This is a genomic window from Candidatus Hodarchaeum mangrovi (genome assembly GCF_975850365.1).
In genome coordinates this window covers 1-83,304 of record NZ_CDLCQJ010000004.1, presented here as the reverse complement: position 1 = coordinate 83,304, position 83,304 = coordinate 1, and the positions used below count along the sequence as shown (strand labels likewise).

Here is an 83,304-nt window from a genome sequence, read left to right as displayed (position 1 = left end):
TTTTCTTATAATCCCAGAACGGGGTCGACAAGAACCATTTTTCGTTAAAATTGAAAATTATCATTATCCATTTAGAATAACAATAAGTGGAATAATAAGAACATTACATTCACGAACAATACTTGGACTTCTAGTTCAGGGATTCTTTGCCTTAATTCCTGGAACTATTTTTACGTACTCTTTAATTTCCTTTTTCAGTTCAGGAGAAGGATTAATGCTTAATATTGGTCAGGCAAGTATATTTGCATTGGTTATAGCAAGTGGAAGAGCTTTAGGTTATCCAATCTTTGGGAAGATTGGGGATTATTTTACCTTAAAATATAGAGAACCTAAAGTTCGAGCCATAATAGCTGCTATATGTATGGCAGGCCAAGCTATATTCTTTTTTATAGCTTTTATTACGCTTAATAATAATTTTTTAAATGTTATTATGTTTGCAGGATTTTTTTGGATTGGAAGTTTTATTGGAGCTGCATCAGGGCCAAATCGAACCTCATTGATGTTTGAAGTGTCATTTCCTGAGCATCGTGGCAGTTTAGGATCATTATTTTCGTTAACTGATCAATTAGGAGAAGTTTTTGGATTAGTTTTCTCAACCTACGTTCTAAATCTTTATTCTTACATTGAAGTGTTCATTTTCAGTTTAGTTTTCTATTTGATAGCTGCTTTTATCTGGTCCTTGACTATTAGCAAAATTGATGTCGATAGATCACAAATAAAGATTGGAATGGAATCTCGAAAATCAATTATCCAAACCTCTGATATTAATTCTGCTAGCTAAAAGCTTTTTAAAAAGACTAACTCCTTGGATTTTAGGTAAAATAAAATTTTTTCCTCCAATAAATAAATTTAGAAAGTGATTTATATGCCAAGAAACTTATATTTAAGATCGGTTGCAGTCATGACATTTCTTTGGGGAATTGTTTTTGTCCTAGGAATGGTTTTGATCGCAGTCATTTCTCTAACAGGTGTTATTCCTCCCGGTTCTGAATTTTTGGTATTTCTTCTGCCAATAATATTTGCTTTTTTCTTTGTAGGGTTACAATATCTAATATCCCCTTGGATAATGGATATTACAATTTCTTGGGTTTATGACGCTACAAAATATAAAGTAGAAGAGTTACCAGGTCACATAAGGCAGTTTTTATATGAACAAATGGAACTCCATAATTTTTCTTTGAAATGGGTAGCTATAATCCATGATAATAACCCCAATGCTTTTACATATGGGCATACTAAGAAACGTGCGCGTTTAGTTATCACTGAAGGGATTATTAATTATCTGACAGAAGAAGAGCAGATAGCGGTTGTAGCTCATGAATGTGGGCATATCCGGAACAGAGATTTCATTTGGATGACCGTCGCTGCTGCAATTCCTCTAATTTGCTATTCTTTTTACCAAGGATTATGGACTTTTGCCCGTGTTTCAACTCGAACTTCTCGTGACGATGATGCTGCAAAAGTCGGAGCTATTGCCATGGCTGCAGCAGTAGGTGCTTATATTGCTTATTTTATCTCTCATTATGTTGTTCTACTCTTATCTCGTGTACGTGAGTATTATGCAGATTCCTTCAGTGCAGAAGCTACAGGGCAACCAGGCGCCTTATCTAGAGCATTAGTTAAAATTGCTTATGGAATGGTGAAATTCGATGCTGAAACAGACCAACGAATGAGAGATGAGAAACTTACTCCCGCAGTTCGAAGACAAGCTGCAAAACAAAAGGGTTTCATGACAGGGATGCGGTCGTTAGGCATTTTTGATGTTTCAGGAGCTAAACAACTTGCTATGGCTACTTATGGTCGTGGAATGGAGTTAAATGAAGAAACAGTTGCTCAAGCAGCTCAATGGGATCTTTCTAATCCATGGGGACGATTTCTTGAACTTTCATCTACTCATCCACTTCCCGCGAAACGAATTTTAGCACTCAATCGGATGCAAGAAGACCGAGGTATGAAACCTGATTTTCCTGGTGTTGGAAAAATAAAACTACCTGAAAGTTTATGGGATGAATTTTTAGCTGACCTATTCCTCTATTATATAGCTCCAATATTCTTCATTATTCTACCTATTTTAGGAGCTATCGCTGCAGAATTGATGGGATATCCACTTGAAATAGGTACAGGGATTGGCTTCTTATTATTTGCTCTGATTTGGAAATTACGAAGAAACGCTAAATATCCTAAAATCCGTGATTCAGACGATACAGTCACAGTAGTTCATTGTTTAACAGACCAGACAAAGGATGGGTATTATGAAGCGTCTCCACTACGTGGTAAAAAAGCTGTTTTTGAGGGAAGAGTTGTAGGCCGAGGAGTCCCCGGATTCTTCCTTTCTGAAGATCTAGTTATCCAAGATAATACTGGTATAATTACTTTGGATTATAGTCCAATTCTAGGTTTTATGTCATGGATCTTCGCTTTATTCCGAGTACCAAAGCTGCAAGGACAGATAGTCAAGGCTTATGGTTGGTATCACCGTGGACCTGGTCCTATACTACAGGTATGGAAAATCATTACACAAGATGGTAAGACATTCCAGAATCGCTGGTCTGGAGCGAATTGGGTGTTTATGTGGATTGTAGTTATCATTGGACTATTACTAATTGCAGCTGGATTGATTGCAATATAATATGCCAAAAAACCCCCCTCCTTTCTTTTTTTTACTCTAGCATTAAACCCATAGATTTCCGATACTTTTTTTGTGATTGAATTTCATCATAGGATATAGAACTTGTTATAATCCCAGATTCTCCAGAGGGAATTTTCTTAAGAATATTAAAGCCAACTTCTTCATTATTAGAGAATTTTTTAGACGGATCAACTATACAAGATGCTCCAGCACTCCAAAAAGGGTCACTAATTACTTGAGTAGCCCTATCACTAACTATTACACCTACTGCTGCTTCTTTTGCTCTTACAAGACTTAAATTATACCACATAAACCTTCCGTATGTTGTAAATTCTTTTTTTGGTAAAGTTGTAAGACTAGGACAAAAAAGAAGGTCAATATTTTTCTGAATCAACTCATCATGAATACTTGGGATCCAGAGATCACTACAAATACGAATACTTATTTTCCATCTTCCTATTTTACCTAAAAAATTCTTAGTTCCTTTAGATAATCCTCTTTTTCTTTCAAAACCAAATGGATTTTGTTTATCATATTGGCCAATGATTTCTCCCGAAGGATTAAATAAATGGCATCTATTATAATATAGGTTGTTTTCTTTAGTAAGTTGGCTTCCCCCTATTAACCAAACAGAATATTCATGTGCTAAGGATTCCAAAAAATTTAAAGATTTTTCAGTCGTTTCTGAGGATAATGTTTCAGTTCTAATTCCATTCCAATATTCAGGAAGACAAATGACCTGTGTTGTTTGAATTTCTTTATAATTCTTAAAAAGAGTTGAATAGGAATCAAATGTATTTTGTAACTGGTTATAATAAATTTTAGGTTGCAAAGAGCTTATTTCTAGACAATCATCATGGATCACCTTTCAATCATCCTATCTCTCACCAAATCAGTAATATCTATTGATTTAATCGGTGATTTCATTTTTCTAAGCGTATTATCGATGTTTATTTGACAAGAAGGACATGCATTAAGACATAAACTTATATTTATGTCTTCCATTTGTTTGATTAAGCGTTTTGCGATATCTTCTGCCATTTTGGGGTAATTTGCTAGTAATAATCCCCCTGCGCCACAACATAAAGCTCTACTTCTGTTATTTTCCATTTCTTGGTACTCTACACCAGGAAGGAGAGCAATTAGTTCTCTGGCAATTTCATAAACTCCGCAATGACGTCCGAGCTCACAAGGATCTTTGAAGGTTACTTTTATTGGTTTATTATTTCTTGGATTCAATTTTTTTGTTCTTATCAGATTTGTAATATATTCCATATGAGTAATTACTTTAAATGGCAAGTTATGGTTCAATAATTTAGGATATTCTTTGGTAAAAACTCGATAACATCCTGCGCATGATACCATTAGTGTTTGAATACCTAATTGGCTTATTTGAAAAATATTATGTCTGGCGATGTGTCTAGCTTCTTTAGGATTTCCACCTAATAGGAAGGGGTTTCCACAACAATATTCTTCTGGTGAAAATATACTTATTGGATTTGATGCAATTTGTGAAAGTTTTAAAATCGAAACAGGGGCACTTGCTGCTCTGCTTGAATATGATGCAACACATCCAATAAAATATCCAATTTCTGCTCTTTTATTTACCCATTTTTCATAAATTTCCTCGACATCAACACTCCAAAAGTTACGGTCTTCTTGATCTAGATTATAGATATTATTGGATCTTATTAAATGTTCAAAAGATCTTTTTGTACCTTCCGGAAGATACTTCTGAACTAGTTCTTTCAATTCAGAATAGACATCAGTTAATGGAATATCCACTAGACAAACTTCAGAGCATGCTCCACAAAATGTACATTGAAATAAACCTTCACTTAATGCTGCTAGCCCCTGTGATTCAGATAGTAATCCTTTAGAAAGATATCTGGCGGTAAGCATCTTCCCTCTACCTGTTGCTATTTCATGCTTTATAGAACGAAAAGTCGGACATGCAGCTTCATTATCAATGCAATAAGCGCAGTAGGCACATATGAAAAATTCATCATAAAGCGATAAAGCCTTTAAATTCACTGCAAATAACTCCGACTTAAATATTATTCTCATTATTGATTAATTATTTTTTTAATTATTCGGAATGAGCTTTTATAAAAAATTGAAAAATCAAAAAATTTTTTAAAAAGGAACATAACCATATCCCATTAAAAATTCTTGTTCTTCAGGTGTCAAAGAGTCTCCTGCATCCCTTTTTTTAATCAAATTTTGTATTTTTTCTTCAATCTTTCCATATGTTTGCTTGTATTCTGTTTCTGCAAGCATTTTCTTTAATTGACCGATTTTTCCTTTTAGTGCTTCCACTTCTTCTTGTTTTGATTCTATTTCAATTTTCAAGTCTTCAACACGTTGAAGATGTTTGACAAAATCTTGGTGAGCTTCGTCCTCTGATTCTTTTAGAGGTTTTATCCGTACATAAAGATTCTGAATTCGTTCTGAAGCCTCCCTTTTTTCTGATTCCTCTTTTGATATCTGTTTTTCGAGGTCTTGAATTTCATGTTCTAATTTTTCCTTAGTTTCTGGGATATTACCTAAATAATCGGCAACTATTGCTTCATTTTGTTTTTCTAAAAGGGTTATTCTTTCTTCTACTTTTTGTATTTCTTCTATTAAAATATCTTCATCTTCCTTTGAAAGAGAAGTAGTTTGTTGTTTAAATTCAAGTTCATAAAGATGATATCTTAATTCCATCAATGACAATTGGCTCAATTGCTCGCTAGTTAAAATTTTGAACAATGGACCTTCTTGATTTTTCGCTTGTCGTTTCAAAAAATCTCTTCGTTTTTTCAATCCATCCAGAGTATTCTTCTGTGAATCACGTATTTCAACATCAGGAGAAACCTTTTCAAATAAAGACTGCCTCTCATTTTTGTATCGATCTCTTAGTTTACGAAATCGTGTTGTGAGTTTTTGTTCCTTCCGTAGTTCTTCTCTCATTGCTTTGATTTGGGTGATTAGTGCATTTTGCTGCTCATAATGGAGCTGTAATTGATCCTTTAAACGTTTTTCATTAGGATATGAAATATCATCACTTCCAAATTTTATTATTCATTTGAACAAGAACGTATGATAATTCTATTATCATTAAACACCTCTGAAGATGATTAAAACAGATCAAGAAAGATATCTATCATAAATGTAATGCTTTCATCACCTTAGGGAAAAACAGACTCTTTTTAAGAGGTTATCCTACCATCTCAAAAATGATTGATTTTAGATATTCTAATTAATTTTCATTTTCTTGGGAAATATTTCACTCTCTATACCTAGAAATCAAGGAGAATACAAAATGGATTTCTTTGAAGTAGTAATTCGGAATAAAAGATATAAAAATTTTAATAAAGATCAAATAAGGCTAAATACTGATGAAATTAAGCAGTTAATCGCTTGTGCTCAACTTGCTCCTACAATTTCAGAAAATCAAAATTATACTTTTATTATAATTGATGATTCAAAAATCAAACAGGACCTTATAGAACTAGTCAGTAATGCTGAATGGTTGATTAATGCCTCTATTATTTTAGCTGTTGTCGTTGTAACAGTTTCGGAAACCTCTGAAGATTTAGATGATACAAATATAATTGATGCAATTGTTGCAAGTGCCCAATTAATGATGGGTGCTACTGCGAATCATTTAGGCTGTGATTTAATCGTTGAGTTTAATCAAGAAGGCATTAAATCTTTATTAAATATAATTGATGAAAGATTAGAAGTTATTGCTTTGATTCCAATCGGTAAAACTGAAGGTGAAGGATCAAAAGGTTATAAAAGATCTCTAAGTGAACTTAGTCATTATAATTCTCTTGGAAATCCATATCCCTATGATTAGTTCTTTGGTGACAACCAATATGGATAAATCATCACTTCCAGTAGATGTAGAGGGATATTTAATCGTTGAGGTTCAAAATTATCGTTTTGCGATTCCAATAAGTTCATTAAATGGAATTGAACCATATAAAATGATGGAATTAAGGTCTTTTTACGAATATAATTATACTAAATCGTTTAAACGAGTTATTAATCTCGAATCACTTTTAAAATTAGAAAAACGGGAAGTAGTTATTACTGATCAGACGAGAATTTTGAATTATGTAAGAGAAAAAGGAAATGAAATAATTCGAGTAAGAATAGACCAAATAAGCGGATATATTAAGATAAATAAGAGGGATATTCAAAAGATTAATGAACCTCAAATGCCATTTATAACTCATTCAATAGATTTTTATCAACAAACTATTCCGATATTAAATTTATTTAATATTATAAACAATGAAATATTACTCACTGAACATTCATTTAAATGAATAATAACTTTAGAGGATAATTGTGAAGGAGAAAAATATTAATAGGAAAAATATCGTTATTAATTTGAATAGGGGTAAAATTTGAGTCAAAAAAGTAATATTCAGATAGTATTTACTCTATTCACAGAGAGAGCTAGACTTCATGCTTTCCTAAATTCCTCTCTCTCTCACTCTGCTACTTCCTTTAATCTTTTAATTTTCCAAAAGGAAGGAAATGATGTAGTATTTGATTCTAATATTTCTAATTCCTATAATATTATTACCTATACTGTGCCAAAATCTAAATTGATCTATTGGAAAACTAAATTTCATTCTTCTCTTGAATCCATATCAGTTGGGTCATCAATTAATGAAAAAATCTTCTATCTTTTAGATTTTACTTTAATTAAACCAACTAAAGGTTTTGTTAAATTTATTGAGCAAGAAATATCCAGTAGGTTAAGTTCAATCAATAAATCAATTACTATTTTTTCTCTTTTTCTTGAATCTAGTATGAGTAATAAAACAACAATTCAAATGGCAATGGAATATCCATTTATCTGTTTAAATAACACTAATATTACCCCAAATTTTTTTTATGATGCTCAAAATCAAGGAAAATTTCCTAAAAGCTTTAGAGAGTTCTATCAACCCATTCAAATTCTCATTGAAGAACTGTCTAAAAGATCTTTAGAGTTAGAAAGCTTAAATAAAGAGATATTTTTATTATCAACACAGAACAGTATTCTTGAATCCACAGTCTCTGCGTATATTTCACAGGAAAAAATAGACAAGATTAAAAGCCCAGTTCAAGCTGATATTGTTTCTTTACTAAAGTACAAGGACTTGAAAGAGAAATTTGATCAAAAGTCACAAATGCTCTACACAATAACTCATGATTTAAAATCGCCTTTAGCTGCAATTCAAGGTTTTGCTGAAATTCTAAAACAGGGTCTAGCTGGACCGATAACTGATGAGATGGACAAACATCTGGGTATTATCATTTCAAATTCCAAACGGTTAGCACGAATGATCGGAAGTATACTTGAATATGAGCGCTATGATAGTAGTGATTATGAGATTACTAAAGAACGACTGAATATTAGCGAAGTCTTTAGTGAAGTAAAAATGAGTTTACTACCACAAATGATCAGTCGGGGTCAAAAAATAGAGATTTTTGCTTCTGATCAACTCGAAATAATGGCAAGTAAAGAACTAATTATAAGAGCAGTGCAAAATCTTGTGGATAATGCAGTAAAGTACTCTCCTCCTGAAAAAGGAGAGATTAAAATGTTCGCAGAAGAGGTGGAAATAAAAGGTAAAATAACTGTTAAAATCACAATTAAAGATAATGGTTTTGGGTTTACAAAAGAATCTTTAAAGAAAGTTTTTGAACCCTTTACAAAATTTGAACCTGGTTCTCAATCAACTGGCCTAGGGTTGTCAATTACAAAGAAAATAATTGAGGATATTCATGGGGGTTCAATTACGATTAATTCTCCTGGAAGAAATTTAGGAACTACTGTAGTGATCATATTACCAAAATTTTAGAAATCCTCCCATGAGTAGAATTCAATAATTTATAACATATAATTTAAATGGAATAATTTATTGAATGGAATGAAAGAGAATGCAAATCAATCCACTTAAACTCCTAGAAAAAGAGTTTATATTATTAGTTCTTCAATATCTCCATCTTAATCCAAATGGTCGAACATTAGAGCAAATTTCTTCATCAGTAGATCATAATGTTGACCCATCGATTATTAATTCTTGTTTAAAGACATTATATGATCTTGGATTGGTAATTATTTTACAGGGTGAAGAGGAATTTTCAATTCTTTATGCACTTACAGGTAAAGGAAGGTATGCAAGTGAAATTGTCTGGGATCTATTCCGAATAATTATCAATCCACAAGATTCAGATGATTTAGGTGGAGATGTTCTCGATTTTTATCGATAATTTTTGAGAAATTATCCAAAATGTACAGTAATTGATATATTTTCTCACTAAGAGCGTTTATTTATGTCTTTTGCAGACCCCAAGCTACAGGCCTTACTTAAAAAACAAAAATATCAGTTATATGGTAAAAACACAGCAGTTAAGAAGTGTAATTGGGCTCATAACGCGTTAAAACAAGATCTGTATTGTTATAAACGATTTTATGGCATACACTCACATCGATGTATTCAATTTAGTCCTACTCTTATTTGCAATTTTACCTGTCAATTTTGTTGGAGGATTCATGAGTCAGATATTGGAATAAAAAGCATGTTTCAAAAATATAAGTCCATGAATTCTGATGATTTAAGAGAAATCTTTGATCCTCCAGAAGAGGTAGTAAAAGGAATAATATGGGGTCAACAGAGAATTATGTGTGGTTATAAGCCTTTTATTACTCCTGAGAAATACCTAGAGGCAATGACTCCTAGACATGCAACTTTAAGTCTTACTGGAGAACCTTTTCTCTACCCTTGGATTCCTGAACTTATTGATAAATTGAAAAAAGCTGGATTAACTGTATTTATTGTAACAAATGGTACTTATCCTGATATATTGAGAGAAATACTTATTAAAAAGAGTTATCCTACTCAATTCTATGTAACCCTCCCTACTCCAGATATAAAAGATTTTTTGAATATACATCGACCATTAGAAAAAGAAAAGGCTTATTATCAAATTCTAGAAACTCTCAAAATAGTTGGAAACGGAGTTCCTTTTCGTACAGTTGGTCGTTTGACCGTTGCGGATGGTTTAAATCTTGATAACGCATTAGGATATGCTTCCTTAATTAAACTTATGAAACCTTCTTTCATTGAGGTAAAAGGAGTTGTTCATGTTGGTGCAGCAGAGAAGCGATTACCAAGATCTGCAATGCCTCAACATGAAAAAATTTATGAATTTTCAAAAGAATTAGAATCTTTAACTGGATATAGCATTATAAAAGAATCTAGTGTTAGTAGATTAATAATTTTAACAAATTATTCTGAAAATCTAATTGTTCCTCAACTTGAAAGTAATTTCTATAATTTACCAGTATTAAATGATTAAGATTCGTTTGAATTTAATGCACTTGGGCTTTAATGAGGTTGAAAAAAGAGATTCAGGTAAAATTATCTAGTATCAATTACTTTATTAAATACTATCACTTCATTATTTTCAAAAGGTGAATAGGTTTTGGAGCTCACAGAAAAAACAATTGACTCCTGCACAAGAATACGCTTGAAGTCTGGTGAAAGTATTGAAATCCACTTAATAACTAATGATACGGGAAAAAAAAGTTTAATTTTTGAAAAAAAAGATAGTTCGCTTATTCTTGGGCATAAAGAGATGAATGATTTCATAAATCTTTTTGCAGAGTTCTTGAACGAGATGTAATAGGTGATTTCGAATGGAGATTGAATATCAAGATAAAGAAAGTATAACATGGTGTTTAGATCGAGAAGGGCCTAGAATTTGTTTATTAGCAATCCGAAAAGCGCAAAAGATTGAAAAAATAAAGATTGAGTCTGAATCTTTCGCCTTGGAATTAGATGGTGAGGAAGTTGGAGTCTTTTTAGACATTTTACGAAAAGTAACAGGTATCAAAGAACTCCCATTAATTAAAACTGAGAAGTTAAGGAAAGAAAAAGAAGATTTAATTATAGATCATTCAATATTATCCCAAATAGAATCTCATGAAGAGATTCAAGAAACTCCAGATGACTATTCTGATCAAGTAATAATTCCCCCACTGATTGATCAAACAGATAAAATTACTATTCAGGATGCTGATGACTCTACTCATTTTGAAGAAGGATATAAAGTAGAAACTACATTAGAAGACGATGTGGAAGCGACTGTAGATGATATAAGCCAAAAATATTTTGCGGAAGTCTTAGAACCACGTCCTCCTGAAATTCCTGCCACATCAGAAATTCTAGAGATACTCAAAAAAACTGAATCCGCGGTTGATAAAATATTAATGGCTGAAGACGTGAAAGAAGAAATTATTGATCCAACTGAAGATGTTGCATCTTTTTTTCGTGAATCCCGTCAAAAATCTCCACTTGAAGAACTTCTAGATAAGGATGGAAACATTCGTGAGGATTTAGGAGATCCAATAAAAGTTCCTGACTATACTAAAAAGATTGAAGCATTTAAAGACTTAGATGAGACTGAAAAATCCTTAGATCACCAAACAGAGTCATTTATAAAGAAATTTGATACAAAAGATGCCTTAAATATTCTTGATTCTTCTCAAAAAGAAAAAGTGGAATCAAAGGATTCAATTGAAGAAGAGTTTCAACCATCAAGTCAAATATCAATCCAAAAAGATTCTACTCCTAGAGTAGAATATCAAACTGAAGCTGAAAGACGAGCAGCTATTGAAAAGGAAAGAGCTGAACGACGTCGTCGTTTATGGGAATTGACCAGAGGATTCTAAAAAAATTTAATTATGTTTTATAATTGAATTTCAACCTCATTCATTAAATTTTTAGGATATTTTCACTTATTTGGACGAATGGAGGAATATTCTATTCATAATTCAGAGAAAGAAATAACCAAAGTAATCGTTATTTTACATGCCTATCAGCCACCGACTCAAGAGGAAAAAATACTCGATAGGATTGTTAAAAATTGCTATCTCCCTGTAATAAGTTCACTATTAGAAAATTCAAATTTTAAGATAACATTAAATATTAACGCAAGTTTAGTTGAGCTTTTAGAACCAAAATATCCCAATATTATTGAAGAACTCATAACACTAGCAGAAAATAAACAACTTGAATTCCTAGAAACAGGGGCTTATCATCCAATTCTCCCCTTATTATCAGAGAAAGAAGCAAAGTTACAGATTGAGATGAATAATAGAATAAATTCTGGAGTATTTGGGAAGGTTTGGATGCCAAAGGGATTTTGGCCACCTGAATTAGCAGTTTCTAAAGCTCTTGCTACATTAGTTGAGTCATTGGGGTATCATTATATGGTTGTACCAGAGATTTCCGTTAGTTCAAACACACCATTTCCCATCCCTTTATTAACTAGGGTTTCTGTTTACCCTAATGCTCCTCATCTTAGTTTAATCAACCGAAATCACGAAATTTCTAACAATATATCCTTTAAAAAATATCCTTCAATAGATAATTTAAAAGAACACATTAAAATGCTAAAAATTTCCCAACCTGAAGGCGTTGTCGTTATTGCCACTGATCTAGAAACCTTTGGGGAGCATCATTTGAATTATGACAAATTCTTAGTTAAAATTTTGCAATCCTTTGATTCATGTACCGCCTCAACACTTTTAACAATGCCTAAGCAACCTATAGTACAATTTCGAGAAAGTAGCTGGAGTACTTCTGAAGAGGATCTTTATCGGAATATTCCATATCCTCTTTGGAGTTATCCAGGAAATTCGATTCATGACCTACTCAATATTCATCAAGACTTGCTTTCAAATGCCATTGCTCTTTTATTAGCTAAAAAAGATGAAAATGATTATGATGTGAAAATTGCATTAAAAGAACATGCAAAAGCTCAATATTCCTGCGTGAGCTGGTGGGCTTCTACAAAAGATCATTTTAGTAAAAAAATGATAGTAGAGGGGTTTCATTCTCAAAAAAAAGCTCTAAAAAAAATATTAGAAGCTCTTAATGGTCATTTAATTGAAGAATCAGTTTTACTGAAATTTTCTAATGATATCGGGAGGCGTATTGAACAGTATTTATCCCGAATAAGGTGATTTTTGGGTGAAAGGTTGATGGATGGCATTAAAATTCTTAAAAAATTAATTTCATATGATACTATCAATGATCCTACAAATAATCGGTTCCCTAATGGTAAAATACTTGATTATTTAGATAAACTTCTGAAAGAATGGAATCCTGGATATAGGGCTAAAATTTTTGATATAAATAATTATAAATCAATCTATTTTGCCCCTACTCTTAAGAATCCTGTAGATATCCTTTTCATGGGTCATTTGGATGTAGTACCAGTTTCTAAAGAATGGATCTCTGATCCTTTTGATTTAAAAATTGAGAATAAAATAGCCTATGGTCGTGGAACCAAAGATTGTAAAGGTTCAATAGTTTCCTGCCTATTAGCTTTAAAATCACTAATAGAGGAACACAATCATATAATACAGAAAATAGGCTTTTATTTTTCTTCTGATGAAGAAACTGGAGGACAATATGGAGCTAAAATGTTTTTCGATTGGTTAAAAAAAGAGAATTTATCCCCCTTATATGTTATAAATGTTGATGGGGGACCACGTGTAGTGAATAAACGTAGAGCTGGTTTTGGAGTTAAAATACATCTTCCATCTAATCGTCAAAAAATTAAAGGGAGATTATATTCCAAGAATTTTAATACCCGAATTCTAGAAGATGATAACCGCCATAGTGCATATTTTGTAAAAGGATGTGACACTCATGCAGCTATATCTCTATCAAAGTTTCTTCATTTAAACAGAAATTTAAAAGTTCATTCGATTTATGGGTCTTGGATAAAAGGAAATGTTATTCCAGATCAAATAACTGTTGAATTAATAGATCCTGTAAACGAAGGAACTGAATTCATTGAATATGATGATAATCTTGCACAGATTTTAACTGCTTTACGAAGTATAGTTCTCTTACATGTCCCAACCAAAATAATCAGTGAATTCGGAATAACTGTTAATCCAAATATAATTTCTTATTCAGAAATTGATGGAACTACCATATATTTTGATGTTCGTTTATTTTTGCCTTCTGAAGAAAAAGAATTATTAATTGAATCATTTAAAGCTCAACTGGGGTCCTTAAAAGCAATAACAACGATTTCTTGTCCTGGAACTTCTGGATATTTTTATACAGATAAAACTTCCCACCTTGTATCTGTTGCTGAAAATGTATTACATGATTATAATTTGATTAGTGATTCCTGTGAGCAAGAAGGAGCTTCAGATTCACGTTATACAAATGGAATCCCTGTGATTGATTTAGGACCATTTGGGGGTAATGTTCACGGTTCAAATGAGTTTATTAACTTGGAATCTTTAGTGATGTTTTCTAATATCTATAAAGAGATAATTAAAAGGTTGATTAAAGAGGAAAAATAAAATTCCTTTCTATTACAACATCTGTATTGAAATTATGATTTCTTACGATATTTAATTCTCTTATTATACGAAGATTTAATTAGGGATGATATTTTTTGGACTTCTTGTAAGAAAAAATTATGGTCAATTATCAATGTTACCACCAAATGCCATTTATAATATAGATTGCAGGGAAGGATTGACCCAAATACCACAAGAGTCAATTGATTTACTATTAACCGATCCTCCTTTTGGTATTGATTTCCAAAATGTAGGATCACAATATAATAGAAAACAGAAGGAGCTAGGGCATAATTATATTGAAATACCTGAAAATGAATACTATGAGTTCACATTAAGTTGGATTAAAGCTGCCTATAACATCATGAAACCAACTGCAAGTGGTTTTATTTTCTCTGGTTGGAATAATCTAAGCGATATCTTGAATGTTTTGACAGAAGTAGGATTTCGGTTGGTTAATCATATTATTTGGAAATATCAATTTGGTGTTTTCACAAAAAACCGTTTCACATCAAGTCATTATCATATATTATATATAACAAAGCTTTCTGAAAAAGATGACAAAACCAGAATATTTAATCGTCTTCCAGAATATTCAAATTCTAAATTACCTGGGAAATTATATTTTGAAGATGTATGGTACATTAATCGTGATTATCAGAAAGGAGGGAAGAAAACTCCAACAAGGTTACCTCTTGAAGTAACTGATAAATGTTTATTAATTGGGAGTAAAGAAGGAGATATGATTTTAGAACCGTTTTGTGGTAGTGGATCAGTAATTTTATCTTGTATAAAACATAAACGTCAATACTATGGATTTGAACTTTCGAAACCAATTTTTGATGTAGCTGAAACTCGAATCAACGAATTCAAGCAACAATTAGACAGTAAGAAATATAAATTAGACATTTTCTTGAAGGAAATTTAGAAATAAGATTATAAAAATTTTAAATGCGAGTTTCTTTTACCATAAGGCTGGATTTAAATATAAATACGGTGGAACTGAATGACTTATTTAATTTCAGGTGGTACTGGACTGGTCGGAAGCTTTCTGATAGATAATATTCAACAAAGAGAATCATTTGACATGCGAGATTACCTTTTTATCTGTAGATCATTAGAAAGTCAAAAGAAAATAGAACAGAAAGGATTAAAAACTATAAAAGCTGATTTAACAGATTCTGAAAGTTTGAAAAATGCAATTCTAGATGTTGATGTAGTAATAAATCTAGCCTCCTTAGCAGATGACTGGGCTCAATGGAGTGAACTCTATAAAGTTAATGTTTTAGGAGTAAAAAACCTTATTAAGGCTTGTATTTCTTCTAATACCGACACTTTCCTAGTTCACACAAGTTCTACGGGAGTTCATGGTCATTATATTCCAGAAATCCCAATTGATGAATCTTTTCCTTTCAATCCAACTAGTATTTATCAAAGAAGTAAATATTTACAAGAAAAAGAAATTTGGGACTTTTCCAAGGAAAATGGTTGGAAAAATTTTAGTATTCTAAGACCACCAAGTGTTATTGGCCCCCGTGATACAAAAACACTTCTGCCTATATTTAATGCAGTTTGGCAGAATAAATTTCCAGTTCTTAAAGGTGGGAATGGATATTCTACATTTATACATCCTTATGATTTAAGTAAAGCATTGTTATTAGTTGCTGAAAATCCAGAAAAAACAAGAGGTCAAGCTTATAATCTTAAATCTTTTGAATGCCTTTTAAAAGACTTTTTACAATTGATTGTAGATACAGTTACTCCTCCAGCTCCTCCTAAAGAAATAAACTACTATTTAGTGTATTCACTTGCAGTTCTTTCCGAAATTTATGCTAAAGTCACAGGAAGACCGACAACTCTAAATCGGTATCGGGTTACTAAATTTTCCAGGTCTAGGCGTTATATTGATAAAAAAATCAAGAATCATCTAGGTTTCAATCCTGAAAAGGATCTAAAGACAACAATTACTGAATCATATGAATGGTTTGTTACGAATAACAAATTTCCCCCCTCTTAATCTAAAATCTGAATTTTTAGATTGAAGAATAATTTAAATTTAATATGAAATAGTTTTTCCGATCATTCTTTGATTGTAGATTAACTTGAGGTAATAAACCAGATGATACTTGGACTTAAGAATCCATTTTTTCTTTCCCCTTTGGCAAATATCACTATTCCGCCATTTAGAAGATTATGTGCTGAGATTGGAGCTGATGTCACAGTATCAGAAATGACATTTGCTCGTGGGCTTATACTTAACCAATTAAAGTCTCTAAATCGGATTCAGAAGTCAAAGCATGAGAAAAAATTTGGAATTCAGTTACTCACGAATAATGTTAAAGAATTAATCGATTCAATCAATATAATAGAAGAACAAAAATTAGCAGATTTTATAGAATTGAATCTTGGATGTCCTAAACGGAAAATAACAAATGCAAATCTTGGAGCAGCTCTGTTAATCCCTAAAAACAGTAGATTATTACTGAATTTACTTGAAACAGGTGGATCAACAACTACAATACCTTTTTCAATAAAAATGCGATTAGGGTTTTCCGAAAAAACCTATCTTAATATTTTAAAACATGCAGAGAAAAATAATATTGCATTCGCTACATTACATGCCCGTTTGGCAATTGATTCGTATAAAATTCCAATAAATGTGGCTAATTGGAATGAAGCAGTTCAAAAAATTACTATTCCTATCATAGCAAATGGAGATATACCTAATAAGGAGATTGGACTAAAAATACTAGAAAATTCTAAGATTTCTGGAATTGCTATTGGCCGTGCAGCACGAGGGAATCCAAAAGTGTTTAATAAGAATTTCCCTCTTTCTTTAGCAGCTCAATATAAAATCTTAATACAATATATGAAAGATAGTAATTTTTTTTCTCCTTTATATGTGAAAATACAATCTAATGATTTTTTGAAGAAATTTCGTTATTCCTCATACCTAAGAAATAAGATTACATCTATGCAAAACCTTGAGGACATTGTTAGCACCACAAGAGAAGCTCTTGAAGCCTATGGCTAATCAAATTGACTTTACAAAAGATATAAATTAGAAATCGTTCTTCAAAGGAATGAATAATGAATAACTTTCTTAGAATTCATGCATTGTAATGATTGATTATAATCATACTCAGTATTGAAAATCCAATCAGATTGAAATTTATCCTTAGTTTGGGTTTAAGATGCCAATTAATCTTAATCAAGAAGCGCAGGTCGAATGGGATAAGTACTTAGAAGCTAATACTATAGAGGAGCAAATTTTTCACTTAGAAAGGTTTCTTGGGGTTTGTGTCAAGCATAAAGGAGTTGAAAAACACCTTGCTATGGCTAAAACTAAATTAAAGAAATTAAAAGCACTACAAGAAAAGAGGAAACAACAGAAAAAAAGCGGAGGGGAGCGATGGCTCATTCCAAAGGGAGAAGATGCTCAAATAGCTATAATTGGAATGGTTAATTCTGGAAAATCATCTTTATTAAATGAAATTGCTCAATCTGAAGCCTCAAAAGTTGGTTCTTATCCTTTTACAACAGTAAAACCCGAAGTTGGGTCTACTACAGCAAAAGGGGCACGTTTACAGCTAGTAGAACTTCCAGCACTAGTTAATGGTAGTGCAAAAGGTGAAATGTCTGGGAAATTGGTACTTGCTGGAGTAAGGAACGCTGATTGTATAATAATAGCTATAGATATTTCTACTGACCCTATAGATCAACTCAAAATAATTATGAAAGAGCTTAACATTGGAAGGATTCGATTAAACTCTTCTAAACCTCCTGTAAGTATTGAAAAAGTTGGAGCAGGTAATATACAAGTATTTAATGACCATTTTTTCGAGGGTGAAGGAAAAGATGCAATAATTGATCTTATGCGATCTAATGGATTTTTGAACGCTATTGTTCGTTTTCATGGTCCTACAAGTGTTTCTCAGTTTATAGATGCCCTAGATCTTTCAATCAGTTATTTACCAGCATTAATTATTGCTACGAAAGGAGATGAAGAAAGATCAAAGGCAGGTTTTTTTGCTCTAAGACAATATATTGATGAAAATGGTCTAAAATTTGATATAATACCAACTTCACAAGTCCAGAAGATAGGATTTGAAAATGTTGAAGAAGTCATTTTTCAAAAGCTGGGGAAAATTAGAGTCTATACTAGAAATATAAAGGGTGAAATTGCTGAAAGACCCATTATTTTAGAAAAAGGTAGCACTGTTGAAAATGCTATAGAAGTTCTATCAAAAAAAATGCTTAAATTCTTCCGTTTTGCACGGATTTGGGGTTTTTCTGCAAATTATGATGGAGAAAAAGTTGGATTAGATCGAATCCTACAAGATGGTGATATAATTCAAGTTTTTGCATAATAACACCTAAGAACATTGTGTTTTCAGATTATCGTAATTATTTATTATTCTTGATATATCATATTAGCTTTCAGAGAAATTTAAAAGGGATTGCATTAATCATGCAATTGTAGAAATCAACATATCTTATTGAAAAATATTCTTTTAAAACTAAAAATAGAGGAATTCAAGGATTAATAGCTTCAAGAATTTTTAAATATTATTTTATTCTTCTTTGTATTAAATGTGGTGAAAAGTAATATGGATCAGTGGTACGTTAAACCTCTTAAAGATCTTTATAATGATCTAAATAGTTCCGACTTAGGACTTTCTACTGAAGAGGCATCCTTTCGCTTAACCAAATATGGGTTTAATGAAATTCAGAAGAAAAAGAAGAAACATCCCTTTTTTACTTTTTTGGCACAGTTTCAAGATCCTTTAGTTATAATATTACTTGTGGCACTAGGAATTTCTGTTTTAATTGGATTATTTTCCCATAATCCAAATGAACAGATAGAATATTTCATTGATTCAATTGCTATTTCAACAATTGTCTTATTTAATGCTTTATTTGGATTTATACAGGAATATCGGGCTGAAAAATCAATTGAGGCGTTAAAATCCTTGGCTGCTCCTTTTAGCACTGTTATTAGAGACGGGAATAAACAAAGAATTGAAGCTCGATTTTTAGTTCCAGGTGATATTATTCTGATCGAGGAAGGTGATAAAATCCCCGCTGATGCTCGATTAATTCAAGCAATGTCATTGTTTGTTGATGAATCGCCTCTTACAGGTGAGTCATTCCCTGTAGTAAAAGAGGTGTCTGATCGGATATTAAGTAATGTTTCTATTGGTGATCGTAAAAATTCACTATTTAGTGGGACAAGTATTACTCGTGGTAGAGGACACGCTTTAATTGTAAATACTGGAATGTCTACAGAATTCGGATTGATAGCAAAAGGATTAATGGAAGATGAAGTTGAAGAAACTCCTCTTCAAAAGCGTTTAACTACTTTAGGAAAGTGGTTAGGTATTGCAAGCCTAACTATTTGTGGAGTAATATTCACTATGGGGATTTTGCTAAAACAAGAAGTAGTTAAAATGTTTATTGTAGCGGTAGGTTTAGCTGTAGCTGCAGTACCTGAAGGATTGCCCGCTGTAGTTACTCTTGCCCTAGCTTTAGGAGTTCAGAGAATGAGTCGAAGTAATGCCATTATCCGTCGATTACCCTCAGTAGAAACTTTAGGAAGTACTACTGTTATTTGTAGTGATAAAACAGGAACATTAACAGAAAATAAAATGACAGTTAGAAGAATTTTAACCACTGTAGGTCAATACACCATATCAGACGATTTAGAGATTAATGAAAACATTTCTAAGATTCTTACCGTTGGAATGGTTTGTAATAATGCTCAACTTTCACCGAAAGGGAATAAAAAAACAGCTGAAATAGGAGATCCTACTGAATTAGCGTTATTGAAAGTCGCTAATCGCTTAAAAATTCACTCTCAATATGAAAGACATTTAGAGGTTCCTTTTGATTCAAATTCTAAACGAATGAGTGTTCTAGTTAGGGATCCAAGTGGAAATTATTTTGTCTTCACTAAGGGTGCTCCAGATGTTCTCATAAACTTGTGTACTTATTATTTTTCTGAAGGAGAAGTTTTAAAATTAGATGAATTGACAAAAAAGAGGTTAGAGGACGATGAACAAGCTGTTGCCCAATCAGGATTTCGAATGCTTGGTATGGCATATAAAAAGCTTCCAGAAGCTAAAGCGGAAATCAACATAATATCTGAAGATACAGAAAAGATTGAAGAACAGTTAATTTATTTAGGAGCTGTAGCAATAATGGATCCTCCTAGAAAAGGTACTAAAAAAGCGATAGAAACGTGTAAAAAGGCAGGAATTCGTCCTATAATGATTACAGGAGATCATTTAAAGACCGCAGTTGCTGTTGCTCAGGAGATTGGATTAATTGATGATGTTTCCGATAGTAGCCAATTTCTTGAAGGGAAACAGCTCGCAAACATGGGTTCTTCTGAATTAGAAGAAGTAATTCATAATACTAGTATATATGCGCGTGTATCTCCTGAGCACAAGTTGAGATTAGTTACTGCCCTTAAAGCAAAAAATGAAATTGTTGCTATGACAGGGGATGGAGTTAATGATGCTCCTGCTTTGAAAAGAGCTGATATAGGAGTTGCTATGGGAATTTCAGGAACTGATGTTTCAAAAGAAGCCTCGGATATGGTTTTGGCTGATGATGATTTTTCTACAATAATTGGAGCAATTAAAGAAGGTAGAACAATTTATGACAATATGAGGAAGTTTATCCTTTATTTATTATCCTGTAATGCAGGTGAAATAATGGTTATGTTCGTAGGTATTGTCATTACGTCTCTATTATATGATGGGCCTATTCTTCCATTAATTGCGATACAAATATTATGGGTTAATTTAGTTACAGATGGCTTACCTGCATTAGCCATGGGTGTTGATCCTCCTGATCCAGATGTAATGATAAGAAAACCTAGAAATCCGCAAGAACCAGTTCTGACCAGAAAATCACTTTATTTTATATTTTATTCTGGAATAATTATTGGGGTCTTAACTTTAATGATTTTCTTAGCATATAATCCTGCAATTGATCATGAACATGAAATTTATGCCAGAACTATGGCCTTTTCACAATTAATTATATTTCAAATGATTATAGCCCTGAACATTAGAAAAGAAGAACACTCACTTCTAGGTAAAGAATTCTTTCGAAATCCCTATTTATTGCTAGCAATTTCCTCTTCCATATTCTTACATTTTTTAGTAATTTACGTACCATTCTTTAATCCATTTTTTGAAACAGTACCTCTTTCCATTACGGATTGGATGGTAATCTTTGGAGTAGGTAGTCTATTAATTATAATAGATGAGCTTCGTACCTTTATTGCTCATAAATTCCCACGTTTTCGGCATTTAGCAGGATATTGGTGATAATTAACATTCGATAAATCCTTTAATAATTCTAATCTTTAAGCTTCAAAGTGAATTTTTTTAAGAAAACCAAAAATTATGAGAATATAAATAAACTATTAAGTTTTGAGTAATTGAGGATCTTTCTTTGACATCTATCCTAAGAATAAGACTTTCACGAATGTTTAATGCTGCAATTTTCTTTTTACTCACATATTTACAGATGATTTTCGTTTCTTGGGTATCAATACGCCAAATTCCTCCTCAAATACCGACTAACACCCCTTTTTCTATGAAAGCACTTCATATTTTTGGTTTTTACATAACCCTAAATCCTTTTGATGAAACTGGAGATATAAACCTTAGATTTACAGCTCTTCTTGTTTTACTCACAGCTGGATTACAGATCCTACTTTTAGCGTTTCTGATTAATATTGTTTTTTCAAATAAGAATATGGTTCAAATATATCCTGAACCACTCTATGGTCCTGCACACTCACCAGAAGAAGCACCACTTGTAGAAAAAACAATTTCATTAGTCACTAAAGTGTCCAATCATGCAAAGATTCGAGTAACGAAAATCTTTGTATATCGAAAAGCTGTGCCTAATGCTTTTAGTTTGGATCTACTTCCAATTCCTTTTTTAAGACGCCCCTACCTTGTACTTAATACTAATGTTTTAGAAATTCTTAATGATAAGGAAATTGAATCTGTAATCGCACATGAATTAGCTCACGTAAAAAATGGAGATAGTTTGGTCAGATTAGTCTTATCAATACCACGAACCTTTTTAACTCTAGCTTATCTTTTTATTTATCTCCAAGTTGGGACTGGGATACTCACTGCAATTTTCGATAGTCAGGATTATCTTGCAGCTCTGAATCGAGCAATTTTTCTTTTATTTGTATATTTGTTAATAGCATTTGTTATGAGATTTACTGTGCATTTTCTTTATTCAGCAAATAGGAATGCAGAATTTTTAGCAGATTATTATGCTGCAGAATTATTTGGGCCTAATGTCCTTATAAATTCTTTAATCCATTTGGGTCAAAGAAGTGAGGCAATGCAGACCTTATATCGTGAAATTGAGTGGTTAGAAGGTTTATCAGGTTCGAGGAAGCCCACAACAGCTTTTCTTCGTATGGTGAATCAAAGATTCCCTAAAAATCAGCTTGATGAAGATATTGCAAGAGAAAATGCTCCTAAAGTATTCCTTGAAGCGAAATTTGATGAGCTCATAAGTAATTATGGAATTGAATTGGATGAGAAAATAAAAAATGAATTGATAGAAAAAGCTGTTCCCGCTTTATTAGAAAAAAGGAGTAAATATTTTGCTGATTTAGATGAAGAATCAAAAGATTTGAAACCAAGTGATTTGAAGCAAAAAACTATTGATTGGAGGTTTTTTGATTCAGATTCGAACTTTATATTAGAGGAAGAGGAAATTGAGAGTTTTATTGAGACATTAATTGCTCAACCCGATAAAATGGTTTTTGAACATGAATTATTAGGAACTAATGAGCAGGATCAGGATCATCCTAACTTCAGAACAAGAGTTTTAGCTGTTTTTAGATTTTTCAATCCCCAACAATATGAAGAAATCTTGAATCGTGTTACCTCCGTAGCTATTAAGGAAAATATTTCAGGTGTGAGAAGTTAATAGTCATATAGGACTTGTTCCAACATTTTTGGGATATCTTTTTCATCTGTTGGCATCAAATGAATTTTTACATTAGCCATCCGTCTTAATTCTCCTAAAATTGGTTTTGTTAACTGGAGTGTCTGTCTTCTTGGGGTCAAGATAATCTTTACATGCTCAATTCGTTTTAAAAGAGGCAAAAAATCTGCTCCACTAGTTGCTAAGAGATCTGAAATCATCACAAGAGATTTATGAGGACTTATACGTTTTAAAAATTCAGAATTTGCCAGCTCAAGAGCTGAGTAAATATTTGTTTTTCCTCCAGACCCAAGATTAACTAATCTATTCGTTAAACTATCAACATTGATGGAAATGTCATTAAATGACTTAAGAAGTTCTGTTGAAGTGTCAAAAACAATAAGCGAGATGTCTTTAAGTTTCATTGATCGACAAAATAGTATTGAGGTTAATATAATCCATTTGAGGTAGAGTAAAACTGAATGACTTTTATCTATAATTAGGATCACATTCTTCTGTTTTTCATATCTTGTGCTGCAAATAACATGCTTATAAGAAAAATACGAGTCTCCTGAACATAAAAAATTTTCTATAGTACGTTCTGTATCCCATTCATTACCAGGAGAATAGGATTGAACATTGGGGTATTTAGATCTGTTTATAGTGTTATATATTTTTTCTGCATGTTTTATTAAGCGAGGAATAATTTTCTGTAAGAGAAATTTGCGATCTTCAGCACTTAAGTATTCCTTAAGTTGAAATATTAATGTAGATGACTCTAAGATTAAATTCAAATCAATTTTATCTAGTTCAATAACCTCTGTAACAATTTTAGGGAATGATTCAGAAATAAGTTCTACTACGTGGATTTCCTTATGCTGAAACGCCTTTCGTGTGAAATCAAAAGCTTTACTTTGGTCAAATTTTTGTTGGGATTGAACTTCATAAATTTGTTCAAGTAGCGAACTTTTAAAGGTGGAATTCACCAGCTTTTGATAGTAGAGAATTGCGGGATCAACGTCCCGCTCTATGAGTTTTTTGTTGGGATTAAAAAAATCGGTTCAGCGAGTTCTTTCAAGCATTCATTCACGGATTTTGCAATATCTGGGTGTAATTTTACTTTTCCTGAATATACTGCAAAAATTGCAGAAAGAACATTTTCAGGAGATAATATTTGACTTTTCAAAAGCTGAGTCAATTGAATTGCAGCTCTTACACTAGCTCCTCTCTCAAAGTACTTTGAAATTCTCGTTTCGTCTGTAAATTTAACAATTTTAGAAATTAGATCATTATTATTATAATTTGTACGTAGCTGAACAATTTGTTCTGCCTCTTGCCCAGACTTATGTGATAATTTTATTAATATACAGCGGTCAAAAAAAGCTTCTGGAAGTGGATTTGTCCCAACGTATTCTTGTGGATTTAAAGTGAAGATCGAATAAAAAGTATTAGTTGCTTCTATTCGATCCATTTGGGGGATGTCAATTTTCCTTTCATCCATTGCTGCTAATACACCATTCAATGATTCACTGGGTGCTCTATTCACTTCATTAAAGAAAAAAAGTCCTCCTTCTTGCATTGCCCTAACTAATGGACCTGCAACAAAACTTTGTTTACTAAAGCCTAATTTCATTACTAATGGAGGATCAAACCATCCCCTTATTTTATTTATAGTAAGATTTTCATCCCCATCAACTCTATAGAATGGCCTTAATAAAACAGATGCTAAGGTTTTTGCTAATTCAGTCTTCCCAGTTCCTGAGTCTCCCTCTATCATTACTGGAATTTGGTTGTCTATTGCTGAAATTATTAAACTAATTTCTGAATCTAAACCGATTAAATTCTTTTTACATAGCTTTAGGAGTGAAACAACATCCATTCTGATACACCTAATTATTTATTCGGTTTGAATTCTTTATTCTGCTTCAAGAAGTGATTTTTTTAGTGAAGCAATTCCAGTTTCTTCATTGAATTCAATCCAACCTTCAGAATGAAGATCTTGTAATAATCGTGCTGCAAAGGCTAATTGAATTGCTGCTGATTTTGCCAGTTCTCCAACTGATGCTTGTCGAATGTCCTGTAAAATAAATAATAAAGCAAATTTAGGATTTTTCGCAAGGTTCACTCGTAAAGTCTCAACCACATCTTTAAGTTTTAAGTTAGATTTTTCCAATTTCTTGTTAAGGTTTGTTGTAGCCATTAAATCTTGAGAAACCTTTTCCAAATCTTTCGATAACTCATTCGTTCTTTTTTCTAGTCTTTCATTAGCTGATTCAAAATCCTTTATTCTCGTTTCTAGTGCTCTAATTTTCGTTTCGAAAATATCGCGTTCTCTTTGAGCTTCAGCCTGTTTTGATCGTGAACTATCTGCTAAATGTGAAATTTCCTCCTTTGCTTCTCTTTGTGTTTCCAATTCTTTTTGAATTTCATCTAATTCGCTTTCTTTAGTTGTAAGTTGAGTTTTAAGATCATTAATTGTTGATTTTTGTTTTTCTTGTTCAATTTTCAAATTTGAGAATGATTCTAGGAGTTTCTCTTTATCTTTTTCTATAATAGTGATTCTTTCGTTTTTGCTCTTGATTTCGATGTCAAGTTCCTCAATCTTTGATTCTAAACTTAAATTAATCTTACGAGTTTCATTAAGTTCTTCTTGTAAAGAATTTAGCCGATTCTGTAAATGTTCTGACACTTCCTGTGTGTCTCGGTCGCTTCTCTCAGCTTTAATTGATAATTCTCGAAATTCTGCTTCTCGTTGATCAAGGTTCTTTTGTAAATCAGTTAATTTTCTCCTTAATTCAACAGCTTCTTGGGCTGTTTCTCCTGAATCTAGAAGGAGATCCTCATTTTCTTGTTCTAGTTCCTCAATTTTCTCTTCTTGGTTTTTGAGTTCCTTTTCTAGGTTAGAGATCCTCGTTCTATAATCTCTCAGTTCGTTTTTTATAGTTTCGCGTTCTTTCTCTCGATTGTTTAATGTTTCTTTAATTTTAATATTTTCTTCAGCCTGTATGGATAAAACTTGAACCTCTGAGGTAAGATTTCCAATTTCAATATCTTTTTTGGCGAGGACTTCCTGCAATTCTTCTATTTCTAATCGAGTAGCCATAAGAGTGTTGCCAATATTCTCAAATTCTGTTTCAAATTTTTCTTTTTCCATAATTGCTTTTTTAAATTCACGTTGTGATTCATCATAAAGTTTTTGAAGACGATTTAACTCCTGAATAGTTTCTTGTACCTTTTTAGAGTCAATTTCTGGTTTACTTTTTAATTGGGAGATCAAAGCTTCTTTTTCTTCTAATAGAATATTTAAATCATTTATTTTCATCTCGAAAGTGGTAATATCAGAGTTTTGTTCTTTCAATTCTGTATTTTCGCGTTTGAGCTGATCTAATTCCTCTATAGTGATTAATGTGACACTAGTATCCATCAAGTCGAGATTATCTACCTCTTTTAAACCTCGCTTTGAAAATTCAGTATGTGTTGATTTATTTATTTCCTGCATCTTTACTTTCAATCCTTCGAGCATTTTTTCAATATCTTGAAGTGTATAATAAGACTTTGGGGATCTTTGAAGAATATTAAGAGCAGATTTGATTTCAGCAGAGATTTGTTGATCTTGAAGTCGCTCTTGTTCTGCTATACTTTGAATGAATGCTAGTTTTGGGTTTATTTTTGCCAAAAAACACACCTTACTACTTTTTTTTTATTTTGATGAATTTTTGTACTTTTTAAATTTAAAATTGTGGATAATACACCAAAGGAATCAAATCCTCTTTGGATCTTTTTTAAGTTCTAGCAAATTTAACTCGATCCATTTGATTCCTTAACCTGCAAGTTTTGTTTTAAATAACTTAATTCCTTATTAAAATCCGGGATTCGACCTTGATATAGATTGAAAAGGGCAAGATCTAAGTGAGAGGTACCATCTTGAGGTTCATAACCAATCATGGTTAATAGCTTAAAATTTTGTTGCTGAACCATCTTTAAAAATGTTTGTACAGATTCTAGATTTTTCTTAATTACATCTAACACTTTTAGTGCACTTTTTTCTCCAGTAGCAAGGTTTTGGGTAAATGATTCAACTTGTGGGAGTAGAATTGTTCTTAATCGACTTCTTAATTCATCTATATGCATTGAACCATCTTGTGCTAATTGATTTGTCCATTCTAGAATAGTTTCAAAATTGCGAAGACCATTCTTTTCAAGCTTAATCCAGTTCAATAATGTCTCCAAAGCGTCTTCAATAGTCACTAGGTGTTTATAAAGTTCATCTGCTGATTTATCATCTGGAGTTTTAAGAATCTTTTTTAATTCTATTAGTGATTGGTATAAATCTCGAAGACCATTCTGATATAAAGGTATTTTAGCGTTATTTTTTTCAGGTAATGCCATTCTATATCGACTCTCTTTTTTCTTCATAAAGAAAGATATGAAGTTTCTTTAAGGAATATACTACGGGTAATTATGTGATGTATATTTTAAATGTATTCAATATGATGACACTTGGGTTACTTTTTTATTCCTTTAAAAAGAAGAGAAGGGCTTTAAAGGAGTTTTGCTTGGATTAGGGGGACTTGACCTATAGCTATTCCTCCATCTCCACAGGGAATTTGATGATGGTAAATTATCTTTTTTCCTAGGTTATTCGCTTCCAAGATTCGATAAAATTCAGAAAATATTACCCTATTGAATGCAACTCCCCCAGATAATCCCACCTTAGATGCTCCATGCTGATTTAAGCAATCTATTGCTACCATTGCAAAGGATTTCGCTATTGCTAATTCAGCTGCATATGCTATTTCAGGTAAAGAGCTATTGGATTGGATCTCATTCCAGATTTCAAATATAAAAGGAGAAGTTTCTATAATAATCTTACCTCCTGACTTAGTAGAAATTGGTAAATCAAAATCTAAATTTTTAGAACGCTTTTTTGCCTTCTCAGCTAAAGATTCTAACTTGATTGCGGGTTCTCCTTCATAAGTTCTTTCACGAGAAGCTCCAAGCATAATACTAATTGTATCTAGAATACGACCTGTACTAGATGTCTGTATAATCTTTTTAGATGTATTTTTAGATAAAGAATGGGTGATTTGAGTACTAAGAATCTGATAATCATCACGTTGAGGAATCCAAGTTAGCCATGGTAATGATTGAAGACAAACAGTTAAGTCATCAATATTGAATCCTTTCAGAAGTATGGAAAGAAGAACTCTAAGAGGATCAACTATAGCTTTATCGCCTCCAAAAAGTATTTGATTTTCTAAATGTGCTACCCGAGTAAATTCTTCATAATTACCCAATAAAATTTCACCTCCCCAAATATTTCCATCAGATCCAAAACCTGTGCCATCCAATGCAACACAAATTATTAAATCATCTGGATTGGCTTTTCCATCCAACGATAATCCGCTTAAGTGAGCATGATGGTGTTGAAATTGATAAAAGGGCACATGAAGTTCCTCGGAGAGTCGATACCCCAATTTTGTGGTAAAAAAATCAGGATGTAAATCACCACCAATGGCTTCGATATTCTTTATACCTAATAACTTTCTGAAATGTTGAATTGAATCGTTAAAAAAATCAATGTTTTCGAGTGTAGACATATGACCGATGTGTTGAGTAGCAAAACATTGATTTTTAAGTCCTAAAGCTCCCACATTATACATTTCAGCTCCCAATGCTAATACATTAGGAGAGGGAGTAGTCCAAGGAAGAGAAATCGGTTCAGGTACATAACCACGACTTTTACGAATAAACAAAGGCCGAGAAGAGCTTGTTAGATCATGAATTCTTAATACACTATCATCAGCACGTTGAAAGATTTCTCGATCATGCAATAAAAAATAATCTGCTATTGGGGATAAATCAGAAATAATCTGTGAATTATTAATCAATGTAGGTAAATTACTTGGATTTGCAGATGTCATAATCAAGGCTGGTTCAGTAGTATTATTCGCAAGTAACACATGAATACCTGCATATGGAAGCATAACTCCGATGTTATGAAGTTTTGGAGAGACAAATTGCGAAAGAAAATAATCTTTATTCTTATTTAATAAAACAATTGGTCTTGCTAAGCTATGGAGAATTTTCTCTTCATCTTCACTGCAATAAGCAAATGATTTAACCTTTGGAATATTCCCAGACATAACAGCAAACGGTTTTTCCCCTCTAGCTCCCTTCCATTGACGTAATCGAATTATTGGATCATCTTGTAGTGTACTACAAGCAAGATGAGTTCCTCCTATTCCTTTAATAGCAATAATATACCCTTCTTTAATTAAAGTATTAATCTCCTGCCATTTTGATTGAAAGCTAAGAGGATCAATAATTATATTTCCTTTTTTATCAATTAATGAATATTTAGGACCACAGTTCCAACAACATGTAGTTTGTGCATGGAATCTACGGTCATTAGGATTAGAATATTCAGTTAAACAATCATTACATAATGGAAATTGATCCATAACTGTACGTGGGCGATCATATGGGAGAGACGTAATTACAGTAAAACGAGGGCCACATTCAACACACGAAGTAAAGGGATAAAACTTCCGACGAGGATCTGAAGTCATTTCTTCAATACAAATATTACAAATAGGTAGATCTGGTGGAATATAACCAGAAGATCCTTGCATCAGTGAACTTTTTTCAATTTTAAATGAATGATAATTGTCTAAAATATCATTTTGGACATTAAAAGCTGTTTGAAAGGATTCATAACGAGCTAGTGGAGGTTTTTTATTTTTAAGATCCGCTATAAAACTATTGATGCTAGTTCTAGTTCCTTTAATCTGTATTTCAACTCCTGCATCCCCACGATTTAATACAAATCCTTGAAGATTATGATTTACTGCAATATTATATACAAAAGGACGAAATCCAATCCCTTGCACAACACCTGTTATTGTTATAGTACAATACAAAGGAAAACCACAATTAGGCTGAAATCTAAATTTTATCAAATTATTACCGTATATAATCTCCTCATGTAAAGGAAAAAAGACGAGATTAAACTAATGGATGAACATGAAAAAAATAATTAAACTTATCAAAGATAAAAAATTTACAATATTTAGTGATTCTAGACCAATAGAAGGGGTATAATTAAGAATGTGTCTTGCAATTCCCGCTCAAGTTGTTAATTTTATTGATAAGACGATGATTCTAGCTGATTTTGGACAAGGTGTTAAAAGAGAAATAAGTATTGCTCTACTTCCTGATGAGGTGAAGCAAGGAGACTGGATATTAATCCATACTGGCTATGCAGTATCTAAGATTGAACCCCAAGAAGCTAAAGAGATTCTTACACTTTGGGAAGAAATATGGGCATCTGAAAAGGAATCTTCTACACCCTCAACTTAAAGGGGAAGACTCAACAAACCCGAGGAATTGGTTCACCAACAGGTTTATCTAATATTCTATGACCCCCAATTCGGGTTTTAAGTAATACTTGGCCTTTTCTATTAGATTTTGCCTCACCAATAATTGCAGCTTTCTTTCCTAATTTTGAACGTTTAATTTCATTAAGAATTTTATCTGCGTCCTCAGGATGAACCGCGAGAATTGCTTTTCCCTCATTTGAGACCAATAAAGGATCTATTCCAAAAATTTCAGAAATTATCCTTACTTCTTCTTTAACTGGTATTGTAGCTTCCTCTAACCAGATAGAAACAGCTGATTTTTTAGCCCATTCATTTAGAACACTGGCTAACCCCCCTCGTGTAGGATCTTTCATCGCATGTATCCTATACTTTAACAAAGGAAGAATGAGGTCAATTAAGGGGGCAACATCCGATTCAAGTGTAGTTTCTAACTCAATACCTTCTCTAATTGCTAACATAGCAAATCCATGGTCACCTAAAGTTCCTGTGGAAATTATTTTGTCGCCAGGTTTTATAGAACTGTCAGTTATTCTCATATTGGGAGGAATCACACCAAATCCAGTTGTATTAATAATTAATGTAACTTCATTCATTGCTGTTCTTGGCATAACCTTAGTATCACCTGCAACAATAGCAATCCCATATTTTGAAGAAATATCGGATATTGTTTTAATTATTTCCCCTAATTCCTGAAATGAAAATCCTTCTCTTATTATTAGTGCTAATGTTATAGCAATTGGTTTTGCTCCCATCATTAGGAGGTCATTTATTGTACCTGAAATAGCTAGAGTCCCAATATTTCCTCCGCGAAAGAAAATGGGTGTCACAGTATATGAATCTGTTGTAACAACAATATTATAATTCTGATTAGCAAAAGGAATAATTGCTCCATCATCAAATGCTTCTACCCCTAATGCATTTTCTGAAGTTTTTTTTATTGCTATTCTATTGGCTATAAATTCAATTAAGAAGTCCATCTTCTTACCCCCATGACCCATGTCCAACTCTATAATTCGTGTATTATCTGTCGTTTCTAGTCACCTGTATACATTGATAATTACATATTATCGAAATATAGTGAAAAGAGCTTAATTTATAGAAATTAATAGTTTTCTTAATTTTTCTTCGTTAAAATTAATCCTTGATTTAACCATTTGATACTTAAATGAAAAGACGAAAAACCACTTAAAAATATCCTCGATTTGATTTGGATTAATTAATAGGTTGTTCTAAAAATATGACAAAAGAATATTATGATTGGGTTCTTTTTGGTGATCATATTCAAACAATGGATTCTATAAATCCTTCTGTAGAAATGATAGCAGTAAAGAATGATAAATTTGTTTATGTTGGTTCTCATAAAGAAAAATTCCTGAAAAATACAACAAATTTCACCAATCTTGCTGAAAAAGCGATCATTCCTGGGTTTATTGATCTTCATACACATCTTTGGAAGGATTCTGGAATTTTATCAGTTGATTTATCAAATATATTAACCTATAGAAAAACATTAGATAAAATTGAAGAAGAGATTTCAAAGAAGAAACCAGGTGAATGGTTATTTGCTTCAAATTGGGATGAATCAAAATGGCTTGATTCTAAAAAATATATTCAAAAAGTAGATTTAGATATAATTGCCCCAAAAAACCCTGTGTATGCGAAAAGAGAGGATGGACATTTAGTAGTAGTTAATAGTCTTGCATTTAAAGCTTTAAATCTTGATTTAAACCATCCTGGAGTAGACAAAGATTCAACTAGAATTCCTTCAGGTATATTAAAGGATGTCTGGATTGATATGACACCATTTTACCAAAATTTAATTCCCAATAGTATTGAAAAAGCCGCTTCTTTCGCTGCATCAAAAGGTATTACATCTGTTGTTGATAATTTAACTATAACACCTGAAGGACAGAAAAATATACTGAAAGCTTATTTTACATTGGATACTGGGAAGAAATTAGGAATTCGAATTTTTCTTAATCCGACTCGAAATTCTCTTAAGCAATTTCATGCAATAGGAATGACTCAAAACTGGGGTTCGTCTTATCTCCGTTTCTCTGGATTCAAAGGTTTTTATGATGGAGCTTTGGGGGCCTATACCGCTTTATTGAGCTCTAGATATGAGGATATTGATACGAATGGCGAAATTTTCTTAAATGACGATGAATTAGTAGCACAAATCAAATTTGCTGAAGAAAATGAATATACCATTTGTATTCATGCAATTGGAGACCAGGCAATTGAGCGTTTGTTAAATTGTTATGAGAAGGCGTTAAAAGGATTAGGAAAAACATTTACTGAAAGACGTCATAGAATTGAGCATGCTGAATGTATTTCAAATCCTCAAATTCAAAAAGCAAAAGAACTTGGAATAATATTATCTATGCAACCAAACTTTTTAAAATGGCAATATCCAGGGCAGTTGTATGAACAAAGACTTGGAAAGGATCGTTTTCTGAAACTCAATCGATTTAACACTATTTTGACTCATAAGGCTCATCTTTGCTTTGGTTCAGATAATATGCCCCTTGATCCACTTTTTGGGATAAGAGAGGCATTAATTTTTCCATCTCATGAGGTACAAATACCCCTGATGGAGGCTGTAAAAGCTTATACTATTAATAATGCTCATGCCTTGTTTATGGAGTCATTACTAGGTAGCATAACTAAAAATAAGTACGCAGATTTTGTTATTTTGAAAAAACCTCTTAATTCAATTGATCCTGAAGAAATAAACTCAAATTTAATTGACTCTACTGTTGTCGGTGGCTCTATCATTTATCAATCAGAATAAAATTAAAGGAATTATTAATGAAATGAAACCTAAAGTACTTTGTACACATCGTATCCCAAAAGAAGGTATTATTTTATTAGAAAAAAACTTTGAAATAGAAGTTTTAGACAAAAATCTATCTATTGATGATCAACTTAAAGAAAAATTGCCTGAAACTAAGTATTTAATACCATTGTTATCTATTCAAATCACAAAACATCATATGGAGCTCGCTACTAACCTTAAAGGAATAGTTAACTATGCTGTAGGTTATAATAATATTGATATTGAAGCAGCAAAAGAATTTGGTATAAAAGTAACAAATACACCTGATGTTTTGACCAATGCAACAGCTGATTTAGTTTGGGCTTTAATATTAGCTGTTACACGAAGGATAATAGAAGGCGATAGCATTTGTCGACGAAATGCGTTTTCTGGTTGGTTTCCAGAATATATGTTAGGTTATGAAGTCACAGGAAAAACACTGGGAATTATAGGTGCAGGTCGAATTGGGAGTGCCGTGGGAAAACGAGGAATAGGCTTTGACATGAAAATTATTTATCATTCAAGGACAAGAAAACCTGAATTAGAAGAAAAATTTGGATTCATTCATTATCCTAGTTTAAAGGATCTACTAAAGGATGTTGATATTCTTAGTTTAAATGTTCCTTATACTGAAGAGACTCACCATTTAATATCTAAAAATGAGTTAGAAGTAATGAAATCTTCTTCTTATTTAATTAATACGACTCGTGGAAAAGTAATAAATGAAACTGACCTGATTGAAGCACTTGAGACTGGATTGATAGCAGGAGCAGGATTAGATGTTTTTTATGATGAACCTTTTATTTCTGAGCGAATGAGAAAGCTGAAAAACATAGTTATGACACCACATTTAGGATCTGCAACAACCAACGCAAGAAATGCAATGGCAGTAATGGTTGCAAATAATATTATAGCAATTGAGGCTGGAAATAGGCCTCCTAATTTAATTCCAGAATTGAATAAAAAAAAATAAAAGGTCTATCATTGAATTTGATGAAGAGACCCTTTACAATACGGACAAACAGAAACTTCCGTTCTACTCAGATCATCATAACAATTTTTACAGATCATTCTAGAACACTGCGTACATTGATATGCTGAATCAGTTGAAGGGTGTTTTGATCCATCTAATTGGCAATAGAATGATTTTCTCTCATCAGGGAAGTACGAATATCCTTTTTCAGTGATGACCTTTGCCCCACAATGTTTGCAATATTTACTACCAGGAATTATTGTTTGTCCACAGCTCGTACAATTATTCGACGATGCAGGAGTAGTTACGTTGGAGGATCCATAGTCCCTTCCGATCAATTTTGCCCCACAATTCTTACAATAAATATCTCCTGCCCTATAGTCATATCTACATCTTTGACACTGACCACTGGAAGATGTTGTAACAACATCAGCAGAAGGAGCCGTTGAGGGGGTAACTGGAGTAACTGTTGTAGTATCTGGAGGTTGACTTTTTCTAGATCTGCGTTGAATTAACGCGATGATTAAAATAATTACAATTATTGCTCCAATAACTAAAAGAATCGGTCTAAAATCAGTCCATCGATCTGTATGGGTTACTCCAGTCTCATAAGAAACATCGAACGTGATTTCGACAGAATAATCAGGATTAACAAACGGATCCAAGTAGACAAAGAAATACCAAGTACCACTACTGGGTACTACAAAGGTACTCTCAGGAACTGTCTCAGTAGGGCCAATATTAACAGGAGCTGAACTGAAGTCATAAACATCTTCAGCAATATAATCAACGATGAAATCGATGACTGCAGGAGTTGCATATGGGTTATACCATACAAGGTACCAATCTTGAGCATATGGAATGATAAATTGATTACTATAATTCCCACTACCAATATATTCATCCTCAGGTACAATTGTTTCCCAATTATTCCATTTATTTAGATCATTCGCGTCTGCAATGAAAAATTCTATTTCACCTGACACCACTTCAAAAGAATAATCCAAAGATGACCCAGGTTTCAAGAAATACCCTAGGTATTGATAGTCATGATCTGCTTGAACAACCATATCATTTTCACTATAGGTTCCTGAACGTTGAGAAGTTGCTGGAAAAGCTTCAAATGGATGATTTGCTATGATAAATGTTACTCCTTGACCCGAAGGACTGATAGCTTCCATCGAATATGTTATAGAACCACCGGTTGACATAGTTTCTCGTTCATACCAATATTCATTATAATATAATGTCTGAGTATCTCTATAATTAACCAATCCATCTGATGAGGCATTAGTAAATGGATATGGAATAATTGCCAGACCAATAATTGGTATTATTAGGAGGACAATTATAATTGCTAAAGCTGCACCTCCGCCCCAATATACAGGAGCATAATACCATGGTCTTCCAGGATATCCCCACCACCAGTTCCAATACCACCAACGTCGGTACCATGGTCTATAATAAGGTCCCCAATAATGTCTATGAGGACGTCTCCAAAAAGTGGAACGACCTGTACTTTGACGACTAGGTGATCGTGAGACTGTCCTTCGTGCTCCAGTACGACCAAATGGACGTCCTGAAGATCTCACACTGCCTACTCGAAAGCTACCACTTCCGCCTCTAAACCCTCCTCCTCGAAATCCGCCTCCTCCACCTCCTCCTCCACGGAATCCACCACCGCCACCGCGAGGCATTGTTTAGTCCTCCTTTATGGTTACTGATGTTTCACGAAAGAAATACTCTCTGGAAACAGCTAGGATAAGTGCAAGAATTGCAATAAAACCAAGAATTAATCCTAGAATATCAATCGAAGCCCCGGAAATAATGTCAGTAACCATTAAAACTAAAAATATGCTCCATTGAATAATTAGATTGATTAGGCCAACTAAAAATCCGATTCCTTTCCAATTCCGACGAATTTTAACTAACTGATAATCAGCATATGACCATTGATAAAGTGCAAAAACACTAAAAAGTCCTAGAATAAGGAAAATAAACCCATAAATCGTGAGACCCCAACCTAAAAGTTGAAATTTTGTAGGAAATTCAATGTATCTAAAGAAATAACCTTGACCATGAGCATCAAAGAGATAATAGGTAGCCTCATAACTTCCTGAGGTAATTAGTGGTGCCTTTAGAAATCCTGTTATTCCAAGCAGTGGAGCAAATATCCCAAACAAGAGATAAATAATAGTCATAAACATTGAAAAGAGAAAATTAATTAATCTGGGATTAGATACTGCAATTAATCCTTTTTGATCCTCATATTTTTCTGGAAGAAAACCCCAGCAATCCATGATCGTAGCAACTCCTAGAAGTTTATCATTCTCAATAACTGGAATGACTGATACATCTAGATCACGCATACGATTAAATGCTACAGAAACTGGAGTCACTTTTTGGACTGGTTCGATTTTGTACATGAAATCAGTTACTTTGGCAACCTGAGTATTAATACCCTCTGCGACTGCTCCACTAACTATATCGAAATCAGCTATAACTCCAAGTACTTTTTCATTATCATCAACTACAATTAAATCTGGAATACCAAGCTCCTTCATTTTAAGAGCTGCATCCTTAACAGATGCTTTCGACGATATTGTATCATATTCATCGTCTATTGCATCCAAATCTTCAATTAAAAACTCTTTTTTACTTGACAAAGGATTCTTATCTCCATTAATCATTCATGTTAAATTTAAATAGCAATATGAGATTAAATAGCTCAGATGACATTATCCAAAGTGAGTTATTATAAATCTTTTAATCCAAGAACATAGAAGAAAAAAATTACCTTAATCAATAAATACGCTAAAGAAGGTTAAAAGTTTATTAGTTTCTATAGAACTTATCTATTCACCTTCTATTTATGCGAATAACGTTATTCCTTGACTTGCTAAGTTAGAAAATTTTTTTAAGGTTCAATAATAATTTCCTTCTGAATGCTTACAGAAAATGATCTAATAAAGATCGAAAACCACTTTTATGGACAAAAGGTAAATTACTAATAATTATGTATAAGAAATACTCACTAAATTTAATAAAGAGAATTAATTCATGTACTAAACATTCTTTTTAGACGAGATAAAGGATTGCCAAATCGTGGAGAGGAATTATTGATAGGATTGGGAAAAGAACTTCAAATTGCATCTACTAAGTCAGCTTAGGGGATACAGATATGGACAGAGTATCAAAATGATCCTGATGCCAGAGACAAGGAGTTAAAGATAAAATCTAAAAATTTAGTTCTGTGAATGAAAATTGTTTTGGTTTTTTCACATAATTTTTAATATTAGACATATTTAACTAAATTACACTTTCTTCTATTCGAAAGTTTAAAGGTGTCAAACGGTTTATGATTTCTGTCACTGGAATATCAGAAATCCGGATTGATGTCACACGACCCATGGAACGACCTTGGTTGTGCCGATTCATGACTTCTAGTTGAATCAGTCCTAATTTATTTAAATCCCTCAAATAACTCCATACCTGAGTCTGTCGTCGTGGTCTAACCCCAGCTTCCTCACATATTTCAATGTAGGATTGTTTCACTTCTGGAGTGGTTGCAAACAATTTTTTTTCATTCTGTAATAATTTTGCGGTACTTAAAAGGAGTATTTTTTGGTGTGTATTCAAATCATCTAGTAACGACTTTTCTATTGGTAGAATAGTTACTATTGCATTTCTCACATGCTCATTTTTTATATGATTTTCATTTTCCTGATCTGCTATTTTAGCAGCTCGCCAAAGTAAATCGATTGCAAACCGTGCGTCACCGTTCTCTTCTGCTAAACTTGCAATAAGATCAATAAGATCGTTATCATAACTTTCCTCCTTCAATCCTTCCTCTGCACGGCTGTAAATTATATCATAGAGCTGAGCTCTCGTGTAAGGCTTGAAAAATATGTAATTTTGACCCAAAGAGGATGCAGTAGAAAGATCTAAATAATGACGAAAATTTTCATCTCGTGTAATAAGTAAGAGATTGAAACGGGCCTCTATTTTTTCATTTGATTGCCCAAGATCTTCTCTTCCTGATGGAGCCTCTTCAAGACGGGAGAGTGAGTAAAGAAAATCAGTTCTTTCCTCTGGAAGCAAGTAATCAATCTCATCAAGAACTACTAAAACGACAAGATTCTGCTCATATAACAGGAGATTGAACATACGGACAAGTTCATCTACCCCAAAGCCACGAAGTGGAAATCCAGGCACAAGTTGTCTAAGAAGTGTTGTTAATATTAAGTGTGGTGTTTTAGTTTTTCGACAATTAATGTGAAAATATTTAAAAAGTGGTTTACCATACTTCCACTCTCTCCTCATGTACTTGATAAGATCTCTTCCAAATCTTCGCGAAATAGCTGTTTTTCCTGTCCCAACTGGACCATAAATTACCACTTTTCGACTTGATGAAGTAGATTCAGTAATAATTGATCTAAAAAAAGATGCTAAGGTTTTCATTTCGGTTTCTCGATGCCATATCCGTTCAGGAATATAATGACCTGTAAAAATATTTTCTCCATCCTCTTTGAATACACTTAATTGTGAGCTAAATAAAGTAGTGAAGTTTGTTGGTTCTTGAGAAGGCATCTTTATTCACTAATTTTTTTTGTCGGAGGGAGGAGCACCATTTTCAGTTTTCTCTCTGACTTACTAAATGAACTCTATACCTTATTAATAATAGTACAACACCGTTCAATCAAACATTGAATGAAATAATTCACTTCTACAATTTAAAATTAGGTTTTACTACTTCTTAAATTGTGGATAAGGAAAGGAGATAAAGATTTTTTACCTAAATTTACACCTATATGCTTTTAATTTTGCTTTAGTATTGATCTAGATCTTTTAAGAAAGAATAAGTTTTAATGAGTCCCATACTTGGAAAAGCAAATTTGGGAAGATAATAATTTTAGATCAATTATTAGTTAAAATCGAAGCCCTCAGAGAGACCAGATTGAAAATAACAAAAATGAACTGTTTTCATCCATTCTGTTAATTAAATCAAAAGAATTAGAGAAGTAGTGCTAATACGAGCATTATGTCTTTTCTCATTAATAATAAAGACTATAGATTCAATTCCTTAATCATTTTTATTCTGCATGGACAAAATCATATATCTTTCATTTGGATTCATTACTCTCCTTAGTTATAAACTAAGTTATGGAGGGTATATTCACAAAAAACAGAGTAATAGAGATGAAATATTTGCCCCCTCGTAAAAAAAGGACTTCTTCAGACCTTGACGTTGAAGAAATAGATGACAATGAAGCTACTGAATCAAGTGGTTCAAATGAAAATGAAACTTTTTCTTATACAACATCATCTGGTCCAAGAAAAGAAATCTCTGAACTTCCTGGAATTGGTCCTGCTACTGCAAAAAAGCTACAGGATGCTGGTTTTGGAACTTTAGAGTCATTAGCTACCGTTAGTATTGGTGAATTGGTTTCAGTAGGTAATCTTGGAGATGCTACTGCACGTAAAATTATACAATCCGCTCGTGACGCATTAGATTTTGGATTTGTCACTGCAGAGGAAGTATTAGAGCGAAGACGTAATATGTTGAAAATTACAACAGGTTCTTCAGCTCTTGATGATTTATTTGGTGGAGGTATTGAAACTGGGTCTATGACAGAATTTTATGGAGAATTTAGGACTGGAAAGACCCAAATAGCTCATCAATTATGTGTTGCTGCTCAGCTTCCCCGAGAAATGGGGGGATTAAATATTGATGGAGAAGAGCCAATAAAAGTCGTTTATATCGATACAGAGGGAACTTTTCGCCCTGAAAGGATATTAAATATGAGTAAACGCTGGGATGGACAACTAAACATTAAACAAACTTTGAAGAATATTATGCATGGCCGTGCGTACAATTCTGATCATCAAATGGTACTTGCAGAAAAGGTTGCCAAAGATAGTCAAAGTCAACCTATTGGTCTGCTTATTGTTGATTCCTTAATAGCGCATTTCAGAGCTGAATATGTAGGTCGTGGAACCCTCGCAGGTAGACAGCAGAAACTCAATCAACATATTCATACTCTTCTTAAAATCGCTGAAGTAGGCAATTTAGCTGTTATTGTAACGAATCAAGTTCATTCAAAACCAGATATGTTTTTTGGAGATCCAACAGCACCTGTAGGAGGGAATATTGTTGCTCACGCGAGTCAAACTAGAGTCTATTTGCGGAAATCGAAAGGTGAACGACGTATAGCTAGAATAGCAGATTCTCCATTACTTCCTGAAAATGAAACAGTTTTTGCAATTACTAGTGATGGAATTATTGATGTTGGATAATTTTTCCTTTTCTCCATGAGGGTTTTTATTATTACACCCTCTTTTTTCTTTTTTCTTCAGCTAGTTAGGTATAACATTTGAAATCAAAGTTTTTAGCGAATTATTTTTAAACCAATATTTAATTTACTCTTTATTCTTCCTCTTCCCTTCAACCCTAGGTTTGAATTTTGATTTATTACAACAAATATGAAGGAAAAAGTAATGAAACAATATTCTATAATAATAACGGGTGCAATAGGAGCAGGAAAGTCTACCCTCTGTTGGGAGATCTATAAGTATCTTAAAGGGTTCACAGATTCACTAGGGGGAGTCATTACTTTACAAAATGAAAAAAAATGGTTTTATCTCATTGATGAAAACAAAAAGATTTCATTTGAAGCAATAGAATCAGAGGAATTTCTCGTTATAGGTAATTACAAGGTAAGTAAAAACAATCTTCAAATTGCAAATCAAAGTATAAGAGCTTCTTTAGGAAAAGATTTCCTTTTTATTGATGAAATTGGCTTCTTAGAGCTACAATTTCAAGGATATTATGAAATCCTTGATTTAGTTATGAAGAGAAGTCAAAGCAATATATTTGTCGTTAAAGAGAGAATTCTAAAGGAATTAATAAGGAAATATCCAATGCTTGAAGATTATGAAATCGTTAAAGTCTTTAATCACAATATTGAATTTCCACTTGAAAGTATTAAAAAATGCTTTAATCTTGAAAATTCATCCTAAAAAAAAAAAGAATAATAACTCACTTATTTTGGGAAAATTGAACTCTAGATTTTTCAAATTTTAAATTGGAGAAAGTAACAAATGACAACTGAGAAATATATAGGAGCTATTGATCAAGGGACAACTGGCACACGGTTTATGATTTTTGATAATGCTAGTAACCTACTAAGTTCTTCTTATAAAGAACATAAACAAATTTTTCCTAAACCTGGATATGTAGAACATGATCCATTGGAAATTTGGAGGAATACAGAATATGTTATTCGTGAAGCATTAAATAAAGCGAAAATACCTTTCAAAAGATTAAATGCTATTGGTATCACAAATCAAAGGGAGACAACAATTGTTTGGAATAAAAAAACAGGTAAACCTATTCATAATGCAATTGTTTGGCAGTGTACACGAACAGCAAATATATGTGAGAAATTAAAAAATGAAAATTATGGAGCATTAATAAAGGAAAAAACTGGTTTAGTAATCGCAACTTATTTTTCAGGGCCTAAAATTGCATGGATTTTGAACAATTTACCTGATGCACGAGTATTAGCCAATAAAGGAGAAATCTTATTTGGAAACATTGATTCATGGATTATTTGGAATATAACTGGAGGTAAAAATCATGGTACACATGTTACGGATGTTTCAAATGCATCAAGAACCATGTTAATGAATTTGAAAACTTTAAAGTGGGATGATGACCTTCTTGAAGTCTTAAAAATACCCATAGATATTTTACCTGAAATTAGACCTTCTTCGGATCCTGAATTCTATGGTTATATGAACTTTTCAGATGTTAAAGATACAATTCCAGTAGCAGGCGATTTAGGGGATCAACAAGCAGCTTTGTTTGGCCAAACATGTTTTGATGTGGGAAATGCAAAAAACACCTATGGAACAGGAAACTTTTTGTTAATGAACACAGGTAATAAGATAGTTGAATCCAAAAGTGGGCTTATAACCACGGTTGCTTATGGAATTGGTAAAAATAGTGTAAATTATGCATTAGAAGGAAGTATCGCAATTGGAGGAGCTGCAATCCAATGGTTACGTGATCAGTTAAAGATTATATCTTCTGCTTCTGAAAGTGAAGATTTAGCTTTATCTGTTCCTGATAATGGTGGTGTTTATTTTGTACCTGCATTTGTTGGATTATTTTCCCCTTACTGGGATGCGACCGCAAGGGGAACTATAGTAGGTTTGACTAGAGGAAGTAATCGGGGACATATAATGCGTGCAGTATTAGAGTCAATTGCTTTTCAATCTTATGATGTTTTTGAGGTAATGGAAAAAGATAGCAGAATCAAACTTAAAAGTTTAAGAGTGGATGGTGGTGCATCCAAAAACAATCTATTAATGCAAATCCAAGCTGATCTACTTAATATTGAATGTATTAGGCCAAAGACAGAGGAAACTACAGCTTTGGGGGCTGCTTATGCTGCTGGATTGGCTACAGGTTATTGGAATACCTTAAAGGAGCTTAAAGAGAAGTGGGAGATTGATTACATCTTCACACCTAAATTGGATAATAAAATTCGACTTAAAATGATTCATTATTGGAAAAAGGCTGTTTCAAAGTCTCGTGGATGGCTTGAACCTTGATAGAATATTATCCTTTTTCTCCCTCTTCTTCCACCAAGTAATTAGCAAGATCCAAAAGATTTTCAAAAATATTATCAGGAGAAGCTATGTCAAGAATTTTTTGATTCGTATAACCTGTTATTACACCAAAAGTTTTTAATCCCACAGATTTACCTGTCAGAATATCCCCTCCTAAATCTCCCACAATTCCACACATTGAAGCTTCAAACCCAAATTTCTTAATAAAGTGATCTATTCCATCTTTTTTATCCTTTCCAAATTCACCGGAAGTAAGAATATCCTCAGATTCGAAAAATCTATTTCCTTCAAGGTATTTCTGTAAAAAAAGGTCAATTTTCTTTCTTGAGGAATAACTCAAAATAGCTAATTTAATACCAAACGAACTCAATATTTCTATAGCATCTTTTGCATTAGAGGTTGGGTTTGCTTTTGAAAAATTTTTAGAATGGGTTCTACTTAAATGAAACACAGCTCTTATTGATTTGAAATAACCAAAACCGAGAGATCTTGATGCATTAAATGATGCTTTAATGATAATCCATTTTACATTTCTTTCTTTATGACTAATTTTTGAGAATGTTGTGTGTTCTGCTGCATATAATACTTGATTTATATCGAGGCTCAAATAATCGGCAATTAATTGAAAATAATATCTTTTTTATCTACTAATGTCCCATCAAAATCAAATATGAGAGCTTTAATAAAAGAAAGTGAAGAATTAGGCATTTTACAGGATTCACTCGATAATTATAGGATTATAAAATTCAATCATACATCAAAATTTATTATTAAAAATGCTATAAAGTATTATAGTATTTAACACATACACCATATTAGTATACTTTTTGAAACAGAGAAGATCAACTCCATTAGTAAGTCTATAGTAAAAATGACTAGAATAATGTGAGTAGATTTGAAATTCGATCTTGAAAATCCCTTATTATTCTTAAAATCTTCTGAAAATCCAATTTGGGATTCTCATGTCCATATTTGGAGTGCTGATGCTTTTTCTGAGCTAGAAAGATGGGGTGAAGTCTATGGAGTTAAAAAATTCATGGGAATTGCATCACCTGAAATCAAGAAAAATTTGGAGAGTGAAGAAAAAGCTGATAAAATCAAATTTGGCTATTATTTACCAATTAATGCCTTTGCGGAGCATAATACTAAAGTCTTACTCACAGCAGTTGAGGAAGCTCATACTTTAGGATATTCAATAGCTAAAATGTGGTTTGGGCCAAGATTTTTGGATTATACAAATGCAAAACAACCTTTTTCGATAGATTCTTCTTCGTTTGAACCAGTTTTTGCTCTACTTGAAGATTTAAATATTCCAATTGATTGTCATGTGGCAGATCCTGATATTTGGTATGAGAAAAAATATTTAGATGAAAAGTATCGGAGTAAAAAGAGAGCAATATCAGAATTCGCTAATGTTTTATCTCTTCATTCTAAGCTGAAGGTAATTAGTGTACATTTTGGGAGTTTACCAGAACCTAATAATCATTCATTTCTAGGGGAATTATTAGATAAATTTCCAAATTTAATGATTGATACTGCTTCAACAAAATGGATTGTTAGAGAACTAGGACGAGATTTAGAATCCTCTTGGGAGTTTATACTCAAATATCAAGATCGTATTTTATTTGCAACAGATTTATCCGTTGGATGGAGTAACCAAGATCGACCAATAGATTACATTCCAACTAGGTATTGGACACAGCGTTTATTTTGGGAAACAAATTATCAACAGGTTAAACTTCCTTTTTCAGATGAAGATAATCAAAATTCTCAAACATTGATTAATGGTTTGAATATTCCTGAAAAAATAAATGAGAAAATATATTGGAAAAATGCTCAAAAATTCTTCAATAGTAAATAATTGATATTTAGATTCAAATAATTTAGATAGGATCAAGATACATGAAATCAAAAGAAGTTTTATTAGAAACAGATAGACGAGGAATTAAAAATCTGTATAACATACTTTTACAGAATAGAAACATTAAAGAATCCTGTTATGAAGATACTGCTAAACTTATAAACGAAAAGAAATTTAATCAAATCATTATTTTTACTGGTTTTCCTAAAAATAACACATTTGAAACTGATGGACCTCTAGGGGCATTTGTACTTGCTGAAGCCTTTGTCTCAAAATTAAATATGAAGAATATTGTCTTTTTATTGCCTTCTACTTTATTAGATATGATTTCAGATATTATTAGAGAAATTTTGCCAGATATTAAACTTTTTTCAGCAGATAAATTCCCAATAGATGTTGACTTAAGCGTAAATACATTAGGGATTAGTATTGAGTTTCCTGGAATTAATAGAGTTGGTATTGCTCACCATATGAATGGTGATGCGATAAAATCTGATTATAGACCTGTAACTGATTTCTGGAGAAGAATTAATCTTCAAAATAAAAATTCAGTCACAATTGGAATTGGTGATGGAGGGAATGAGATGGGATTAGGTAGATATGAAAATGAAATTCGAGCTTTAATCCCTTTAGCAAATGTTTGTACTTGTCCCTGTCATAATGGAATTGCTTCTAATGTCTTAGCAGATAGAGCCTTGTTGGCAACTACCTCAAATTGGGGAGCTTATGCTCTCTCTTCATTATTTGAGCATAATTTCAGTTATGATCAACATTTTACATACCTTAAAATGTTGAATAAGAAAGGAATTGTCGATGGTGTTACCAAAAAATGTACACCAACAGTAGATAATATTGATCCTGTAATAGAGAAAAAAATTATTAAAAAAATATTTTTAAAATGTATAGATTAAGTATAATAGAAAAATCGTGATTTTAATTATCCAAAATCTTATTAAATTTCTTTAATATCGGTTTATATATATTATTCTGGCTTAGAACTTCATATAACGACGCGGAGTTTGATGAGATAACAGGTATCTGAAGTTTATCCTCTAGTTGAGATATTATCTTAAAAGTAGGAAGATTTGTACATGAAATGAAAAGAGCTTCAACTTTTCTAATATCTTCAAGATTTTGAGTAATGTATTGGAGTAATTCTTTTGATTGTATTCTACCAATTTCTAAATTTTGTAGCAATTGCATACCTTTAATTTTTATTACTTGATAACCATTATTTTCAAGAAAATTCTTTTCTAATTCATTAATACTGTCATTATATGGAGTTATAACAACAATTTTCTTCACATTTAGAATTCTAAGATAATTTAATACAGATTGTGAAGTAGTTGAACTTCTATTACCATGACCAAGATAATCATTTATTTGCTGAATAATCTGGTCAGAGAATTTTTTTCCCTCTAAAAGTGATCCACTAGTACACCCATAAATGACAAAGTTAACATCTGCATCTTTTAGTTTTTGCAATTCTGGTTTTAATTCTTTCTTCATATTATATAGAGAAGTGGGATCAACAGAGGTAAGGCTTAATCTTGATATATGCAGAGTGATATCAAATTCATTTTTATAGATTACTCTACCAAATTCGGCTTCCATTGTAGTGTTTGAAGAGGGAATAAGAAGCCCTAATCTCATCTTAAAATCCATTCCTTTTATAAATTCTATTTTAAAGTCAAACTAAGGAGCTATTAGAACTGATATATTAGCAAATATTAAAAATCTCACTATAAGTATAAGATACATATTCATTTTATATGGTTTGAATCGTTATGTCTTCAGCTCATGATTTAAAAATTCGGGATTATGGATTAGAATTTATTAAAGATTTAGCAAATGATCGAAAATTTGCTATCGACACGATGGGAGTTGCATTTACAGGTTTAAAAAATGATCTAATGAATAGATCTAACATTATTGCACGAAAAGAGGATCGGACTTACGTTGAATCAATACTCAAAGCTTTTGATGAGGAAGTTAAACGGACAATTGAAAGTCAATTAACTCGAATTACCATAAAATCATTCAATTGGATGAAAAAAGTAATGCTAGAAGATTTCGGGGTAATAGATCAGAAAGAAATCCAAGAATATCATGAAAAGAATAAAGCTCAAGCAAATAATATTCTGAGGTTAAATCTCGACATAGAATCCTTACAACAGCAATTAAAGGAGAAATTAAAAGATTATTCAGAATTAGAAGAAAATTTCAATAAATATCATGCTAAATCAAGTCAAAAACTGAGTATTGAGAGAACAAAGTACGAGGAACTTTCAAATCAAAATATGGATTTATTTTCACAAGTAAAAAATATTAAAAATGACTTAAATGAGAAAAATAACAAATTAAAAGAAATTGAAGATCGTTATTCTTCCTTAGAAATGGAATTGATCGATAAAACAGCTCAGATATCCCGTTTAAACAATATTATAGATAATCAGGCTCAAAGTACAATGAATGAATGGGCAAATGCATATTCTGAGCAACAAGGGCATTATCAGAAAGCTCTTCAAGAACAAAAAGAAATTTATAAGAAAGCTCAAGACCAATTTCAAGTATCCTTGACACGAGTGAAACAGGACTATGAGGAGAATATAAATAGGAAGTTAGGAGAAAATACAAAAAAATACCAAGATGAAATTGATTCATTAAAAGAAGAATTAGCAGAAGAACAGAAAAAGTGGATTGGAGATTTAAAGGAGTATAATATTCAAATTACTGATCTTACTGCTGAAAAAGATTTACTAAAAGAGAAGAATAGGCAATTAAATGGTCAATTGACAATTCTTCTAGAACAAAACGAAAAAATCATGAAAGAAATAACTAATTACAGAGTCTCTATAGACGAACTCAAAAAAGAACTTGAGGAGGAGAAAACTAAACAATCTTTAAATGAAATGAGAAATGTCAATGAATATATCGAACAAGTCCTCTCTTTGTCAAATTACGCCCCAATAGCTATCCTTGTACGAATGAATGGAGAGATGAGCTTAGAATCGCTAGCGAAAAGTGTAGGGATGGATCCAATCGTCTTAGAAAATCAGCTTCAGCCCCTCCATAAAAGAGATCTTATTGATATTAAGAGAGATGGACGTATTATTGCTAATATTCCTAATGGAGCATGAAATAACTTGTTATCTTTGCTCAAGATTCTTCTATTCTTTATAAAGTAACATTTAAATGTAATTACGTTGTAATTTCTTTCGTAACAATTGTTAGATTCAATTTTAAAACATGATAGAGAGCTGGTAGTTGTGATATTAATACCACAAATATCACACCAGTAATTATACTCAAAATACTTGACAAACTTATTATAATCTCAAAGTAAAACACCCTAAGGATATTATCTAATAACCAAGTACTCATCCAAATTCCGATAGGAAAACCTAGGATCATGGAAAAACAGGCTTGGAATAGATTCTCGAGTGAAAACATTTGTATGAATTCGCTATCAGAAAGTCCTAACGTAAGCATTGTAGCAATTTCCCACTTTCTTTCTTCATAATTCACATAAATTGCAGTAAATATCGTTGCTGCTGCCAATAAACAAGAAAAAATCATTAATAGAAATATTATGATGTTGAAAACATTTAATAGAGACTTAACAGCTGATTGGAAGTCAGCTCTATATTCAATAGAACGTACGCCTTCAAGACTCCTCATTTTTGACTGTAGTTCTCCTAAGTAAGTCAAATTATCAGGCTGAGTGACTTTTAGAATTAATTGTGTTACAGGTGTAAGATCAATATCGAAACCTGATTTGAAAATATCCAGTCCCATATCAGCCACTAAATTTTGAGTTGTAGTATAAATGATGTTTCCCCAGATCTCTTTTGAAATTCCTGTTACTTTAATATCAGTAGTTCGAAGCCTAACTTCCTTTTTTTCTTGTGAAAAAGATAAACTTTCCTTAGTATTTTGAATAAGGTTTGAAAGGAAATTTTTAGTTTCATTTCTTGCTTTTTCAATACCAGAAGATGAATACGCATTCCAAACATATTGAGCAGCTATATAAGCTAGATTTAAGGCTGGAATGTCTGGAAATCCATATTTTACGATATCTCCTGATTTCACACCTATCACTCTGGCAAGAGAAGGGCATAATACAATACTATTATTGAATTGTAAACTATCTTTAGGATTTTGCCATTGAAAGAAATGAACTGTGGGATTTGTGGTGTTCCATGCCGTAATTAGAATATTTTCAATATGTCCTCCTGATTCTATGATAGATGGGAGTTGAAGAACTGGTTCTACGGAAATTATTCCAGGAAGTTGCTTTAAATATTTGATTTGATCATCTACACCAAGATCGAAGAATTTTAATTCCTCATATTTGATAGTTATATCATAATGGGATGTTTCATTGAATTGCCTATAAATTCCGTTGTTTATTGAGTCAATAAAGGACAGGGAAACAACTAAAATCATTACTGCGGCAGCTAGCGAGATTAAAGTCGCACTAGTTCGCACTCGTTGCCGAAAAAGATTTCTTAAAGATATTGTTATCTTTAAATTGAGATTTCTATATTTAATTATTCGTTCAATAATTGTTTTCTTTCCACTCCAGAAACTTGGTGTAATCTGAATTGCTTCTCTTGGAACTAAGCGTGATGCTTTCCATGCTGGAAATAAACCTCCTAAAAGACTACTAATTGTACCAGCAATGAAACCAAGCAATATAATCCATAATTGATAATTAATTTCTATGATTTGGGGAAATCGCATGAAATATGCATAGATTCCAGTAATAAGTTGTGATATGATAATTCCTCCAATGATACCTAATATACTTCCGGTAGCTCCAATAATAATAGAAAAACAGGAATAATGTAATAAAATATCTATTGAATAATAACCCAAACAAGCAGCAATACCTATATTCCGCTTCTGACTCTGAACAATTCTCCCAGTAGTTATATAAATAGCTATAGAAGCAACAGAAAGAACAATTAAGGGAAGTAAGAATGCTAATTCTTTGAATGTCTCTAAATCAAGCCTTAATGCAAGATTTGAAATCTGGTATTCTTGCATAACTGGTAACATAAAGGAATTGTTAGTTTGAAGGTTAAGCTCTTCCCAAATATTATTAATCACTCTATTTCTTGTTTGAACATCAACTTTTTCTTTTATTTCAATTAGTAGATTATTAGCTAACCCGTGTAGATTTGTGATTTCTTGCAATTGCTGAAGAGGGGTAAAGATTATACCAAATATACTAGTAGGAAGAAAATCATAGCTCGAAGGTATTATTACCAGATATTCAGGACTGAACACAATTCCTTCAATAGTAAAATTATTTGTAACATTTAAAATTCGTGTTACGAGTGAAGAACCTACTTTTAGGTCAAATCTTTGAGCAAAGTGAGCTTCTAGTAATATATTGTTTTCTGGAGTATCTTGTGAAAAATAATCTCCCTCCTCAATAATAAGATCATTAATTCTCTCCTCTTTTGATAAATTACCTTTAATCCCAATTACTCTCCCTCCTGCATAATATCTTCTAAACTCACCTTTGCTAGTTTCTGTTGTTAAATTGAATCCAGAATCCATAATCAGTCTATAATTAAAATTTTGGACTTCGGGGTGTCTTTGTTTTAACATTGTAAGTGTTGGTATTATTTTAGAGACGTTAAACCAAACATCATGGTGTGTTGAGACTTCTGCATCTGCAAAATTTGTTTGTCTATATATTTGCTGATAAGAGGTCTCCAAGTTCGAATATCCCATTGTTAAAGCCAAATAGGATCCAACTCCTGAAAAGGATAATATAATTAAAGCTAAAAACACAAATTTTTGGGAAAATATATCCCTTTTAAGTTTCTTCAAAAAGTAACGTGATAAGAACTTCATTCGATTATTCGTCCAAAATTTAGTTTACCAAGCAAGCTTTGAAACATCAAGGGGGTTATCTTGTTCATAACAATAAATCTGATTAAATTGAAGACTAATAACAACATCAGCAATTTTTACGATTTGTTGGTTGTGAGTAGCTACAATGAAAGTTTTATTTGTGGTTTCATTTAACTTTTTCATTAAATTTAGAATTGATACCCCCGTTTGATAATCAAGATTTCCAGTTGGTTCATCTGCGACTACAATAGGTGGATCTTTAGCTAGTGCACGTGCAATTGCAACTCGCTGCTGTTCACCCCCACTCAATTGGCTAGGAAAGTGATTAGCTCTTTCTTCTAGGTGAACACCACGTAGCCATGTCATTGCTGTCTCACGAATGTCTTTTTTATCAAAAGATCGTTTTCCATTAACTAATATACCTGAAAGATCTAAAGAGAATTCAATATTCTCAAGGGCTGACAAAGTAGGTAGTAAATTGAAAAATTGAAATATGAATCCAATTTTTTCTCTTCTAAATTGAGCTCTTTGTTTTCGTTTTAAAAATGAAATATCAACATTATCAATCTGAATTCTACCAGCTGAGGGGTAATCAATAGCACTGATCAAGTTTAATAATGTAGTTTTTCCTGAACCCGATGGTCCAACTAATACTACAAACTTCCCTTTTTCTATATCCAAATTAATATCTTTAAGAGCAGTGACAATTATTTCTCCTAATTTATATTCTTTTGTAACTGAAGTTAAGGTTATAAGAGACAAAATATATAGATCCTGAATAATTGTGGTGGTATCTATAGAATTCTATGAAAGTATTTAAAACCTATAGTTTATTAAGTCTCTGAATTATTTTAAGGTTGATTTCATGAAAAAGATTGTAGATTTCAAACTAGAGGTTAATGGACAGATTGTTTCTACAAAGAGATTTGTCAAAGAGGTTATTGGGAATTCTCTACTAGGGCAAGTCGAAACTTTGAGGTTAAAGGATCCAAATATTAAAACTATACGATTAGAAATTAATTATACTGATAATAAACTTTAAATCACATAAATTTTATTTGTTTTTAAAAAATATCTTTTTGATCAGGATTCTTCTTCTACAAGTAAAGCTAATACAATATAGATGATTAACCCCATTCCATACCCTAATATGGATATTATTATGAATCCTATACGAATTAATATAGGATCAATATTGAAATAAGTTCCTAAACCCCCACAAACACCTGCTATCCAACGATCATTTACACTTCGATAAAGTCGTTTTCTTGGTTGATGTTGATAGGTTGAGGTGGATTTGGAATAACTTGGTGTGGTAGTAAATTTAGCAGTTTTTAATTTATCTAATTTTGAACCACTTGCATTACAGAAAATATCTTCCTTCCTTACAACGCTACCGCATTCTGAACAGTAAATTGACATATATTAGCCTTCATTAGTTTAATTAACATTTATACTAGTAATATATATGGACTTTTTGTTTGTATTCAATTATATTTCATTGATTATGGGGATTCATCAAAACAAATTGTCTATCTTTTGATGAATTAACCAAATTAATTTACTAGACTAAAATGTACATGATTGTCAGAAATTCATTGTTATATGGAAGTTATCTAAAAATTAAATTTATTAAACAATAGAATGAGAGATAATTATGATAGTATTTGATAATATAAGACTGAGATGGTAAAACCTCATTTCTTAAACTTCTTGGGCCTTTCCTAAATTCCGTGATACCGTAATTTAATAGGTGGAGATAAATTACACTATACGAAAACAAAGGTTTGGATGAAGCAGTGGTTCTTATTAAGAATTTTATGAAAGATATAGAAAAAAGAGTAAGTATTTAACTTCAGACTATTCAACTAATTCGAAGAATTGTTTTAATGTCAATATAGACTTTTTTCCCATATCTTAATCTTGAATGAACGATCCGGAGCGAAATCACGGACTAATTTAGAGAATGAATGAGAATTCACTGAAGCAATGAAAGTTTGTGGGGTTATTTCAAAAGGAAAGTTAATGTTGAATCGTTCAAAAAAGTCATCTGAGTAATAAACCTCATAATAATGATCAATACAAAGAAATTTTAATTTTGACCAAAAATTATCCAGTATAACATCTTCGCGAGACCAAACTTCACATCTATATACTTTATGAATATTATTAAGAATCAATTCAGCTTTTTTAAGTAAATGCATCCCTATTCCTGTCCTTCGATGAGAAGGAAGAACCCCAAGAACAGTGATTATGCCACTTCTTTGTTCTAAATCTGAACCAAGCTGCCCTGGGACTTCTTCAAAAATGATGTCTAAAATTCCTATAATATTCTGATTTTTTTCTGCAATTAGCTGAATTGAAGGCGTTTCATATCTGGGTTTAGTCTCTTCCATTGTATTTAAGTAAATAGAGGAAGAATATGAATGTAAATAGCATTTAATCCAATTATGTTCATCTAGCTCAGAATATTCTCTTATAATAACCTTTTCCACTTAAAACCTCCTGTTTTAAACCTCGATCAAGTTGAGAATTTCTCTAATAATCTCAATAACCTCATTCCTAGCACCAGTTATGAATTTCATACTCCCAACGATTTCATGGCCACCTCCCTCTACTCCTGCATGAGGAAGTTTTTGTGCACATTTTCTAACGAGATTTGGAAAATCTAGATCCACGTTTTGTGATCTGAAAATGGCAAAATCCGAACCTAAACCAATCGTAACAATAGGAAGTCCTGGATATTTGGTGGTAAGATGATCAAATAAACTTCCAGTTATTTTACCTGGAGGAGGGTAGTCGAAGCGGCTTGTATAATTTTCAACATCTAAAATAGCAAGATTTATTTCATTAACTAAAGTTTCTTCTTGAACATACTCCAAAGAGATCTTTAATTGACTTTTAAGTTGTTTTTGTGCTTCTGAAGAAAGTAAATGAACATAATTTACTTGTTTTTCTTGTTGGCTAATTAAACCTAATAAATCACTCAACAATAATCTACCTGGGGAGAATTTTAAGAAATAAGCTTGATAATCAACTGCTAAAGCTATATCTTCTAAAAAGGACTCCTGATAACCTTTATCAAGCGCAAGTTTAAGGTATTGATTATATACCTCACCTGTCACTCTATCCCCTTTTCCTGCAATCGCAGGAAGATGAGATAACGTATCTGTAACCTTTGGATTAATCAATCTAGCTAATTCTACCCCTAACATGCCTGTACAAATGTTATAGTCACCACCAACAAAATAGATATTTAGATGAGTATCCACAGTACCCTGAATTTCACTTGCCGGAAAATGGTGATCAACAACATAAATCTCTAAACCATAGGTCTTTAATAATTTATATGAAAATAAACTTTCTTCACTACTTCCTGTATCAAGCATTATAACGATTGGTAGTTTATCTCCAAATCTTTCTTGATCAGAAAGAGCAAAATCAAGATCACGAACAGCATCTAATGGATCATAAAAAGGAGGTTTATTGACAGTCCTTTTTACTATATGACGAAGCTGTTCCTCATCTGGCCCAAATAATTCAAACCACAGCTCTCTTAGAGCAACTTCAAGAGCAATTCCAGCAGTAATACCATCACAATCATTATGGTGTCGAATAATTATCGGTTGTACTTCTAGGATTGCTCTTCTTATTCGTTTGGCAATATTATGAAATTTTGGACTTAACTGATCATAAAAATCAGATTTAACGAGAAAATCCACGTTAGGTGGTTCACTTTTTTCTTCTAGTAATTCGTTCATATTTCTTTTGAAAGCATTGGCGTAAGCTTCATCTACAATAAATATGTCTGAAAGTTCAATTTGTTCTGATCCTCTGTGCATAGTATATTGGCCAATAACTTCGACAGTATCTCCTGCAACAATATTATCAGAAATATCTAGGTTAAAAGCTGCTGCTTCAATAATCCCTGTTTCATCTAATAGGGTAAAAACCTTAGGTCCACGAGGAATCTGTCTAATATTCTCTACTCGTGCATGACTACAAACATAGGATCCAACCTCACGTTTTTTGTTTAATTTTTCTAAAACAATTGCGTCATGAACACGTTTTATGGAAATATTGAGGAATTCTGGCAGATTTACTCTTTCAAATTCTAATTTTCCCCCTTTAATGTTGATAAGTTTCACAAAAACTAAATCTCCTACCTTTCCTTGATATTTCCCTCTAATTAATCCTTCAATTTTAGGAGCTAGAGCAATAAAATATCCAAAATCAACAATATTAACAACTTGTGATCTATAAATCTTTTTGAATTCAACAACTTTGGATGAAACTGGTGGAACTAATTGATAGATTTTAAGATTTTTTTCACAATTACTACATATTTGGGAGGAATTTAAAGTTGATTCACCACATTGAAGGCATTTAATAGTAACTCTCCCCGTACCATTACATTCTGAACATTTTACTTCCTTATTATTTATAATATATCCTGTACCTTTACAATCAGGACAATTATCTTTATCTTTGGGCTTACTTCCCACTACTAGTTTTGTAGATCCTATACCACGACATGTTGGGCATTTTTGTTTTTTTTCAAGAAGGATAAATTTTTTCCCTAAACATTTTGGACATTTTATGGAGTTTGACAAGTTTATTACAGCCTGTTGAAAATAAAAAGTAGTTTAATAGATTAAGTGGCAAGAAATTTAAATAATTTAAATTTTCTCACCCATGGAGATTATAATAATAATTGTACTTCAAAACTTGACATAATATTCTCACATAATCGATTATTCCTTGTATTCTAATTCATCTATTTTTATAAAGAAAGGGGATAATTTTTATTCTATATTTTTATAATTCTAGAAATCAATAGTTAAGGTCTTAAACATGAGTAATGTAGATCCCAGTTTTGAAGAAGTGATAATTTTTTCTGATACGCATATATCTAAATTTACAGGACTATTTCACAAAAGAGCTTTCTCAACAGGAGTAAGAATGATAAATGATCGTCTTCGAAAAAATCCTAATGCAATTTTATTACATCTAGGCGATATTACCGACTCTGGGACTTATGAAGATTTTGAATATTCTACAAAATTGTTGAAAAGGAATTTTCCAAAAGTTAATAAATTCTTTATCATACCAGGTAACCACGATATGCGGAATATTGGTGATAAATTATGGAATGATTTTTTTGGAGAAAGACAGTTCTTTGTTGATACACGTAAGTTTGGAGGAAACATGATTATCTTAGGAATTGATTCTTCAGAACCTGATGAAAATATTGGTCGTATTGGAGACCGAGGAATTGAAGCTATTGCTGAACTTGGTTCTTATCCCGATAATTTAGTCAAAATCCTCTGCTTTCATCACCATCTTTTCCCCATTCCTAATACTGGGCGTGAAAGATCTATGATTCTTGATGCTGGGGATGTTTCACGAGTGATTTGGGACGCGGGTATTGATTTAATAATAACAGCTCACAGACATTACCCAAATATTTTTACGGTCTCGAATGGACGAAGAAAAGCGATTCTTGTGAATGCAGGGACTTTTAGTAGTTTTAAAACCCGAGGTAAGGCAGGTCATACATTTGTAGACCTAGTTGTAGATTCTGAAAACATAAATGTTCAGTTCTTAGGAGTTGATTCATATTCTAAATTTCAGGAACCTATAAATGAAGTGCATGGTATTCGGAGAGGTGAGATGATAACAGAAACTGGATTTATTACCCCTGGTGAAGGACTTCTTTGTCGAGTCTGTCAATTTTCTGATACACATTTTACTACAGGTTCAGATTTTTTACCAACTGTTTATGATATGGGAATTAGAATGATGGTGCAGGAAAAACCTAACCTACTGGTTCATTGTGGTGATTTAACCAATGATTCATTTCCTGAAGATTTTGCTTTAGCAAAGGATAAAATGAGAGAACTGCGTGAAATCAATATTCCTTTTATAATTATTCCAGGTACACGTGATCAACAACCATTTGGCAAAGAATTATGGGTTAAACAAGTCGGCCCCTTAGACCCGATTTTTGAAGATCCACGAATACGTGTTCTAGGTATTAATACTGGTGTTGAGCCTTCAGGCCATGTAGGTAGAAGTAGAATGAGGATGATAGAAGAAGAATTTAACACTTATGGTGATTATAAATTTTTCTTTGTTGTTATGCACCATAGTGTACTTCCTATCCCTCGTGCGTACTTTAAAAGAGCTGTTAAAGATGCTGGAGATGTAATAGAATTTTTAACAACTCGAAAGGTTCCATTGGTTTTATCTGGACTTGAACATTATGCAACATCCATTCAGGTCGAGAATACTGTCTTTGTAAATGCAGGAACATTTTCAAGTAGAAAAATAAGATCAAAGAGAATGAATACATATAATAACATTGAAATCTTTGATAGTGGTTTGATTAAAGTAGAGGAAGTTGAAATTAATTCAGGGATTCGTCATCATCTTGGATTATATAGGATCCCTAAGAACTGACTCTTCCTCAATTTTTAGTTTGATCAGATTGAAATCTGGGGGAATGTGGAAAAATTAGTAAAAACTCTCTTCGAGAGTGTTTTTTTAAGACCTTAGAATGAAAGTTATGAGAATCTAAAACTTTAATTAATTGAGGAATTTCTTCTGGGTCAAGTAAAATCTGAAAGAAAGGAGTCTTAAGGTCAATTTTAACTTCAACTCTTCCAAAACTGTCACTTTTCCCTCTAAAATTTTTTCTTACCCATCTATCGATTGCTATATGGTGTATATTTCCATATTGATATTTTTCAAGATTTATTAATGTCGTGAATCTTGATGTTATAATAGTACGTAAAGAACCAACGCCAATAATAAGAATTTGTTTGTCTAATTGGAGATATCTATAATGTCGTGGGAGTAACCACGCTGTAAGGAGTGGCCATGTTAAAATTACTGGAATGAATGCTCCAAGTCCAATTAAAAAAAAAGAGAAAAATCCTATGAGAATGGAAAAAAGAGATATCTCTTTGAGAAATCCTATTGTATTTTTAATATATAATCGATATAAAATATTTTGATTTGACCTAGGAAAAAACTCTCCTCGTACCAATGTTTGATCTTTACCCATCGCCAATAAAATTACCTAGCTTCTAATTCTGACCCTAAGATTTTACTTGATCTTTATAAATCACTCTTAAATATTGAAATAGATACTCTTAAAATTGAAATTTATAGGTGGAAGAAGATTCTCTATTTAACTGAGTCTCAAATCATAAATTCTTCTTTGTATCAAAATCTAATAAAATAATTAATGTTAGTCATAATCTAAATAAGGTAGGATACTGGATATTAAGAAAAATCCTTTTAAATCTTATAAAAATGTATTTATAACATTTTTATGTTATAATTTCAGATCGGATAAGGATTTTAACTCGAGAAATTAAAATAATTTCTAAATTACTTCTTTAGTAACAAAAGACGTAGATTAGCAACTTGTTTGTCAAATTCTTCATCTATTTGTGTGAGAAACATAGCTAGGAAACGTCTCATTACCTCAAATTCATGGTCATAAATCAAATTAGAACTTGTTTCTTCCCCAATTAGATCTCCTATAAATCTGCTTAATTTAATCAGAATTTTTGACATAATTTCCTTTGTTTTTGCTTCTTCCTCCTTTTCTAGGTTGAATCCTAAGGATTTGAAATAAGAAAGAATAACAGGAACTGAATCTTGAAGATATGATATTTCTCCTGGTTGAGAAGCTATTAATGACTCTGCTTCTTCACTTAAAATGAAGAATGCGTCAGTGAGTTCAGCAGAATATTCTTTGATAACATATTTTTGTTTACCCTTTTGTATATCTTGCTCTTTAACAAAACCTGCATCAATTAATTTTTTTAAATGGCGATAGATAGTACTAACATTCTTATCGAGTTTATCCGCTAGTTTCTCTGCAGTCATTTGTCCCTCATTCCTAAGAAGACTCCAGAGTTCCCATCTTGATTTTTCTACAACAACTTCTACTTTTTTTGGGTCTCTAATGATTCTCAATATTCAACCTTCTGCATATTTATAACATTCATTTGAAATGCAGACTTATTTTTTGAAAGGATGAGATAGAAATTTAAATTCTTTTACTATTAATAAATCTCTATTTTGTTAAATAATAAAATTAATGAGTAAAAATCAAATTTAAAACTTATTTATTGTAGAACAGATGAAGTTTAGGTAGAATATGGAGAAATAACTAAAATAGTATAAAAATTCTGTGAAGTTACATATAAGATAACTTCATCTTTAAAATAAATCTAAAAATCTTAAGTAATTAATATAAGAATGTTAATCATGGTTCAGGACTCCAGATTTATCTGTTAGTAATCTTCTGAATATTTTGAAGGTTTGAAAATGAATTTTAATCTCTTAGGATTCATAGATAAGGTAGAATTGACTGAGGCAACAATTCAATGAGTGTTGAAGATCTTTTTCCCACAAAGGAGATTAAGCTAATTGCTCAAATAGAAACACAAAGGAGACAATTCTATCGTCCCATTTATTCAATTCATAAATCATGGGCCCGAAGACCAGGGTCTCCTTTAAGAGCATTAGGAATTGCACATTTTCTTAATAAACCTCCTTTCACAAACTCTAAAATTCCTGAAGAACAGGATTTTTATAAAAAACAAAATTTCCAAGGGAAAATCCTTCTTGATCCTTTCTGCGGAGGAGGAACCACTCTTACTGAGTTTAATAGACTTGGATTAAAGACCATTGGTATTGATATCAATCCCATTTCGTTATTCACTACTAAATTGGAGCTTACTGATTTTAATAGAATTCAGTTTGACGAAGAAGTGAAAAAACTTACCTCTAGGGTTGGTAATACAATTCTTTCTTTTTATAAAACTAAGTGCGATGTTTGTAATAACTTGGAAGCGTCTATTATGTACACTTTCTGGGTACGTACAATTATATGTCCTAAATGTCATTCTAATGAAACCTTATTCAAATATTATATAATAGGGGTAGAAAAGAGGAAGAGTTCTACGGTTATGATTATTTGTCCTTCATGTGAACAATTGTTTTATACAAATAAAAAGCTAGATATAATGATTAAATGTCCGTCTTGTAATCAATCTTTTGTCCCACGAAAAGGTAATTGTCAAAATAAAAACTTTATTTGTAAGACCTGTCACGCTGAATATCGCTTATTGGAGGTAATTAAAGATTTCCAGACATCTATGGGCACACGCCAGATCGCTATTGAATATTATTGTTCAGAATGTAAGACCAGAGGGTATAAGGCTATAACAAAAGAGGATATTGTAAATTATCAGAAAATATATGATCGGTTCTTAGAACTTTCTGATGAATTATTGATTCCTAAACAGAATTTACCTACTCATGGATATAATATTGAAAATTTGAAGAATTATGGCTTTCAAAAATTCACCGACCTTTTCAACTCTAGACAGTTGTTGAGTTTGGGGTTGTTAGCAAATGAAATTTTAAAAATTGAGAATATAAATGTTCGTGAGTATTTGATTGCTGCCTTTTCAAGCAGCCTAGAATTTCATACAACTCTATGTCCCTACAATTATACAATGAAACAAATTGTAAACATTTTTAATTATCAATCTTTTCTAGTGCCAACGATCTTTGTTGAGAATAATGTTTGGGGTGTTGAAAAGGGCAATGGTACATTTATTACATATTTAGATCGGATCAGGAAAGCCAAAGATTATTGTAAACACCCTTTTGAAATTTTCTTCAAAGAAGGTAAGATTATCAAATATAAAATTCCTAAAGAATCTATTTTGGCTAATACTTCCTCCTCATTTGATGATTTAATTGGCAATGATGAAAGGAATACCTTATTGCTGTGTGGGACATCAGAAGATCTACAACAATATGGATTGCCTGATAATTCAATCGATCTTATTGTAACTGATCCACCCTATTATGATTATATACAATATTCTGAATTATCCAATTTTTTTTATGTCTGGTTACGATTATTTCTTTATCCCAAGTACTCTGATTTTAAATCAGAAATAATTATGTCAGATCAGGAAGTAGGAGTCGAAAAAAATGCAGATTTGTTTCTAGAAAAGTTGACAAAAGTCTTTAAGGAATGTAATCGTGTCTTAAAGGATGATGCTCCTTTCATATTTACATTTCATCATTCAAGTGAGCTTGCTTGGGAATTAATATTGAAATCTGTTAATAATGGAAATTTCTATATTAGTACAGTTTATTCAGTACATAGTGAATTTGGAGCTAGACCTATTAAAAGTCAGGATGTTGATTTTTTTCTTTTCTGTAGAAAAAAAGATTTTAATGGTGATTCAAATAAATTAAGCTCTTTAAATCAAGTGTTATTGATAGAATTAGTGAAAAAAAACTTTAATTTTATTAATCCATTATCTCAGAGTGAATGGGAAGAAAAATTTTCCCAACTGCTTCCTCTGATCTCGCAATCATTAATAATAGAACCGAATATAGATCTTAAGCTGGTTCTCCAGCAAATTTTTACAAACTATCCAAAAAAACTCAGTAAGGATGTTATATAATTCCTCAATGTTATCAATTAAGTAAGAAAAAATAAATTAGCTCTTTGCTTATCAAAAATACCCCAAAAAATTGAATAGTTAGTGAATGCTTAATGGAAGTTCATATCTAATACTAAACAACTGATGGATCATTAGAATGAAGATACAAGATAACCAGACAAAAGAAGTCTTAAAAATTCGATTAATTGAAAGAATATTTCCTTTTCGCATTATAAGTGAGCTTGCTTTTAGAGAAGGAAATGCAAAACGCTTTTTTCGTCCAATCTTGACACTACATAAATGGTTTGCACGTAGATTAGGGACAATTTTTAGATCTATTCTAATTTTTTCTGCTATTCCTATTGATCATGATAATAAACGTGTAAATATCTCTGAAACAGAATTTTGGAATTTATTTTTACAAGAACACGATTTTTCAAACATGATGGTCTGTGATCCATTTATGGGAGGTGGAACAACACTGGTAGAAGGAATTCGTCTAGGATTTAAGATGATAGGAGGGGATTTAAATCCTGTGGCTTGGTTTACCGTCAAAAAGGAATTAGATCATGTTAATACAATACTTTTAGAAGAAGAATATAATAAGTTGGAACAAAAGATAAGTAAGAGACTTTTGAAGTATTATCAGACCCGTTGTGGTCAATGTAATGAAAATAATGCCCTAGCTATGTATTTTTTCTGGATTAGGGAGATAGATTGTGATTATTGTAATGAAAAGATTCCTCTATTTAGAAGTTTTATTCTTACATATGAAAAGGGTAAATCAAGAGCTAGTATCACAATTTGTAAGTATTGTGGATGTTTGGTAAAAGGGGATTTAAAAAATCAAATCCTTTGTTCTCGTTGTGGGAAATCTTACACACCTAATAGCTTTAATGCTAAACGAGGTAGATATATTTGTCCTAAATGTTTGTTTAAAGGGAAAATATCAAAATCTAAAGAAATGAAAACAAAAAGATTTTCTCGAAGAATGTATGCGATTGAATATTATTGTCCTAATTGCAGGAATAGAGACTTTAAAGTTCCAGATTCATCTGATTTTAAACTATATAATAATTGTGAGAAAGAATATGAAATTTTGAAAGATGATCTGCCTATACCTCAGCAAAAAATCCCTTGTGGCCTAAAAACTCAAGAATTACTGAACCATGAATATTATTATTTTAAAAATTTATTTACAAAAAGACAATTATTATGTCTAGGCTTATTATTAAAAGAAATTTTGACCATCAACGATCAAAATTTGCAAGAATTCTTTCTCTTAACACTTTCAACGGCCCTTGAATACAATAATCTACTTTGTGAATATCATCGTAAAAATCATTATATTTACAATCTTTTTCGTAAACATGCTTTTCCAGCCACACTCAATCCAGTTGAAAATAATGTTTGGGGGACAAAATATGGTACGGGGACTTTTAGAAATTTCATGTCAAAAACGATTAAAATCAAGAAATATTGTGAAAATCCATATGAAATTAAAGTTATTAATGGAAAATCGTCACGAATTAAAATGATTAGAACGATTGCTGCAAAAAATGTTCAATCATACTCCGAATTATTAGAGAATTCATCTGAATCTAAAGTATTTCTTTATTGTGGTTCTTCAAATAATATACCTCTTTTAACAGATACAATTGACTTAATAGTTACTGATCCTCCTTACTTTGACAATGTAATGTATGCTGAATTATCAGATTTTTATTTTGTGTGGCTTCGAATAGGTTTGAGCAGTTCTTATGATTTTTTCAAACCTGATTATACTCCAAAAATTCCTGAAGTGATTAAAAATATTAAACTCGAAAAAGATGATATTGACTATCAAAATCGTTTGAGAGACGTATTCCTAGAATGTAATAGGATCCTTAAACAAGAGGGATTATTAATTTTTACTTTTCATCATAAGCAAATGAAGGCTTGGGCATCATTAATTAAGAGTTTAGTCGAGAGTAGATTCTATATTGTGAATACATACCCTGTACTCTCTGAAATGAAAACAAGTACACAAATCCGTGGAACCAAAGGATTAGAGTTTGATATTATTTTTATTTGCCGAAAAATAATGTCCCAATTTAATGAAGGAGCAGATGGACATATAGAGTGGGATATATTGCTACAAAAAATTGAAGATCATTATTTAACTCGTCTCACGGCATTAACGCAAGGTAATAGTATAGAAATCTCAGAAAATGATCAACAAATTTTAAAAATAGGACTGGGTCTACAATGGATGACCCAATACTACCCAAATATTGTGAAAAACGGTAAGAAGCTACAGATAGATGAAATGCTATCATTGTTTGAATTTTAGAAGCATTATTCATATTTATTGTAGATCCACCGAGTTAGATACATGAATGGTGTATCAATCACCCCTAATATCCATTTAGTAATTAATTGCCCGAAAATAAGTGTAATTATAACGTTAAAAGGAAGAATTGGTCCTGTTACTAAGCTCAATGATTGAAGTATCCCATTCAACACCATTGGCAATAGTCCAAATGCTAGCGGTACAAAAATTATTGAATCCAAACTAAGACTCAAGATATCACTAAAAACATTCCGAATCCACAAGTATTTGTACCAATTTTCTTCTGAATTTTGATTTTTTAATCTTATCCATTTTCTAAATTGATCATAAATCCAAGCGTCAAATCGCTCACTAATTAAAAAGCTTATCCAAGAAGCAATTGTTATTGCAGGAACAACAGCAAAAGCCATTAATGGGTCGGGATCGTTTCCCCAACTCTCAGCTAGTGGTAATATTTGAGATGTTAAAAGCAAAACCACCATGATGACTTGACTAACAAGTGCAATCCATATCATTTGATAGACTGTTTTTCTTCCAAATTTCTCATTTACCATATCAGTTACTTGTAATGTAAAAGGAAAAACGATTACACCAGCTGGAGCAACTAAAGAAAAAAGTCCAAAATCAAACACTGATTGAGATTTAGCAGCAAAAAACTGAGCTAAAGTCAAAAAAAGAATGTAAATACCAATAAGACTATTTGCTGAATTAAATTTAGCGGTATGCCATGCACCAATTATAGAAACTACACCTAAAACAATAAATACAACAAAAGTTATAATTAATCCTTCTAGCATTTTGAATTATTCCTCAAATGTTTAGTTTGTTATTATTATACTTCATTTCCATTGATACGCCCATGTCGTCGATCGATTTCATCTAAATTGTCTAAGAGTTTTCTTAATGCAGTTCTTACAGCATCACTTAATGAAACAAACTTTTTATCATCTCCAATATGAATACTTAAATCATCCAGGATATGCTGTGGAACCTCTACACTAATTTTAGGCAATATAAAAGACTCCTCTCTTTTTTTGAAAAAAAAAATCTTATTTCTATATATTTTACTCTGGGAATATGATAAGGGGAGGATTAGAAGAGGTTTAAAAAAATAATTGATTTTATCAACTCTTATTTTTTGAATATGAATTAATGAAAAGATTCAACATATTTTCCCTCTGCTAAATTCTTTAAATCGGTTAAGGCGTTAATTGGGATTTCCTTTAATTTCGTAATTCCTTCTAGTTCAATTTTTATGTCATTTAATTGTTTTATGAAATGTCGTATAGTTTCATCATAATCTTTCACAAGATAAGCATCAATAGATTCAGCTATTGTCTGAAAAACTTCCAATCTTACCTCTGGAACATAAATAATTCCTTTTCTAACTAAATTAAAAATATATTTGAGATATTGGTCTGAATCCTTAGGATTTGAGATTCCAACCATAGTAAAAAGAAGATTTAAGGTTTGACGTACTAATGCATGAAAAAGGGAAACAATCATAATCTGCCAAGCTAATGCTTCAACTATATTGTTAGATTGGTCAAAAGACATACAAGAATATCAAACAAGATGATATTAAAAGTAGATCTTGACAATGCGTCATATAAAAAGCCTTATATAAAAAATGCAGCTCCGTTCTTTAATCAGTTTGAAAGAATCAGTATTAAATGAATAATAAGGCGAAAATCATGTTACCTAAGGTCTTTTTATTACTCCGAGAAAATTATACAAAGATGAATCCTCATCACGAAACATGGGAGCTTTGGATAAAACGAGAAAAGACCCCAAAGGAATTTTATGAAGTTGTTATCGGGACTATATTAGTTCAAAATACAAACTGGGGGAATGTAAGCCGTGCAATATCTGAATTAGAAAATATGGGGCTTTTTTCTTTCCAATCCATTATGGATAATGATCAAAGATATTTAGAGGAAGCAGTCAGATTTGCAGGATTCTATAAACAAAAATCAGAATATATAATTAATTTAAGTAGATTTTTGATTTCTCAAGGCTCTAAAACTCCCTCAAGAGAGTCGTTATTAAAAATAAAAGGAATTGGTAAGGAAACTGCTGATTCGATATTAGAATTTTGTTATGGGCAATCTATACCTATTGTTGGTACCTATACTAGACGTTTTCTGGCAAGATTCCTAGGAAAAGCTGAATTTTTAACCAAAAACTATGAAATTGTACAAAAATACATAGGTAGTGCATTTAATCAAGATTTTAAAGAATTTGGAAAGCTTCATGCATTAATAGTAGTTCATTCACAGAATGTCTGTCAAAAAAATAAACCAAAATGCCCAACCTGCTTTTTAAAAACAAAGTGTGTCTATTTTATGAAGAAAGAAGAAGATAATATCGTTGCTAATATTCAGAAACAAATACTGAAAAAGAAAAACTCAGAATGAGATTATTCTTCACGTAACTTTCGTTTAAGAACTTTCCCAACAATGTTTGTGGGGAGAGCTTTCCGAATTTCAATCTTGCTTGGTACTTTATATTTGCTTAAGCCTTTTTTTGCATATTCCATTAGTTCTTCTTCTGTGATAGTAGAATTCTCTTTTAAAACAACAAAGCATGATGGTTTTTCTCCTCTATATTCATCTGGAATACCAATAACTGCACAATTTTCAACACTAGGATGTTGAAAAAAGAATTCTTCAATCTCTCGAGGAAATATTTTGTATCCAGAAGCAATAATCATATCTTTTTTACGATCCTCAATATAGATAAACCCTTCTTTATCAATACGACCGATATCTCCTGTTAAAAAGAAACCTTGAGAATTCATGACATTTTCAGTCTCTTCTTTTTTATTCCAATAACCTTTCATTATTTGTGGGCCTTTTATTCCTAATTCTCCGATCTGATCAAATGATAAACGTTTTTCTTTATCCTCTGGATCAAATATGGCTACTTCAGTATCAGGAATTGGGATTCCTACAGAACCAATTTTTCGTTTAATTGGGGTATTTGCACTTGCGATAGGACTTGTTTCAGTAAGGCCCCACCCCTCAAGAATTGTTGTTCCACTGATTTCTTCGAATTTTCTCATAACTTCAACTGATAACGGTGCAGCAGCTGAAAGACAAAAATCAATAGATTTTAGATCATAATTATGAATCTTTGGATGATTAAGCAGAGCAATATATCCTGTTGGGACAAAGGGAAAGAAATTTGGCTTATATTTATCGATTAATTCTAGAAGCTCTGTAAAATTTCTTTCACGTGGATTTGGAACTAGGATAATTTCTGAAGCTAAAAAGATTGCAAAAACCATGCATATCGCATTCCCGAAGAGATGGAATAATGGAAGAGCTGCTAGAAATTTCAATTCTCCTTTAGGAGGCAATCCATTAAATAAGGGGATTATCCAATGATATGCGGCATAAAAATTTGTTGTAAGATTCCAATGTGTGAGCATAACTCCTTTTGCTGTTCCAGTTGTTCCTCCTGTATAGGGGATCATTGCAATATCTTCTTTTGGATCGATTTCTAGGACTGGTAATTCAAAATCGTTCATTTCCTTTAAAAAATCATCAAAGTAAAATTCTGAAGCTTTCAATTTTTCTATTCGACCAACTATAGATCCTATGTGTTTTTTAATTGTGGATAGATAGGGTTTAACGGAAGCAACGATGATATATTCTAATTGATCAAGGTTAGCTTTGACGATGCGTGTTTTTTCCAAATTACTGGGAGATGAAGTCTTTACATCAGTAGTTATTAAGATACGAGCTCCAGAATCACGAATATGATATTCTAATTCTTTAACTGAAAATAATATATTTAATGGTACAACAATTGCTCCCAATTTTTGACAAGCATAATAAGCGATAATAAATTCAGGGAAATTGGGGAGATAAAGGGCAATTCGATCACCTTTTCTTATATTAAGTCTTTTATAAAGATTCTTAGCAAAATTAGTAGATTTTTGATTTAATTCTCTATATGTTATCTTTGTTGTTTTAAAATTTTTTCCAGCGAGGAGAATTGCTGGTTTTTCAGGAAAATCTGTTGCACTTTCTACTAATGTATCAGAAATAGTTTTTAATGGGTATTCTAAGGTTTTAGGAACTCCTTTTGGATATGAGTTTAACCAAATTCCTTCTACTACCATTTATCAAACAACCTTATGATCCTTCTTTTTCATTTCTTAGATTGTATAAATAACAAAAAAACCTTTCGTGGAGCTGAAAATAGATACCAATGAGCTAATACAAATAGATCTTGACTATTTAAGTAGGAAAATGAGACCAACAAACTCAAGAATTTATAATCAAAAAAAAATTTTTTGAATAATTAATTTGAAATAGATATTGGAATTTTAAGGGTTCAATAAGTAAAAAAACTTGGATAGGATTGTGTTATAGTTCATAATTTCATATTTCTTGCTATACATTAATTTTTTGGGTTATTAGACTGAAATAATTTCAAATGTCACTTTTAAATGTAAATCATGAACAGATTTAGTTTCTGATTTTTTGTAGAATAAGATAATTTGCTGCAATAATTTTGCTTATAAATTCCTAAGAATTGATTAAATGAGAAGTAATTTCTTTTAGTCAAAGGAATTGTAGTTTATCTAGGTAAAGTTTAAATTCTGAATGAAAAAAATATATACACGACCCAAAAACCCAAAGGGTCAGCATTTTGACTATAAACGTTTATAGAAGGTGAATCAGATGGAAGAGAAAAAAGCTCAGCCTAAGAAAGAAGCTCCTAAAACTACCCCTAAAAAGAAATAAGCTCCCCAATACAACTTTAAATAGAAATTAGCTTCCTCCTAAGTAAAATATTCATTTTATACATTGGGTAAAGCAAGTTTGTTTTTAGTTCTGATTTAAATTTGGAGGGAGGGAGTTTTTTTCCTCCTTTCGATTCTTTTGATTTTTTGTTATTCTCTCTTTCCTTTAAACTAAATATATTATAATGTTTAAGGTCTTAAAATCATTATTATTGGAATAATTACTCCAAAGGGAGAAATTCCTGTCGTAAAATGTCCATTATGAGCAGATCAATATATTTTCCTTCAGAAAACCTCGCTTTTCTTCTTCTTCCAACTTCCTTGAAACCTACCTTGTTATAACATCTAATTGCACGTAGATTTGTTTCAAAAACTTGAAGTTCAATCGAATTAAGATTAAGCGCTTTAAATCCATAATCTAAAAGAAGTCTTAAAGCTTCGGTACCATGACCTTTAGAGCAAAAATCAGAATTGAAAATTACAATCCCAACTTCACCTCTTCGACTAATTTGGTCTGCAATCCGAAGTTCTATATTTCCAATATGCAGTTGCTCACTTAGAAGTTCAATAGCAAAGATATAAGATTCTCCTTTTTTTCGTCTTTCCCACGTTGATTTAATCCATTCAACTTCTTCTTCCAAAGAGTGAGGACTTATTGTTAGAAGAAATTTTTTTACTTCTTTTTTATTCCAATGCTTCATAAGCTCTTGGACATCTGCTAATTCAAGACCCCTTAAAGAAATATTTTTACCATTGATCATAATTAAATAATTTTTTTATATGTATTATAAATCAGGGTTATATTAGAAATGTTACTAGATGAATATATTATAGCAAAAAATCTTAAAGCTGATATTATTGAGCATAAAAAGTCCGTTAAAACCGTATCTGAAGCTATAGCTGCATTAAAGTGTAAGCCTGAAGATATAATAAAATCAATCGTTGTTCTATGTAAAGATAAGTATAAAATATCAACTTTCTATCTTATTTTATTACAAGGAAATAGAAAAATAAAGACCAAGAAAATTAAAGATATTTTAGGAATAAAAGATGTAGCTCTCGCTTCCCCTGAAGAAGTGGAAAACATAACTGGATATAACATTGGTGATATTCCTCCCATTAGTTTAACCATACCTGTTATCATCGATGAAATAGCTTTAAATAAAAATATTTTTTTTGGAGGAGGAGGAAAGTCAAATCGGAATTTAAAAATTTCATTAGATGAGCTACTAGATTGTACACACCCATTAATAGCAGATATTTCGATACCTTTGTAATTGGTGATAAAAATGAAACTAAAATGTTTAATTTTTGGTCATCAATTCAAACCAATAGGTGAGGGTACTTCTTTTGATCGAAATAAGACAATTGGTCAACATGAACATGATGGAGTTCGTCTTTATAAATGTTCAATATGTTCTAAACTAATCAAACAAGAAGAAAATTATTTTTAATCTTTTTTTTGATCTTTACTCATTAACAGGTAGCTTATAAGCATTTGCACGACGAATTCCCATTTTTGTAAGCCTATTTATAATCTGTTGTAACTCCAATTTTTTTAATTTTTCGCGATGTTCTGTAACCACAAGGTCCACAAAATAATCTTTCATCGCGGGTGCTAAATCAGTGATTACGGTTGGAGGAACTTTTTTCCATTGTCTAATAAATTTTTCCAAATGAAGTAACCGTCTTGGGTTATTTGTTACAAAGATATTATCTGTTGTAGTAATAAAATCCATTCCTGAGATGGAATGACTCCCATATACCAATCGTTCTGGATCTCCTCCAAAAAGTAATCTGCAATAAGTTACAATTACTGAAGAGAAAGCACTAATTAGTGCAGAATCTACCACAGGGTCATATTCTAAATAAATCTGAGCTCCTGAAATTGAATGTAATAGCCCCCAAGGTCGATCATCTCTGGATATATAGACATAAGATTCAAAAATTTTCTTCAATAGAGCATGGAAAAACAATAGCTCTTCTAAGGTTAGAGCAGAAAATGAACATTCACCATTTCCCACTGAGACCTTTTCTTGATCAAGAGTAACTGCTTCAAGAGCTTCTTGAAATAAACTATCAACAACTTTGGGATCTAGTTGCTTTTCATGAGTATAAAATTCAGAATAAATCACTGATGCAGATCCAGCTAAGATACTTCTTATCTCATCCAAGTGAGGGATTGAATCACTTTCAATAACTTGAACCTTTTGGATTAATCGGGTTGTAACTAAAGGATCTGAGATAACAAAATGATATCTATCTAACAGATTTACTAACATTATTTCTTTCGCTTTTGTTGGATGTGGACGGGGATATTTGAGACGAATTATTCCAATAGTTTCAGAATAAATTTCAGTCCCAAGTTTAGAGAGAGCTTGAATGAAATCTATGGTTTGAGTGATTTTTGGTTCAGCTATATCTCCATAATACCACATTACCTCTTGACTTTTTTCATCCACAAGGATTGCCCAATTATTAAGGTAAAGCCTTCGGTTATATGCTTTCAAATAGTAACCTCAATTCGATTTGAAATACAAGGAACTTAATAAAGATTTATGAATTTTAAAAATAGTTTACTATCAGTTTGATAGCTTCAAGATTTTTAAAATTATTTCTAACATCTCTTTCTCATGTCCATTTCGTTAAGCGGATTAATTTTAAGAATAAATTGGCTTTTAAAGGAAGATTAATATATAGAAATTATAATTTTTGAAAATTATTAGTTTATTTATCAAATATTTAATGGAGATCAGGGAATGGTCGAAACAGAGATCTTAATAGTAGGTGGTGGACCTGCAGGGATAATTTCAGCCATAACTGCAGCAAAACAGGGAAGAGAAGTGATTTTGGTTGATTCAAAGAGTTATCAAGAAATTGGGAATAAGGTTTGTGGAGATGCACTGAATCTTGAACCAATTAAGTTCTTAGAAAGAAATTTAGGAATACCACATCCAACAGGAAATGAAGTCGCTGATTTTGTTGAACGGGCTATTTTCAAATCACATAATGTCTCTTTTCCTCTATCAGGAGATGGGTATGTTTTGAATCGACATCCTTATGGACAACGATTATTAAAAATGGCTGAGGGGCTTGGAGTAGAGATCAAGGATAATACGAAGGTCATTAGTGCTCTCTATGACGATTTTTCAGTAAGGGGTGCAGTAGTTGTAGAAAAGGGAGGTGAAGGAATATTGTCTGAAATCCATGCAAAGATAACCATTGATTGTTCTGGTAGAAATTTTATAATTCGTAAAACTCTACCTGAGCGGCTTTTTCCATTCTTAGAAAAGCATTTGGAAAAACGAGACATCGCTGCAACATATAGAGAAATTATATCATTAAAGAATCAAGATCATCCGTACCATAATGAGCTTTACTTGATCTATGATGAAACTATTCCCGAACCTGGATACTTCTGGATTTTTAGTAAAGGAGAAAAACAGTTAAATGTCGGAATCGGGTGGTACATGGATAGAAAGTCTGATAGAGGAATGAAGGAGCTCTTCCGGGAAGTTTTGAATAAATATTATCCAGAGGGTACATATGAAGTTCTAGATAAAGGAGGAGGACAAATTCCAACTAGATACCCACTTACAAATGCCATTGTTCCAGGTTTTCTTACCGCTGGTGATGCAGCACTTCATGTAAATCCATTTACTGCCGAAGGTCACGGTCCAGCATTAATAGCTGGTTATTACGCAGGCGAAATTGCATCTAAGGCCATTGAAATAGATAAATATCATTCAGAAGAATTCTTATGGCAATATAATAATAAGATCATGAACCATTTTGGGTTAAGTCATATAAAAATTCAATTATTCTCCGAGGCACTAAAAAAAATCAAGGTTTCTGGTCTGGAGTTTTTAATACGTAGATCTATCCTTTCAAAAGATCAATTCATTAATATTCACTCGGGAAAGAAATTGGGGTTGTTTGAAATGGTTAAAATTGCGATCAAAGCCTTTCCCCGTTATGATATTTTATTAACAATTGCTAGAGTATCGAAAAGTACCCAAAAATTTGAAAAAATATTTTCCAACTATCCAAATGATCCAGAAAACTATCCAACTTGGAAAAATGACTTTGATATTGAAATGAACAAATTTCGTGATACTTATGAATGAGTCTAAGTTAGGATTATTAATAGTATTTTATTCTTATTGAACTTGAGATTGAGGAAATCTGGTTACAATAACGGTTCCTTGAGTCCAATCTTCTGGGATACGATTTAATATCTCAATATGGCCCCCAAAAGTATCTATCAAAGATTTAATAATGGTCATTCCTAATCCCGTTGCGTTTTTAGTTGGTTTCCAACCTTTATTAATCCTATTACGACGATCAAAAATCACTTCTTTAAGATTGGGGGGGATTCCTCTTCCATAATCTGTAATTTTGACATTTACATATTCTTGTTGGGTTGTAATATGGCTAATAAGAATATCAATTGTAACCTTCTCGCTAGGGGTGTATTTTATAGCATTTTGAATTATATTTAAATAAATCTCAGATATTAATTCATTACCTAAAATCCATGTTTTTTCAGATAATTTTTCAATGTTAATTTCAATAGATTTTTCGGGAAAGGATTTTTGGACTTCAGAGGCGCTTTTTCTAACAATATCATCAATATTAACTAGATATAAATCCTCTAGAGGATCCTCTAATAGACTTAACTCTCTAAGTCGGTTTAAGAGTGATATTGTACGTTCTGTGTTTGATTGTGCTATTTCCAAAAATCTTGAATTTGACGAATCCTTTAGTTCAGATTTTAAACCTTCTAATGCAAAATTAATAGTATTTAAATAATTTGGGACATCATGCCTAATGATATTTGTTATAAGAGTTCTGGTTGATATTATAGATTCCACCTGTTGATCACGATGTTTCTCTTCAGTTATATCCCTCATCAATTCTAGCGAGGTTATTTCTCTTTGAAATACAATTGGAATAGCGATAATCCTATACCATTTTCCATCTATTAAACTTCGGTCTTCTTTTGTCTGAGGTACCATATTTTGTAAACTGTCAATTGCTGTGCAATGTGGACATGGGCTATCACGACCGAAATTAACCTTGTAGCATTTTTGACCTACACGATCACCTTTGAGTTTAAGTGTATGTTCATCCTCCCATAAAATATTTCCATGAATATCTTTCAACTGAATAATATACCCTGAAGGGATAAAAACTAACTTGGTTAACTTTCTTAGATCCTCAAATGATAAAATATCTGGCGTTTCATCCAAAAAAGATGGAATAACTTCTTTCATTGGGACATCCATTCAGATTAAGGGATTTATTAAATTTGATTGAATAGCATAATAAAAATGATTGGGAACTTTATTCATAATAATTGTAATCTGAAAGTAAAAAGAACCATAAGTTAATTTGTGGTTTTTACTGTAGAATTTGAGTTTGTAGAACTATGGTTTTGGCTATTAAGAACTTCTTTGAGGAAATGACCAGTAGGGCAATCGACTTGAGCTATTTCTTCTGGAGTTCCCGTTGCAAGTATCAATCCACCAGCATCTCCCCCTTCGGGACCTAATTCAATTATCCAATCACTTGTTTTAATGACATCAAGATTGTGTTCGATAACACAGACGGTATTTCCTTCTTCGACAAGCCGTCTTAAAACAGAAAGAAGATATGAAATATCGTGAGTTGATAATCCAGTTGTTGGTTCATCCAAGATGTAAAACGTTTGACCAGTTGATCTTTTTGATAATTCTTTTGCTAATTTGACTCTTTGAGCCTCCCCTCCACTAAGTGTAGTAGCTGGTTGTCCAATTTGAATATATCCAAGTCCAACATCAACAATTGTCTGAAGCTTTTGTTGAATATTAGGAATGTTTTCAAAAAAGGTTAATCCTTCTTCAACAGTCATAGTTAGTATATCAAAGATATTTTTACCTTTATAACGGATTTCTAAGGTTTCTATATTGTATCTTTTCCCCTTACAATCATCACATGTAATCCAAACATCAGGAAGGAAAGAAAGCTCAATTTTTATCTGGCCACCTCCCCTACAGGTTTCACAACGGCCTCCTTTTACATTGAAACTGAATCTTCCTGGTTTGTAGCCTCTTACTTTAGCTTCTTTTACATTTGCAAATAAGGAACGAATAGGATCCCAAACACCAGTATAAGTAGCTGGGTTACTTCGTGGAGTCCTCCCAATAGGACTTTGATCTATATTGATTACCTTATCGACAAAATCAAGACCACCAAATTTATCATGAATGCCTACCTTTACTTTTGATTTATGTAGATATTTCATTAATCCTTTATAAAGCGTATCGTTCATCAAAGTTGATTTTCCCGATCCAGATACTCCAGTAATACATATAAAACGGCCTAAAGGAAATTCAGCATCAATATGCTTAAGGTTATTCTGAGCTGCTCCAAATATGCGAATAGCTTTTCCATTTCCTATGATTCTGAATTTAGGTATCTCGATTTTTTTCCTTCCAGATAAATATGAACCAGTAATAGAATCTGAGGTATTCATTATCATTTCAGGTGAACCTTGTGCAACTAAAGTTCCACCATGGATTCCAGGTCCTGGTCCTAAATCAATGATATGGTCAGCAGCTAGAATTGTTTGGTGATCATGCTCTACGCAGATGACCGTATTTCCTATTGATTTTAAATTTTGGAGGGAGAGAAGTAATTTATTTTGATCTCTTGAATGTAATCCAATACTAGGTTCGTCTAAAACATATGTCACACCAACAAGAGCTGATCCGATTTGAGTTGCCAATCGAATTCTCTGAGATTCTCCTCCACTTAATGTCATAGATGTTCTATCTAAAGTCAGATAAGGTAAACCAACAGAGATTAGAAACTCGAGTCGTGCTTTTATTTCACGAAGGATATTCTTCGCAATTTTTTTCTCAGTTTTTGAAAGTTTAGTTTTCAGCTCTTTTATCCAATTCTGACACTTTTCAACCGTCATCTCTGAAATATCTATGATGTTCTTGTCAAGAATAGTAACTGCAAGAGATTCTGGCCTTAATCTTTTCCCATTACATATATCACATATGTCTCTTCGCATATACGATTCATAATACCTTCTTGCTGCATCACTATTAGTTTCTTGATATCTTCGCCAAATATTGTTTATAATCCCCTCGTGGATATGATTTTTTGACTCCCATCGGCTCCTTTCAGACTCAAAAACGACACTCATAGCTTGGTTAGATCCATAGAGTAATCTTTGTAAAACATTTTCAGGAAGATCTTTAATTGGAATGTCAACTGAAAAATCTGTCCATGCTTTTTCCAATGAAGTATAATAAGCATATCTCCAAGTTCCTGGTTTCATAGGTTTCTCCATTATGCCTCCCTCACGAAATGAAAGGTCAGAATTAGTAATAATTAAATCTGGATCAATTTTCAGTGTAGTACCTAACCCTTGACAATTCGAACAATGACCCCAAGGAGAATTAAAACTGAAATTTCGTGGTTTTAATTCTTCAAATGATAGTTGACAATCAGGACATGCATAATTTTCAGAGAAGAAGAAATCCTCATCGTTATCTGGTCTTTCTTCATTAAGTTTTGTAATAACTCCTACTCCTTCTCCTAGCTCAAGTGCCTGTTCAATAGCTTCAATAAGTCGCTTACGAATAGTTGAGTTTATAATTAACCGATCTACAACAACTTCAATAGTGTGAAGCTTATATCGATCTAATTTAGGTGGATCAGATAACTCATATTCTGTTCCATCAACACGGACTCGAGCAAAACCCATTTCTTGGAGATTTTCCCATTGAGTATGATGAGTTCCTTTTTTACCTCGAATAATTGGAGCTAAAACCTTAATTCGAGTTCCTTCATCCCATGTAAGGAGAGTTTTCACAATACTTTGAGGTGTTTGAACTCGTAATTCTTTTCCACATGAGGTACAATGGGGAATACCGATATTTGCATATAATAAACGTAAGTAGTCAAAAATTTCAGTTTGAGTCCCTACAGTTGACCGTGGGTTTCTGCTTGTAGTTTTTTGTTCAATCGAAACAGCTGGTGATAATCCTTCGATTAAATCGACATCAGGTTTTTCCATTCGTCCTAAGAATTGTCGTGCGTAGGCACTGAGGGATTCAACATATCTTCGTTGGCCTTCTGCAAAGATAACATCGAACGCAAGACTTGATTTTCCGCTTCCACTGACGCCTGTGATGACTATAAGTTGGTTTCTTGGAATTTTAACAGTTAAATTCTTTAAATTGTGAACTCGAGCATTTTGAACGTAAATAAAATCGTTAGGAGAAGATGTCAATGCAAATTATTCCTTTTGTGGTAATTTTTTCCTTAAAATATTATATTATGTTACCTTTTTAAAACCTCAGGAGGTGGCAAGATTATCTTATTAATTTATTAATATTGCATGTTTTAATAAATAAAGCACCTAAACAGTATGTAAATAGCTATATAAGTCTATTTTGACAATAAATGGGAAAATAAAGCACTTTTGCTATATTTTTTCAGGAGATTATCTCAGTTTAATTAACTAGCTCATACCAATTTCAAAATAATAATCAAATAATTGAGGATTTAAAGAGAATAATTTGTTATCAAAGAAACCAGCAAGTACCTAGAATTAAAAGAGAAAACCAATTTAACCCTTAATACGTATTCTAAGAAGGTAATGAAACTGAGACATGGATTGGGGAATACAAATCAATAAATGAGAGAAAATATATTTGGATCATTACTTTTCTTAATGATCGTAACTAAGTTTCTATTGTTGAGGAAATTTTTAAAGTGAGTGATGGATCTATAGTTAACATCATTCCAAGCTTAAAATTTTTGTGTCCTTTCTTATCTTATTTCCACTTCCCCATTTTAGAAAAAAAACGTAATTAAGGCCTTTTTCTCTCTTTTTTCTTGAAGAAAGTTTGTTAAATATATTGGTTATCAAATAAATAACACTTTTAGTAATATAGTTTTCCATAAAATTTAATTTTATAAAATAAATATTAATTTCCCAATAATAAGAGATATAATTTTTCTTAACAGAACTTCTATTCCTTTAATAAGCAAAAATTTGAAACAAGCAATTTATATAAAAAATATAATTAACAAATTTACCAGAAAACCTAAGCTTAAAAGCCTAGAATAGGATGATCTTTTTATGTCACTCGTCCCTGATTCCTCACAAGAAACTCCAGCTGGATTTTGGAGATGGCTTTTAGGTCATCTAGCAGCAAATCCGTTAATAATAGGAATAGTTGTATTTGGAACTGGATTAACAATTTTTGTCCGTGCAGCTATTCCCATTCTATTAGGACAAGCTTTGGATGTTGCTATAATAGACCTCAATGATCTCTATACTAATCAAGAACAGATTGAAATTCTTCAAAACTTTGTTACAACAATTTTTATTATAGCTTTAGTTCAATTCATTATCTCATTAGCCACAACCATTTCAAATGAATGGCTTTCATGGTCAGCTCAGCGAAGAATTCGAGAAGAATTTTTTAATTCAATGCAAAATAAACCATTGAAGTTTCATGACTCCGTTAGAACAGGAGAATTAATGGCTCTAGCAACGAATGACCTTGGACAGGTTGGAGGCATGATTAGTCCAGGGTTTAGTATGATGTCGGATGTATTTATCTCAATAATAATTTCTTTGTTCTTAGTGATTGGAGTAATGAATGCTCCTCAATTAATCGTTTTAGCTACGCCATTTTTTATTGTGTACGTTTGGGCTGTCTTTGCTTATAATAAAAAAATGGCTCCGATTAGTTATACTTTTATGCGTAAATGGGGAGCAATTGCGACTGCAGTTCAAGACAATATCACTGGAGCAGAAGTTGTAAGAGCTTTTGCTGAAGAGACCTATGAACGAAATAAATTCATGCAATATGTATTGGATTTTAGAGAAACATGGTTTAAAAGGCAAATAATCCAAGCACGATATTTTCCAACACTTGTATTATTTTCAGCTATAGGATTTTCAGTTTTTATCGGTTCATTATTTGTGGCAAACAATGAATTGACTATAGGAAATATTGTTGCATTTAATGGGCTTCTTTTTACACTACTAGGACCCACTTATGTTATATCGTTTGCAGTGACGATATTCAACGGAGGATTGGCAGGTGCACGACGGATCTTTTCTATGGAAATGAAAGAAGCAGGAGAAGATATTGGTGAAGTAAAGAATGGACAGCTAAAGACAATTCAAGGAAACATCGCATTTGAGAATGTTTCATTTAAATATCCTACAAGTAAAAAATGGATTTTAGAGAATATATCTTTACACATTGCACCAGGACAAACTATAGCTATTGTCGGACCTACAGGATCGGGAAAATCATCACTAACAAAACTATTATTAAGATTATATGATTATAAAGGGAGAATAACGATTGATGGAATCGATATTAAAGAAATGTCATTAGAATTTCTACGCAAAAGCATAGGAAGGATCGAGCAAGATATATACTTATTCCCAAGAAGTGTTAAGGAAAATATTGCTTTTGGAGCTCGAAATGCTTCTCAAGCTGAAATAGAAAAAGCTGCTCAGATGGCACAGGCTCATAATTTTATAGTTAATGATTTACCAAAAGGATATGAGACAAATGTAGGTGAAGGGGGTAGCCAATTGTCAGGAGGTCAACGACAACGAATTGCTTTGGCAAGAACATTTCTAACTAATCCTAGAATTCTAATCCTAGACGATAGTACCTCATCAGTAGATTCGAAAACAGAAGAGGAAATCGTCAAAGCAATTCATACAGTAAGTCAAGGAAGAACAACGTTTGTTATAACCCATCGATTATCAACCATTCGCTCTGCAGACTGTGTAATTGTAATCAAGGGATCAAAAATTGTTGCCCGTGGACATCATTCGAGATTAATTCACACAAGTCCTGATTATCGGCGAATATTTGGAAAGAATGTCGATCTCCCTCCTCTTCAAGAAATTAGTCCTAGTACACCTGCCATAGGAGGTTTAAAATAATGGGATGGATTTTTGAAGGTTTAGAAAGAGAAGATCAGGAAAGAAAATATACTGATAAGGAATTAATCATTCGTTCATGGAAGAGACTGGCTCCGTACAAACGTCCAATAGCTATCTCAACTTTATCTATGATTCTTTTAACATTTACAGGATTAGCTGGCCCATTAATCTTTGGGGTTATTATTGATGCCTTAAAAGTTAGGGATCCATTTAATGCTATTTTTATTTTCCTTTTAATAGGGGGAATTGGTTATACTATACTTTCTGTCCTTAATTGGGTGGGAGACTACATTATCAGTATCCAAGTCGCGAATTTAGTTCCTGATTTTATGGTTACCCTCCGAGGAGATATCTTTGATGCATTTCAACGTCAAGATATGAAGTTTTTTGACCAAAATCGAAGTGGACGCTTGAACTCCCGCGTTTCAGCTGATGCAGCAGATTATGGAGGGGCAGTTTCGATCGTAATGACTGTAGTTGGTCATTTTTTAACTTTAATTTCCGTATTTATTGTACTTGCAATCATTAATCTTCCTTTAGCAGTATTATCAGCGTTAGTTGTTCCCATTCTTCTTGTTGCAAGTTTTCTCTTCCGAAAAATAGCAAGGACAACGAGTATGAGTTTTCGTCGTGCTCATGCCTCAGTTAACGCAGCTATGGCTGAATCGGTTGATGGAATTACCGTCAGCAAATCATTTGGTGTAGAAGCTGAAACTCTAGCTGAATTTAAAGAGATTAATCAAAAACACTTCCTTGCTGGTTTTCGAAGGGGAATTTCAATGATGGGTTTCTTTCCCTTTGTTAGTTTGCTTTCAGCAATAGGCATGGTAGTTATCTTATTCATTGGAGGAAATAATGCAATTTTGGGTTTTAGTATTTCCGCAGGAACTCTTTATGTTTTCATCTCTTATCTTGATCGGTTCTTTTTCCCTGTTACTCAGTTAGTGAACTTCTATGCCCAAATCCAAGCAGGTTTTGCAGCCTACGAGCGAATTCTTCAAGTTATCGATAGCAAACCTGAGGTTCAAGATCTAGGGGATTTAGAGGTCGATCAGATTCAAGGAAAAATCGAATTTCAAAACATTGATTTTGAATATGTTAAAGGTACTCCAGTTTTACGAAATTTCTCCTTGATTATCAATCCAGGTGAGAAACTCGCCATTGTAGGAGAAACTGGAGCAGGTAAAACCTCAATAATTTCAATTCTTTCTCGGTTTTACGATTTTCAAAATGGGAAAATTCTCGTTGATGGAATAAACATCCGGGATATTAAACTTAAATCCTATCGTAGTCATCTTGGAATTGTACTTCAAACTCCTTTCCTCTTTAACGGAACTATTGAGGAGAATATTACGTATGGACGACGAGACGCGTCTCCTGAAGATTTTCAACGAACGTTAGAAATTTCTCGGGTTAATGAGATATTAGAGTATGTAAAAGACGGACTGCAAACACAAGTGGGTGAAGGAGGCGGCTTGTTAAGTACAGGACAAAGACAACTAGTTAGCTTCGCGAGAGCATTACTCGCTGATCCTAAGATTTTAATTCTTGATGAAGCTACATCCTCTGTAGACGCGTATACTGAGTCAATCATTCAGGAATCCCTTGAAGAATTGATGAAGGGAAGAACTTCCATTGTGATTGCTCACCGCCTTTCTACCGTTAAGAATGCAGATCGTATTATTGTGCTCGAAAAAGGTAAAATTATCGAAGAGGGAAATCATGAGGCCCTTTTAGCCCAAGAAGGGACATATGCCAACCTCTATAATACTTACTTTAAGCATCAAGAGGTCACTTGGGCTCCAGAAGCAATATTGACCGAACCAGTAACTGCTACTGCTCCACCTCCTTAATAAAATTAAGTTTATTGGTTTAAAGTGAATCTGAAGACTGTTTCAGGGTCCCCCTTTTATTTAATTTTATGATATGATGTAATTATTCCTTAATTGAAACACTTTATGCAATTTTTCAAGGCTTATATTAAAATCAGATATAATTTTTGTGAATAAACCTTATGATCAGAATGTTTTTTAGAAAATTGTCCAATAAAAGATATGAAAAGGGATTGTCTAATGATACCTGAGTTACTGAACGATCTGATAGCTATTCCTGGCCAAAGCGGTCATGAATCTCGAATACGGAACTATCTGTGCTCAAAATTTCGTGATTATAGTGCAATAAAATTAGATAGATTGGGTAGTGTGATCTGTCATATTACAGGTAAGAAGAATTCCTCCCAAAAAAAACAGATAATGATTTCCGCTCACATGGATACTTGTGGATTTATTGTGCACAGTGTACAATCTAATGGGATGGTAAAAGTAGTTTCATTTGGTTATAACGACGTGAACGCATGTCATTTGCAACTTGTAGGGATTCAAACCCCCAAAAAGATGATTACTGGACTTATGTATGCATCAAAAAGCGGAGAAGAATCTTCATTTGAAATTGACACTGGAACTCAAACGGAATTAAAATTCATAAGTCCAGGAGACCCTGTCCATTTTCTTAATAATCCCTATTTACTTGGGGATCCATCAGAGAATATTATCTGCTCACCTAGATTAGATAATAGAATAGGTGTTTTCGAGCTACTTCTTTTAGCAAATCATTTAGTATCTCACCCTCCTTCTCACGATATTTATTTAGTGGGGACAGTTGAGGAGGAAGTTGGAGCACGAGGGGCAAAGACCGCTGCTCAAACAATTAAGCCAGATATTGCTATTGTTCTTGATGCTACATATCACATGTATCCTGTTGAAATTGGGAAGGGTCCTGTAATAACACTTTCAGATAAAGCTGTTGTTCTTCCAACCCAAATACGAGATTATCTACTAGAATTAGCTGAATCTCATTCAATTGCTCTTCAAACGGAAGTATGGAACATTGGAGCAACAGATGCGACAACTATTCGAACTGTTGAGCAAGGTGTACCCACAATACCTATTTTGACAGCAATTAAAAATGCTCATACACCAGGAGAAATAGTCTGTCTAAGTGATTGCTACGATAAAGTGACTTATATTATAGCATTAATTGAGAAAATTGAAGCTGTAATGGAATTATTTGAACAAGTTTGACTTATAATATTGATATCTTACAAAGGAATAATTATAATTTTCATTATATTTGAAATAATTATCAAAAAAATATGGATTTTCTTACATATATCAGTTTTAAAAATATACTAAATCAATAATAGTCTAATTAAGAGAATATTGACTGGCAAAATTCAGTAAGAACCTTATTAAAAGCACGTGGATGTTCATGAGAAATTCCATGATCAGCAGGAAATACCCCGATTTTAGCATGGGGAGGTAAATAGTCTCTAAGAACATTAAATGAAATTCTAGGATTTACTGTATCTCTGTTTCCATAAAGTAATAAGATTGGTTGTTGAATTTCTGATATTTTAGTTAAAAAATCTTTCGACCGTCTTAATTTGATCTTAGTGTCAAAAAAGGTCATTTGGTTTTGTAAAATCTTCACAATAGTCCATACTTTACTACTAAATGAACTTTTCTTCTTTCCTGAACGTTTTTCTTTCGATGAGGGCGACCATGCACGGGTAGTTTCACTGATAAAAGGACGTGGACTTAAAAGTAGTAATCCTTTCACATCTTCAGGCCATAGAAGAGTATATTGTAAAATTAGTCCAGCTCCAACACTATATCCTACTAAAATCGGCTTATCTATTAATTGTAACTCTTGAGTTAACAGAATTCTGAGATCCTGAATAATTTTTGAAGTAGGATGTGATTCCACAATTTTAGTGTTTGATCTTCCAAATCCTCTAAGGTCTGGTGCAATTAATTGAAACTGTGATTGGAGAGAGGGATTAAAGATTTGGTCTCCCCAATGTGACTTAGCACTTCCTAGATAACCGTGGATAAAAACAATAGGTTTTCCTTGTCCTTTAGAGTAGTAATATGTTCTATACCCGTTATTTGAAATATATGGCACGAATTGGTAATCTCCAAGTAAATAGGTTAATTTTTTGATGTTATTTTTAGTTTAATATGGAAATTAAGGTAAATTCAAAGTTAATTAAGTATTCCCACCTATGTTGATTTCGAGCCTAAAATTGCCCAATAAATAAGAATAATTCCTAAACTGAGAGAAAATATATTGATAACAACATTAAAAACGTCATATGAATAAATATTTTGTTGAATATTAAAGCTAATATCAATTAATCCTAGAAAAACAAGT

At 32.2% G+C, this 83,304-nt stretch carries 67 protein-coding genes; 37 read left to right on the top strand and 30 right to left on the bottom strand.

The features are described 5' to 3' along the window. Positions 1-781: MFS transporter (locus ACWVCY_RS00775; RefSeq protein ID WP_455139481.1), on the top strand; the 781-nt coding region annotated here is incomplete at its 5' end. 84 nt (positions 782-865) lie between these two features. Beyond that, a complete protein-coding gene (locus tag ACWVCY_RS00770) occupies positions 866-2,629 on the top strand; it encodes a M48 family metalloprotease (RefSeq protein WP_455139479.1) in 1,764 nt (587 codons plus the stop codon). Positions 2,630-2,660: 31 nt separating this feature from the next. Here ACWVCY_RS00770 and ACWVCY_RS00765 read toward each other — a convergent pair whose 3' ends face one another. From ACWVCY_RS00765 to ACWVCY_RS00755, 3 genes are all read right to left on the bottom strand, one after another. Further along, positions 2,661-3,494: a carbon-nitrogen hydrolase family protein gene (locus tag ACWVCY_RS00765; RefSeq protein ID WP_455139477.1), complete on the bottom strand. Its 834-nt coding sequence runs from the start codon at positions 3,492-3,494 to the stop codon at positions 2,661-2,663. Then, positions 3,491-4,663 carry a (Fe-S)-binding protein gene (locus ACWVCY_RS00760; protein ID WP_455139475.1) on the bottom strand — a complete coding sequence of 391 codons (1,173 nt, stop codon included), beginning with the start codon at positions 4,661-4,663 and terminating at the stop codon, positions 3,491-3,493. Before ACWVCY_RS00760 ends, ACWVCY_RS00765 begins: the two co-directional genes overlap by 4 nt. A gap of 102 nt (positions 4,664-4,765) precedes the next feature. Next, positions 4,766-5,581 carry a hypothetical protein gene (locus ACWVCY_RS00755; protein WP_455139473.1) on the bottom strand — a complete coding sequence of 272 codons (816 nt, stop codon included), beginning with the start codon at positions 5,579-5,581 and terminating at the stop codon, positions 4,766-4,768. A 352-nt stretch (positions 5,582-5,933) separates the two neighbouring features. On the opposite strand from ACWVCY_RS00755, the gene ACWVCY_RS00750 reads away from it, so the two are divergent. From ACWVCY_RS00750 to ACWVCY_RS00680, 15 genes are all read left to right on the top strand, one after another. After that, entirely contained in the window at positions 5,934-6,473 is a 540-nt protein-coding gene (locus tag ACWVCY_RS00750) for a hypothetical protein (protein ID WP_455139471.1), read from the top strand. 19 nt (positions 6,474-6,492) lie between these two features. Continuing rightward, the gene (locus ACWVCY_RS00745; RefSeq protein WP_455139469.1) at positions 6,493-6,948 is read left to right on the top strand and encodes a chemotaxis protein CheW; all 456 of its coding nucleotides are present in this window, start codon (positions 6,493-6,495) and stop codon (positions 6,946-6,948) included. A gap of 81 nt (positions 6,949-7,029) precedes the next feature. Then, positions 7,030-8,478, top strand: a complete 1,449-nt coding sequence (locus tag ACWVCY_RS00740) for a sensor histidine kinase (RefSeq protein ID WP_455139467.1) — start codon at positions 7,030-7,032, stop codon at positions 8,476-8,478. 79 nt (positions 8,479-8,557) lie between these two features. Beyond that, entirely contained in the window at positions 8,558-8,890 is a 333-nt protein-coding gene (locus ACWVCY_RS00735; RefSeq protein WP_455139465.1) for a hypothetical protein, read from the top strand. 63 nt (positions 8,891-8,953) lie between these two features. Beyond that, positions 8,954-9,979 carry a radical SAM protein gene (locus ACWVCY_RS00730; RefSeq protein WP_455139463.1) on the top strand — a complete coding sequence of 342 codons (1,026 nt, stop codon included), beginning with the start codon at positions 8,954-8,956 and terminating at the stop codon, positions 9,977-9,979. 126 nt (positions 9,980-10,105) lie between these two features. Continuing rightward, positions 10,106-10,306 (top strand): hypothetical protein, encoded by a 201-nt coding sequence (locus ACWVCY_RS00725; RefSeq protein ID WP_455139461.1) that lies wholly within the window; start codon positions 10,106-10,108, stop codon positions 10,304-10,306. Between the two features lie 13 nt (positions 10,307-10,319). Beyond that, positions 10,320-11,354: a hypothetical protein gene (locus tag ACWVCY_RS00720; RefSeq protein WP_455139459.1), complete on the top strand. Its 1,035-nt coding sequence runs from the start codon at positions 10,320-10,322 to the stop codon at positions 11,352-11,354. Positions 11,355-11,432: 78 nt separating this feature from the next. Next, complete coding sequence (locus ACWVCY_RS00715; RefSeq protein ID WP_455139457.1) at positions 11,433-12,650, top strand: hypothetical protein; 1,218 nt, start codon at positions 11,433-11,435, stop codon at positions 12,648-12,650. An 18-nt stretch (positions 12,651-12,668) separates the two neighbouring features. Then, positions 12,669-14,012: a M20/M25/M40 family metallo-hydrolase gene (locus ACWVCY_RS00710; RefSeq protein WP_455139455.1), complete on the top strand. Its 1,344-nt coding sequence runs from the start codon at positions 12,669-12,671 to the stop codon at positions 14,010-14,012. A gap of 133 nt (positions 14,013-14,145) precedes the next feature. After that, the gene (locus ACWVCY_RS00705) at positions 14,146-14,940 is read left to right on the top strand and encodes a DNA-methyltransferase (protein ID WP_455139453.1); all 795 of its coding nucleotides are present in this window, start codon (positions 14,146-14,148) and stop codon (positions 14,938-14,940) included. Between the two features lie 78 nt (positions 14,941-15,018). Beyond that, positions 15,019-16,029 carry an NAD-dependent epimerase/dehydratase family protein gene (locus ACWVCY_RS00700; protein ID WP_455139451.1) on the top strand — a complete coding sequence of 337 codons (1,011 nt, stop codon included), beginning with the start codon at positions 15,019-15,021 and terminating at the stop codon, positions 16,027-16,029. A gap of 102 nt (positions 16,030-16,131) precedes the next feature. Beyond that, a complete protein-coding gene (locus ACWVCY_RS00695; protein ID WP_455139449.1) occupies positions 16,132-17,046 on the top strand; it encodes a tRNA-dihydrouridine synthase family protein in 915 nt (304 codons plus the stop codon). A gap of 160 nt (positions 17,047-17,206) precedes the next feature. After that, positions 17,207-18,382, top strand: coding sequence for a GTPase (locus ACWVCY_RS00690; protein ID WP_455139447.1), 1,176 nt, complete (start codon positions 17,207-17,209; stop codon positions 18,380-18,382). Positions 18,383-18,622: 240 nt separating this feature from the next. Then, a complete protein-coding gene (locus tag ACWVCY_RS00685) occupies positions 18,623-21,352 on the top strand; it encodes a calcium-translocating P-type ATPase, PMCA-type (RefSeq protein WP_455139445.1) in 2,730 nt (909 codons plus the stop codon). Between the two features lie 127 nt (positions 21,353-21,479). After that, positions 21,480-22,991: a M48 family metallopeptidase gene (locus ACWVCY_RS00680; RefSeq protein ID WP_455139443.1), complete on the top strand. Its 1,512-nt coding sequence runs from the start codon at positions 21,480-21,482 to the stop codon at positions 22,989-22,991. Here the strand turns inward: ACWVCY_RS00680 and ACWVCY_RS00675 are convergent. The 5 genes from ACWVCY_RS00675 to hypF all read right to left on the bottom strand — a co-directional run bounded on the left by ACWVCY_RS00675 (position 22,988) and on the right by hypF (position 29,911). Next, the gene (locus ACWVCY_RS00675) at positions 22,988-23,974 is read right to left on the bottom strand and encodes a VWA domain-containing protein (protein ID WP_455139441.1); all 987 of its coding nucleotides are present in this window, start codon (positions 23,972-23,974) and stop codon (positions 22,988-22,990) included. The genes ACWVCY_RS00680 and ACWVCY_RS00675 overlap by 4 nt on opposite strands. A 41-nt stretch (positions 23,975-24,015) precedes the next feature. Beyond that, positions 24,016-24,867, bottom strand: a complete 852-nt coding sequence (locus tag ACWVCY_RS00670; RefSeq protein ID WP_455139439.1) for an AAA family ATPase — start codon at positions 24,865-24,867, stop codon at positions 24,016-24,018. Between the two features lie 36 nt (positions 24,868-24,903). Then, positions 24,904-26,664 (bottom strand): hypothetical protein, encoded by a 1,761-nt coding sequence (locus ACWVCY_RS00665; RefSeq protein ID WP_455139437.1) that lies wholly within the window; start codon positions 26,662-26,664, stop codon positions 24,904-24,906. A gap of 122 nt (positions 26,665-26,786) precedes the next feature. Further along, positions 26,787-27,377 carry a hypothetical protein gene (locus ACWVCY_RS00660; RefSeq protein WP_455139435.1) on the bottom strand — a complete coding sequence of 197 codons (591 nt, stop codon included), beginning with the start codon at positions 27,375-27,377 and terminating at the stop codon, positions 26,787-26,789. Positions 27,378-27,529: 152 nt separating this feature from the next. Continuing rightward, complete coding sequence (gene hypF / locus ACWVCY_RS00655; protein ID WP_455139433.1) at positions 27,530-29,911, bottom strand: carbamoyltransferase HypF; 2,382 nt, start codon at positions 29,909-29,911, stop codon at positions 27,530-27,532. A 187-nt stretch (positions 29,912-30,098) separates the two neighbouring features. Here hypF and ACWVCY_RS00650 point away from each other — a divergent pair, with 187 nt between their 5' ends. Then, the gene (locus ACWVCY_RS00650) at positions 30,099-30,350 is read left to right on the top strand and encodes a HypC/HybG/HupF family hydrogenase formation chaperone (protein WP_455139431.1); all 252 of its coding nucleotides are present in this window, start codon (positions 30,099-30,101) and stop codon (positions 30,348-30,350) included. A 10-nt stretch (positions 30,351-30,360) separates the two neighbouring features. On the opposite strand, the gene hypE is transcribed toward ACWVCY_RS00650, so the two are convergent. Further along, positions 30,361-31,368 carry a hydrogenase expression/formation protein HypE gene (gene hypE, locus ACWVCY_RS00645; protein WP_455139429.1) on the bottom strand — a complete coding sequence of 336 codons (1,008 nt, stop codon included), beginning with the start codon at positions 31,366-31,368 and terminating at the stop codon, positions 30,361-30,363. Positions 31,369-31,607: 239 nt separating this feature from the next. Here hypE and ACWVCY_RS00640 point away from each other — a divergent pair, with 239 nt between their 5' ends. Beyond that, positions 31,608-33,164: an amidohydrolase gene (locus ACWVCY_RS00640; protein ID WP_455139427.1), complete on the top strand. Its 1,557-nt coding sequence runs from the start codon at positions 31,608-31,610 to the stop codon at positions 33,162-33,164. A gap of 22 nt (positions 33,165-33,186) precedes the next feature. Next, positions 33,187-34,161, top strand: coding sequence for a 2-hydroxyacid dehydrogenase (locus ACWVCY_RS00635; protein WP_455139425.1), 975 nt, complete (start codon positions 33,187-33,189; stop codon positions 34,159-34,161). Between the two features lie 8 nt (positions 34,162-34,169). On the opposite strand, the gene ACWVCY_RS00630 is transcribed toward ACWVCY_RS00635, so the two are convergent. The 3 genes from ACWVCY_RS00630 to ACWVCY_RS00620 all read right to left on the bottom strand — a co-directional run bounded on the left by ACWVCY_RS00630 (position 34,170) and on the right by ACWVCY_RS00620 (position 38,751). After that, entirely contained in the window at positions 34,170-35,858 is a 1,689-nt protein-coding gene (locus ACWVCY_RS00630; protein ID WP_455139423.1) for a zinc ribbon domain-containing protein, read from the bottom strand. A gap of 3 nt (positions 35,859-35,861) precedes the next feature. Further along, positions 35,862-36,827 (bottom strand): CBS domain-containing protein, encoded by a 966-nt coding sequence (locus ACWVCY_RS00625; protein WP_455139421.1) that lies wholly within the window; start codon positions 36,825-36,827, stop codon positions 35,862-35,864. Positions 36,828-37,470: 643 nt separating this feature from the next. Then, entirely contained in the window at positions 37,471-38,751 is a 1,281-nt protein-coding gene (locus ACWVCY_RS00620) for a Cdc6/Cdc18 family protein (protein WP_455139419.1), read from the bottom strand. Positions 38,752-39,360: 609 nt separating this feature from the next. Here ACWVCY_RS00620 and radA point away from each other — a divergent pair. From radA to glpK, 3 genes are all read left to right on the top strand, one after another. Continuing rightward, positions 39,361-40,458: a DNA repair and recombination protein RadA gene (radA, locus tag ACWVCY_RS00615; RefSeq protein ID WP_455139417.1), complete on the top strand. Its 1,098-nt coding sequence runs from the start codon at positions 39,361-39,363 to the stop codon at positions 40,456-40,458. 201 nt (positions 40,459-40,659) lie between these two features. Beyond that, positions 40,660-41,181 carry a nucleoside-triphosphatase gene (locus tag ACWVCY_RS00610; RefSeq protein ID WP_455139415.1) on the top strand — a complete coding sequence of 174 codons (522 nt, stop codon included), beginning with the start codon at positions 40,660-40,662 and terminating at the stop codon, positions 41,179-41,181. An 81-nt stretch (positions 41,182-41,262) separates the two neighbouring features. Continuing rightward, entirely contained in the window at positions 41,263-42,780 is a 1,518-nt protein-coding gene (glpK, locus tag ACWVCY_RS00605) for a glycerol kinase GlpK (RefSeq protein ID WP_455139413.1), read from the top strand. Between the two features lie 7 nt (positions 42,781-42,787). On the opposite strand, the gene ACWVCY_RS00600 is transcribed toward glpK, so the two are convergent. Then, the gene (locus ACWVCY_RS00600) at positions 42,788-43,405 is read right to left on the bottom strand and encodes an HAD family hydrolase (RefSeq protein WP_455139411.1); all 618 of its coding nucleotides are present in this window, start codon (positions 43,403-43,405) and stop codon (positions 42,788-42,790) included. Between the two features lie 288 nt (positions 43,406-43,693). Between ACWVCY_RS00600 and ACWVCY_RS00595 the strand changes: the two genes are divergently transcribed. Together ACWVCY_RS00595 and ACWVCY_RS00590 are read left to right on the top strand one after the other, a co-directional pair. Next, a complete protein-coding gene (locus ACWVCY_RS00595) occupies positions 43,694-44,659 on the top strand; it encodes an amidohydrolase family protein (protein ID WP_455139409.1) in 966 nt (321 codons plus the stop codon). Between the two features lie 41 nt (positions 44,660-44,700). Next, entirely contained in the window at positions 44,701-45,570 is an 870-nt protein-coding gene (locus tag ACWVCY_RS00590; protein WP_455139407.1) for a glutamate cyclase domain-containing protein, read from the top strand. Between the two features lie 22 nt (positions 45,571-45,592). On the opposite strand, the gene ACWVCY_RS00585 is transcribed toward ACWVCY_RS00590, so the two are convergent. Next, positions 45,593-46,312 (bottom strand): maleate cis-trans isomerase family protein, encoded by a 720-nt coding sequence (locus tag ACWVCY_RS00585; RefSeq protein WP_455139405.1) that lies wholly within the window; start codon positions 46,310-46,312, stop codon positions 45,593-45,595. Positions 46,313-46,446: 134 nt separating this feature from the next. Between ACWVCY_RS00585 and ACWVCY_RS00580 the strand changes: the two genes are divergently transcribed. Beyond that, positions 46,447-47,799 (top strand): hypothetical protein, encoded by a 1,353-nt coding sequence (locus ACWVCY_RS00580; protein WP_455139403.1) that lies wholly within the window; start codon positions 46,447-46,449, stop codon positions 47,797-47,799. 61 nt (positions 47,800-47,860) lie between these two features. Here the strand turns inward: ACWVCY_RS00580 and ACWVCY_RS00575 are convergent, their stop codons facing one another. Continuing rightward, complete coding sequence (locus ACWVCY_RS00575) at positions 47,861-50,530, bottom strand: ABC transporter permease (protein WP_455139401.1); 2,670 nt, start codon at positions 50,528-50,530, stop codon at positions 47,861-47,863. Positions 50,531-50,554: 24 nt separating this feature from the next. Continuing rightward, positions 50,555-51,292, bottom strand: a complete 738-nt coding sequence (locus tag ACWVCY_RS00570) for an ABC transporter ATP-binding protein (protein ID WP_455139399.1) — start codon at positions 51,290-51,292, stop codon at positions 50,555-50,557. Positions 51,293-51,395: 103 nt separating this feature from the next. On the opposite strand from ACWVCY_RS00570, the gene ACWVCY_RS00565 reads away from it, so the two are divergent. Continuing rightward, positions 51,396-51,572: a hypothetical protein gene (locus tag ACWVCY_RS00565; protein ID WP_455139397.1), complete on the top strand. Its 177-nt coding sequence runs from the start codon at positions 51,396-51,398 to the stop codon at positions 51,570-51,572. A gap of 41 nt (positions 51,573-51,613) precedes the next feature. Here ACWVCY_RS00565 and ACWVCY_RS00560 read toward each other — a convergent pair whose 3' ends face one another. From ACWVCY_RS00560 to ACWVCY_RS00550, 3 genes are all read right to left on the bottom strand, one after another. Beyond that, positions 51,614-51,952, bottom strand: coding sequence for a PspC domain-containing protein (locus ACWVCY_RS00560; RefSeq protein WP_455139395.1), 339 nt, complete (start codon positions 51,950-51,952; stop codon positions 51,614-51,616). Positions 51,953-52,422: 470 nt separating this feature from the next. Further along, a complete protein-coding gene (locus tag ACWVCY_RS00555; RefSeq protein WP_455139393.1) occupies positions 52,423-53,025 on the bottom strand; it encodes a GNAT family N-acetyltransferase in 603 nt (200 codons plus the stop codon). A 15-nt stretch (positions 53,026-53,040) separates the two neighbouring features. Beyond that, positions 53,041-55,143, bottom strand: coding sequence for a zinc finger domain-containing protein (locus tag ACWVCY_RS00550; protein ID WP_455139391.1), 2,103 nt, complete (start codon positions 55,141-55,143; stop codon positions 53,041-53,043). Positions 55,144-55,384: 241 nt separating this feature from the next. Here ACWVCY_RS00550 and ACWVCY_RS00545 point away from each other — a divergent pair, with 241 nt between their 5' ends. Next, positions 55,385-56,992, top strand: coding sequence for a metallophosphoesterase family protein (locus tag ACWVCY_RS00545; RefSeq protein ID WP_455139389.1), 1,608 nt, complete (start codon positions 55,385-55,387; stop codon positions 56,990-56,992). A 7-nt stretch (positions 56,993-56,999) separates the two neighbouring features. Here ACWVCY_RS00545 and ACWVCY_RS00540 read toward each other — a convergent pair whose 3' ends face one another. Continuing rightward, positions 57,000-57,605 carry a hypothetical protein gene (locus ACWVCY_RS00540; RefSeq protein ID WP_455139387.1) on the bottom strand — a complete coding sequence of 202 codons (606 nt, stop codon included), beginning with the start codon at positions 57,603-57,605 and terminating at the stop codon, positions 57,000-57,002. A gap of 323 nt (positions 57,606-57,928) precedes the next feature. Next, positions 57,929-58,522 carry an ArsR family transcriptional regulator gene (locus ACWVCY_RS00535; protein WP_455139385.1) on the bottom strand — a complete coding sequence of 198 codons (594 nt, stop codon included), beginning with the start codon at positions 58,520-58,522 and terminating at the stop codon, positions 57,929-57,931. Between the two features lie 413 nt (positions 58,523-58,935). On the opposite strand from ACWVCY_RS00535, the gene ACWVCY_RS00530 reads away from it, so the two are divergent. Beyond that, positions 58,936-61,041: a DNA methyltransferase gene (locus tag ACWVCY_RS00530; protein WP_455139383.1), complete on the top strand. Its 2,106-nt coding sequence runs from the start codon at positions 58,936-58,938 to the stop codon at positions 61,039-61,041. Between the two features lie 136 nt (positions 61,042-61,177). Further along, positions 61,178-63,352, top strand: a complete 2,175-nt coding sequence (locus ACWVCY_RS00525; RefSeq protein ID WP_455139381.1) for a DNA methyltransferase — start codon at positions 61,178-61,180, stop codon at positions 63,350-63,352. A 5-nt stretch (positions 63,353-63,357) separates the two neighbouring features. Here the strand turns inward: ACWVCY_RS00525 and ACWVCY_RS00520 are convergent, their stop codons facing one another. The 3 genes from ACWVCY_RS00520 to ACWVCY_RS00510 all read right to left on the bottom strand — a co-directional run bounded on the left by ACWVCY_RS00520 (position 63,358) and on the right by ACWVCY_RS00510 (position 64,909). Then, the gene (locus ACWVCY_RS00520; protein ID WP_455139379.1) at positions 63,358-64,149 is read right to left on the bottom strand and encodes a queuosine precursor transporter; all 792 of its coding nucleotides are present in this window, start codon (positions 64,147-64,149) and stop codon (positions 63,358-63,360) included. Positions 64,150-64,184: 35 nt separating this feature from the next. Further along, positions 64,185-64,364: a CopG family transcriptional regulator gene (locus tag ACWVCY_RS00515; RefSeq protein WP_455139377.1), complete on the bottom strand. Its 180-nt coding sequence runs from the start codon at positions 64,362-64,364 to the stop codon at positions 64,185-64,187. A 137-nt stretch (positions 64,365-64,501) separates the two neighbouring features. Then, complete coding sequence (locus ACWVCY_RS00510; protein ID WP_455139375.1) at positions 64,502-64,909, bottom strand: hypothetical protein; 408 nt, start codon at positions 64,907-64,909, stop codon at positions 64,502-64,504. Between the two features lie 116 nt (positions 64,910-65,025). Here ACWVCY_RS00510 and ACWVCY_RS00505 point away from each other — a divergent pair, with 116 nt between their 5' ends. Beyond that, positions 65,026-65,769 carry a hypothetical protein gene (locus ACWVCY_RS00505; protein WP_455139373.1) on the top strand — a complete coding sequence of 248 codons (744 nt, stop codon included), beginning with the start codon at positions 65,026-65,028 and terminating at the stop codon, positions 65,767-65,769. A gap of 2 nt (positions 65,770-65,771) precedes the next feature. Here ACWVCY_RS00505 and ACWVCY_RS00500 read toward each other — a convergent pair whose 3' ends face one another. Beyond that, complete coding sequence (locus ACWVCY_RS00500; RefSeq protein WP_455139371.1) at positions 65,772-67,481, bottom strand: long-chain-fatty-acid--CoA ligase; 1,710 nt, start codon at positions 67,479-67,481, stop codon at positions 65,772-65,774. Positions 67,482-68,329: 848 nt separating this feature from the next. Beyond that, positions 68,330-68,869 (bottom strand): GNAT family N-acetyltransferase, encoded by a 540-nt coding sequence (locus tag ACWVCY_RS00495; protein WP_455139369.1) that lies wholly within the window; start codon positions 68,867-68,869, stop codon positions 68,330-68,332. Between the two features lie 48 nt (positions 68,870-68,917). Here ACWVCY_RS00495 and ACWVCY_RS00490 point away from each other — a divergent pair, with 48 nt between their 5' ends. Together ACWVCY_RS00490 and ACWVCY_RS00485 are read left to right on the top strand one after the other, a co-directional pair. Beyond that, on the top strand, positions 68,918-69,385 hold the full coding sequence (locus ACWVCY_RS00490; protein WP_455139367.1) for an aminoacyl-tRNA deacylase: 468 nt from the start codon (positions 68,918-68,920) through the stop codon (positions 69,383-69,385). A 12-nt stretch (positions 69,386-69,397) separates the two neighbouring features. Further along, positions 69,398-69,562, top strand: a complete 165-nt coding sequence (locus tag ACWVCY_RS00485) for a hypothetical protein (protein WP_455139365.1) — start codon at positions 69,398-69,400, stop codon at positions 69,560-69,562. A 15-nt stretch (positions 69,563-69,577) separates the two neighbouring features. Here the strand turns inward: ACWVCY_RS00485 and ACWVCY_RS00480 are convergent, their stop codons facing one another. Beyond that, the gene (locus tag ACWVCY_RS00480) at positions 69,578-70,618 is read right to left on the bottom strand and encodes a hypothetical protein (protein WP_455139363.1); all 1,041 of its coding nucleotides are present in this window, start codon (positions 70,616-70,618) and stop codon (positions 69,578-69,580) included. Between the two features lie 249 nt (positions 70,619-70,867). Between ACWVCY_RS00480 and ACWVCY_RS00475 the strand changes: the two genes are divergently transcribed. Further along, a complete protein-coding gene (locus ACWVCY_RS00475; protein WP_455139361.1) occupies positions 70,868-72,235 on the top strand; it encodes an NAD(P)/FAD-dependent oxidoreductase in 1,368 nt (455 codons plus the stop codon). A 33-nt stretch (positions 72,236-72,268) separates the two neighbouring features. Here ACWVCY_RS00475 and ACWVCY_RS00470 read toward each other — a convergent pair whose 3' ends face one another. Further along, a complete protein-coding gene (locus ACWVCY_RS00470; protein WP_455139359.1) occupies positions 72,269-73,384 on the bottom strand; it encodes a sensor histidine kinase in 1,116 nt (371 codons plus the stop codon). A 113-nt stretch (positions 73,385-73,497) separates the two neighbouring features. Next, positions 73,498-76,398: an excinuclease ABC subunit UvrA gene (gene uvrA, locus ACWVCY_RS00465; RefSeq protein WP_455139357.1), complete on the bottom strand. Its 2,901-nt coding sequence runs from the start codon at positions 76,396-76,398 to the stop codon at positions 73,498-73,500. Positions 76,399-77,253: 855 nt separating this feature from the next. On the opposite strand from uvrA, the gene ACWVCY_RS00460 reads away from it, so the two are divergent. The 3 genes from ACWVCY_RS00460 to ACWVCY_RS00450 all read left to right on the top strand — a co-directional run bounded on the left by ACWVCY_RS00460 (position 77,254) and on the right by ACWVCY_RS00450 (position 82,172). Continuing rightward, complete coding sequence (locus ACWVCY_RS00460) at positions 77,254-79,092, top strand: ABC transporter ATP-binding protein (RefSeq protein WP_455139355.1); 1,839 nt, start codon at positions 77,254-77,256, stop codon at positions 79,090-79,092. Beyond that, positions 79,092-80,945 carry an ABC transporter ATP-binding protein gene (locus ACWVCY_RS00455; RefSeq protein WP_455139353.1) on the top strand — a complete coding sequence of 618 codons (1,854 nt, stop codon included), beginning with the start codon at positions 79,092-79,094 and terminating at the stop codon, positions 80,943-80,945. Before ACWVCY_RS00460 ends, ACWVCY_RS00455 begins: the two co-directional genes overlap by 1 nt. Positions 80,946-81,164: 219 nt before the next feature. Continuing rightward, entirely contained in the window at positions 81,165-82,172 is a 1,008-nt protein-coding gene (locus tag ACWVCY_RS00450) for a M42 family metallopeptidase (RefSeq protein WP_455139351.1), read from the top strand. A gap of 127 nt (positions 82,173-82,299) precedes the next feature. On the opposite strand, the gene ACWVCY_RS00445 is transcribed toward ACWVCY_RS00450, so the two are convergent. Then, a complete protein-coding gene (locus tag ACWVCY_RS00445) occupies positions 82,300-83,055 on the bottom strand; it encodes an alpha/beta fold hydrolase (RefSeq protein WP_455139349.1) in 756 nt (251 codons plus the stop codon). Between the last annotated feature and the right edge of the window lie 249 nt (positions 83,056-83,304).

Bases quoted from the DNA above. Each gene is read 5' to 3' on its own strand.
- ACWVCY_RS00635 (WP_455139425.1), top strand. From the start codon at position 33,187: ATGAAACCTAAAGTACTTTGTACACATCGTATCCCAAAAGAAGGTATT.
- ACWVCY_RS00450 (WP_455139351.1), top strand. From the start codon at position 81,165: ATGATACCTGAGTTACTGAACGATCTGATAGCTATTCCTGGCCAAAGC.
- ACWVCY_RS00525 (WP_455139381.1), top strand. From the start codon at position 61,178: ATGAAGATACAAGATAACCAGACAAAAGAAGTCTTAAAAATTCGATTA.
- ACWVCY_RS00470 (WP_455139359.1), bottom strand. From the start codon at position 73,384: ATGAAAGAAGTTATTCCATCTTTTTTGGATGAAACGCCAGATATTTTA.
- ACWVCY_RS00770 (WP_455139479.1), top strand. From the start codon at position 866: ATGCCAAGAAACTTATATTTAAGATCGGTTGCAGTCATGACATTTCTT.
- ACWVCY_RS00505 (WP_455139373.1), top strand. From the start codon at position 65,026: ATGAATAATAAGGCGAAAATCATGTTACCTAAGGTCTTTTTATTACTC.
- ACWVCY_RS00710 (WP_455139455.1), top strand. From the start codon at position 12,669: ATGGATGGCATTAAAATTCTTAAAAAATTAATTTCATATGATACTATC.
- ACWVCY_RS00755 (WP_455139473.1), bottom strand. From the start codon at position 5,581: ATGAGAGAAGAACTACGGAAGGAACAAAAACTCACAACACGATTTCGT.
- ACWVCY_RS00690 (WP_455139447.1), top strand. From the start codon at position 17,207: ATGCCAATTAATCTTAATCAAGAAGCGCAGGTCGAATGGGATAAGTAC.
- ACWVCY_RS00585 (WP_455139405.1), bottom strand. From the start codon at position 46,312: ATGAGATTAGGGCTTCTTATTCCCTCTTCAAACACTACAATGGAAGCC.
- ACWVCY_RS00520 (WP_455139379.1), bottom strand. From the start codon at position 64,149: ATGCTAGAAGGATTAATTATAACTTTTGTTGTATTTATTGTTTTAGGT.
- ACWVCY_RS00610 (WP_455139415.1), top strand. From the start codon at position 40,660: ATGAAACAATATTCTATAATAATAACGGGTGCAATAGGAGCAGGAAAG.
- ACWVCY_RS00590 (WP_455139407.1), top strand. From the start codon at position 44,701: ATGAAATCAAAAGAAGTTTTATTAGAAACAGATAGACGAGGAATTAAA.
- ACWVCY_RS00640 (WP_455139427.1), top strand. From the start codon at position 31,608: ATGACAAAAGAATATTATGATTGGGTTCTTTTTGGTGATCATATTCAA.
- ACWVCY_RS00730 (WP_455139463.1), top strand. From the start codon at position 8,954: ATGTCTTTTGCAGACCCCAAGCTACAGGCCTTACTTAAAAAACAAAAA.
- glpK (WP_455139413.1), top strand. From the start codon at position 41,263: ATGACAACTGAGAAATATATAGGAGCTATTGATCAAGGGACAACTGGC.
- ACWVCY_RS00575 (WP_455139401.1), bottom strand. From the start codon at position 50,530: ATGAAGTTCTTATCACGTTACTTTTTGAAGAAACTTAAAAGGGATATA.
- ACWVCY_RS00495 (WP_455139369.1), bottom strand. From the start codon at position 68,869: ATGATCAATGGTAAAAATATTTCTTTAAGGGGTCTTGAATTAGCAGAT.
- ACWVCY_RS00720 (WP_455139459.1), top strand. From the start codon at position 10,320: ATGGAGATTGAATATCAAGATAAAGAAAGTATAACATGGTGTTTAGAT.
- ACWVCY_RS00750 (WP_455139471.1), top strand. From the start codon at position 5,934: ATGGATTTCTTTGAAGTAGTAATTCGGAATAAAAGATATAAAAATTTT.
- ACWVCY_RS00630 (WP_455139423.1), bottom strand. From the start codon at position 35,858: ATGCCTCGCGGTGGCGGTGGTGGATTCCGTGGAGGAGGAGGTGGAGGA.
- ACWVCY_RS00715 (WP_455139457.1), top strand. From the start codon at position 11,433: ATGGAGGAATATTCTATTCATAATTCAGAGAAAGAAATAACCAAAGTA.
- hypE (WP_455139429.1), bottom strand. From the start codon at position 31,368: ATGGGTCATGGGGGTAAGAAGATGGACTTCTTAATTGAATTTATAGCC.
- ACWVCY_RS00620 (WP_455139419.1), bottom strand. From the start codon at position 38,751: ATGCCTTCTCAAGAACCAACAAACTTCACTACTTTATTTAGCTCACAA.
- ACWVCY_RS00700 (WP_455139451.1), top strand. From the start codon at position 15,019: ATGACTTATTTAATTTCAGGTGGTACTGGACTGGTCGGAAGCTTTCTG.
- ACWVCY_RS00475 (WP_455139361.1), top strand. From the start codon at position 70,868: ATGGTCGAAACAGAGATCTTAATAGTAGGTGGTGGACCTGCAGGGATA.
- ACWVCY_RS00660 (WP_455139435.1), bottom strand. From the start codon at position 27,377: ATGGCATTACCTGAAAAAAATAACGCTAAAATACCTTTATATCAGAAT.
- ACWVCY_RS00745 (WP_455139469.1), top strand. From the start codon at position 6,493: ATGGATAAATCATCACTTCCAGTAGATGTAGAGGGATATTTAATCGTT.
- ACWVCY_RS00670 (WP_455139439.1), bottom strand. From the start codon at position 24,867: ATGGATGTTGTTTCACTCCTAAAGCTATGTAAAAAGAATTTAATCGGT.
- ACWVCY_RS00695 (WP_455139449.1), top strand. From the start codon at position 16,132: ATGATACTTGGACTTAAGAATCCATTTTTTCTTTCCCCTTTGGCAAAT.
- ACWVCY_RS00500 (WP_455139371.1), bottom strand. From the start codon at position 67,481: ATGGTAGTAGAAGGAATTTGGTTAAACTCATATCCAAAAGGAGTTCCT.
- ACWVCY_RS00455 (WP_455139353.1), top strand. From the start codon at position 79,092: ATGGGATGGATTTTTGAAGGTTTAGAAAGAGAAGATCAGGAAAGAAAA.
- ACWVCY_RS00485 (WP_455139365.1), top strand. From the start codon at position 69,398: ATGAAACTAAAATGTTTAATTTTTGGTCATCAATTCAAACCAATAGGT.
- ACWVCY_RS00460 (WP_455139355.1), top strand. From the start codon at position 77,254: ATGTCACTCGTCCCTGATTCCTCACAAGAAACTCCAGCTGGATTTTGG.
- ACWVCY_RS00580 (WP_455139403.1), top strand. From the start codon at position 46,447: ATGTCTTCAGCTCATGATTTAAAAATTCGGGATTATGGATTAGAATTT.
- radA (WP_455139417.1), top strand. From the start codon at position 39,361: ATGAAATATTTGCCCCCTCGTAAAAAAAGGACTTCTTCAGACCTTGAC.
- ACWVCY_RS00560 (WP_455139395.1), bottom strand. From the start codon at position 51,952: ATGTCAATTTACTGTTCAGAATGCGGTAGCGTTGTAAGGAAGGAAGAT.
- ACWVCY_RS00530 (WP_455139383.1), top strand. From the start codon at position 58,936: ATGAGTGTTGAAGATCTTTTTCCCACAAAGGAGATTAAGCTAATTGCT.
- ACWVCY_RS00705 (WP_455139453.1), top strand. From the start codon at position 14,146: ATGTTACCACCAAATGCCATTTATAATATAGATTGCAGGGAAGGATTG.
- ACWVCY_RS00735 (WP_455139465.1), top strand. From the start codon at position 8,558: ATGCAAATCAATCCACTTAAACTCCTAGAAAAAGAGTTTATATTATTA.
- ACWVCY_RS00565 (WP_455139397.1), top strand. From the start codon at position 51,396: ATGAAAAAGATTGTAGATTTCAAACTAGAGGTTAATGGACAGATTGTT.
- ACWVCY_RS00650 (WP_455139431.1), top strand. From the start codon at position 30,099: ATGTGTCTTGCAATTCCCGCTCAAGTTGTTAATTTTATTGATAAGACG.
- ACWVCY_RS00510 (WP_455139375.1), bottom strand. From the start codon at position 64,909: ATGTCTTTTGACCAATCTAACAATATAGTTGAAGCATTAGCTTGGCAG.
- ACWVCY_RS00545 (WP_455139389.1), top strand. From the start codon at position 55,385: ATGAGTAATGTAGATCCCAGTTTTGAAGAAGTGATAATTTTTTCTGAT.
- ACWVCY_RS00685 (WP_455139445.1), top strand. From the start codon at position 18,623: ATGGATCAGTGGTACGTTAAACCTCTTAAAGATCTTTATAATGATCTA.
- ACWVCY_RS00490 (WP_455139367.1), top strand. From the start codon at position 68,918: ATGTTACTAGATGAATATATTATAGCAAAAAATCTTAAAGCTGATATT.